The organism is Cellulophaga baltica 18 (genome assembly GCF_000468615.2).
GTDB classification, from domain to species: Bacteria; Bacteroidota; Bacteroidia; order Flavobacteriales; family Flavobacteriaceae; genus Cellulophaga; species Cellulophaga baltica.
The window spans coordinates 2,652,885-2,768,227 of the sequence record NZ_CP009976.1 but is presented as its reverse complement, the minus strand read 5'-3'; the positions used below and the strand labels follow the sequence as shown (position 1 = coordinate 2,768,227).

Sequence of the window (115,343 nt, the reverse complement as noted above, 5' to 3'; positions counted from 1 at the left end):
GCGGATTTTATGTACAGAGTACGATGCTTTTTATTTAGTAAATGTCTACGTACCCAATTCTGGACAAAAATTGGATCGTTTAGAATACCGTCAACAATGGGATAAAGACTTTCTTGCTTACCTAAAAAATTTAGAGAAGAAAAAGCCTGTGATCGCTTGCGGAGATTTCAATGTTGCCCACCGCGCCATCGATTTAAAAAATGACAAAGCTAATTACAATAAAACCGCTGGCTATACCCAAATAGAAATAGATGGGATGGATAATTTCATCGCTAATGATCTTGTAGACTCTTTTAGACTGCTGCATCCAGATGAAGTAGCTTATACCTACTGGAGTTACCGTTTTAAATCTAGGGAGCGCAATACAGGGTGGCGTATTGATTACTTTTTAGTAAGTAAGGCGATTGCTGATAAAATTGAAAGCTTTACTATTTATGCCGATATTTTGGGTTCTGACCATTGCCCCATAGGCATTACCTTATCCATCTAATAATGTACGCTGCTTAACAAAATCGAAAATTGTCATTTTTAATTCCTTAAAATCTTGAGTGAGTAAAGACATACTTTCGCTTAACTTTTTGTGCTCATCGCGATAGTCTGTATCACTAAAACCTATCGTTAACTCTTGAAGTTGGGCTAGGTTTTTTTCATGCGCGACAATATCTTTTTTCAGAAATTTAAAGAGCTGATTGTAAATGGTATCTAAGGTCTGTAACATTTGTTGATACCTTGTTTCGTTTGTTTTTACTTGTTTTAATAAGTTTTTAAAAAACTGGGCTTCATAACTCCAAAAAGAAATAGTTTCTAACCATTCTTTACTTTCTTGATGTAATACTTCTAGACTTGCGCCCAGAAGTAATACGTTTTTATGGTTTATTGGTCGCTCTTTCATCATCTTGATTTTATTAGTCTATATATCTGCTTAAAAAACTAGATTTCATTTTGCCTTTTGCCTCTTTTAGCAAATGCGCTACTTCATGCACACTTTTATTGATGATCTTCGAAATTTCATGCGTATTAAACTTATAAGTATTGAACAACTCAAAAGCACTACTCATTGTTTTCGGCAAGCCTAACAATACTAGATTTGCATGCTTTTTAACACGCTCTGCATCTAACTTTTTATCAAGCGTAGCTACTATATCTTTGTCTTTATCTTCTACAAAAACAGCATTTAATAGGTAGTCATTCTTAGGATAATCATTCGTATCAAAATCTTCTAACATAACAAAATCACCATCTCCATCGGTACTATATTTTTCTTCCATCTCATCCCATTCTGGTTTAGAAAAGTTATCTATATTTTCAAAGAAATAAGTATCAAACTCTTCATCAATAAGCAAATCTTCTACTAATTCATCTGCCTTTTTAAACAACCAAACATGAAAATCATCCGCTGCTTCTAAGGCATCTATATGATCATATACTTCAACAAATAATTGATCTATAATATCATCTCCTTTAAATCTGTTTTTATCTAGTAAACTATTTGCTGTAGCCACATTTAATTTATGTTGTACATATTGTTTTACCTGCGGCAAAACTTTTAAAAGCAACGAATTAAACGCTTGTGTATCTCCTGTTTGTTTTAAACTAACTAAGTCTACATATGTCTTAGAAACAAATACATTAAATTCAGTGGTGCTCGTTGTATTTTTCATAATAGATTCCATAATATCAGGGTGTTAAAATATGTTGATACCCAAATATGGAACTTATTCTAAAAATTTACTATGACATTTGTCAGGTATAAAAAATTAAAACTTTATTACTTTCGATTTTAAATCATCTGATAGTTAGTAGTATGAATACAGGTTTGGTTCTTTCTGGAGGTGGCGTAAGAGGCATTGCACATGTGGGCGTAATAAAGGCGCTAGAAGAACATCAAATGCAGCCCTCTTATATAGCGGGCACAAGCGCAGGTGCCATCGTTGGTGCATTATATGCAGGAGGGTGTTCATGGCAACAAATGCTAGATTTTTTTAAAACTACACAACTTTTCTCTTTCACAAACTACGCCATGGGTAAACCGGGTTTATTAGATACCGAAAAGTTCTATGAACAGTTTAGCGCTTACTTTCCGATAGATGATTTTAAGGCTCTTCAAATACCACTTATCGTTACAGCAACCAATTTATTAGACGGTACCTTAAAAACATTTGAATCTGGAAATTTAATAAAGACCATACTAGCTTCTGCTGCGGTTCCAGGGGTTTTTGCTCCGGTAGCTATAGAGAGCGGATATTATGCAGATGGCGGTATTCTTAACAATTTTCCTGTAGATGTAATAAAGCACAAATGTGATACCATTATTGGAGTCTATGTAAACCCTTTTCAAAACGTAGAAAAAGACAGCTTAAAACATGTGTACAATATCATGGAACGGTCTTATCATATTATGTTGGCACGTGAAACAAGTTTAAAATTTAAAGATTGCGACCTACTTATTAGACCCAGTAGAATGAAAGAGTTTAGTACTTTTTCTCTTAAAAATATTGATACCATTTTTAATTTAGGCTATGAATCTGCCATCGCCGCTATAGAAAAAAATAAACTTAAAAAAGACAAAGCTTTGAAGGCTATTAATTTAGAGTTAATCAATGGCTTTTCTATTCCTAAATAAAAATAACACATAAAACCACATGATAAATCCAAAGGATTTTGGCATACAAGGATTGTCTGAACAAGAAGTTTTAGCCGCTCGTGAAACGCACGGCAAAAATACTTTAGACTATAAAAAACAACATAAATTCATAGATGCCCTCAAGGATATTTTACAAGAACCAATGGTCTTGTTGTTAAGTGTGGCGTCGGGAATTTATTTTCTTACAGGCAATATAGGAGATGGTATTTTCTTAGCATCCGCTATTGTATTAGTAGCCTCTATTTCATTTTATCAAGAATCTAAAAGTAAAAATACTTTAGAAAAACTAAAAAACATTACGCAACCAAAAGCTAAAGTCATCAGGGATGGCGAAATTAAAGAAGTTCAGACGCATGACCTTGTTCTAGGAGATTGTATCATGGTAGAGGAAGGAACTATAATTCCTGCTGATGGCGTCATTATACATTCAAACGACTTTTCTGTTAATGAATCGTTGCTTACTGGAGAATCTATGGCCGTTTTTAAAGATGTACAATCTAAAAAAAATCAATGTTATACAGGAACTACAGTAGCAAGTGGTTTAGCCATTGCCACCGTTACCGCAATTGGAAATGCAACTGCCTTGGGCAAAATAGGAAAAAGCCTTGAAAATATACAGAACGAGAAAACGCCATTAGAAATACAAATAGCAAGCTTTGTAAAAAAAATGTCTATCGCAGGCGGAATAACGTTTCTGTTGGTATGGGGAATTAATTATTACAATACCCAAAATATTTTAGATAGTTTACTAAAAGCTCTCACCTTAGCAATGAGTATATTACCTGAAGAAATTCCCGTAGCATTCACAACCTTTATGGCCCTTGGATCATGGCGTTTAATGAAATTAGGAATTGTAGTAAAACAAATAAAAACAGTAGAAAGTTTAGGGAGTGCAACGGTTATTTGCGTAGATAAAACAGGTACTATCACTCAGAATAAAATGAGTTTAGTAAAATTGTATCTTTTTAAAACAGATGAAACTGTAGCGGTTCCAGATAAACCAAATGCATTAGAGCAAGAATTACTTGATGCGGCGATGTGGTCTAGTGAGCCCATCCCTTTTGACCCTATGGAAGTATCGCTTCACGAAGCATATGCCCGAACTACTAATTCCGATGAACGCAAAGGCTATAGCCTAACACATGAGTATCCTTTAGGAGGTAAACCTCCCATGATGACGCATATTTTTGAAAACCAAGAAGGAGAACGAATTATTGCTGCTAAAGGAGCTCCAGAAGCTTTTCTCCCCATAAGTAACTTAAAAGAGGTCGAGAAAGCTAAAATTCGAAAAGCGATAACGGTATTGGGAGATCAAGGCTATAGATTGTTAGGTGTGGGTATTGCTAAATTTAAAGGAACAGATTATCCCGAAACACAACAAGAATTCTTATTTGACTTTTTAGGCCTTGTAGCCTTTTATGACCCTCCTAAAAAAAATATTAGTACGGTTTTAAAAGAATTTGATCGCGCAGGAATTACGGTAAAACTTATTACGGGAGATACGGCTACTACCGCTAGTGCTATTGCCAAAGAAGTTCATTTTATTGGCTATGAAAAAGGTATGACGGGTGCAGAATTAATGCAATTAGACGATAAACAACTACAAGAGAAAGTAAAACACATACAAGTATTTTCTAGAATGTTTCCAGATGCAAAATTAAGAATTATTAATGCTCTAAAGGCAAACAACGAAGTAGTTGCAATGATTGGAGATGGTGTTAATGATGGGCCTGCCTTGAAAGCTGCACATTTTGGCATTGCAATGGGTACCAAGGGAACTGAAATAGCCAAAGAAGCAGCCTCTTTAATTCTCGTAGACGATGATTTATCTAAAATGATCGATAGCATTGCCATGGGTAGAAAAATTTATAGCAATCTAAAAAAAGCCATTCAATATATTATTTCCATACATATACCAATTATCTTGACGGTGTTTATTCCGTTGGCATTGGGTTGGGCTTTTCCTAATATATTTTCTCCAACTCACGTGATTCTTCTAGAGCTTATCATGGGCCCTACCTGTTCTATCATCTATGAAAATGAACCACTGGAAAAAAATACCATGCTTCAAAAGCCAAGATTGTTAACAGATACTTTTTTCAAATTAAAAGAACTCCTAACAAGTATCATTCAAGGTCTAGCCATTACGGTAGGTACGCTATCTATATATCAATATGGCATTCATGCGGACTATTCTGAAGACACCACTAGAACCATGGTTTTTTTGGTTTTAATCATTGCAAACATAGGCTTAACTTTAGTAAATAGATCTTTTTACTATTCTATTTTGACCACGTTAAAATATAAAAACAACCTGGTCCCTTTAATTATAGGAATTACGGTTCTCATTACAGCTGCGCTACTATTCATCCCTCCATTCACACGATTTTTTCAGTTCAGCACCTTAACAATATTACAAGTATTAGGTGCCATCCTAACAGGACTAATTTCGGTCTTATGGTATGAACTTGTCAAATGGAACCAACGCAATAAAAAGAATCCGATGCTATGAAACCTAAAATAATCACGCTCACTGTAAATCCTGCAATAGATAAAAGTACTACGGTACGAGGAATAAAACCCAATAGCAAATTACGATGCGAAACCCCCATTTTTGAAGCTGGTGGTGGCGGAATAAATGTATCTAAAGTATTACAAAAGTTAGGACAAGATTCTATCTGCATGTATCTAGAAGGAGGACACACGGGAGCCTATTTTAAAACATTACTTAACAAAAGCGGAATTTCTCAAGAACCTATTTCTATACAGGGAGTTACAAGAGAAAATTTAGCGGTAACAGACCTAAGTTGTCACCAGCAGTTTAGGTTTGGCATGCCAGGACCGGAAGTAACGACAGAAGAGTGCAATAAAACGCTACAGCATTTCGACCCATTACTCACAGAAGGTACATTTCTAGTGGCAAGCGGGAGTCTCTCACCAGGAATGCCTTTAGACTTTTATGCCCGCGTTGCTAAATTAGCTCAGGCAAAAAAAGCCAAGCTTATACTAGACACCTCAGGAGAACCTTTATTTATTGGAGCTCAAGCAGGTGCTTTTCTTTTAAAACCCAACCTAGGAGAACTAAGTAGATTGTGTGGTGTAACGGAAATTTCATTTACCGATTTAATACCCCTCGCTCAGAAATTTATGGCGAATAACCCATGTGAACTAATGGTGGTTTCTTTAGGCCCGCAAGGCGCATTCGTCATTACACAGGATTACCACGAGCATATCAATGCCCCTGTTGTGTACCAGAATAGCACCATAGGTGCCGGTGATAGTATGGTTGCGGGGATGGTTTTTGCGTTAGCCAACCATAAGTCAATAAGTGATACTGCTAAATTTGGTGTTGCTTGTGGTACAGCTGCAACCATGACACCAGGTTCACAATTATGCACCATTGAAGATGCCAACAAGCTTTATGAGTATATTCAGCAACATCCTGCAACCAAAAATTTATAAATTTTAGCGTTCTAGTATCTTTCAATGAATAAAAGTTAAAAGCATTCCCTTTTCTTTTCTATGAGCATAATCAGTTTTAAAGTTTTAACTTTGAAATTATGCAAGCTTTTGAAAAGAATAGTACCATTTTTAATCTTCTCTCTGAAGGTGTTTCTGAGGGAATCATAGTTGTCAACAAAAAACAAAATGTAGTTGCATCTAACTCTGCTGCTGAAAAAATGTTCGGCTATGATAAAGATGAACTAATTGGGCAACCTCTAGAAATTCTAATTCCTAAAAGATACCATCCAAATCACGATAAACACGTAGATAATTTTATTTCTAAGAGTGAAAAACGGCAAATGGGTCACGGTCGTGAATTGTTTGGTGTACGTAAAAACGGAGAAGAATTTCCTTTAGAAGCAGGCTTAAACCCTTTCGAGCTGTACGATACCACGTATGTTATGGCACTGGTTATAGACATTACCAATAGAAAGGCCGTAGAGAAAGATTTAAGAATGAAGAGTGAAGCACTACAATCTGCTTCCAATGGAATTGTAATCTCTGATGCTTTAAAACCAGATAATCCTATTATCTATTGCAATGCTTCTTTTCAAACGCTAACGGGGTATTCTGAAGAAGAGACAATCGGCAAAAATTGTAGATTCTTACAAGGCGATGACAAGGACCAAGACTGCATCGTTAACATGCGAAATGCCATAAAAAAAGGAGAAAGCTCACAAGCTATTTTACGAAACTATAGAAAAGATGGAAGTCTTTTTTATAACGATTTATACATTACACCAATTAAAGACAGGTTTGGAACTATTACCAATTATATTGGAATACAGAATGATGTTACAGAGCGTGTAAAAAGTCAGCAAGAAAAAGAACATTGGGCAAAAATTTTCAATGAATCTTTAAATGAAATCTTCTTATTTGACAAAGATTCATTACGGTTTATAAATGCTAATAAAGGAGCTCAAAATAATATTGGCTACACGGTTAAAGAACTCAAGAAGTTTACCCCTGTCGACATTAAACCAAATTTTACAGAAAAACAGTTTAGAAAGGTTTTGGTTCCTTTAATTACAAATGAAGAAGAAAAAATAAAATTTGAGACGGTACATCAAAGAAAAGATGGCACACAATACCCAGCAGAAGTACATCTACAATTATCAAGATTCGGGGATCAAGATGTTTTTTTAGCCATCATATTAGACATCACAGATAGAAAAAACTACACCCTAAAATTAGAGAAAACGGTTCAAGAACGTACCAAGCAATTAACTGAGGCATTAGCTAAAGAAAAAGAACTCAACGAGTTAAAAACTAGATTTTTATCACTGGTTTCTCATGAATTTAAAACACCGCTTAGTAGTATTTTAACGTCTATTACCCTACTTGCCAAATACACACAAACGGAGCAACAGGAAAAGAGAGATAAACATGTCAATACTATAAAAAGCAAAGTACGTTATCTAGATACTATTCTAACAGATTTCTTATCGGTAGAACGTTTAGATTCCGGAAAAATAAATTACAGTTTAGAAGAGTTTCCGTTGAGCAAATTATTGGATGATGTAATCTACAATGCAAACATGCTTTTAAAAACAGGACAGCGCATTAGCTATCCTAGAAATATAGATGACCTTTTCATCTATTTTGATGAAAAAACCTTGGCATTGGCCTTGTCTAATTTAGTACATAATGCTATTAAGTACTCTCCTGAAGATACTGCAATAGATATCATCGTAGCGCATAATACAGATACCATAGAAATAAAAGTGGTAGATCATGGTATAGGAATCCCTGAAGAAGAGCAGAAACACATTTTTAATCGCTATTTTAGAGCTGAAAATGCACTCTTAACACAAGGAACAGGAATAGGACTAAACATCGCTAAACAGCATTTGGAAAATTTAGGCACTAGTTTAGACTTTACAAGTTCGGAAAATGAAGGGTCTATTTTTACGATTACCATACCTAAAGATTTAAAGCAATAAGCACATGAAAACTATTTTATTAATTGAGGATGATAGAGCACTTCGTGAGAACACAGAAGAACTTTTAGATCTTGCTGGTTATGCAGTAACGACTGCTCCTAATGGAAAAATAGGAATTACAGCTGCTAAAGAATTATTGCCAGATATTATACTTTGTGATATTATGATGCCAGAGGTAGATGGATATGGTGTTTTAAAAGCACTTAATGAAGATGAAATTACAAAGCAAATTCCTTTTATTTTTCTTTCAGCAAAAACAGAGCATAAGGAAATTAGAAAAGGGATGGATTTAGGTGCCGATGATTATTTGACCAAACCTTTTGAAGAAGAAGATTTAATTAGTGCTATTGAAAGTAGACTGGCCAAACACGAAATTTTAAAACAAAATGCTGTTTCAGATCATAAACAGGAAACTACTGAAGATGCTATTCTAGACCTCAATGAATTAAAGAATTTTTTTGATGATAATGGAGATGAATTGACCTTCTCCCAAGGTGATATTATCTATAAAGAAGGCCAAGCTTCTAACACTATTTTTTTGGTTCTAAAAGGAGTTGTTAAATGCCATTCTATGGATGAAGATGGAAAACAATTAATTACGTCTTTATACCGAGGAGATGATTTCTTAGGCTTTACTTCTTTCCTAAAAAACGTACCTTATCAAGAATCTGCTACAGCCATGGAAGAAGTGGTTTTGGCGGGTATTTCTAAAGAAAACCTAAAAGAAATTTTAGAAAAAAACCATGCTATTTCTTTAGAGCTGGTTGAATTACTATCGGGAAACATAAAAGAAATTAAACAGCAATTACTGCAAATGGCCTATAGTTCTGTACGAAAAAAGACAGCTCAAACCTTATTACAGTTTGCCGATATTATGACAACACAAGCAGATGAGCCTATCAAAATTTCTAGAAGTGATTTGGCGAGTGTTGCGGGTATTGCCACAGAAAGTTTAATACGCACATTATCTGGGTTCAAAAAAGAGGGATTAATTGAAATAGAAGGCCGAAATATTAAGATTAAAGAGCTCAAAGCACTCCAATACATCACCTAAGTTCCACTACTCTTACCTTTCAGGATATGACCGTTGTCATTTTTTGAGTTCTTAAGGCTTTATACCTTCGCTGTAAAGTAGTGGATCCCAATAATGAAACAAATTTTAGTACCTACAGATTTCTCAGAAAATTCTTTTAATGCTTTAGCATACGCCGTTGCATTTTACAAAAATACAGCCTGTACATTCTATATCATGAATATTGGTGCATTGAGCGAGTCTGGGATTGCAACATATGGCTTTGCCTTAAATTATAATGCAATAGACCTGCCATCAAAAATGGCGCTACTGGAAGAAAAAATTCAGGAGATTTCTAAAAATAACACGTCTAAGCTTCATCTGTTCTATGGTTTTCAAGAATTTGGAAATTTTATTGATATTATTCGTAAGACTATCGTAGAAAAGAAAATAGATCTTATTGTTATGGGGACTAAGGGCACTTCTACATTAAAAAATACATTTATAGGCAGTAACACTGAAGATGTCATTACAAAAGTAGCCGCCAACTTATTAATTGTACCAAAAAAATGTAAATTTCAACCCCTACATAAAATTGTATTTCCTACCAATTTCAACAACTTTTATTCTTTTGACATTCTACAGTCGTTAACAGAAATTTTACGAATCTCTAATGGTGTATTAGAAGTGATGAGTGTAATGGTGACTGAAAAATTAAATAGCTCTCAAGAGAAAAATAAAAACTATCTGCACGAATATTTAGATGAAGTATTTGAAGATCGCTACCATTTTTATAGTGAAAAAAACAAAAACGTGAAAGACGCTATAGAAGATTTCACCATCACCCATGCCATTGATATGACCATCATGGCAGCAAAAAACTTAAATTACTTACAACAACTGTTATTCAATTCTACCATTAAAAGAATAAGTAAGCACACAAAAATTCCTGTTTTTGTACTTCATGAATAAGCAAACTATCTTAGGTGTATGACAATTGTCATAGGGATTTAATACGCCAAAAGATATTTTTGAAGTGACCTCAAAAATATTAGGCTATGAAAACTATCTTAATCCCTACCGATTTTTCAGAAAATGCAATGCATGCTATAGATTACGCCCTGCAGTTGTACAAATGCGAGCAAACCGTTTTTTATTTTGTGCACGCCTATGCTGATGAAGTTTATGGTTTTTTAAAAAATAGTGCAGATACGTCTATTTCTGAACGTACCACTAACATTGAAATTCGAGTAAAAGAGTTACTCAACGAATTAATTAGCATTAAAGAAGAAAAGGTACATAACCCTAAACACACTTACAAAGCAATAGCCTCTTTTGAGTCTTTGGTTGATGCTGTAAATGACACCGTTAATCTATTTAACATCGACCTCATCATTATGGGAACCAAAGGTAAAACAGCAAATAAAAGCATCACCTTTGGCAGCCATACTGTACAAGTATTTAAATATGTAAAATGCCCTGTTCTTGCTATCCCTGAAACGTATACCTACCAACACCCTAAAAAAATTCTATTCCCAACAGATTATAATTTGCCTTATAAACGCAGGGAACTAAAGCTCTTAGATACCTTATGTCAGGAATTCAAATCTGAAGTTCATTGCCTTCATATATCCGATTTTGAAGATTTAAGCATGCGCCAAATAGATAACAAAAAATTTCTTGAAGACGCTTTACCCAATGCTTATTTAAGTTTTGAACAGACTGCTGTACAAAATAGAGTTACTGCTATCATGAATACCATTGATGAAAAAGCTATAGACCTATTAGTAATGACAAATTCTCGTCATTCCTTTTTAGAAGACATGTTATATAGATCTACCATAGATGAAATAGGTCTTAAAATCCATTTACCCTTTTTAGTACTTCAAAATTTATCACGTTAATACGCTCATACGCATGAAAAATATACTTATACCAACAGATTTTTCAGAAAATTCATGGAATGCTATTGCCTACGGATTATCGTTATTTAAAAAAACAAAATGCACTTTTCACCTCACTCACGTAAGTCCGGTTCTAGCAGCTAGCGCAGGAGAAATGGCGATGGTTTTACCTCCTGAAATTATGGAAGAGAACTTGCTGAAAGAATGTTTAGAAAAATTAGATGCTCTTTTAGAACGTATAGAAAAATTGCCTTTTAACACTAAACACGAATTTCACACCTCGGCCAATTATGGTTTCTTTATTGATCATATAAAAAATGATGTAGCTACTAAGAAAATAGATCTTATTATCATGGGTACCAAAGGTGCTTCTGGTATAAAAAAAGTAGCTTTAGGTAGTAATACGGGGCACGTAATTACAAAGGTTAAATGTGCCGTATTAGCCGTGCCTGAAGAAACAAGCTATCACAAACCACAGCGCATTGGTTTTCCAACAGATTACATTATTGATTACGATTTAAATATCTTAGCGCTTTTAAAAGATGTATCGCTATTGACCAATGCGGAACTCAATTTTTTACATATTGAGAGTAAACATGAAACTATGAGCGCTCTACAATTAAAAAACAAAGAATTTCTAGCACATTATTTTAAAGAAATAACGCATAATTTTAGCAACCTAGAAAGCCACAATTTAGATACAGCTATTGATAGGTTTATCCGTACCGAAAAGGTAGATATGTTAGTAATGGTCGCTAAAAACTTAAATTTTTTAGAGCGCATCCTATTCAGACCTACCGTAGAAGAAATAAGCTACCATATTAGCATCCCTTTTTTGGTTTTACACGAATAAATTAAAAGAAATCTATTGTTAATTAGATTTGATGATATTTACGATATCATTTTTTTGGAGCACTCCAGATTGTCGCCAAAGTTGTTTTCCATTTTTAAATAACATCATAGTAGGTACCCCTCTAACTTGATATTTTGAAGCCAAGGTTTGGTTTTTATCTACATCAATCTTTACAATCTTAACGGCATCTCCCATCTCTTCTTTTACCTGCTTTAAAATGGGCGCCAAAGTTTTACAAGGTCCGCACCAATCGGCAAAAAAATCAATTAATACTGGTGTATCTGAGTCTATTATTTTATCAAAACTACTTTTCATCTTTCTATTCTTTTTTGAATTATAAATTTATAAAATACAGCAGAGTTCTGAACTGATTTATATCATAATTTTATCGGATTATGTTGGGTACTTTTAATCCACCATAAAAATACAACATCATGAAAAAAATATTGCTCCCAACTGATTTTTCTGATAACTCATTTAAAGCGATAACCTATGCTTTAAAGGTCTACAAAGACATCAAATGCACCTTTTATCTATTGCATACGTATAATCCATCTGTGTATCAAACAGAATACTTAATTGGCAGCCCTGGATTAATAGGTCTCGGAGATGTTATGAAAGAAACAGCGCTGACAAATAGTAAAGAATTAAAAGAAAAAATTGAATTAGAATACCCCAATCCTAAACACACGTTTAAAACACGTGTTATATTTAATACGCTTCTGAATGAAGTTCTTGAAATGACCACCAGTGAAGGTATAGATCTTATTGTTATGGGTACCAAAGGTGCCTCCGGCGCTGAAGAAATATTGTTTGGAAGTAATGCGGTACATATCATTAAAAAAACAAAATGTCCTCTGATTGTCGTTCCAGATTCTTTTGCCTATGAAGCACCAAAAGAAATTTTATTTCCTACAGATTTTGAAATTACCTATCCTGAAAAAGAAATTGAAAGCCTTTTACAAGTGGTTAAACACCATAAATCTCAAGTTAATATATTGTATATTAGAAAAGCCATTGCGCTTAACATGGTACAAAAAGAGCATAAGAAACAATTGGATAGACTTATGGTTAATCATGCTATTTTTCATGAAGTTCCAGACAATGAAATTATTACAGCCATAAACGATTTTCAATTAAAAAGAAAAATTAATCTCTTGGTAATGATTCAAAATAAGCATACCTTTTTTGAAAGACTATTCATAGAACCTGTCTTAAAAAAGGTCGGTTTTCATGTTACTATACCCTTTATGGTCATTCCTCAACTTTAAAAAATTAAAATGAAATCTATATTAGTAGCAACAGACTTTTCAAATGATGCCTACTGTGCATTGTTTTACGGAACAAAATTATTTAAAGAAACCTCTTGTACCTTTTATATTCTCAATGTGTATGATGAGCTTACGCCTCTAAAGAATAAAAGGGCACCTTTCTTATCCAATAAAAACCCACTAGAAGAAATAGAAGCGCAATCTAATATTGCTTTAGAAAAATTAATTCATAAAATAACCTTAGATACAGAAAATCCTAATCACAAGTTTATTCCACTTTCTAAAGAAGGCAATCTCGTTAAGAACATAAAAAACACCACTAAGGCATATGATATAGATCTTGTTTTAATAGGTAGTAAAGGAGAAACTGGCGCTAAAGAATTGTTCTTTGGCAGCAACACTATTCAAATTACAAACACCATATCCAACTGTCCCATATTAGCTATCCCTAAACAAATAGAATATACTGCACCTAAAGAAATTGCATTTGTAACAGATTATAAGCAAGGGTGTTCCTTAACTAATATTGCGCCCCTTTTATTTATTGCTAAACAAACCAATGCTGCCATACGAGTTATGCATATTATTGAAGAAGCTAGCTTAGATGCAGAGCAAGAACTCAAATATAAATTATTAAAAAATTGCCTAAAAGAGTATCAGCATTCTTTTACAACAATGAAAGAATTTAGTGATAAAGCAAAGGTTATTCACGAATTTATTGCTGCTCGCGAAATAGATTTGTTTTGTATGGTACATCAAAAAAGAAATTTTTTAGAAAAGTTACTACGAGAACCTGTGATAAAAGATGTTAGTATGTATGCCAATATTCCGTTTCTAATACTTCCGAGTATGGAGTGACAATTGTCATAGAAAAGTTCCTTGAGTACAATTAAATTTATCACACCAATCTCTAAAATGGAACATCATGAATAAACGCATCTTAATTCCTACTGATTTTTCAAAAAATGCTTTAAATGCAGCACGTTATGCCCTAGATTTATATGAAAAGCAAAATTGTGAATTTTACTTTTTAAATGTATTTCACGTAGATGGCTATACCACAGACTACCTGGCACTCCCAGAACCGGGTAGTCCCGATTATGATGCAGCCCTAGAAGTATCTGAGAAAGCCTTTGAAAAATTATTAGAGGTACTCGCATTGCATAATGACAACCCAAAGCATCAATATCATACTATTTCTAGTTTAAATTTTCTATCTGAAGCAATGAAACATATCATTGCTAAAGAAGCCATTGATTTAGTCGTTATGGGCACCCAAGGTGCCACCGGGCGCAAAGGAATTATTTTCGGAAGCAATACCGTAAAGGCTATGGAAAAAATTACAGCTTGCCCTGTTCTCGCTATTCCAGAAATGGTACGCTTTACGCCTATTAAGGAAATAGTATTCCCTACCGATTTAAAAACAAATTATAAAGCCAAAGAACTAGATTATCTAGTAGATATAGCTAGAATGCATGGATCAGCGATACGCATACTTCATATCAACAATACAGAAGAATTATCTACTACGCAACACGAAAGCAAGGAATATTTAGAATCCATTTTTAGTACTATAGAGTGTACATTTCATACGCTTACAGGATTGAGCCTAGCGAAAGGCATCACCACATTTGTAGCGAGTAGAGACAGTAGTATGATTGCATTTATAAACCGTTCTCATTTTTTCTTTGGAACCGTATTTTCAAAGCCTTTAATTAAGGAGATAGGTTACGAAGCCACTACACCTATTCTTGCGCTTCATTAATATTATGTATAACCACATTCCTACATAACTTCATGGAAACTTTAAATACCTTCTTAGAACATCCTACATTTTTAAAAATAGCCAAGTTAGTGCTATGGATCGTGGTTATTGTTGCTAGTATTAGTTTTTTAAGGAAAGTATTAAAGAAAAGAATTGCAGATTTAGCGATACGCTATAAGGCACAAAAAGGCGTAGAAATCATTGGCTATGTTCTAATTGCTTTATTAATCCTAATATCTTTCACCGTAAAAAACTTAGAAGATTACACCATTATAATAGGCTTATTCACGGCCGGTATAACGTTTACACTTCAAGAGTTAATTTTGAGTATAGCAGGATCATTTTATATTTTCTTTGTCCGTGTTTATAAGCCAGGCGATCGGATAGAAATAAACGGAATAAAGGGAGATGTTATAGATATTGATAGTATCTATACCACTTTAATGGAAATGGGAGAATGGGTAAGCAGCGATAACTATTCCGGTAGAATTGTAAAAATCAGTAATGCCTTTGTTTTTAAGGGTCCTATTAAAAACTATTCTATGGATTTCCCTTTTGTTTGGGACGAATTAAATATTCTTATCACCTACGAATCTGATTTAGAACTTGCAAAAAAAATAGTCCAAGAACAAGCTGAATTACTTTTAGCGGATTACACAGAAAAATCTACTGCAAAGTGGGAAGAAATGGTAGAACGCTACTATATTGAAGATTCTAAGCTAGCCCCTTCTATCGCCATCAATTTAACAGACAATTGGGTGGCTATAAATTTACGTTATATCACAGATTATAAAAGAAGAAGAGCTACAAAGCACGAATTACTTGAATTAATTCAGAGAGAAATTAAAGCTACCCAAGGTACAGTAAGCTTTGCCTCTACTACTCTGCAATTACTTAAAATACCCGAAGTAGACGTACAACTAAAAAAATGATATGGAACCTACTATGACCATTGAAGTAACGAAATCTTCAGGAGAAAAAGCACTTTTTTCTTTAGATAAATTACGTAATTCCCTAAAGTATAGTGGTGCCAATCATAACTTAATAGAAGCAATTGTTTCTAAAGTAAAAGAGGAGCTTTATGAAGGTATTTCTACACAAGAGATTTACAACAGAGCTTTTGCGCTTTTAAAAAGAAACAAATCGGTTTTTGCCTCTAAATACAAGCTAAAAAAAGCCATCTATGAATTAGGCCCAACAGGCTTTCCTTTTGAACGTTTTGTGGCTGCGATTTTAACTTATTCTGGATACACAACTACCGTGGGTGAAATTCTAAACGGAATTTGTGTTACCCATGAGATAGATGTGATTGCGGAAAAAAATAATAAAGCGGCTATTATTGAATGTAAATTTCATTCAGAAGAAGGCCGCAACTGTAATGTTAAGATTCCGCTATACATTCATTCTCGCTATAGAGATGTTAAAACATTTTGGGAAACAAAATCAACAGAAAAACGGATTATAGATAAAGGTTGGGTGGTAACTAATACAAGATTCACGAGCGATGCTATTGCCTATGGCCATTGTGCTGGTCTCTACTTATTAAGTTGGGATTTCCCTAAAAAGGAAGGATTAAAAGATAGAATAGATCGTTTGAGTCTATACCCCATCACCGTTTCTACGCTACTAACAAATAAAGAGAAGCATTATCTCTTAAATAGAGACGTGGTACTCTGCAGACAACTCTGGAAAGAACAATTTTTATTAGATCATTTAGGTATTTCCAAATCTAGAAAAACAAGTATTATCAATGAGCTTAAACAACTTTGTAATCCTTAATTTATGAAAAATGTAAAAATTCACTTTTTAGGCGCCTCTGGTACCGTAACAGGGTCTAAATTTTATATAGAAACTCCAGACATAAACATCATGGTAGATTGTGGCATGTTTCAAGGATTAAAAGAATTCCGTGAAATAAACTGGACTCCTTTACCTATCAATGTTTCTAAAATAGATGTTGTTCTACTTACGCACGGACATTTAGACCACACCGGTTATTTACCGCGTCTCGTAAAAGAAGGATTTAAAGGGAAAATTATAGGTACGGCTCCTACTTTGGCTATTGCAGAAATTATACTTTTAGATAGCGGTAAAATTCAAGAAGAAGAGGCACAGAGAGCTAATGAAGAAGGGTATAGCAAGCATCATCCCGCAATTCCATTTTATACCATAGATGAAGCTAAAAACACCATTTCAAAGTTTGAAGCTGTAGATAGAGGAAAGTGGCTTCAACTCTCTGACGCTGTAAAATTTAGATTCCGATACAACGGACATATTATTGGTGCTACATTTATCGAGCTTGATATGTATGGTAAAATAGTAGTTTTTTCCGGTGATATTGGAAGAGTTGAAGACGTATTACTCTCAAAACCAGAAAAACCAGAATGGGCAGATTATTTATTTTTAGAAAGTACTTACGGCAATAAACTACATCCTAAAGAGGATGTAGAGGGCATGCTTGTTGCTTTAGTACATAAGACAATTACGAATGGCGGAAACTTAATTATCCCTTCGTTTGCCGTAGAACGTTTACAATCGTTAATGTACACCCTATGGCAATTATACAAAAAAAACAAAATTCCGAACATCCCTATATTTATTGATAGTCCAATGGGTAACAATGTACTATCTGTATTTGAAGAATTTCCTGAGTGGCATAAATTATCTTCCGAGGAATATGAGTCTATGTGCAACCATTTTAATATAATAACTTCCTATGCCGATACATGGAAAACTATTGATAATCCACGACCTAAAATAATTATTGCGGGAAGCGGTATGGTTACTGGCGGTCGTGTTTTAACGTATTTAAAACAAATGATAGACAAAACCTCGACAACTGTATTGCTTGCAGGTTATCAGGCAGAAGGCACACGCGGCAGACAGTTATTAGAAGGCGCTCATGAATTGAAAATTTTCGGAAAATACTACCCTATAAAAGCTTCCATTCAGCATTTAGAAAGTTTATCTGCCCATGCAGATCAAAACGAATTACTTGATTGGTTAAGTGCGATAAAAAATATACCAGAAAACGTATTTTTAATTCACGGAGAGCCCAATGCTTTAGATATATTTAAAGTAAAAATTAGAGATGAATACCATTGGAATGTTACTATTCCAAAATTAAATGATACAGCAACATTAATAGTATAAGTACAACCACACATGAAAATATTATTTTACAGCAGTAAAGATTTTGAAATTCCGTTTTTAAAAAACGCCAATACCAAAAATCAAGAACTAGATTTTATTCCGGAAGCACTAACAAGTGAAAGTGCTTTAAAAGCAACGGGGTACAGTGCTATTTCTATATTTTCAGGAGATGATGCCTCCTCGCTAGTCTTAGAAAAACTTTGGGCACTAGGTGTGCGCTACATCACTTTGCGTTCCGCTGGTTATAACAATGTGAACCTGGGTGCTGCCAAAAATTATGGTTTCAAGGTCGCAAATGCACCAGACTATTCTCCTTACGCTATTGCAGAACATGCTACAGCCTTATTATTAGCTTTAAACCGTAAAATAGTTACGGCCAATGCGCAAGTAAAAGCCTATAATTTTATACAGGATAATTTAATGGGTTTTAATGTACGAGGTAAAACTGTAGGGTTAATTGGCACAGGTAGTATTGGTGCTGCTATGGCAAGTATCATGCATGGTTTTGGTTGTACAATTTTAGCCTATGATATTGCACCCAATTATGAATTAGAAACTGCCTATAATTTAAAGTACAAAAGTTTAGATCAGCTGTGTAGCGCATCAGATATTATAAGTTTACACATACCACTCACGGAAGATAATCACTATCTCATTAACAAAGAACGAATGGCTTTAATGAAAAAGAATGTGATTATCGTAAATACCGCTAGAGGTGCACATGTAAATACTATAGCTATTATTGAGGCCCTTGAAAATAAACAAATTGCTGGCTATTGCACCGATGTATATGAAAAAGAAGCGGGAACTTTTTTTAAAGACTTTTCAAGCGAAGAATTAAAAGATGAGGCCTTAAAAAAGCTTTTAAGTTTACCTAATGTGCTATTAACTCCACATCAGGGATACATGACCCATGAAGCCTTACAGCATATTGCCGAGTTGACATTTGAGAACTTGAATGCTTGGAAGGAACATGAAATAAGTAAAAACGAACTATAATAGTGCACTAAACAATTTACCAAAACCTTCTTTAAGCTTATCACTCCACGGCCTGTTTATAAATTCTGTGTAGGATAAGCTTTTACTTATATTAGCATCATTTAGAAAATCTGTTTTGAGCAATTTTGCAAATACTTCATCATAAATTAAAGCATTTACTTCATAATTCTGCTCAAAACTACGATCATCTAGGTTGGCTGTACCTATGGTGGTAATAGCATCATCACTTACAATAATCTTACTATGTAAGAATCCATCAGGAAATAAGTATATTTTCACTCCCGCTTTTAAGAGCGCTTCAAAATAAGAACGTACACTCCACCCTACTATTTTACTATCTGCTTGTTCTGAAATTAGCAGCCTAACATCTATGCCGCTAAGGGCTGCCGTCTGTAATGCTTGCAAAATAGCTTGTCCTGGAATAATATAAGGGTTGGTGATATAAATGTATTTTTCAGCTTTGTTAATCATGGAAAAATACGTCTGTTCAAGCGATGCAAAGTCATCATCTGGACCTCCTGCAACTATTTGTACTAAACTAGTATTAAGAACCTTTTTTTCTTTATTTGCAGATGGTATCAAATTAATTTCCTGCTCACTCACAAGGTACCAATCTAATGCAAAAACATAATCTAAATGTTCTGCGGCAGCTCCTGTAATTTGTAAATGCATATCATGCCATTTACCTAAAGTTGCATCCCCTTTTAAATATTTATCCGAGATATTTATGCCACCAGTAAAACCTATTTGCCCATCTATAACTATAATTTTGCGATGGTTTCTGTAATTCAACGATCTAAAAAATCGCCCGAATTTAAACGGCAAAAAAGGGTACACTAATACGCCCATACTTTCTAGCTTGTCAATGTATTTTTTACTTAAAGAAAAACTACCTACTCCATCATAAATCATCCGTACGGAAACTCCTTCTCTTACTTTCTTCTCAAAAAGTTTTAAAAAAGCATCCGCCAATTCGCCTTCTTCAAAAATATAATATTGAAGATGTATCGTAAATTTTGCTGCTTCTAGTGCTTTAAAAATGGTTTCAAAAGTAGTTTTACCATCTTTTAACAATACCAATTCATTACCTCCCGTTGGAGGAAAATGAGAGTTTTTGTAGACTAAAGTCATGATCTTTTTAAACTGGCCACGCATTACAGCGGTTTGTTCTATAGAAGGTTTTGGAAATTTAAAAAAACGTTCTTTTTTTAAACGTATTAGTTTATTTTTTCTTCTATTTCTCCCCAATAATAAATAGAGTAAAATGCCACCTACTGGTACTGTAAATATTGCCAGTAGCCACCCTAAAGTTTTAGACGGTTTTGCGCCATGCAATAAGATACTCACCACTAAGGTTAGCGCTACTAAAACATAAAGTATAATTAAAATTTGCAGTCCCAAGATAATCTTTTAACGGTAAGGCTAAGGTAGCCTAAGTAACTACATATTAGCTATGATATATATCAGAGTTTAAGGTATTGTTTTCTAAAGCTCAAAGGAGAGCAATTCATATACCTATCAAACTGTCTATAAAAAAAAGGGAGACTCTCATACCCACATTCATAAGCAATCTGGCTTACTTGTTTTTTAGATTCGATAAGTAATTTACAGGCTATATTGATGCGGTATTCATTTAAATAGGTAAAGAAAGATTTACTGTGTGATTTTTTAAAGAACCTGCAAAAAGCTTCGTTTCCCATAGCTAGTGTTCCTGCAATGTCTTCTAGCTTTATTTTTTTTGTATAATTATTGGCGACAAAATCTTGAATGACATCTATCCTATGATTTGTTTTACTATTTAAGATAGGTGTAAAACCAGGTGTTACCAAGAGATTATAACTGGTTATTTCACTAATTTCTTTTAATACTTTTAAAAATGAAAGAAGTTTCTCTAAGGGGTCTTTGGTAAGTACTTCTTCTAATTTTGAAGTCATTTTAGCCGCAACAATGGCATTAAAATGGATGCCTTCTGAAGCACGTTCTAATAGTTTTTTGATACTATAAAACTCTCTTTTCTCTAACCAACCAACACCTAAAAGATTAGCGTCCCATTGAATAACTATCGATTTAACGTAGGTTGCATCTTCAGAAGTATTCTTCCAACAGTGCGGCAAGTTGCTCCCTAAAAGCACAAAATCACCAGCTTCAAATTGTTGCACACTATTACCTACATAGCGCACCCCTTCTCCCTTAATAATATACGTTAGTTCAAATTCTGGATGAAAATGCCAAGGTGCATCAAACTCATCACTTTCATACACAAAGGCACTAAAGGAGCTGTTATTGGTGACTCTAATTTTTTCAAATTCTGCTTTCAATCTAAAATATATTTACTCGAAAATAATCAATTATAACATCAATCAGAAGTAAAATAACAATAAAAAGTCAATTTAAGCACTTATGAGGTCAATAAAGTGAATTTTTGGTTTCTTAAAAAAATAGATTTTTGAAGCAATCAAAACTACTATCTAAAATCATAAATATAAACCACTCATGAAGGAAAGTATTTTCACAGATCCTTTTAAAAAGGCAAGGCAGGAAACAGGCATAGGAGAAATGGATGATCAAAATGATCCTGTTGCCATGATTCTAGGGCATAAGGAAGTACGTAGGGCTGCACATAATTGGAAAAGCTATAGTTCAGGAGCTATTCCGGGACGCATCGTTATTCCTTCGGAGGTAAATATTAGAAGTATTCGGCAAATTCCGTTTGAAGTAGATCCTCCGCAACATGGTGCTTATCGGGAGGTGGTTGAAAAATGGTTTAAGCGACCATTAGAAAAAAAATACGAAGAAGAATTAACCTTACAGATTGAGGCTTTGGTTACAAAGGTATTGGAGCAAGATTCTTTTGAAGTGATTCATGATTTTGCATTGGTATTACAATCTCAAGCGCTCACCTTATTGTTTAATGTACCCTTTGAAGAAGCACAGACTTGGATATCTTGGGGTACCCATGTTTTTAGAAGTAAAGATTCTGCTTTAGATGTTGCAAAAGCAAATGTTCTTTACGATTATATAGACCAAAAATTAGCTGAAAGTAACTCAAATCCAGGTAAGGATTTTTATGCTGTTTTATTAGCAGCGGAAGTAGATGGCAAAAAGCTAACTGCAGAAGAAGCTAAGGGGGTGCTTATTTTAACCTTTGCCGGAGGCAGAGACACGGTTATTAATGCGGTGACCAATAGTATTGCTTATTTCGCAGAACATCCGAAAGCTTTAGAATGGCTCAGAAAAGAGCCGGAATTATTACCTACCGCGATAGAAGAACTTATTCGTTACTTTTCGCCCCTAACGCAAATGGGACGTGTGGCTACGCAGGATACTATGGTTTGCCAACATGCTGTAAAGGCAGATAGTAGAATTTCTCTGTGTTGGGCTTCAGCAAACCGGGATGAAACTGTATTTGAAAATGCTGATGAAGTTGTTTTAAACCGAAAAGCAAATCCGCATGTAGCCTTTGGTTTTGGTACGCATAACTGTCTTGGAGCAACTCATGCAAGGCAAGTAATGAAAGTGCTATTACGCACTTTAATAGCTAAAGTAAAAAGCATAGACATTCATGACGCTAAGGATAATATAGAAGATCTTGGTGATTTTAAACGTAAAGTAGGTTTTGATTCTTTAACCGTAAAATTCAATAAAATATAAATAATGGCTCAAATAACATTTATTTCAAGCGATAATAAAAGTACTGTGGTATCCGGTAACTCTGGTAATTTGATGGAGTTAGCGCTGCAAAACAAGATTGAAGGAATTGAAGGAAATTGCGGAGGGGTATGCTCTTGTGCTACCTGTCATATTTACGTACAACCAGAAGATTGGACAAAAATAGGTCCACCAAATGAAATGGAAAGTGATATGCTGGAGTTTGATGATAAAACCACAAATTACAGCAGATTGTCCTGCCAAATTCAAGTCACTGATGCTATTGATGGCATAGTTGTTAATGTTGCAAAATAGATTAGATGACAGGAAAAAGTTCACAAACGTGTATCATTATTGGCGCTAGTCATGCTGGCGTAAATTTTGCTTTCGCCCTTAGAAAAGAAGGTTGGCAGGGTTCTATATTACTTTTTGATAAGGAGGCCACGCTCCCCTATCACAAACCACCCCTTTCTAAGTCATACTTAAATACAGAAGACCATCAAAAAATTGATGCTTTATATCCATTAGAAAGCTATACAACAGATGATATCACTTTAAAACTTGGGATAAGTATTGCTTCTGCCAATGCAAAAGATCAAACCGTTACTTGCCAAGACGGAAGAGAATATCACTATGACTTTTTAGTCTTAGCTACAGGTGCACGACCTATAATTCCGAATATTAAAGGAATAGATACTGTCAAAAATATATTCCCCATGCGCTCTATTGTAGATGCCGTGGCCATTAGAACCGCTTTAAAAAAATCAATCTCTAAAAAAGTAGTGATCATTGGTGGTGGCTATATTGGATTAGAAACTGCCGCATCTTTAAAAAAACTAGGTGCAAATGTCACTGTTTTAGAACGAGAACCTCGAGTGTTAGCACGAGTGACAGCCCCTGAAATGTCCCACTTTTTCGAAAAATTACATCATGATAATGCTGTTGCCATACACTGCAACAAAAACGTAACCCAATTAGCACATCACAATAAAACAAACATCATTAGCTGTAATGATGGTAGTATATATGAAGCTGATATCATTGTAGTAGGCGTTGGTATTTTGGTGAATACAGAATTAGCGGAACAGTTAGGGTTAGAACTAGCGAATGGAATTAAAGTAGATAGTACCTGCAAGACCAGTAATAAGGCTATTTATGCTATTGGAGATTGCACCAATCACTACAGCCCTCATTACAACAAAAATATCCGATTAGAATCTGTACAAAATGCGGTAGATCAAGCTAAAGTAGCAGCCGCCAGTATTTGTGGCCATGAGAAACACTATAGTACAATCCCCTGGTTTTGGTCAGATCAGTATGATGTAAAGTTACAAATTGTGGGACTTACTACAGGCTATAACCAATTGGTGAAACGTGTTGAAACCGCCAAAGAAAAAAGCGTCTCTTTTTGGTATTTTAAGGATGATGAATTGCTGGCTGTAGATGCTGTAAACAATGCAAAAGCATATATTCTAGGCGGAAGATTTATCCAATCGAAGCAACAACTAAATAAAGAAAAAATTAAAGATTCAAGTATTGCTATAACCCCAACTAGCTTTTTATAACTATTATTATGTCTATACAATCAAAAAGTGCTATTGCAAAAGGTGACGGATCATTTTCTATTGACTATGTTACCGTAGAAAACCCACAAGAAGATGAAGTATTGGTGGCCATAAAAGCTGCTGGACTTTGCCATACAGATCATGATTCGCTCTCTTGGGGAAAACCTATTGTTATGGGGCATGAAGGCGCCGGAATTGTAAAGGCAATTGGTGCTAAGGTAACCACTGTTAAGGTTGGTGATGCTGTAATTTTAAACTGGGCCACCCCTTGTGGTACATGTTTTCAATGCAAAGAAAAAAACCAACATATTTGCGAAAATAATTCGCCCGTAGTTGCTGGAGGAAATGGGTACACGCCAGGACATGCGCATTTAGAAGGCACCAAATGGAATAACACCCCTATTATACGCTCCTTTAATATTGGAACATTGTCAGAATATACTTTAGTAAAAGAATCTGCCGTTGTAAAAAATTCTTACGATAAAATGCCTTTTCCAGCTGCAAGTATTATTAGTTGTGGAGTAATGACAGGATACGGATCTGCTGTAAATTCTGCTAAAGTAACCAAAAATAGCTCCGTAGTTGTTTTAGGTACAGGAGGGGTAGGATTAAATGTTATTCAAGGAGCAAAAGTTTCTAAAGCTTCTAAAATTATAGCAATTGATATAAATGAGAATCGCTTAGAAATGGCGAAACAGTTTGGAGCCACACATACTATTCTTGCTAGTAAAAATGATAAGGGACTTTTAGAAGCTGCGAAAGAAGTAAGAAAAATGACCGATGGTCGTGGTGCAGATTATGCCTTTGAATGTACAGCAATACCAGCGCTGGGTGCTGCTCCTTTAGCTATGGTTAGAAATGCAGGAACAGCAGTGCAAGTAAGCGGTATAGAAGAAGAAGTTTTAATCGACATGTCGCTCTTTGAATGGGATAAAATTTACATCAATCCGTTATATGGAAAATGCAATCCGCAAACAGATTTCCCTAAGATTATAGCACATTACAAAAATGGCGATTTATTGCTAGATGAAATGATTACCCGTACGTATGCTCTTGATAATTTACAACTTGCTTTTGATGATATGCTCTCGGGTAAAAATGCAAAGGGCGTTATTGTTTTTGATTAATTTCAACTAAAAAAATATGACCACATTTAAAACCACAGAACTATCGAACCCTGAATTTGAAAGTAACCATCTGCGATTTATGACCATTAAAACGCCAAATTTAAAAGGGCGTGGTGATATTTGTATTTTTGTACCTCCTTTTAAAGATCTAAAAGATGTGCCCATTATTACGCTCCTACATGGTGTATATGGCAGCGCTTGGATATGGGCACATAAAGCAGGCGTACATTTCACTGCATTGCAAATGATGCAAGAAAGAAAAATAAAACCTATGGTACTTGCCATGCCCTCTGATGGACTATGGGGAGACGGCTCTGCTTATTTACCACATTCTGGTAAGGACTTTGAAGCGTGGATTACCACAGATGTCAACCAAGCCGTGATAGAAAATATAGCGTGTACCAGTAAAACATCACCATTATGTATCGCAGGATTATCAATGGGTGGATATGGTGCGTTGCGCTTGGGAGCTAAATATCCTGAAATTTATAAAGGACTATCTGGCCATTCTTCTATTACGAATAAAAACCAAATGCATTTATTTGTAGAGGAGGATGAAAACAATTACAATCAGGAAAATCTGACCGATGAAGATGTATTTTTATTATTGCAAAAAAATAAATTGCGCTTACCTCCGTTCCGGTTTGATTGTGGTATGAATGATCTTTTAATAGAACAAAACAGAACACTGCATCAACGATTAAAAAAGGAGCATATACAGCATATCTACCAAGAGTTTGAAGGAAAACATGAATGGAGCTACTGGCAAGAACACATTAAAGATACCTTGCTTTTTTTCGATAGCTTACTGGATTAAGGTATGGTTCCTATCTCATTGAGTTTCCATCCATCAGCACATTTTTCAAATCTAAAATGATGTTGCCCTCCTTCATGAAAAAAGGTTGGTTCTGTGGTGGTGACTAAAATTTCCCAATAGGAGACCCCCTCCAAATCTTGTTTGTAAAAAGTAGTTTCTCTTTCTTTTAAAAGGGTTACAAACCCTGGATTGAAAAACAGATCAAAATCTTGAGAAATAAAAGTATCAACAGGCACATAAATTAAATCTTCATAAATGGTATCATACCATAATGTATCTGTTTCATGTAATTGAGCAATATACGCTTGTTCTTCTGGCGTATTCTCTAAACAAGGGTAGCATCTAATTATAGATTTAGACAGGTCTTTAAAAGACCTTCTCTCTTTTTTTTCAATAGCCTTTAAAAAAGAATTCCAAGTTTTCTTTATTTCAATATCCTGAAGAGTATAAGCGCTACGCTCATTACCCGCCGCCATACATAAAAGAACTATAAATGGCGCTATTAAAAGGTAAGCAAGCTTTTTTATTTTCATTTTCATAAAATTTATGGCTGCTGCACAGCTATTGTCTATGCGCCTTGATAAATTTAGTAGGATCTAGGTATCCTTCTGTTTCGGTAGCATAACCTGCTCCTACAGGCAATAATACATCATCTCTAATTTCGAAATGTAAATGAGCTAAATAAATACCACCTGCGTTTCCTATGGTTCCAATAGTATCGCCTTTAAACACATATTGGCCCTGTTCCACAAGTATTGTATCGCAATGTGCATACAAAGACTCTACTACTATTCCATCTACTGTGGTATGCCATATACGGATGATCTTTCCCCAGCCACTACCAATATCAGTAGCAAAATTAACAAAACCATTTGCCGTGGCATAAATAGGATCTCCTAAATCTGAATCTCCGCCGGTGACAGCATTCCAATCTTCTCCAAGATGATTGTTAGTTCCGAAAGGTTGTGCATTATAATAGCCCTTAGCATTAGGCTTTGCGATAGGAAAATCAAAACCTCTAGCCTTATAAATCGGTTTCTCCTCAAAAATTGCTAAAATAGTATCCAATCTAGTTTTCTGTGGTTCCGTTTTTATTATAGATTTCTCCTCAGTGGAAGACGGACTAGCGCTCTCCTTCTTTACCTCTTGACAAGAAACCTGAAACACTATGACTATAAAAAAAAGAATCCTTAAAAAAATCATTTATCCCAGTTATTGAATAATTCATGGTATACCTGCACTAAAATAAGGTATAAAAAACTATTAAAGATTAAAACTAAGTTTAATACCTTCTACAATCATACCTGTTCCAATAATAGCCAGAATAAGCCCCATTAATTTTCCTATAACGGAAATTAGATTCTGCCCTACCTTCTTTACAATGACATCACTTAAAACAAAAGCTACATACGTTAAGAAAATCATTAACCCAAAAATACCAATGACCACACCTATATGTATATAACTGGCATCGGTCACAAAATTCATTCCTGTAACGATAGTCCCCGGCCCTGCAAGGATGGGAATAGCTAAAGGTGATATCCCGACACTGCTATCATCTTCTTTATCTTCCGTACTATGAATCTTAGATTTTTTAGACATCAACATTTCGAACCCCACATAGAATATTAATATCCCACCGGTAATCTTAAATGCCGGAATCGTAATTCCGAAAAGTTCAAAAATATATTTCCCTGCAAGAATAAAAGACACCACAATTATAAAAGCCGTGATGGTTCCCGTTTTTGCAATCTTTTTTTTCTGTTCTTTATCTTTACCTTCTACAAGACCTAAAAAAATAGGGGTATTTGCTATAGGATTCATGATGGCAAAAAAGCCCATAAATACGGTTAAGCTAAAGGTTAGTATATTATCCATTATTGCTATTTTTCTTTGAACCTCTAAAGTAGTGGTATTTATTAGAGTCCGCTAACGGAAAGAAACTTTTAAGTAACGCGTATGTCACGCATAGATTTCTATTATGTCCCTTAAATTTTAGCTACATAAAAAACTTTTTAACTTTTCATTTCTATCCAGAATAGATTTGGCGCTTGTATAACAACTGATAGTCTTAGAGCTTGGTGGTACATTTATCATCGGTTACAAAAAGCGATTGTAGCGGCAAGTCCATTTCCTGATCTTCTCCGTGGCCTTGTGCTACACCAAATTTCCCCGTAACATTATGTGTTATTTTTGTTCCTCCTCCATGTATTAGTATACATGGTAGAGAAATAATAGTGATTATTAATCTATTGTGTTAACACCATTGGGCCTTGCATGATACCTTCTAGTGCTTCATCACAAGTATCTAACCCAATCATAAGAATGTAAAAAACTACGAGCATCCAGGTGTAGATGCTTCGTTAAATTTCGTGGAACAATCACAAAACTTGCATTTTTTGCTAAGATTACTGTTACTCCATAATTGAGCTACAACTTATAGGTTTTAAATGCTATAAAAAACAGAACTACCTCAAACAGCATATTTACTACTCTCATAACACAGATTTCGAAGTTCATTAGCTAATATTCGGTAGGTTTATAATATAGTATGCCTTATTTGTAATTATGACATTACAAAACGTACTAATTAAAAAAGACAGAACATGGAAAATACTAAAAAAATAAGACCATTAGAAAAAGAAATTAACGAAAAGAAAGCCGCTTTTAAGAGTTCGGCTTCTGAAGATAAAAAACAAAAATATGCTGAAGGTATTGCTGCCGTCGTAGAAACTAACATCGTTGGTAATGCGTTGCAAGTAGGCGAAACCGCAATAAATTTCACTTTACCGAATGCATTAGGTAAAAAAATTACACTGTATGATGAACTAGAAAACGGTCCTGTAATTTTGATGTGGTACAGAGGAGGTTGGTGCCCATATTGCAACATGCAATTGCATTACATGCAAGAGATGCTCCCTGAGTTTAAAAAATTAGGAGCTAGTCTCATAGCGATTACACCAGAAACGCCTGATAATTCAATTTCTACTAAAGAAAAAAATGATTTAGAATTTGAAGTATTAAGTGATCTTGACAATAAAGTTGGATACGAATATAAGGTTGTATTTAAACTGACCGAAGATGTAAAAGAAATCTATGAAAATGGTTTTGAATTAAGCAAATTTAATGGAAACGACAAAGGGGAATTACCCTTAGCGGCCACCTATATTATTGGACAAAACAAAGTAATTCAATACGCATTTTTAGATGCTGATTATAGAAATAGAGCAGAGCCTCAAGACTTACTAGAACATTTAAAGTAAGCCCTTATTATCTCCAATTTATTTTAATAAAGCGCTCGTTTTTCACAAATTCTTCGGGCGTTTTATTTAAAATCTCTAAACGCAAGGCATCTAACAAAACATCCTTACTAAAAGAATGATGCGTTACCAAACTCACTTCCCGTACTGGCTTAGGTTCTGTAAAATGAATAATAGTACCCTTGTCTCCAGTATCAATGGCCATTTCCGGCACTAAAGTGAATCCGCCATAATTATCTACCATCTTCTTTAAAGCTTCAATAGAACCACTTTGAAACTGAATAGTTTTAGTGCTTTCCACATTTCCACAGATATTTAAGACTTGATTTCTAAAACAATGTCCTTTTTCTAAAAGCCATATATTATCTAGCGTTTCAATTTCAGTGACAGCAATACTTTTTTTATGTGCTGGAAAATAATTTTGCTGACCATAAAAAATAAAGGGTTCATTATACAGTTTAACTTCTCTGATATAAGGCTCATTTAATGGGGTTACTAATATCCCCATATCAATTTCTTTTTTTTGAAGTGCCATGATAATCTGGTCACTTTCCATTTCTTGTATTTTGAGAATTGTATTTGGATATTTTTCCGAAAAAGCACCAGAAATTAAAGGAATTAGATACGGAGAAATTGTTGGGAGTACCGCTAAGCGATATTCCCCTTCTAGATTATCTAATTCTACACTAACCATATTTTTCAGCTCTCCCACCTCACGTAGAATTACTTTGGATTTCTGAATGAACATTTCGCCTAAATCTGTGGGTTTTAAGGGGAATTTACTTTTATCAAAAATTAAAAAACCAATTTCTTCCTCTAGTTTCTTTACCTGAATGGTAATTGTTGGTTGCGTCACAAAACACTTTTCTGCTGCCGTAACAAAGTGTCTATAAGTATCTAAGGCAATTACATACTCTAGTTGCTGTAGTGTCATGCTGTATCAATATAAATTTTAACAATACAAATATATAAAGTATTAATTTGATTAATACCTAGAAGTACATGAATTTTACCGCGTCTTAATAAATTAAATAGATATGAAAATGAAGAAAAATTTAGTACTACTTTTTATGGTATCTGTCTCCATGGTGTGCGTATCCCAATCTGGTAACACCATAACCACGAATGGCGGGGTTCCTGTTGGTGACAATCAAAACTCAAAAACTGTTGGTGAATACGGCCCTGTATTATTAGAAGATATCTTTCTAATTGAAAAATTAGCTGCTTTTGATAGAGAGCGAATTCCTGAACGGGTAGTTCACCCAAGAGGTGCTGGTGCATCTGGTTATTTTGAAGCTAGCAAAGATATGTCTGAGTATACCAAAGCAGTAATTTTTAGTACAGCTGGAAAAAGAACCGACGTAGCTGCTCGTTTTTCTACCGTAATACACGGTAAAGGCTCTCCAGAAACAGCAAGAGACCCAAGAGGTTTTGCTGTGAAATTCTATTCTACAGAAGGTAATTATGATATTGTAGGGAATAATTTACCTATTTTCTTTATCAGAGATGCGATTAAATTCCCTGATATGGTGCATTCTCTTAAGCCATCACCGGAGACCAATAAGCAAGATCCTAACCGGTTTTTTGATTTCTTTTCCCACGTACCTGAAGCTACACATATGCTAACGCGGTTATACACCGACTTAGGAATTCCTAAAGGATATCAATACATGAATGGTAGTAGTGTTCATGGTTATAAATGGATTAATAAAGAAGGTAAGGTTACCTATATAAAATATTCATGGGTTTCTAAACAAGGAGAAAAAAATCTTACCGTAGAAGAAGCTTCAAAACAACAAGGTTTAGATTGGCAACATGCCACCGTAAGTTTACGGAAAGATATCGCAGAGAAAAAATACCCACAGTGGGATTTATATGTACAAATGATTAAGCCAGAAGACTTGCATTCTTTTGATTTTTGGCCTTTAGATGCTACCAAAGATTGGCCTGCAGATACAATTGAAAAAATTAAGATTGGTACGATGACATTAAATCAAAATCCAATTAATTATTTTGAACAAGTAGAAAGTCTTGCCTTTTCTCCAGGTTCATTAATTCCCGGCATTGAGCCCTCTGAGGATAAGCTTTTACAAGGACGATTGTTTTCTTATTTTGATACGCAAAGACATAGACTTGGTCCTAATTTTCAGCAATTAAAAATAAATCAACCACTAGAAACTCCAAAAAATTATAACTCTGATAGCTGGAGTAGCTATGGTAATAAGAAATTTGAAAATCCAGACGTCAACTACCAACCGAGCAGCAAGGCACCCCTGGCAGAAGACAAACAGTACAAACAATCAGAAACAACACTTACTAATGTAACTATTGTTCAAAAGAAAATTACAAAGACGAATGATTTTGCTCAAGCAGGTGATTTCTATAGGACATTGACAACTCAAGAACAAGATAATTTGATAAAAAACTTAACGGGAGATTTAAGTCAAGTAACGGACAAGAACATTCAAAAAACAATGATTACCTACTTCTACAAAGCGGATAGCAATTTTGGAATGAGAGTAGCGCAAGCGCTTGGTTATTCACATAAAGATTTTATGAAGTAGCAGCACAATTTATACTAGAGGGAGTGTCCCTAACTCCCTCTAATTAACTTATTCCCTATGAAAAAATATACAATAGCCCTTTTAATTTTAATATACAACACAACTATGAATGCACAATCTATTTTTGAAGCCTCAAGAAATGGCGATTTAAACGAAATCACCACCCTGTTTAATGCCAATAATGAAATTATCAATGCCGTTGATGACAAAGGTTTTACACCACTTATTTTAGCGGCATATAGCAATCAATTAGAGGTTGTAAACTTTTTAATACAACATGGTTGTGCCGTAAATGCCAAAGATTTTTCTGGCAATACCGCACTAATGGGTGTTTGTTTTAAAGGCTATCTAGATATCGCTAAAACATTAATTGACAATGGTACGTCTGTGAATGAGCAGAACGCCAATGATGCTACCGCATTAATTTACGCCAGTACTTTTGGCCATATTGAAATCGTAAATTACTTACTTCAGAATAACGCCGACAAAACAATTAAAGATAATAGAGGTAATACAGCTTTGGCACATGCCGAAATGCAAGGAAATAAGGAAATTATGGAGTTGTTGGTGATTGAATAACAATGCAAATTTTCTATAAAAATTATAGCTAAAAAGTACTTTCATCTAGAATTTCATGAATTTGGAAGAAATCTATTTAATATATTCTTATAATTCCCTATATTTTCATGTTGCAACCTTAGTTTATTAAAGATATATAGTACTATTCATTTCAACGAATAGTTTTACGTTAATTGGCACCTACATAAACTTAATACAACTATGTTCTATAAATACCTTAATTTTGCATTCGTATTTTTTCATTTCCTTAGAGTTTTAAGGTGAAAAAAATAGGATCAATTATAATATAATTTCTAAAATCCATGAAAAAAATAAATATATTTTATTTAATCATATCATTTGTATTTATAGCCTGTGAAGGTGATCAAGGATCTACGGGTGCTACCGGTGCCCAAGGATCTAATGGTGCTACAAGCTTGATAAACATTTCTGATGAAGCTCCAGGGAGCAATTGTGAAAATGGCGGGCAAAAAATTGAAACAGGACTAGATGCCAATGGAAACGGTATTTTAGAAACTAATGAAATTCAGAATACTAGATATGTATGTAATGGCATAAATGGTAGTACTAGTTTAACTACAGTAATAACAGAACCTGCAGGAGCGAATTGTGCTAATGGGGGTATTAAAATAAATTCAGGTTTAGACATTGATGGAAACGGTAATTTGGAAGAAAGCGAAATAACTTCTTCTGCATTTATCTGTAATGGTGTTGATGGTGACAATAATGGATTAACTAGAATTACGAATGAAAATTCAGGGGTTAACTGTGCAAACGGAGGCCTAAAAGTTGATTATGGTATAGATATCAATAATGATGGCGTACTAAATGATACTGAAGTAGAATATACAACCTATACCTGTTTTGAAGAAAACAGTGGCCTGAGTTTAATTAATATTACCGATGAACCAAACGGAACGTTCTGTGAAAACGGAGGAATTAAAATAGATACAGGGATAGACTTAAATGGAAATCAAATCCTAGACGAAGCAGAAATTCTAATCACCAAATATGTTTGTAATGGCTTAGATGGTATTATAAATGAAGAGATTAGAATTAAAATTGTAGAAGGTATTGGTACCGCTGCAACTACAACAAGTAGCACACCAATTATTGTATCTGGTATTAGTTTCAATAAAAGTAATTTTGAAAATGTAGGTGCTATCTTTTTTGAATCAGATCCTTATGTAAATAATCCGCTTAACTTTGCATTAGTGGAGCTTTATAATGTAACGAGTAGTGTAGGGATCAACAATACACTGATTAGAACCAATGCCATCTTTGATAACAAGCAAACTGAGCGTTCTAATGATATTATTAATGAGCTTCCGGATACAGAAATAACATTAGGTATACGATTTAGTTCTGAGCTAAATGGCGAATTTTCAGCTAGTGGAATTCCTTATTTGGTAATAAAAAGAAGCAATTAATAGGAGTGCTAAATCTTTTAAAACAACACAATCTTGAAAGGTTAAATCGCTACAGTTAGCAATTAATAAAAAAGAATAAAATTATAGTACTATGAAAAAGGTAATCTTTTCAATCCTATTGGTGGGTACAAGTTTAGGAGTTAATGCACAAAACATATTTCCCGCAAACGGAAGTGTAGGTATTGGAACCTCTAGTCCCACTACCAAACTTCAAGTAAATGAAGGTGATGTCACAATTTACGGATTAAATACTTCTAGATATTTACGTTTTACACAAGATAACCTTCAAGGTGGTTTTATCAATTATGATGGCACAAACAATATTTTAAATATTGGTGTTAACAATGTAAATAGTACCGATATTACAAATGACATGAATGCTATTAGTATTGCTCGTGCAAATGGCAATATAGGTATTGGAACAACAACTCCCGATATGAAATTAACTGTTAAAGGTAATATTCATGCAGAGGAAGTTAAAATAGACCTTAGTGTTCCTGCTCCTGATTATGTATTTAAAAAAGAATATAACCTAAGAACCATAGAAGACTTAGAACAATACATAAAAGAAAATAGCCACCTACCAGAAATACCTTCGGCAAAAGAGTTTGAAGAAAACGGAGTATTGCAAGGAGAAATGGACATGAATCTACTTAAAAAAATAGAAGAGTTAACCTTGTACATTATTCAACAAGAAAAGAAGCTCCAAAAGTTAGAAGCACTAGATGCTAAATATATTGAGCTACAAAAGCGATTAGATAAATTAGAAGCTCAAAACTAGTCAAGAATACGCAAACTAATTTATCGTATTTATATAATAAACCACCTACATCAAGGTGGTTTTTTGGTTAGCAGTAGTATCGAATAAAACTCCTTTGAACTCCTAAATTTCTACCAATCGAAATAGACCTTAGTTTGATGATAGCATTGTGATAGTTTCTAAAGATTAATGTTCTATTTAAAAACCCAAATAACAATACAACACTCGCTATTAATTTCAGGATATCCGCAAGGAAAGAAGAATTTGTAATTTCAAATCCGAAATTATTCTAATAGCACATAAAGCATTCTTAATTACTTTATTTACTTAGCTGCAAACAGCAAACAGAAGATCAATTCTAAGCCCTGTTACAGCCATAGATACCTTAGAAATGTAATTGTTTCTTTCTGCTAACATATCAATGATGTAAACTAATAAATCAGACAAGTTAAAGAGGAGGAAGAAGTACTTAGCAGGAGAAATTTTTGAACATAAAAAAAGCCTTCTGATTTCTCAGAAGGCTTTGGTCGGGGTGGCAGGATTCGAACCTGCGACCTCCGCGTCCCAAACGCGGCGCGATAACCGGGCTACGCTACACCCCGAGAAGTGTTGTAACACTATCTCTATCAATAATAAAAAAAGCGGAGAGACAGGGATTCGAACCCTGGGTACACTTTTGATGTACGACGATTTAGCAAACCGTTCCTTTCGGCCACTCAGGCACCTCTCCAGTAATTTCAATTATCTTGCATTTAAAATGCGGTTGCAAATGTACTTTTTAGAATACGATATCGCAACTTTTTTTTTACTTTTTTTTCATCTATTTTCTACTACTCTGGATACTCGACTCTTAGATGATAAATATTTGTTAGTTTTTGCTTCATCACCTTCTTTATGGCTTCAATTTCCTTAAAAGTGATGTTCGCATTTAAAAACTGATTGGCGTTCATCTGACCGCTTATTATCTTATTTACAAATTCATCAATAATCAAGAACGTAGGATTTTTTAAACTTTTTGAAGCTGCCTCTATGGAGTCTGCCATCATTAAGATAGCTGTCTCCTTAGAAAAAGGAGTCGGTCCTGGATATCTAAAATCTTTTTCGTTCACCTCACCATCAATTTCTAATTGCTTTTTATAAAAATAATAGACCAAAGTAGTGCCGTGATGCACCCGAATGAAATCTATAATCCGGTCGGGAAGATTATTTTTTCTAGCCAATTCAATACCTCCGATAACATGATCTATAATTATCTTCGCACTATCTATTGGCGCTAATTCATCATGCGGATTAACATTAGTAATTTGGTTTTCCGTAAAATACGTTGGATTATTCATTTTACCAATATCATGATACAAAGCCCCTACCCTAACCAGCATAGCATTTGCTCCTATCTCATTGGCTGCCGCCTCTGCCAAATTAGCCACTTGTAAAGAATGATGAAATGTCCCTGGAGCCTTGTTGGATAATTCTTTTAAAAGTCTAGAATTTGTATCAGACAGCTCTAATAAAGAAACATCAGAGACCAAACCAAATACCTTCTCGTAAATATAAATTAATGGTTGCACAAAAAGAGTGATCATCCCATTCAATAAAAACAAGCCGAAAACTAGCCATTGAACATTATCAAGATTTCCTTCGTGAATTATATGAAACGCAAAATACGCGACAATATAAATAAGGATAATCTGCCCCACAGAGATAAAGAGATTCGCACGCTTGTACAATTCTGAAACCGTTAGAATAGTTACAATACCAGTAATAATTTGCAGAAAAACGTACTCAAAACTATTAGGCACTACAAAGCCTAAGATAAGCACTGCCAAAACATGTACAAACAGCCCTAAACGCGCATCAAAAAATGTTTTTAATATAAGCGGTAAAATACAAAGCGGAACTACAAATACATATGCTTCATTATACTTAACCACCAAGGTGGTCACAAATACCATGATCAGTATATTGAAGAAGATAAAAGTAACTTTCGTATTATTTTTATAAATGTCTTTCCTATATTTCTTTAAGAAAAGCAAAAGCATCATGAGCACTAACGCCACCAATACGGAGTAGCCAAATAAAATAAAATAGTAATTATTTGAGGTCCACAATTCTGACTCATACTCACTTTTAAGCGATGATAGAATTTTATAATTTTCAGATTCGACCACCTCTCCCTTAGCAATAATTAACTTGCCTTGATCTACAGTGCCGCGCGTATAAGACAGCTTAGAATATGCATCTTCTAATACTTTCTTAGACAATTCTCTATCCTGAAACACATTAGGTTCCACTATTTCAAAAAGCAGCCTTTGGTACTCCTTTTCTAAATTAGAAACATTGTTTCGTTTAAGAACAACATTAATAACACTATCCAAATCTTCTTTTGTAAAAAGCTGATTACTATTAATTCTTATCTCCTCATTATTCCGAATAAGATTTATACTATTGGAAGTAGATTTAATTGCGGCATCATTTGACACCCCTTTTTCATAGAGAACATTCAATATATTTTCACCAACATCATAAAGTTTATTCTTATTTGCCGGCACCTCAGATAACCCGTCTATCAATCTTTTAAACTCAGAAGAATAAGCAGCGTACACTCCATTTACAATCTCCTTATCATAAGAGTAATACGGTATTTGTCGGTTTTTAATGGCAGCTTTCTCTTTCTCTATGTCATCATCAGATTTTTTTATAGAGAAATCTACCGGAGCATAGTAATTATCATACTGCCAAGGTTTTCCTTTTTGGAATTCATACTTAAATTTCCCCCCTTTGGGAAAGAAAAAAACAATAAGCACAGTAGAAAGTATATAGATAAAATATTTATATACGGTAGATTGATTTTTATAGATATTATCTAAAAATGTACTCATTAGGATTTGTTAATGTATTTCAAAAATAGAAAATATAAGCTTAACAATTGATTTTAGGAGAATTCATAAATGCTATAGGAGCAAATAAAGTAAAAACGCTGAGGAATAAGTAAAGATTAACAATATTAGCCTCCTTTTTTTAAAATCATCCCAGTTCATTGCGCTTAAATTTATTAATTTCGCACAACTAATTATTCGACAAAATGAAAAAAGTAGTAATCGTATCTGCAGTGAGAACTCCTATAGGAAGTTTTATGGGTAGTTTATCCACTGTATCGGCACCAAAATTAGGCGCAACAGCAATTAAAGGTGCTTTAGACAAAATAAATTTAAACGCTTCTTTAGTAGAAGAAGTAATCATGGGTAATGTTGTTTCTGCAGGAACAGGTCAAGCTCCTGCAAGACAAGCAGCTATTTACGCTGGAATACCAAATACTGTTCCTTGTACTACTATTAATAAAGTATGTGCCTCTGGCATGAAAGCCGTAATGCAAGCTGCTCAAGCAATTGCATTAGGAGATGCCTCTATTGTAGTAGCTGGTGGTATGGAAAACATGAGTTTAATTCCGCATTACGTGCATATGCGTAATGGCCAAAAATTTGGACCTACTACCCTTATAGATGGGATGCAAAAAGATGGTTTAGTAGATGCTTACGATGAAAATGCTATGGGTGTTTGTGCAGATGCCTGTGCAACAAAATATGAATTCTCTAGAGAGGATCAAGACAATTATGCCATACAATCTTACAATAGATCTTCTGAGGCATGGGAAAAAGGCAAATTCAACAATGAAATTGTTCCTGTAGAAGTACCTCAACGTCGTGGTGAACCTACAATAGTAAATCAAGACGAAGAGTATAAGAACGTAAGAATGGATAAAATTCCATCACTTAGACCTGCTTTTACAAAAGACGGTACGGTAACCGCTGCAAATGCTTCTACTATCAATGATGGCGCTGCTGCTTTAATACTAATGAGTGAAGAAAAAGCAAAGGAATTAAACTTAAGACCTTTAGCGACTATCATAGGATATGCTGATGCTGCTCACGAACCAGAATGGTTCACTACAGCACCTGCCAAAGCACTTCCTAAAGCTTTAGATAAAGCCAATATTACTATTAAAGATGTTGATTACTTTGAATTTAACGAAGCATTTTCTGTTGTTGGCTTAGCTAATATGAAATTATTAGGTCTTACGGATAAAAACGTCAACGTAAATGGCGGTGCTGTCTCTTTAGGACATCCTTTAGGCTGCTCTGGCGCAAGAATCCTGGTTACCCTAATAAATGTCTTAGAACAACAAAATGGAACCACAGGAGCTGCTGCTATTTGCAACGGTGGTGGTGGTGCTTCAGCCATTGTAATCAAAAGAAATTAATTATCAGTAGACCAAACTATGCAATACGGCATATGCCCTCTTAGTGTTGTTCCTGTACGATTAAATCCTGAAGATACCAGCGAATTAATAAGTCAGTTACTTTATGGCGATTACTATAAAGTAATTGACACTCGTAAATTTTGGAGTAAGATCAGGATCGCTTATGATGGTTGTGAGGGATGGATTAGCAACTTACAATTAAGATTTATCACCGAAGAAGAATACACAGCTATTGCTGCTAAAAAAGACCATGTATACGCCAATGATTTGGTTTCTTTTGTAGCGACACCAGAAAATGCGCTGATACCTGTGCTCTTAGGAGCCACCATAAGCAATGCTGCATTATTACAACATACCTTTGAAGGAAGTGCTACGGTAAAATCTTCTAATAAAAATAATCTAATCGAAGTTGCATTGCTTTACCTAAATGCACCATATGTATGGGGAGGAACTACTCCCTTTGGCATAGACAGTTCTGGCTTTACACAAATGGTCTATAAAATTAATGGCCATAATTTACTCAGAACCGCTGGCCAGCAAGCTACGCAAGGTGAAGCATTAAGTTTTATTGAGGAAAGTGAAGCTGGCGATTTAGCTTTTTTTGACACCAATGAGGGGATTATTAACCATGTGGGTATCATCATGCAAAATAATTATATCATTCACGTAAGTGGCACGGTAAGGATTGATCGTATAGACCATACCGGTATTTTTAATACTGATACAAAAACCTACACGCACAAACTAAGAGTAATCAAAAAAATATTTTAAACATATATCTTCTGATTACTTAAGAGCAATAAAAAAGCCTTTACATAATTTGTAAAGGCTTTTTATATTATTAGTAGTACATTAAATTACTCTCCAATTAACTTCTTTAATCTCATGAAGTTTTCATTATCACCTAAAGCTCCATAAATGTTCTTTAATTGCTCTAAGATTCCTTGATTATCTGGATTTAATTTTAAAGCTTGCTCCAAAATATCAGCACCCTTTTGAAACAATCCATCTTTTTTCTTTTTAAGCTCATCGTATTTTGCGATATCGGCTCTAGAATTCCCTAATGAATTCATAGAATCTATCATTCCGTTTCCTTCGTTTACATACGTTGTAGATAAGTTTAATTGTGCATTTACATAACCAGGGTTTATTTCTAAAGCTCTATTATATGCAGCTCTTGCATCTTCAATATTACCTTGCTCCATATTAACAACACCGATATTGTAAAACAAATCTGCGTTATCTGGCTGCAATGCTGTAGCTTCTGCCATTAAAGACTTAAACTTATCTTTATCTCCTAATTTGAAATAAAGATTAGCTTCATTTAAAATTAAGTTAACATCTTCAGGGTCATTTGCACGTGCATCTTTATAAGCACCTAATGCTTTATCATCCTGACCTAATTGCGTATAAATTAACGCGATGTTTTTAATAATTTCTGAACTCTTAGAAGGACTTTTCTCTTCTTTAGGATCTTTGTAGGTCTTAGACTTTACCATAAGATCTCTTTGAGTCTTATCCATTTCTTCAGTTTCACCAGTAGCTACATTAACCGCCGTGTACTTAACTTCAGAACCATCATATCCCAAGTCTTTAAGTTCATTATAGTACGTTAAAGCCTGCTCATATTCTCCTCCATTCACAGCACTACTTGCAGCATAGTACAAGTAAACAGTATCTTTTGGACTCAATTGGTAGCCCATGTACAGTTTTTCTGCTGCTGGTTTGTATTGCTTATTGTTGTTATCTTCAACGGCAGCATTGATTAAATCTGCTGTCATTCCTGATAATTTTTGCTTTGATTCAACCGTATATTTAGCTTTTCCTGACGCTTCTTCCGTAGCAATAGCTTCTTTATAAGACTCAATGGCCGTATTAAAGGCACTTGCATCTCCTTTTTTTGCAAGCATAGCAAAAGTTTCTCCTTTTAAGAAGTGATATTGTGCTTTCATTTTATCATCTGCACCACCTATTAAAGAGGAAGCACTTTCTAAAGCAGTTTTAGCTTCAGCGGCACTACCTGACTTTAATGCCTTTTCTGCAGTTTTTAACTCGTTCTTCTGCGAGAATGCTACCATTGTGCAAGACATTGCAGCTGCTATAAATAATCTAGTTTTCATTTTTAATATAATTTTAATTTAGTGTTTATTCTTCAGTTTCAGTATCCTCAGTATCAATTGCCGTGCCATTCTCCGGATCTACATCCAAATCGTTCACATCTAGCTCATCTACAGCATCTTCGTCTTTCATGACTTTTGCCACAGCTGCGATAGAATCTTTACCTTTTATATTGATTAATCTAACTCCTTGCGTTGCTCTACCCATAACACGTAGATCTTCAACACTCATTCTAATAGCAATACCCGATTTATTGATAATCATTAAATCATCAGAATCAGATACATTTTTAATAGCTACTAAACCTCCTGTTTTTTCAGTAATAGAAATTGTTTTAACTCCCTTACCGCCTCTATTCGTCACTCTATAGTCTTCAATACTTGAACGCTTACCATACCCTTTTTCCGAAACTACAAGAATCTCTTCTTCAAAGTTATGCACAGATACCATTCCTATTACCTCATCATCATCGCTAGCTAAAGTAACCCCTCTAACCCCTGAAGCATTTCTACCCATTGGTCTTGTTTTACTTTCTTCAAAACGAATAGCTTTACCTGATTTAAGTCCTAAGAATATTTCACTAGTACCTGTAGTAAGTTTAGCTTCTAATAACTCATCATCTTCTCTAATACCAATAGCATTAATACCGTTTTGACGTGGTCTAGAATATTGCTCTAAAGAAGTTTTCTTCACAATACCTTTCTTAGTCGCCATAATCACAAAGTGACTATTTACATATTCTTCATCTTTTAAATCTTGCGTACAGATGAATGCTTTTACTTTATCATCACTTTCAATACTAATTAAGTTTTGAATAGCTCTACCTTTTGATGATTTACTTCCTTCAGGAATCTCATAAACACGCATCCAGAAACATTTTCCTTTCTGGGTAAAGAATAACATATACTGGTGGTTGGTACCCACAAATAAATGCTCTAAGAAATCTTCATTTCTAGTAGAAGATGCTTTTTGACCAACTCCTCCTCTATTTTGTGTTTTGTACTCAGAAAGCGCTGTTCTTTTAATATAACCTGCATGAGAAATAGTAATTACTACTTGCTCATCCGGAATCATATCTTCCATACTAAGATCACCACCTGCAAAGTTTATTTCAGAACGTCTCTCATCACCGTATTTAGCTTTTACTTCCGCTAATTCTTCTTTGATAATTTCCATTCTACGCTCTTTACGCGCAAGAATATCTTTTAAATCTTCTATAGTCTTTTTAATCTCATCGTATTCCGCACGTAACTTGTCTTGTTCCAGACCTGTCAATTGGCGTAAACGCATCTCAACGATTGCTTTTGCCTGAATTTCTGTCAGTTTAAAGCGTTCCATTAAGTTTGTTCTCGCTTCGTCTGCATTAGAAGAGGCTCTAATAATAGCGATAACCTCATCTATATTATCAGAAGCTATAATAAGTCCTTCTAAGATATGTGCTCTATCTTCTGCTTTTTTAAGTTCAAATTCTGTTCTACGAACAACTACTTCATGTCTATGCTCTACGAAATAATGAATCATTTCTTTCACATTCAACATCTGTGGTCTTCCATTAACTAGTGCAATGTTATTAACACTAAAAGAAGACTGAAGCGCTGTATACTTATATAAGGTATTTAAAACAATATTAGGAATAGCGTCTCTTTTTAAGATGTAAACGATACGCATACCGTTTCTATCAGACTCATCTCTAATGGTAGAAATTCCTTCTATTTTCTTATCATTAACAAGATCGGCAGTCTTTTTAATCATATCTGCCTTGTTTACCTGATAAGGAATCTCGGTAACAATGATACATTCACGTCCTTGAACCTCTTCAAAAGATGCTTTCGCACGCATTACTACACGCCCTCTACCAGTATGAAAAGCTTCTTTAACACCATCATAGCCATAAATAATTCCTCCCGTAGGAAAATCTGGCGCTTTTATATGGGTGATTAACTCATCAATGGTAATATCATTATTTTCAATATAAGCTATGGTACCATCTACAACTTCTGTTAGGTTGTGAGGAGGCATATTTGTTGCCATACCTACTGCAATACCAGAAGCACCATTTACCAATAAGTTTGGTATTCTGGTAGGTAATACTTTAGGTTCCTGTAAAGAATCATCAAAGTTTAATTGATGATCTACAGTATCTTTATCTATATCTGCCAACATGTCGTCAGCAATTTTACGCATACGCGCCTCTGTATAACGCATTGCTGCCGGGCTATCTCCATCAATAGACCCAAAGTTACCCTGACCATCTACAAGCATGTAACGCAAACTCCATTCCTGAGCCATACGTACCATAGAGTCATAAACAGAAGTATCACCATGTGGGTGGTACTTACCTAAAACCTCACCCACGATACGTGCAGATTTCTTATGAGCACTTGTTGAACGAACACCTAATTCGTACATTCCAAATAAAACTCTTCTATGTACTGGTTTTAAACCATCCCTAACATCAGGTAACGCACGTGACACAATGACCGACATTGAATAATCAATGTAAGCGGATTTCATTTCATCATCTATGTTGATAGGAATTAATTTTTCTCCTTCTGCCATTTTAAAATCTTATATTATTTACTAGGTTAAAAAACATGCCAATATACAGAAAATCGAAGCTATCAATACAATTCTTTCATAGTTTATTTAAGAATTTATCAACAGTTTACACTATAGTGTTATTAATAAAATGAATTGCCTTTAGTTGTGAATGTATGTTTTTTTCCGTCTATTAGATATAATTTATCGAATATAGGAACAGTATTTGTTATTGTTTCAGATAGATTTAGTATTTTTAATGTTGAAAGGAATATATATGGATGATAATTTTTCACCTAGAGTAAAAGATGTAATTGCTTACAGTAAAGAAGAAGCTTTACGACTTGGTCATGATTTTATAGGTACCGAGCACTTAATGCTTGGGCTATTGCGTGATGGAAGTGGAAAAGCAATTAGCATTCTTGACGCTTTAGATGTAGACTTAAATCACCTTCGTAGAAAGGTAGAGATTTTAAGTCCGGCAAATCCCAATGCTACTCCTATGCAAAAAGATAAAAAGAATTTGCATTTGACAAGGCAGGCGGAACGCGCACTAAAAACAACTTTTTTAGAAGCAAAGCTTTTTCAGAGCTCTTCTATCAATACAGCACATTTATTGTTATGCATTCTTAGAAATGAGAATGACCCAACTACAAAATTGCTACATAAATTGAAAGTAGACTATGATGGAGTTAAAGAACAATTCAAATCTATGATTACAAGTGATGATGACTATGTAGATTCACCTACATCAGAATCTTTCCCTAATGATGCCGATGATGCAGCAGAAGGTAAAGAAGGAAACTTTGGAGGAACAACGAATCAGAAAGGAAATAAAAAATCTAAAACTCCAGTTTTAGACAATTTTGGTCGCGATTTAACACAAATGGCGGAAGAAAATAAATTAGATCCTGTTGTTGGTAGAGAGAAAGAAATAGAACGTGTTTCTCAAATCCTAAGTAGAAGAAAGAAAAACAACCCCCTTCTTATAGGAGAACCTGGTGTTGGTAAAAGTGCAATCGCAGAAGGTTTAGCACTACGTATTATTGATAAAAAGGTATCACGTATACTTTATAATAAACGTGTAGTTACCTTAGATTTAGCTTCTTTAGTTGCTGGTACAAAATACCGTGGCCAGTTTGAAGAACGTATGAAAGCGGTTATGAATGAGCTTGAAAAGAATGATGATATTATTCTTTTTATTGATGAAATTCATACTATAGTTGGTGCAGGTGGTGCTACAGGAAGCTTAGATGCTTCTAACATGTTTAAACCAGCATTAGCAAGAGGAGAAATTCAATGTATTGGTGCAACTACCTTAGATGAATACAGACAGTATATAGAGAAAGATGGTGCTCTAGAGCGTCGTTTTCAAAAAGTAATTGTGGAGCCTACTACCGTAGATGAAACTATTGAAATACTTAAAAACATCAAAGGAAAATACGAAGATCACCATAATGTTATTTATACAGATGAATCTATTATTGCTTGTGTAAAGCTTACCAATAGATACATGACTGATCGTTTTCTTCCAGACAAAGCTATTGATGCCTTAGATGAAGCGGGTTCTCGTGTTCATATAGTAAATATGGATGTACCTAAGCAAATTCTAGAGCTTGAAAAGCAACTAGAAGATGTGCGTGAGCTTAAGAATACTGTTGTAAAAAAACAACGCTATGAAGAAGCTGCGAAACTTAGAGATGACGAAAAGAAAATTGAAAAAGATTTAGCGGTAGCCCAAGAAAAATGGGAAGAAGAAAGCAAATTACATAGAGAAACTGTAACTGAAGAAAATGTTGCAGACGTAGTATCTATGATGAGTGGTATTCCTGTAAATAGAATTGCTCAAACAGAGATAACTAAGTTATTTGAGTTACCAGACCTTATTAAGTCCAATGTAATTGGTCAAGATGAAGCGGTTGCTAAAGTAGCCAAAGCTATTCAAAGAAACAGAGCTGGATTAAAAGACCCTAATAAACCTATTGGATCTTTTATTTTCTTAGGTCAAACTGGTGTGGGTAAAACTCAATTGGCTAAAGTTTTAGCAAAAGAATTATTTGACTCTGAAGATGCATTGATTCGTATTGATATGAGTGAATACATGGAGAAATTTGCTATCTCTCGTTTGGTAGGAGCACCTCCAGGATATGTTGGTTACGAAGAAGGTGGCCAATTAACCGAAAAAGTTCGTCGTAAACCTTATGCTGTAGTTCTTTTAGATGAAGTAGAAAAAGCGCATCCAGATGTGTTTAACATGATGCTTCAAGTATTAGATGATGGCTTCTTAACAGATAGTTTAGGCCGTAAGATCGATTTTAGAAATACAATCATTATTATGACCTCTAATATTGGTGCGCGACAATTGAAGGACTTCGGACAAGGTGTTGGTTTTGGTACTTCAGCAATGAAATCTCAAACTGATTCTCACCAGAAAAGTGTTATAGAAAATGCATTAAAAAAGGCTTTTGCACCAGAATTCTTAAATAGAATTGATGATGTAGTGGTATTTAATCCTTTAGAGAAAGAAGATATTCATAAAATTATTGATATTGAGCTTCGTAAATTGTTATTACGAATTAAAGATATTGGCTATGAATTAACCTTATCTGATAAAGCCAAAGATTACATTGCCGAAAAAGGTTTTGATAAACAATACGGAGCGAGACCATTAAAACGTGCTATTCAAAAGTACATTGAAGATGCTTTAGCAGAAGAAATTGTTAGTTCTAAACTACAAGAAGGTGATACTATATTTATGGATCTTGATGAAGAAAAAGATGAATTAACCATAAAGATTGAAAAATCTAAAAAAGAATCTGAAGCCTAATACCTTCTAAATTCAATTAAAAAGAGAGCCAATTGGCTCTCTTTTTTTGTTTTCACTACTGCTATACACGTATGAAAGCCATATATAGCAATTAGGCTATAATCAGATACTTAAAAAGTACTACAACAATATAATTAGCAACAAAATAAATGTAATCATTTTCAATCAATCACATTTCAGTATTCGCAAACTTTAGTTACTTAAGCGATATATAAGCGCTTTATCTATTATTTTTTAACAGTTTTAAGCTTAGTAGTATTTTCGTCCGCGAGACACACTATTTAAAATACGAAGAATGAGTATTGAACAATCGAAAAAAAGAGTCATCGTTCAAGAGTATCATCTTGAAACTGGTATGGTTCAAGTATACGATGATTACATGGTTGCTATTTTTGCCGAAGGCGCGACCATCACTCTAGAAAGAGCTTATCAAATCATAGGAATTGCAGAAATACACTTTAGGGAAAAAAACTTTGGATACATCAGTTTACGAAAAAATTCGTACGCTTTAGATCCTACCGTTTACAACTACATTCGTGAAATTGAGAATTTAAAAGCATTTGCTGTTGTTTCTGTGAAAGAAATTGATATGCATAATTTCAAAATAGAAAAATTATTCTATAAAAATTCTATGAAATTCTTTATAGAATTTGATAATGCTTTAGCATGGATCAAAAGACGTGTAAAAGCTAAATAAAACAGAAAAGCCATTCATTTAACTGAATGGCTTTTTTTTATCGAATCTGTTAATATACCAGAAAGAGCTGAACTGATTAATAGTTATGTACATCAGTCTTTTTTTTCATGGCATCAATCTTTCCACTTCTGTTTGAAGTATTGCCCTAGCATACTCCCCACTACCCCTAAAAGAATAACTATTACCAGCTCTACCCAGTTAAAACCGCTATTCGGAACGTTAGTGACTCTTGAGTAGATAATATACCCAACCACAGGACCGTATGCCACTAAATTAATTACCACCGTTTCATAGTAATTCCTTATAAAAATTACTTTAATTAATCTCGAAACTGATTGCGTTTTTCTTTCTTCTCCTGAACCTTAATTACAAAACCCGCTTTTTTAATACGTACGGTATCATAAACTGGTTTGCTTAAAAGTAGGTTATTAATCTCTGGATCTTTGCTAGAGTATTGCACTTTAAAATGCTTGCCCACCCAACCTGGATAGACTATACTTCCTAATTGAATTGAGCCATTAATTCTTTTACCATCAACATAAAACTTATAAGCAGCATAAGTATTTGTATTTTGGATATCAATTTCAGTACACTCCGCTATTCCATATACAGTATAAAGATTGAAATGATAATATTCTTTGCCATTAGTATAAATAGCATAGATAATAGCAAATAACAATATATACTTTAAAGGAGTTTTAGAGTTAAGAAAACTTTCAAAGTTATTCATTCTCTATTGCTGTTCTTGTTCTTCCATTTGCGGGGGCTGTTCCGGCTGCTTAAATAAATCGACATAGGCATTACCCAAACTATCTATGAGTGCACTAGCGGTGAGTGATTGGTAGCCTGTACTCTCCACCGCAATATCTCCAGAGGTTCCATGCAGGTACACCCCGAAAATTGACGCCGTCAAGGGTTCATAGCCTTGAGCAATTAATCCTGTGATGACTCCAGTTAATACATCACCACTTCCAGCAGTAGCCATACCAGGATTTCCTGTAGTATTTATATAGCCTTGACCATCATATACCGTTATGGTATGCGCCCCTTTAATCACTACAATACAATCATACTTTTTTGAAAATGCTTTTGCTTTTTTTAATTTATCAAAATCGTCTTTCCACTTACCTAACAAACGCTCCAATTCTTTAGGATGTGGTGTTAATACCGTTTGCGCCGGCAAATTCTTTAAAAAGGCTTCATTTAAAGCCAAGATATTAATAGCATCAGCATCTAAGACCAATGGCGTTTTATTGCTTTTGAGAAAAGCACCTAATGCTTCCTGTGTCTCTTTAGCAGTACCTAAACCCACTCCTATTCCAATAACATCGGGCGTGATATCAAAATTAACAGCACTTATACATTCATCCTGATCATCTGTTAGCACCATAACTTCTGGCAAAGCAGTCTGCAAAGGCACGTAACCACATTTAGGTAGGTATGCCGTCACTAAACCAGCACCAGAGCGTAAACAAGATTTTGAGGCTAATTGCACAGCTCCTATTTTACCATAACTCCCACCAATAATTAAAGCGTGACCGTAAGTACCTTTATGTGCAAATTTCTCCCGCGGAATATAAGACGGTAATACCTCTAATTTGCTTATCAATTCATAGTCGACTTCTGTATTCGCTATAAATTCAGCATCAATCCCAATATCTATAATCTCCCATTGATTGGCATAAACACCTGTTTCCGGAAGGAAAAACACCAATTTAGGGGTTTGAAAACTCAAAATATGATTTGCTTTTACAACAGCATCTTCATTCTTTACCGGTTTATCCGTATAAAGCCCCGAAGGTAAATCTACCGCCAGAACAAAAGCATCTGATGCATTAATTTTTTGCATCAACTTAACCACCCAAGCATCTGGATTTCTATTTAATCCAATACCAAAAATAGCATCTATAACAATATCTTCTTTACTAATTTCTGGAAAATCAGAATCGCTATTAATAAAATTTGGCCAAATTTTACGATCTTTTAATCGCTTTAAATTCAATAAAAAATCATCAGAACGTTTCTCACTATAGTTTACGATATGTACTTCTATACTATAACCATGTTCTTGTAAATGTCTTGCGACAGCTACACCATCGCCACCATTATTACCAATACCACAAAATAGCTGAATTTTTACCGGAGCACCCTGAAGTCTAAGGTGTAACCAATTAAAAATTTGAATAGCGACGCGCTCCATGAGTTCATCACTTTTTATTTGCTGTTTTTCTATTGTATATTTATCAGCTTGGTAGATTTGTTTTGCGCTAAAAATCTTCATTCAATAATAATATTTAACATTAATTGCTGATTCCGTAAAAATTTCGGAAATCATTTGATAAGGAACTCAAAAATACTACATTTGACTATATCTTTAAAAGATATAAAGACCTAATAATGGATAGTCAATTTAACCTTTCTACATTTTATATTGCGTGTGATACTACTATCACTTTCAGCACCACTACCCCATTGGGGTAATCTGCTATATACTCGTCCGTTTTCGCATATTCATGCATTTTTATTTTTATTACCACAAAACTATTTCTCATAATGAAAGTTCTAAAATTTGGAGGCACTTCTGTTGCTAACGCTAAAAACATAGCCCTTGTTAAAAACATTGTGGCTAATTCTCAAGTCAATAAAAATATCGTCGTAGTTTCTGCCTTAGGCGGAGTTACAGATTTACTATTAAGTACAGCAACACTAGCTTCTGCTCAAGATAACACCTATAAAAATAGCCTTAAAGAAATTGAGGAAAGACACTTAATTACCATTAAAGAATTGATCCCTGTTTTACAACAAAGCAAGGTATTAAGTAAGGTAAAAAGTGAACTTAACACGTTAGAAACCTTATTAGAAGGTGCTTATTTAATAGGAGAAATTACACCAAAACTATCTGATAAAATTGTTAGTTATGGCGAACTATTATCGTCTTACATCATCAGTGAATATTTTATTGCAGAACAACTCAACTGTAGCTACAAAGATAGTAGAGAACTTATAAAAACAAATTCTAACTTTGGTAAAGCCATAGTAGACTTTGCCACAACAAATTCTAATTGTAAAGAGTTTTTTACGGCCGTTCCTGAACAAGTTATTGTCATGGGTGGCTTCATAGCCTCTTCTACTTCTGGAGATTCTACTACCTTAGGCAGAGGGGGATCTGATTATACAGCTGCCATTATTGCTAGTGCTATTGATGCAGAACTTTTAGAAATTTGGACGGATGTTAGTGGAATGTATACGGCTAACCCAAGAATAGTAAAGCAAGCGATGCCTATTCCGCATATTTCTTATGAGGAAGCTATGGAGCTTTCGCATTTTGGAGCTAAAGTATTATACCCTCCAACAATACAACCTGTACTTTCTAAGGGTATTTCTATTGTCATCAAAAATACTTTTGATGCGGAAAACGAAGGTACCTTAATTACAAAAAATAAAAATGAACTAGGAAAAACTGTTCGCGGCATAAGTCATGTAGAGCATATTGCATTACTCTCGTTAGAAGGGCCTGGTATGGTTGGAATTCCTGGAATCTCTAAACGCTTTTTTGAAGTATTATCACAAGCAAATATTAGCGTTGTATTGATTACACAAGCATCTTCTGAACACTCTATCTGTGTGGGTGTTTCGGATAATGACGCTATAAAAGCGGTACAAATTGTAAATGAAGCTTTTGAATATGAAATATCCTTAGGCAAAATTAAACCTGTTATTGCAGAAGAAGATTTAGCCATTATTGCCCTTGTGGGCGACAATATGAAGCGTCATCAAGGATTAAGCGGTAAAATGTTTAGTACTTTAGGAAAAAATAATGTTAACATAAGAGCAATTGCGCAAGGTGCTTCTGAACGTAATATTTCTGCGGTCATTGTAAAAGATGACGTCAAGAAAGCCTTAAATACATTACATGAGGAGTTTTTTGAAGACAATACCAAACAGTTAAACCTTTTTGTAATGGGTGTTGGTAATGTGGGTACAAAATTCTTAAATCAAATACAGCAACAACGTAAATTTTTAAAAGAGAACCTAAAATTAAATATCCGTGTTATTGGAATTTCTAATTCTAGAACAATGGTTTTTGATGAAGACGGTATCAATCTTAAAAGTTGGGATGAAAAACTAAAAGCTGGAGAAAAAACAGACAAACAAAAGTTCTTTGAAAACATTCAAAAACTAAATTACAGAAATAGCATTTTTGTAGATAATACAGCCAGTGCAGAAGTTTCTGAAACCTATGCATCTTATTTAAAGAACAGTATTTCTGTGGTGACCTGTAATAAGATTGCTTGCTCTTCGGAATACAACAATTACAAAAACCTGAAAGATTTAGCACGCAAATACAATGCGCCATTTTTATTTGAAACCAATGTAGGTGCAGGTTTACCTATTATTGATACGCTTAAAAATTTGATTGCATCAGGAGATAAAATACTAAAAATTCAAGCAGTACTTTCAGGTAGCTTAAATTTCTTGTTTAATAATTTTAATGACCAATCTACTTTCCATGATATTGTTAAACAAGCACAAGAGCAAGGTTATACAGAGCCAGATCCTAAAATAGATTTGAGTGGTATTGATGTAATGCGTAAGATTTTAATTTTAGCACGGGAGAGTGGTAACAAAATAGATATTGAAGAAATAACCAATACACCTTTCTTACCTGAAGAAAGCCTTGCTACCACAAACAATGAGGACTTTTTTGCTTCGCTAATTAAATATGAAGTTGATTTTCAAAAAATGTTTAAAGAGGCTAATGATACCGGCAGTAAATTAAAGTATGTTGCTCAATATGAAGATGGCAAAGCAAGCGTTGGCTTACAGCATATTCCTAAAGGGCACGACTTCTATAATTTAGAAGGTAGTGACAATATTGTATTATTCTATACAGAAAGATACCCTAACCAACCTATGATTATCAAAGGTGCTGGTGCTGGTGCTGAAGTAACTGCATCTGGTATTTTTGCTGATATTATAAGAATAGGTAACTTTTAATCTGTAGGCTATGAATGCAAATGAAATTAGAGTTTTCTGTCCAGCAACTATTGCTAATGTCTCTTGCGGATTTGATGTTTTAGGACTCGCTTTAGATGCTGTAGGTGATGAAATGGTGGTAAGAAAAACAACTCAAAAAGGCATCAGAATTACTAAGCTTACAGGGCAAGATTTACCTATGGAAACCCTACAAAATGTAGCGGGTGTTGCCGGTTTAGCACTGTTAGCACAAAGTGATTACGAAGGTGGTTTTGATATTGAAATTTATAAAAAAATAAAAGCAGGAAGTGGAATTGGCAGCAGTGCTGCCAGTTCTACTGGTGCTGTTTGGGCCATGAATGCCCTTTTAGGCAAACCTTTTTCTCCATTAGAATTGGTGAAATTTGCCATGGAAGGAGAACGTTTAGCAAGTGGCGTAGCCCATGCAGATAATGTTGCTCCTGCCCTCTTTGGCGGTTTTACGCTCGTACGCAGCTACCAACCATTAGATGTTATTAAAATAAATACACCGAAAGAATTATATGCTACCGTTATACACCCTCAGATTGAAGTAAAAACATCTGATTCTAGACGTATCTTAAAGACTACTATTTCTTTAGAAGACGGAATTAAACAATGGGGAAATGTGGGCGGATTAATTGCAGGCTTATTTACAGAAGATTATGAGCTAATTGGAAGATCATTAGAGGACCATATTGTAGAACCCATCCGTTCTATTCTAATACCTGGCTTTGACACGGTAAAACAAAAAGCATTAGAATCTGGCGCATTAGGTTGTGGCATATCAGGTTCTGGTCCTTCAGTGTTTGCATTAAGTAAAGGTATAGAAACTGCAAAAAAAGTAGCACAGGCCATGACTGATGTATACGATAAAATTGGGATAGATTACGACATTCATGTATCTAAAGTAAATACAGAAGGAATTAAAGTTTTATAAATAAGTTTGATGTATCGTTAAATTAAGGATTTTGAGATTAGATCAATTAACATTTTCTAGATTCATAGCTGCCATAGCAGTTGTAATATACCATTACGGCCTAGAAGTGTATCCTTTTAATTTAACACCTTTAAGAACATTATTTGAGCAAGGAAACATAGCGGTAAGTTACTTTTTTATACTCTCGGGATTCATTATGATCATTGCGTACCATCAGCATAAAAAATTAGAATTCTTAGCGTATATTAAAAAAAGATTTGCTCGGATTTATCCTGTGTACTTCTTGGCATTAGTGCTTGTTTTAGCTTTTAAATTATATTACCACAAAGACAGTGAACTCGGCAATCTACTTTTGAATTTACTAATGCTCCAAAGTTGGATTCCCGGTAAAGCCTTAACGTTTAATTACCCAGCTTGGTCATTGGCTGTAGAATTCTTTTTTTACGCGTTATTTCCATTCTTATTCAATACGTTTTATAGCAAGCTGCCCCTTAAAAAATTACTATTTCCGGTACTGACTATTTTTGCTTTAAGCCAAGTAGTGTTTCATTGGGGAATATTCTCAACATCCTACACAGGGTATCCTTCAAAATTTCATGAGTTCCTATTTTATTTTCCACCGATGCATTTAGCAGAGTTTTTAATTGGGAATTTAGCAGGCATATTTTTTGTAAAAAAACTACAGTACCATATTAAAAATTATGATTTAGGTATTTTAATACTTCTTTTCATGATACCTATTATATTATGGTACAATACGCAATTAAATTTTCACAATGGATTATTAGCCTTGCTATTCATCCCTCTCATTTTACTTATGAGTGCAAACTCAGGATATATTACTAAGATTACGAAATATGATCCCTTAATTTTCTTAGGAGAAATAAGTTACGGCATCTACATTTTACAGAGTCCTGTATTTGCTTGGACTAAAGCTATATTAAAAGATTACAGCATCACTAACGAAACCACAAAATTCTATATGGCAACCGCTATGCTAATTGCGTGTTCAGCACTTTGTTTTACCTATATTGAAACACCATTACGCAATTTTTTTAAAAAATTTTAAGCCTATGAAAAGTATCCGACTATTATTTGTCTTAATTTTATTTTCGACTGTAGCCCTTGGGCAAGAAATACGAAAGGAAAGTTTGTTTGAAGGGACTTACAACAATGAGCCCATTCAAATTTACATTCAATCTTTTATGCAGGAATGCACGGGAGATATTTATTATAAAAGTATTGTACGTTTTCTTGATGCGGATAGAAATGAGAAAACTTGGCGAAAATTTGTAGTTTATGCAAATGACAATAATGGTTTTTTATTGGTAGATGACTACTGGAATTCTGGCAGGTACACTAACTACCTTTTTATTGAACAAAATGGATCTGAATTTAAAGGATATATTAAGAATGAAAAAATACCAAAAAAAGAAGTTTCCTTATATAGAAATACAATACGATCTGATTTTTCTGAACTAAGAGAAGAAGTTCAAAGCTTTGAAGATACGGATGATTGCTAGCCAACACTACAAGACATCATAAAACAACTCAAAAACTCCAAATTAAAAGAAAATGAATTTTTACAGCCTCAACAAAAAAGCCCCAAACGTAAGTTTTAAAGAAGCAGTAATTAAAGGTATTGCTCCCGACCGCGGTTTATATTTTCCCGAGAAAATCACACCACTGACTAGTGATTTTTTTGAAAATATAGAAGATATGTCTACGATAGAAATTGCCCATAAAGCAATTAGACAATTTGTCTCTGATGACATTGATGATGATAAACTCAAAACTATATTAGAAGACGTTTTAAACTTTGACTTTCCTGTTGTGGAAATTAATAAAAATGTAGGAACCCTAGAACTGTTTCACGGACCTACACTAGCATTTAAAGATGTAGGTGCTGGTTTTATGGCTAGGTGTTTAGGCCATTTTTCTGAAGGTAGCAAAAACGAGGTGACGGTATTAGTGGCTACCTCTGGAGATACTGGAGGTGCTGTTGCTAATGGTTTTTTAGGCGTAGAAGGTGTAAAAGTTGTAATCTTATACCCTACAGGTAAAGTAAGTGATATTCAAGAAAAGCAACTTACCACACTGGGCAAAAATATTACCGCCTTAGAAGTAGATGGTACCTTTGATGATTGCCAAACCATGGTAAAAACCGCCTTTCTAGATCAAGATATTACGAGCCTAAAACAATTAACCTCTGCCAATTCTATAAATGTAGCACGCTGGTTACCTCAATTATTCTATTTCTTATTTGCTTACAAACAAGCAAAATCTCAAGGAAAAGAGATTGTGTTTTCTATTCCGAGTGGAAATTTTGGTAATATCTGCGCAGGTATTGTTGCGCAACAACTTGGGATGCCTGTAAAACACTTTATCGCTGCTACAAATGTAAATGATGTAGTCCCTAGATTTATGAATACGAAGAGTTATGATCCTAAACCTTCAATAGCGACTATATCGAATGCTATGGATGTAGGAGATCCTAGTAATTTTATAAGAATTAGACATATCTATAAAGATGACTTTAGCACCATAGAGAAAAATATATCTTCTTATGCGTTTACAGATGAGGAGACCAAAGAAGCCATGTTAGAGCTGTATAATGACTATAATTATATTGCAGATCCTCATGGAGCGGTTGGCTATTTAGGCCTTAAAAAATACCAAGAAACAAATCCTGACACTTATGGTATTTTCCTAGAAACAGCACACCCTGTTAAGTTTTTAGATATTGTAGAAGATACGATCAAAGAGAATATAGATATTCCTAAAAAGATTATCAAACAGATGAACAAAAAGAAAAAATCTATTAAAATCTCTACCTATGATGAATTAAAGGACTATTTGATAGGTTAATTTTTTTGTTTAAAAATTATTAAAAAAGGGTATTCACATTAAATGAATACCCTTTATTGCTATCAACTAAATAACAAAAAATTATCGTTTTTCTAAAAATGTTTTGCGAAGAAGTCATAAACAACAACCTCACCATAATTTAGAGGATCATCGGTATCACTACCCTCTTTTTCAGAATTACTTTGCGTATAGTTCCCTATTTTGAAATAAGACTGGTCATAATCTAAATCCATTAGCACAGCATTGCCTTCATCTAAAACAAGGTATTGTGTGGCAGTACCATTTTCATAGTTTGCCTTTAAATCACCATCTTCACTATAGTAACAGTAATGCTTACCATCTATGACCTCAAAAATTACTTCGTGGTTAGTTCCTAAATTATAATCTGTTTTTATGGTAACATCGGTTCTAAGTTTATTACCATTAAAGCTTAAAAATAGATGAGCATCTTCCAACCTTAATACCATAGCATCATCAATCCCAGCCTCTTTATCACCATGAATTTGAGTTCCTACAACATGACTTTTATTTATAGGTAGCTGCGTAAATGCTTGTTTTACGTAAACTACATGTGTACCTGCGGTTGTCCAGTAAATGTCAGCGGTACCATCTTCTGTTCTCTCTCTAAGTTCAGAGCGTATATAGGTAGAGTTTGTTGTGGTATTGTTAGTACTTCTAATTGGTGCTTTAAATACAATTCCGTTTTTAGCTTCATTCACATAGAAATATTCGTTGTTATCCTCATCACAAAGGGTCTTATCTTCTGCTCCATCAGGATACGTAATTTTCCATTGTGCACAATTAGCCATCAAATCTGCCGGAATTTTAGCGGTGCCACTCGTTTCCTCAGGAGTAGTGTCATCTTCTGGTACTGTTGGATCTTCAGGTTCCTCTACTTCTTCTACCGGGGTCTCCATTTCTTCAGCCGCACTAGTATCTTCTTCTAATGTACTTCCTTTATCTGAGCAATTCATATTTGCGCCTAAGATCGCAATAGCTATAAAAAATTTAAAAAAAGTAGTACCTAAGCTTTTCAACATAATTGGAATTTAAAAATTACTTTTTGGTAAACCAAATTGGTTCACCAATTACAAATATCGTAAATAAATAGCAGCTATAGCGCTGTACATACAATATTTCGTTGAATGGCTTCATCTTTATCAAAAAATAAGCCTAAAAAAAAGGGTATTCACATTTCTGCGAATACCCTTTACTATTGACTAACTAACTCAAAAAAATTAAAACTATTCCTTAATCATGATCTACGAAAAAATCATAAACCACTACTTCACCATAATTATTAGAGTTTCCGGTAGAACTACCTTCTTCTTCAGCATTACTTTGTGTGTAATTTCCAATCTTGAAATAGGATTGATCATAATCAATATCCATTAAAACACTATTACTACCATCCTTTACTAAATAAGAGGAAGCTGTACCATTAAGATATTTACTTCTTAGATCACCATCTTCACTATAGTAACAATAATGCTTACCATTTTTAACTTCGAAGATTACTTCATGAACAGTTCCTAAGCTATAGTTAGATTTTACCGTTACATCACTTCTAAGTTTATTACCATTAAAACTTAAAAATAAATTAGAACCTTCTAAACGTAAAACCATTGCATCATCAATACCAGCAGCTTTATCACCATGTATTTGAGTGGCTACCAAATGATTTTTTTCAATAGGTAAATGTGTAATTGCTTGTTTTACATAAACTACATGGGTACCATCTGTAGTCCAGTAAATATCAGATTTACCATCTTCCGTTCTTTCTCTAAGTTCAGATCTTACATAATCAGAATTAGGAGTAGTTCCGTTATTACTGCGAATAGGAGCTCTAAATACCATCCCATTCTTTGCACTATTTACAAAGAAATATTCATTGTTAGCCTCACCACAAAGTGTTTTATCTTCTTCTCCGTCAGGATAGGTGATTTTCCATTGGTTACAGTTACTCATTAAATCTGAAGGAATAGAAGCATTCCCTGTTGGCGGGTTGGTTGTACCTCCACCATCGCTCTCGCCACTAAATACTTGAACCTCTGCTAATGATAATGCATTTGTTCCTTTTAGTTTAATACGAACTCTTGATCCTGTTACGCCACCTGTACTAATGGTTACTGAAGGATTAGGTGTGCTTGTAATCGTTGTTTTATAAACTTGTGTCCCTGCATCATTGTATACAAAAACATCAAAATTATTTAAGCGTGAAGAACAACAGCTATCAGTTCTGTTCCATATAACAATATCTCCAATGGTATAATCATCACCCAAACGCACTTGCCACCATGGGGAAGAACTATTAGAAGTATGCGTTACACTACCTTGACTCCAAGCTCCTGAAGTATTCCCATCTACAGCAAGACCAGGAAGACCTGCACTAGAAGAATAGTTAGAAGATTGTTCTGCTGTTTTACCTAAAGCAAGATTATCACTTACCGTAGTTTGACTAACACTTACTGGAGTAATTTTAATCCAGTTAATGTTCCATCCACCACCTGTTGCAAGTAATTTTAATGTACTGGTCCCAGCAGATAAATTAACGGTTTTAGAGGTGGTTACCCAACTTTGGTATCCTCCTGTAGCCGCTTTATTTACATTTGATAATTTTGTATTCCCTTGGTAAAAATCAAACTTAGATGCGTTGGACTTAGAAGCTACTCTAAATTCAAATTTGTAGCTTCCTGAAGCTGGCACCGTCAGTGAATATTCTAGATAATCTCCTGAGTCTATCCATCCAACATTACTACCTCCTCCACTATCCGAAGTTGATTCTGTTTGGATACCCTTCATACCATCAAAGTTTTCTGCTTGAATGGTCTGCGCATTAGTCGATGAAATAGTCACATTAGGCGACACCAATAAATTTTCATCTGAAAGATCGTTTTCGGCACAATTAAAAGCTAAAGCTAAAATTGGCACTGTTAAAAGTCTTAAAACTGTTTTTGACTTCATCAATTTTTGTGTGTTTTTCATAATACTTAAGTTGAGTGTTTCAATTGGTACTCCAATTTGGATTACCAATTTGGTTGACCAATTATAGACCCGAAATATTTAAATTCCAAATTAAATGTCATTTAATCGATGAAATCCATCTTTTTGACCGATTTTTTTAAAGAATTGATAATCTTGAAGAAAATAATGTAAGACTGTTCAATGAATATTCTCTGGCATTAAAGTGACATATCTAACATATTTTCAATAATTTTGAACGACTAAATAAATTAGAAATGAAAAACACCGCATTAACAGAAATACACGAAAAATTAGGCGCCAAACTTGTTCCTTTTGCAGGATTTAATATGCCTGTATCTTATGAAGGCGTAACTATTGAACATGAAACCGTAAGGGCTGGCGTTGGTGTATTTGATGTTTCTCATATGGGAGAGTTTTTAATTAGTGGACCAAATGCTCTTTCATTAATTCAAAAAGTAAGCTCTAATGATGCCTCCAAGCTATCTATTGGTAAAGCTCAATATAGCTGTATGCCAAATGAAACCGGCGGTATTGTTGATGATTTAATTATTTATCAAATAAAAGAGGAGCAATACTTATTAGTAGTAAATGCTTCTAATATTGAAAAAGATTGGAACCATATTTCAAAATACAATACGAATATTAGTGCAGATATGCGCAACATATCTGAAGACTATTCCCTATTGGCTATTCAAGGACCGAAAGCTGTAGAAGCAATGCAGTCTCTTACCAATGTAGATTTAGCTACTATTAAATTTTACACTTTTGAGGTCGCACCGTTTGCAGGTATTGACAATGTTATAATTTCTGCCACTGGTTATACTGGTTCTGGAGGTTTTGAAATTTATTGCAAAAACACAGAAGTAGCACAAATTTGGACTAAAGTATTTGAGGCTGGAGAAGATTTTGGAATTAAACCAATTGGCTTAGCCGCTAGAGATACCTTACGTTTAGAAATGGGGTATTGTTTATATGGCAACGATATTAATGACACCACGTCTCCTATTGAAGCAGGTTTAGGATGGGTTACAAAATTTACTAAGGATTTTGTAAATAGCGAAAATTTAGCCAAAGAAAAAGCAGAAGGTTCTAGCAGAAAACTTATTGCATTTGAACTTGATGAAAGAGGTATTCCGCGTCATGATTATGAGATCGTAAATGCCGCAGGTGAAAAAATAGGTATAGTTACTTCTGGCACCATGTCTCCATCAATAGGAAAAGGAATTGGTTTAGGATATGTACCTAAAACAGCGAGCGCATTAGGCGAAAAAATTTATATTCAAATTAGAAAAAAAGCAATCCCTGCAACCATAGTGAAATTACCATTTTATAAAAATTAATGATTAAATACCCCGATATACTTCACAACATACAACTGGAAATTAATAAGGTTTCTGATCGAGGGAACGTGGCGAGTTATATTCCCGAGCTCTCAAAAATAGATCCTCATAAATTTGGTATGCATATTATTGATGCCAACCAAAATGAATTTTCCGTGGGCGATTCTGAAGAAGCTTTTTCTATTCAAAGTATCTCTAAAGTTCTCTCACTGAGTCAGGCAATTGGCCTTATCGGGGAAGAGCTTTGGAGTCGTGTTGATGTAGAACCATCGGGAGACCCTTTTAATCATTTATCGCTATTAGAACAAGAAAACGGTATTCCAAGAAACCCCTTAATAAATGCAGGGGCCATTGTTGTTGCAGATATACTCGTGTCTAAACTGAAAAATCCTAAAGAAGATTTTTTAACATATATACAAGAGATATCAGGAGATAAAAGCATTAATTTTGATGCTGATGTTGCTACCTCTGAAAAAGAAACAGGTTTCAGAAATTATGCAGCCGCCAACCTATTAAAATCATATGGGAATTTACACAATGATGTAGATACCGTTCTTGATTTTTATTTTCACCAATGTTCTTTAGCTCTAAACTGCAAGCAGCTTACCAAGCTCTTTTTCGTATTTATGAACCGCGGAAAATGTTTGCAAAACAAGACTTATTTAACCACCAGTCAAGTAAAACGAATTAATGCATTAATGCTAACATGCGGTTTTTATGATGAAGCCGGAGAATTTGCTTTTGAAGTGGGGCTGCCTGGTAAAAGTGGTGTAGGCGGAGGAATTGTGGCACTTTTACCCGACAACTACTGTGTAGCTACATGGTCTCCGGGACTTAATAAAAAAGGAAACTCTAAATTAGGCATGTTAGCGTTAGAGATGCTAACTACTGCAACAAAGCAGTCAATTTTTTAAAAGGTGGATAAAAAGAAAATTCTTATTCTTGGAGCCAGTGGCTTTATAGGCAATGCTATATATAAAGAGTTATGCAACTACTTTAATACCTATGGCACCTATTTTACTGCGCGCAAAGGTTTTGATAAAAACAAACAGTTCTACAGCTATAATTTAGAAGAAGACGATATTCACGAAATTTTAGAACTCGTACAACCAGATATTATAATATCTGCTTTGCGAGGCAGCTTTCCGGCGCAAATTATTGCACATGAACACCTGGTAGAATATGTAATGCAAAGTCATTGTAAGCTGTATTTTATATCATCTGCCAATGTATTTGATTCTTACAGCAAATACCCTTCTTATGAATATGACAAGACCTTATCGGAGAGTATCTACGGGCGCTTAAAGATAAAAATTGAAAATATGTTGCTTCGTATTCCTAAAGAAAAAATGGCCATCCTAAGAGTACCTATGGTTTTTGGAAACGGTTCACCTAGAATAAAGGAAATGAAAGCAAGTATTTTAAATAATGATCCCGTAGAAGTATTTCCTAATCTAGTTTTAAATGTGACCCATGATTTGAAACTTACACAACAAATACATTATTTAGTAAGTAAAAACAAAAGCGGTATTTATCATTTAGGAAGTAATGACTTGGTGCATCATGATGAATTTGTAAAGGAAATTTTAAAACGTGTAGGAAATTTTTCTCCGCTATTTAAAAGTGTTTACACCACCAATGAGGAGCGCTATTTGGCCGTTTTACCAAAAGATAACAAACTACCTAAAAACTATCAAACCACCTATGAAGAGATTATTAACGATCACGTTATAGGTTAACATTATATGTATTAAAAAAAGAACTATGGAAGCATTAAATTTATTAGAAATAGAACGTATTTTAGAACAATTAGACGGTTGGGAATATGTAGACGGCGCCATTGAAACTTCTTTTCAATTTGAAAATTTCAAAGAAGCTTTTACCATCATGACTCGTATTGCATTTGAATGTGAAGCACAAGGCCATCACCCAGATTGGAGCAATGTTTACAATTCTTTACATATTCGATTAAACACACATGATGTAGAAGGTGTAACCGAAAAAGACTTTAGATTAGCTAGAGCTATAGAAAGTATTGTTGATAGTGAATAACCTATCTTTGACTTTCACTTGTTAAAAATGCAAATTATATTAAATTTGTATCTACTAATATTATAATCAGATTTAGAAATGGGAAGAGCTTTTGAGTTTAGAAAGGCACGTAAAATGAAAAGATGGTCCGCAATGTCTAAGGCGTTTACGCGTATTGGAAAAGATATTGTAATGGCAGTAAAAGATGGCGGCCCAGACCCAGATACTAATTCAAGATTAAGAGCTGTTATACAGAATGCAAAGGCTATTAACATGCCCAAGGATAATGTAGAGCGCGCAATAAAAAGAGCAAGCGACAAAAGTCTTGGCGATTTTAAGGAGGTTCTTTTTGAAGGCTACGCACCACATGGTATTGCTATCTTAGTAGAAACAGCTACAGATAACAATACTAGAACCGTTGCGAATGTCCGTAGTTATTTTAATAAATGTAATGGGAACATGGGAACTTCTGGTTCCGTAGAATTTATGTTTGACCATACATGTAATTTTAGAATTCCCGCAGAAGGTATTGATCCTGAAGAACTAGAATTAGAAATGATAGATTTTGGTGCGGAAGAAGTTTTTGCAGATGAAGATGGTATTTTAATCTATGCTCCTTTTGAAAGTTTTGGTGCCATTCAAAAAGAATTAGAAACCAGAGAATTGGAAATTTTATCTTCTGGTTTTGAAAGAATTCCGCAAGTAACTAAAGAATTAAATGAAGAAGAAGCTGCTGATGTAGAAAAGCTTCTAGAAAAATTAGAAGAAGATGATGATGTACAAAACGTATATCACTCCATGCAAGAATAGCATATAGCTAATTTTAATACCCATAAAAAAAGCTTGTTGATTGTAAATCAATAAGCTTTTTTTTATTTGGAAACATCCCAAAAGCAGGCTACTATAGCGTTATTGGACTATAAAAATGCCTTTAGCATGGTACTTATTCAACGCTAAAACTCTTTTTAGGAATTCTACCTAATACGCCCCTGAAAAAGGATTTGTATAATTTAAAATCTGCCGCTTGGTCTTCTGTGGGCTTGTAAGCTCCAGAAATTCTTATTTGTTTTTTCCCATAATCAAAAGCGACCATCACCACGGGTACTTTAGCTGCTTTCGCTATAAAATAAAATCCTGTTTTCCATTCCGTAACTTTATTTCTGGTTCCTTCTGGGGATAAAGCCAATCTAAACTTTTCTTTACGGTTGAAGATATCTGCAATAGCAGAAACGGTATCACTATTTTTATTTCTAATGATGGGTGCACCGCCAACTTTCTTTAAATACCACCCAATAGGCCCTACAAAAAGGCTCTTCTTTCCTATAAAATTAATTTCTTCCTTCCATATTCTTCGCACTAAAAGGCCTAAGAAAAAATCGGAATAACTGGTATGAGAAACCACAATCATAACACACTTTTTAACATCAGGAAAATCCCCAATAAGTGTCCACCCCATTAGTTTAAAATAAATAAATTTCGCGATAGCATGCATCATAGGATGAATTTATTTTACGTTATATCTTTTTAAATAGTTGCAGTAAACGATCATAGGTCATTATTTCTTTCCAATTATCTCCTAGTGCATTTTCCCACAACGGCACTAAACCAAAAGATACTTGAATCATAATATCAAATTGTTCCTCTGATAAACCGGCACAAATACCGGTAGGCAATTTAATTTGATGTTTTTCTTGCATCTGCTTAAATACTTTCACACCTTCTGGATAAAATTCTTCTAGGTATTGAAAAACCAAACAATTACCAATACCATGTTTTACGCCCAACAAATAAGACAATCCGTAACTCATAGCATGAGCAATACCCACTTGAGAATAAGCAATACTCATACCCCCATGCCAAGAGGCCATCATTAACTTATCCCGAGATTCTTCTTTTGAAATATCACCTAGATATACCTCGTGACACAAGTCTAGCGCTTTCTCACCATAACTTTGACTAAATGCATTTAAATAAGTACCGTTCAAAGACTCTATACAATGAATATAGCAATCCATACCCGTATAAAACCATTGTTCTTTCGGAACACCATGTGTTAATTTCGGATCTAGAAGTACTTGATCAAAAGGCGTATGATCAGAATTAATACCCAGTTTTTTCTCTGGCCCCATGAGTACAGTAGTTCTTGAAACTTCTGCTCCAGTACCACTAATGGTTGGTATCCCTACATGATAAATAGCTGGTTTTTTAACAAGGTCCCAACCTTGGTATTCCGCTGCACTTCCTGGATTGGTAAGCATTATAGCTACAGCTTTAGCTACATCTAATAAGGTACCGCCACCAATACCTACGATCCCAGAAGGCATTTCTGTGAAACTCTCCTTTATTTTAGCTACGAGAACATCTACTTGCGCTGTTTTAGGCTCCTCCTCTGATGAAATAAATATAATTTGATCATTAAAAAGCAAGGGAACTTCTGTAATTAAAGGTTGCCCTTCAAACACATCGTCTATAAAAAATATAAAAGGTGCTTCTGAGCTCTTACGCTTTGGCATTAAAATTTCTCCTAATTGAAGAAAACTCCCATGACCAAAAACTACTCTGGGTACCATTGGAAAATTCCTGTATTTCATTCCCTATTATTTATATGAATTTAAAAATTCTTGAAATTTATCAAAGAAAAGACTTAAATGATATCCATCTATTAAAGCATGATTAACACTTGCGGCTATCGTCATTTCAAACTTACTATTTGATGCTTCTGCTTTTCCGAAAGCAAATTTAGGAACAGATTCCTTTACCCCTTTAAGTGGCTCCTTATGACCCTGAATAGGAATCCAAGGCATTGAAGAGCAGTAAATACAATCTAAAGTATTCACTGGCGGAAACAATGAATCACTATTAAAGATCCGTTCTTTTTCTCTGTTTAAATTATTGATAAACGTCAAGAGCTCCTCACTAAACGGAACAAAAGAAAAGCCAAATGTTTTATTAGGTCTGAGAATTGTAGCTGAAGCATGAATGGTATCATAGACAGCTACCTTATCATCTTCAATTCTATATTTAAAATTCTCCACAGAATTTATCGCACGCATGCAAGCATGTAAATACACCGCAAAAAAAGACAAACTATATTCTTTAGCGTAAGCCTTTGCTATCGTTACATCTACTTTTGTTGTTACAGAGAAATATGGGTCTAAAAAAGAATTAAAAAAATGAAAATGCTCTTTTCTATCCCAAGTATCTAAATCTAAAAACTTCATAGTTACACAAGTTTCAGTAGCTCTTTAAGTCCGCTAATTGTTTGGTATTCTTTTCCATTTGTTTCATGATCTTCTACTTGTTCATGCTGCCAAGTTGTATGAAACGGAACGTGTATTGCTTTTGCTCCAATATTAATAAGCGGTAACACATCAGACTTAAGTGAGTTTCCTATCATTAAAAACTCCTTTACATCTATTTCTAAATGATCTAAAAGATTCTGGTAGTTAGATTCTTTTTTATCACTTAAAACTTCTACATGATGAAAGTAATCAGACAAATTAGAACGTTCTAATTTACGTTCTTGATCCAACAAATCTCCTTTAGTCAAGACAATTAAACGATACTTTTTTGATAACTGTTTTAGTACTTCCTCTACATCTGGCAACAATTCTACAGGTTGAGAAATCATCTCTTTTCCTATATCTAAAATTTTATGTAGGGTTTGATGCTGCACTTTATTATTTGATAATTCTAAGGCAGATTCTATCATAGAAAGTACAAAACCTTTGATACCATACCCATACAATTCGAGGTTTTTAATCTCCATTTTAAAAAGATCCTGATCTATAGTATTCTTAGTTTCGTACCCTTCCAAAAGACTAGCAAATTTCTCTTCTGCTTCTCTAAAGTAGGTCTCATTCACCCAAAGGGTATCATCTGCATCAAAACCAATAACTTTTATTTCATCGTACTTTACTTCCATGCTTTTATTGCTCTTTCCAAATCTTCTGGAGTGTCTATTTCTATTCCTGAAACAGTAGTTTCTACCATTTTTAATTTTTTACCATACTCTAAATACCGGATAGCTTCAATTTTCTCAGTAGCTTCTAGAGCTAACATTGGCAAGCGTTGAAAATCCATTAAAGCTCTTTTTCTAAAGGCATATATTCCTTTATGCTTATAGTATACGCTCCCCACCTCTTTTGCTCTAGGATAAGGTATTGGAGAACGCGAAAAATACAAGGCAAAGTTCTTATTATCTACAATAACCTTTACCGTATTTGGATTACTAATTTCTTCCCAATCCGTAATTTTCACCATCAAGGAAGCCAAATCTATCTCTTTAGCAGGATCATTATCAAAAACGTCTAGCACACTTGCAAGACTTTCTTTTTCAGTAAAAGGCTCATCACCTTGTACATTTACAATAATATCAACATCCATAGCTTCTACAGCCTCTGCGATACGATCACTACCACATTCGTGCTCTTTGACACTCATTATAGCTTTTCCACCAGCTTCTACAATAACATTAAAAATTACGTCGCTATCCGTAACTACAAAAACATCATCAAACAAATTGGTATTAACAGCAGCTTCGTAAGTTCTTAATATTACAGGCTTACCCTGTAAATCCTGCATTAATTTAGCAGGAAAACGAGATGCCGCGTAACGCGCAGGTATCATTGCAATTCTTTTCATGTATTCAATATAAGATTTGTAATTAAGCTCTTCTAGGTCTAATTTTTCTATAAATCCAGAAAATAACAGCTAAGATAATCACAACTAATACACCTGCAATTATTGGAGCAAATATTGATGCTGTGGTGACCACCATTGCTGTACCCGTTTCTACCGTAGATACAATAGGATTGGCTAGTCCGCCTGTCGTTGAAGTAGAAGCCAGTCTTGTTGTTGCTGATGCTCCCTTTATAGCAGTTGCAGTACCTCCACCAGCTATAATAGCTAATGACCACGTAACAACAGGATCTAAATTTGCAACCGTAGATACCATTACCGCAGTACCTGCTATTGCCGCTAAAGGTACCGCTGCACTATCTAAAAGGTTATCTACCCAAGGAATGAAGTAGGCAAATATTTCTACTAATGTAGCAACACCCAGCGCCACAACCGCCGCCAAACTCCCTATCCATTGCCAACTATCATTTAGTTCCCAAAGGTTAAAATAAGAAGCTAAGCTTAGTGCAAATAAAGGTAAGAAAACTCTAAACCCTACAGAAGCTGCAAGCCCTATCCCTAAAAAAATACTCAGTATTGTTTCGGTTGTCATGATGCGAAATTAGGAATCTAAATTAATCTATTCTGAATCAAGAAAAAAATCCTTCTTAAATCCTATTAAATACAACTTGTTTTTTGCCCGTGTTACTGCGGTATACAGCCAGCGCATATTCTCCTTATCCATACCGTTTGGCATGTACGGTTGTTCTACAAATACCGTATCCCACTGCCCTCCTTGAGATTTATGACAAGTAATGGCATAAGAGAATTTTACTTGTAAGGCATTAAAAAATGGATTATTCTTTACCGCTAAAAACTTTTTATATTTTGAAGTTTCGTTTTCATAATCTAAAAGTACTTCTTGGTATAGCCTGTTCCCATCTTCATAAGGCAATGAAGGTGCTTCTGCAGTAATAGTATCTAAAAGTAGTACGGTATCAAAAGGTTTCTGATTAGGATAATCAACCATTTTTACACTCACTTCTGCAAATTTAAACGAATATAGCTCCTTAATAGAGTAAATTTCTAAAACTTCAATAATATCACCATTCGCAATAAAACCAGCCTCAGACTCTGGTTTCAACCAAAAATAATTGTTCTTGACCACCATCATATAATCACCCACTGATATTTCATTCTCTAGGTACAAAATGCGCTGCCTAATATTTTCATTATAAAGGTTGGCTCGTTTATTAGAACGAACAATAAAAGCTGTTTCCTCTTTACCATTCTGAGAGTAAGAATCTTCTATAGCCTCTAAAATTTCGTTGCCTTCAATAAGCCGAACGATATCTTTAAAAGGAGCTACATCAAATTTAAAATCATCATAGAATTCACTTTGCAATTGTTCCCGCAAATTAGTGGCATTATAGAGAATACCAGAATCTCCTGCTTGCCTTACTACTTGGTCTAATTCTAAAACAGAAACTTCCTTATTGTAATTTAAACCTAATTTTCCAGCGTCTAAAGCCGGACTAATATCTAAGCGCACCGGAGGCAACTGTGCCGTATCTCCTATTAAAATAAGTTTACAGCCATGACCAGAATACACAAATTGCATAAGATCATCTAATAAAGAACCATTCTCAAACAACTTAGAATCTGCTGGTGCATCCGGAATCATTGAAGCTTCATCTACAATAAAAATGGTATTTCTATGCTTATTTGGTGCTAAAACAAACTTGACACCTCCTCCTCGTTCTTTTTTGGGGAAATATATTTTTCGGTGAATTGTTAATGCTGATGTCTTTGAATAATTAGACATTACCTTGGCAGCCCTACCTGTTGGCGCCATCATAACCGTTTTCATATTGGTATTCCACAGGTTGGTAACTATGGTACCTATTATTGTAGTTTTACCAGTTCCCGCAAAGCCTTTTAATAAGTAAACCGTGTCTTTCTCTTTCGATAAGACAAAGTCTGCTAAATCTTTTAGAGCATGACTTTGAGCATGTGTAGGATCGTGAGGAAATTTTTCTTTTAAAATTTTATAAAAAGAAGCGGAATCTATAGCTTTCATATATGCTCAAAGATAATGATGATTTTTAAGCACAAATACTTTTGTGATTAAAAAAAAATTGTAGATTTGTCATAACCACTTAAATTAATTAACACGAAAAAAAAATGAAGATCGTTTTACAAATTATACTTTGGATTGCATGTATTGGGTTTGGGTATTTGATTTATAGTTCAGTTAATGCTCCAATTGAGTTTGCTAATGTGAAAGAAGAGCGTTTCCAAAAAGTAATTAATACTTTAAAAGATATTAGAAACTCTCAGGAAGCGTACAAAAGCTCTAAAGGGGAATACGCAAAGGATTTCAATTCATTAATTAATTTTGTTGAAAATGGAAAATATACCATTACACAACAAAGAGATACTTCATTTTTAGAATTTAATGAGCAATTTGGTATTGACATGCTTGTTGAAAAGAAAATTATTGACACTTTAGGTTTTGTATCTGTAAAAGATTCTTTATTCAAAAAAGATACTCGTTACAAAACAATGATGAATGTTCCTGAAGCTCCAAATGGTGAAAAATTTACTATGGATGCTAAGAAGATTGACAAAAGTGGATTTAGTGCGGCAGTATTTGAAGCTAAAGTTGCTAAAGAAGTTGTTCTATACGATCAGCCAAAAGATTTAGTTGCTAGAGAAAAAACATACGTGAACGTTGAAGAAGTTAACGGTCCTGATATTAGAGTAGGATCACTTGAAGAGGTAAGTACCAACGGTAACTGGCCACCGATATATGACAAAAAAGAAAGAAATTAATACTACCAACTCTGAATTGAGTTATAAAAAATTGTCCATTCAGATTAGTTTGAATGGACTTTCTTTTTGTGTCTTAGATTCAGTTGAGAATAGCATTATAAAGCAGGAACATATTTCCTTTAAAGAAGAGGTAATTCCTTTTCAACTTTTAAAGAATTTAAAAGAAACTCTTGAAAAGTTTGAAATTACTAAAATGTCTTTTTCGAACATTACGGTAATTCACAGAAACCCTCTTTTTACCTTAGTACCAAAGGCGCTTTTTGATCCAGAAGAGTTACCAAATTACCTTAAGTTTAACGCTAAAATCTTAGCGAACGACCAAATCGCTTACGATGAAATTAAGAATTATGACATTGTAAACATCTATGTACCTTTTACAAACGTCAACAATTACATCTATGAACTCTTTGGTGAGTTTGAATATAAACATAGTGGAACCATCCTAATTGAAAGTTTACTTAACAATTTCACAGCAGGGAAAGAACCAATTTGCTACGCACACATTACAGAACAACAAGTAGATATCACTGTAATTGCAAATAAAAATTTAGTATTCTATAATAGTTTTATATTTGAAACTAAAGACGATTTCATATACTATATTTTATTTACTATTGAACAACTAAAACTTGATACTGAAACCATCAAACTGAGGTTATTTGGCAGTATTGAAGAAGGAGACGAACTCTACAACCTTATCTTTACGTATGTTAGAAATGTTGATGTATTTATACCATCAAGTCTTTCGCAACACCTCAATGATAAGGATAAAAAAACAATTGATTTCACTACACTAAGCGCTTTTTAATGCGAATAATATCAGGAAAACACCGAGGAAGAAGATTAACAGCACCATCAAAACTACCCGTTAGACCAACAACGGATATGGCTAAAGAAGGTTTGTTCAATATCTTAAATAACGATTATTATTTACCAGATATTTCTGTTTTAGATTTATTTTCAGGAACAGGAAATATTGCTTTTGAGTTTGGCTCTAGAGGATGTACAACAATTACAGCCGTAGACGCTGATCAAGGTTGTGTGAAATTTATAACCGAAACTACAGAAAAGCTAGAATTACCGATTTCTACGATCAAAAGCGATGTGTTTAATTACCTAGAAAAAACAACATCGAAGCATCATATCATTTTTGCAGACCCTCCTTACGATCTAGCCATTGAAGATTTTGAAAAAATTCCTGAATTGGTATTTTCGAGAGAACTTCTTTTAGAAGACGGGTTGTTGATTGTAGAACACTCCAAACATACCGATTTATCTAAGCTAGCCCACTTTAGCAAGCAAAGAAAATATGGCGGTAGTGTATTTAGCTTTTTTGAGTAAATTTCAGCGCACGCATACCATTTATAGGATAGTGCCGTTTGCTACTCATATATAATCGACAAAAATCAACCGATGAAAAACCTAAGTTTTCCAATTAAATTCGTTTTTAATGTTTCCTCTTTTGCAAATGATTTTACTGCTACCGATGCCTCAGGACAGACCGTAGCTTATGTAAAACAAAAAATGTTTAAGCTTAAGGAAGATATTTCCATCTTTGAAAATGAAAGTAAAACCAAATTAAATTTCAAAATTAAAGCTGATAAATGGATTGATTTCTCTACAGCGTATAGCTTTACAGATGCGGAAGGTCAAGAATTAGGAAAAATCGCGAGAAAAGGTTGGGCTTCTATCTGGAAGGCTAAATATGAATTAATAGACCAAAATAAAAACTTACAATACCATATTCGTGAAGAAAATGCTTGGGTCAAAGTATTTGACAGCATGCTTGGTGAAATACCAGTTCTTGGAATGTTCACAGGCTACTTATTTAACCCTTCCTATATTGTAACAGACTTAGAAGGTAAGAACGTCGCCCGTTTAAAAAAAGAAGCCTCTTTTTTTGGTAGAAAATTTGAAGTTTCAAAATTAACGGATATTGATGTGGATGACGAACAACGTATCACATTAGGATTAATGATGATGATTCTTCTTGAAAGAAGAAGAGGATAAAAAAATAAGTTTAAATACCCAGGATAGGTAGTATTGGATTGTTAGTCTCAAAACTATAAGACCTCCAAAAACTACCTTCCTCCTTATATTTCCAAACTATTTCACCCTCTACTGTTATCTCCCAAAGACCATAATCACCCTCACAAATCAAAGTATTACCATTCAACAAACGAACGGCTCCAGAAATTCTTTCGCTGAATAAATCTGCATCCGTAAAACTCCAAACTATTTTAGGCTCATTATCAGTATTCGCCTGAAGATTAAAAACTTCCGGCATTTCCAACTCATAAACGGTAGATTGACCTGATGTTCTTCCATTATTATAAATCATTAAGTTTCCTTCTCCAGGTAAGCCTTCATCTATTATATTAGGAAAATGATTACGATCAAGAATCGTATTTCCATTTAAATTATCGTAGGCCTCTGGATTTCCAAAACGATATATTAGATCACCACCTAAACCGTAACTTCCACCCAGTGCACCAGAAGCCTCTAAAGTCGTAGTACTGTGATCTAAAACCCATACCTCATTATAATAATTAACACTTAAATAAATTATATCTCTAGATGAATCATACTCAATGGCATTCGCATGCATTATATCTCCACTAGGTTCATCATAATAGTTAATATCTATTTTATTTGGGTGTTCCGAAATAGCTGCAAATGATTCAAAACCCGTATTTACATCCTGAATCATATGATCCCAAGCACGCCATTGCCAAACAATATCTTTCGTTTCATAATCAACTTCAATTAATTTTTCAGTATATAAATCATGCTCTACAAAAACTCCGAATGAAGCTGCAGTTTCCATCGAAATTCTTTCCCATGCCAATATTAATATATTTCCATTAGGTAAAATCTCAATATCATGATGCGCTATATAATCTTCTGAAGAATAAATAAACTCCCACTCAATAGAAGAGTCTGCATTGATCATCTGAATAACCCCCCCATAACCACCAAAAGTAAATGAAGGTTCTTCAGATTTAAAGATTCCCAAAATTTGCCCTGTGGGTAAAAGTTGTAAATCGTTACCTAAATTAAGTTCAAAATCCCATGTATATAATTTAAAACCTTCTTTATTCAATAAATAAGCACTTTTACCACCATTTTCAATCACTAGTACAATATTATCAGAGACTAATTTCGCATTATAAACCTCAATATTTTCAGATAAATCTACCGAAATAATGTCCATATCTCTTATTTCCTCATCGATAACATTGGATGCTATCTCCGTATCCTTCTTACAACCAACTATCAACAAAAAAATAAGCATTGATAAAGTAAAGATATACCTCATAGTAACTAAAAATTAAAAGTGAAATTAAAAAAGCAGGCCGTAAGCCGGATTCTGTGACCCTTGATTTACATCAAGGGTTTCTTATCATTTATCTAGACCTTTAGTTACCCAAAGGCTCTAACCGCCTACCCTTCAGCACGAGCGTGCCGCCCTTAAAGCTGATATACATGACGTTTCACCGTATAGAGTTTACCTGGTTTCACTACAGCATTACCTGTACATACTTTCTGTTGCACTTGTCCTCCTCTAGTAAACTAGAGTGACGGGCATTACCCGCTATACTGCACTATGGTGTCCGGACTTTCCTCGTTTTGCACAAAGCAACCCGCGATAAGATGACCTGCTGCCGGCAAAGGTAATTTAATTGTTGATAAATTAACTGCTAATAAACTATAAATAGCACTTATTCTGCTAAGCTATTTTTATATTTGTAATTACTGTGCTAAACAGTATCATAATTTTTAAAAAGCAATACGTATTGGAACCTTTTGTAGTATCGGCACGAAAATATAGACCCCAAACATTTAAAGATGTCGTGGGGCAACAAGCGATTACCAATACGCTTTTAAATGCCATTGAAAATAATCATTTAGCGCAAGCTTTATTATTTTGCGGTCCCAGAGGAGTAGGGAAAACTACCTGCGCCCGTATTTTAGCTAAAAAAATTAACGAAGATGGTGAGCAACATCCCGATGAAGACTATGCATTCAACATTTTTGAGTTAGATGCCGCATCTAACAACTCGGTAGATGACATTCGTAGTTTAACAGATCAGGTTCGTATACCACCACAAGTAGGAAAATATAAAGTCTATATTATAGATGAGGTTCACATGCTTTCACAATCTGCATTTAATGCTTTTTTGAAAACATTAGAAGAGCCACCAAAGCACGCAATTTTCATATTAGCAACTACTGAAAAGCATAAAATAATTCCTACTATTTTATCGCGTTGTCAAATTTTTGATTTCAAAAGAATAACGGTTAAAGATGCTGCAGAATACCTAAAGTATATCGCAGAGAATCAAGGAATTGAAGCTGAAGATGATGCTTTACACATTATTGCCCAAAAAGCAGATGGCGCTATGCGAGATGCTTTATCCATTTTTGATAGAGTCGTTAGTTTTGCCGGCAAAAAATTAACCCGTAAGGCCGTTACAGAAAATTTAAATGTGCTAGATTACGATACGTATTTTGGAGCTACAGATTTAATATTAGAACACGATATACCCGGCTTATTAGTACAGTTTAATGATACCCTTGCAAAAGGATTTGATGGTCATCATTTTATCACAGGACTAGCATCACACTTTAGAGATCTTATGGTATGCCAACATCCATCTACGATAGCGTTGTTAGAAGTTGGTGACGAAGCCAAGAGATTATACCTAGAACAATCCAAAAAGACTTCTAGCAGCTTTCTAATGAAAGCCATAGATATAGCTAATGATTGTGACATTAAATATAAGTCCAGTAAAAATCAGCGGCTCCTAGTAGAACTATCCCTCATGAAATTATCCTCTATCGATTACGATGGAGAAAAAAAAAATCCTAATTCCGTAACAAGCGAAGACTATATTATTCCAGCTTCTTTTTTTAAAAGTGAACACTTTAAAAAAGGAACAACAAATTCTACTAAAGCAAATCATGACACCTTAGTCACCACCAACGAATTACCAAAAATAGTTGATGAAAAGATTGATGCTACCGCACCTATTTCAAATACCCCCGAAGGAACGACAGCAGTAGACCATGCCGAAACATATATTTCTCAAGAAAACTTATCTGAGCAAAAAGTAGAAGAAGCTACACCTGATAGTTTCGAAGAAGAAAAAAAGCCTGTAGCAAAATTATCTATCAACACGCCAAAAAACAGAGTTTCCGGACTATCCTTATCTAGCTTGCGTGTAAAGAAAGAACATCAGCTGAATCGGAAAGAAACGGTTATTGACGAAAGCAAACTCCCGAGATCTCCTTTCTCTGAGGAAGATATGCAAAAACATTGGGCAGATTTTGTTCATAAAATTGACATTGACGGCCGTAAAATATTAGCATCTAACCTTAATAGCGATACTCCCAAACTAAGAGATAATTTCACTATTTGGATTGAACTCCCAAATAGCACTATGAAAAAAGAAATTGAACGGGAGCAGTTTGATTTGATGGAATATTTACGCTTAAAACTAAACAACCACTTTGTTAAATTACAAATAACCGTAAACGAAACTACCTCTACCAAATTTGCCTTTACTCCCGAAGAGAAATATGAAAAACTGAGAGCCAAAAACCCTGCAATAGATCTATTAAGACGTGAGTTTGATTTGGATTTATAATGATTGATACCATAAAAAAGATATTTTAATTGGTAGGTCACCCTACTATTAGTGCTTAATATTAAAAAAAATGCTAGGATTAAAATTACCAACAGATCCAAGATGGGTTAATATTGTTGAAAAGAATATAGATGAGATATTAACAGATCATGCGTATTGCGAGCAGAAAGCAGCCGCTACCGCCATATCTTTAATTGTATCTTTTCCTGAATACACGGAACTTGTACAAGAAATGATAGCTTTAGTTCGTGAAGAAATGGGGCATTTTAAAATGGTTCATGATCGCATTATCGCAAGAGGTCAAATTCTTGGACGTGATCGAAAGGATGAATACGTAGTGCAATTGTTGAAATTTTTCCCAAAAGGTGGCAGTAGAACTACACAGTTAGTACATAGACTTCTCTATGCAGGACTTATTGAAGCTAGAAGCTGTGAAAGATTCCGTTTACTATCTGAAGAATTAGAAGATAAGGAGTTAGCTGATTTCTACCACAAGTTAATGATTAGCGAAGCAGGCCATTATACCATGTTTTTAAAATTCGCTAGGCAATACGGTGACCGCAATGAGGTAAGTCAAAAATGGGAAGACCTTTTAGCATACGAAGCCAACATTATGAAAGACTTAAGTAAAAGCGGCAGTATTCACGGCTAAGGTTTCTTTGCATTAGTATCGTAATAAAGCGTTTTTATAATACCGTCAGATAATCCTATTTTAGGAACATGAATTTTCTTCGCACCGCTCCACTTTGCAGCAGATAAAAAGATCTTAGTTGCCGGTATAATAACATCTGCCCTATCCGGGTTTAAACCAAGTTCAGAAATACGCTCGTCATAAGTAAGACTCTCTAAAAAGCTGTACTGCGCTTTTAACCAAATTGATGATAAAGGCTCCCCCTCTTTACGTCCAGAAATTTTATGCAATTTATTGATATTACCTCCTGAACCAATAATAGAAACATCTGGAATATTCCGAACATGTTCTTTGATCCAATCTTCTAATTTTTTCCAAGTTGCTTCGCCTACCATATTATTTAGCAAACGCACTGTTCCTAACTTAAAAGATTTAGAAACCAATATCTTTCCCTGTGTAAACACTGTAAACTCGGTACTCCCTCCTCCTACATCAATATACAAATAAGACTTATCCTTTTGCATTAGTTGCTTAAGATCTGTAGAAGCAATGATCGCAGCCTCACGTTTCCCGTCTATTAACTCAATTGTAATATCTGCTTCGTCTTTAACACGTTTAATAATCTCTAAACCGTTATTTGCTTCGCGCATCGCAGAAGTAGCACAAGCCATATATTGCTCTACCCCAGCAACATCCATTAACAACTTAAAAGCCTTCATCGTATTGACAATACGGTCTGCATTACGATCTGTAATTTCTCCTACCGTAAAAGAATCTTCTCCTAAACGCACCGGAACCCGCACTAAAGCACTCTTGCGAAAAAGAGTGGTCTTATTTTTCTCCTCTATAATGTTATGTGTCAACAATCGGATAGCGTTTGAACCAATATCTATTGCTGCAAATTTCCTTACTTTCAATATTTCTAGTATTTTAAGATTCTAATTTTGCTTTGTAATAATCATATAGCGCAAATTGAGAACGGACTTCTGGACCTTTTATTTTTTTGTATGCATTATCTTGTTTCTGAGAAAAAACACGTGCTTTTAAATTATCACTCCATGAAATCTCAAAGGTATCTATCAGCTCCTGCTTAATATCTTTATCATAAATAGGACAACCCACCTCTACTCTATAGTCTAAGTTTCTAGTCATCCAATCTGCTGAAGTAATAAATATTTTAGGATCCCCGTTATTCCCAAAAATAAACGATCTAGGGTGCTCCAAAAATTTATCTACCACACTAATGGCTTCAATATTTTCACTCATTCCTTTTACGCCAGGAATTAAGCAACAAATACCACGGACAATTAATTGAATTTTAACCCCTGCATTACTAGCTTCATATAATTTATCTACCATCTTATACGAAGTAAAGCTATTCATCTTTATTTTGATGTACGCCTCCTTTCCTGCTTTTGCATTTGCAATTTCAGTATCAATCAGTTTTTTGAAAACATTTTTCGTATAATGTGGAGAAACAATTAAATGCTTGTATTTATTAATCTTGTAGGTGGTCTCAAAGAAATCAAACACCTTATTCAGCTCTTTTAAAATATCCTCATTAGCAGTAAACAAAGTATAATCTGTATAGATACGCGCAGTAGCTTCGTTAAAATTACCAGTACTTATAAAACCATATCGTTTTATAACATCATTCTCCTCGCGCTCTATTAAACAAATTTTACTGTGCACCTTTAATCCCGGTACTCCAAATATTAATTTAACGCCTTCAGCTTGTAACTGCTCTGCATACTCAATATTGGCCTGTTCATCAAAACGTGCTTGAAGTTCTATTTGAACCGTAACTTGTTTTCCATTTTTAACTGCATTTATTAAGGATGCCGCTACCTGAGAATTATTTGCAAGGCGGTATACTGTAATCTTAATAGTTTTTACTTTCGGATCTAAAGCAGCCTCTCGCAAAAACTTAATGATATATGAGAATGTGTGATAAGGAGTGTATTGCAAAAAATCTTTCGTTGCAATAGGTTCAAACAAACTGCCTTCCATATTCAAACCCTTAACAGGCAATGGTGTAATTTTATCATACAGGAGATCTTGTCTTCCTAAACTAGGGAAACCCATATAATCTCTACGGTTGTGATACCTTCCACCAGGAATAACACTATCTGTATCCTCAATATTCATTTTCTCTTTTAGAAAATTAAGGGTGTCTTTTGCGATACTTTTATCGTACACAAAACGAACAGGGTCACTCGTTTTCCGATGCTCTACACTGCTCGATATTTTTTCGATAAAACTCTTACTCAAGTCGTTATCCATATCTAACTCTGCATCACGAGTAATTTTTATCATGTGAGCAGAAATAGACTTGTATTCAAACATGTTGAAGATACTTCCTAAGCAATAGCGAATCAGGTCATCTAAGATTATAATATAATCTTTACCATCTTCTTTTGGCAAAACAACAAAACGATCTATTCCCTTAGGAATCTCAATTAAAGCATACCTATTTTCAGAGTTTTTAAGATCTGTTTCTGGTTTTAAGACCATTTTTATGGCCAAATAGGCTGCAGTATCCTTCAATACAGGAAATTCCCTTAAATCATTTAAAATGATCGTCATCAAAACAGGACTCACCTGATTGGCAAAGTATGTTTTAATAAAAGCAGCTTGCTTTGGGTTTATTTCCTTTTCATTTATAATATAAATGTCTTCTGCTTCTAATTCTTTTTCAATTTCACCCAGAATCTTTAAACTTTCCGTTTGCTGTTTGATAACGATGTTTGTTATCTGCTCTAATAAATCTTTCGCTATCTCACCACCCAAAACACTTTTACCTGTTTTACCAGCCTCGACAATACGTTTAACAGTCGCATATCGCACCTTAAAAAATTCATCTAAGTTATTAGAAAAAATACCTAAAAAGCGTAACCTTTCAATTAAAGGCACCTTCTTATCAGCGGTTTCTTGCAATACACGTTTATTAAACTGCAACCAACTAATTTCGCGATTAATATATTGATTCTTACTCTTTATCATTTTTTAAGATATTTTGGCACTAAAGTTTTTTCCGTTTTTCCTGTTGTAATAGCTTTCCAGTGTTCTACCTCAAAACTAAGTTGAACAAAGCCAGCGGTGGGCACATTATCAATAAACTGATTTCCTAATGAATTTGCAATTTCGGTAAAGGCGTGATTATGACCAAAAATAAAAACACTATTCAGGTCATTATTTAATTCTTTTATAAATTGAAGTACAGATTCTCCTGAAAAATCATATAAATCATTCGAAATCTGAAATTTGTGCAAAGGGAAATCTAATTCTTTTAAAGCAATCATAGCCGTATGCAAAGCCCTATTCGCCGGACTAGAAAACGCAGCATCTATAGGCAACTGTAATTTACTAAGCGTTTCCCCAACAATATGGGCATCTTGGATTCCACGTTCTTTTAGAGGTCTGTCTCTATCTGAAACAGCATACTCCCAAGTAGATTTACCGTGACGCATTAAATAAATAGTCTTCAATAGTTTTATTTTAGTTGAATTAGGTGTACTAATTATGGTGCTAATCTATCTATTTTCCAATCAATATTCTCCAAAGAAAATCTGATGCGATCATGCAATCTATTAGGTCTCCCCTGCCAGAACTCCATAGAAATAGGCTTTACGATATATCCACCCCAATTCTTAGGACGCAAAATTTCTTTAGTTTCGTATTCTTTTTCTAATTCTTTAAGCTTTACTTCCAACACCTCTCTAGAAGCGATCACGGTGCTCTGTTCTGAAACTATAGCCCCAAGCTTACTACCATCTGGACGCGATTCAAAATACCCATCTGATAAATTTTCAGGAATTTTCTCTGCCACACCTTTTATAATAATTTGACGCTCCATAAAAGGCCAGAAAAAAGAAACACAAACTTTTGAATTATTTGCTATAGCTCTACCTTTTTCACTATCATAATTGGTATAAAAAATAAACCCTTCATGAGTGTATTTTTTTAGTAGTACAACCCTACTCTTAGGAAAACCATCTAAACCAATAGTAGAAACTGTCATCGCATTTGGTTCTTCTACCCCTTCTGATGCTTCTGTCTCATAGAACCATTTTTGAAAAAGTTCCATCGGGTTATCCGAAATACGTTCTTCCGTGAGTTCGCTTTTTTCGTATGTTTTTCTGTAGCCTCCTAAATCTTTTTGCATCTGATTTTCCCTAATATGTACACTTACAAAGTTCTGAAAAAGATACTAAAAGATGAAGATTACTGAGTTTAATTATTTAAAAATATTCTATGCTTTAAAAGTTAAAAACCTTGCCATCATCTGCGAGAGAAACGGCATCGAAAATTTCAGAAGCTTCTTCTTTAAATAAGTCTATTGATTTGTAGCGCGTAGAATAATGCCCTAGTATCAATTGCCCTACATTTGCTTGTTTAGCAATAGAAGCAGCCTCTTTTGCCGTTGAATGCTTTGTTTTGGGCGCAAGTTCTGCCTGTGTTTCCAAAAAAGTAGCTTCATGATACAACACATCTACGTTTTTAATCAAAGGAACAATATCTGGTTTGTAGGCCGTATCACTACAAAAAGCATAACTTTTTGGTTTTGGCGGATCAAAAGTTAACTCATCATTAGGTATCACCCTACCATCATCTAAAGTGATGTCACGGCCATTTTTAATATTTTGAAAATAACAGGTTTCAATTTGGTACCGTTGTGCTGCTTCAACATCTAAAGTTCTAGAGGCTAATTTTTCCTCAAATAAAAATCCGTTAGTATATACCCGATGACTTAGCGGAATAGTCTTAACCGTTACTTTATCATCCTCATAGATTAATTCAGATTCTTTTGAAGTTAATTCATGAAAAATAAGCTTATAATTAGTCCATGAATTTCCCAATCTCAGCAATAAATTTATAGCTTCTTCAATTCCTTTAGGTCCATAAATATGCATTTCCGAATCCCTTCCCAGTAATCTAAACGTAGAAACTAAACCCGGCAGACCAAAAAAATGATCTCCATGAAGGTGCGAGATGAAAATATGATTAATTTTTGAGAATCTAATTTTATGTTTTCTTAGCTGCACTTGCGTGCCCTCTCCACAATCTATTAGAAACATGTGGTTTTTTATTTCAAGAACCTGAGACGTAGGGTTCGTCATTGTTCTAGGAGTAGCTGCATAACAACCAAGTATTGTTAATTTCATAAAAAAATTATCTTGTTTTACGTCATAAAGTTTTCTGCGTCTTCTGCCGTAAATTTACTTTTAAATGTAAAAGCATAGGGAGTTTCTCCATGCTTTTGAAGATAAGCCAAGCGCTTCTTAGCCTCTTCTACTGTTGGTCGATGATTTTCTTGTACATACCAAAATGCCATATGCATGGCTGTCATCTTATGGAACCATTCTTTTTTCCTTTTGAATATTTCAACATGCTCTGATGCATAGGTAAATTGATAAAGGGCCTCCATATGTTTCCAAACAGACATGTTAACTAGAATAAACGTATCCTCAAAAACCTGAATAGACGTTGCATTATCTTCATTCGCTACTAAACGCCAAATAAAACCAGAACTAGCTTCTGCCAAAGTATTTATCCGATCTAAGTTGTTTGCGAAATCTTCCATAATAGGACTATAGATTTCCGCAACCATCTTAGCTATATTTACCTGAGCAAGGTAGCTCATATACCCAAATCTCTTTCTATCTCTTCCATTTCAATAATATCTTTCGCCTCTTGAATACTAGGCGCGACCGAAATATGATCAGGAACATCCTCATAAGAAACCGCATCTGTAACCAATACAAATGATTTATTTGCTTTCTTATGCGTATTAGAAATATCTAAAAATTCTAAAATATCATTCTTAGTAATTTTAGAGAACGAGAAAAGATTAATGATAATATGATCATTTTTTATATTCTCATAGCCTTTAGAAAGGTTCTCTAAAAATATGTTTAAGGTTGCATTTTCTTGATAAACAATCGTTGTATTTTCATCTTTGTCAAAAATCATAACTAACTATTTTATTTTTGAAGCTAATAAATAAATCACTGCCATGCGAATGGCCACCCCATTTTCTACTTGATTTAAAATAATAGATTGCTTAGAATCTGCCACATCACTAGTAATTTCCACTCCGCGATTTATGGGACCTGGGTGCATAATTACAATTTCCTTATCTAAACTTTGAAGTAGTTTCTTATTTACACCGTACTGTTGTGTGTATTCTCTTGTGGTAGGAAAATAGCTAATATCTAAACGCTCATTCTGTATTCGCAGCATGTTTGCAACGTCACACCATTCTAAAGCTTTCTTTAAGTTTGTTTCCACACCTACCCCTAAAGATTCTATATACTTAGGCAGCAATGTTTTAGGGCCACAGACTTTTACATTTGCACCTTGTAATTTTAAAGCAAAAATGTTAGACAATGCTACTCTTGAATGCAAAATATCTCCAACAATCACCACGTTCTTACCAGCTACATCTCCTAACTTTTCTCGGATAGAATAAGAATCTAATAATGCCTGGGTAGGATGCTCATGCGCCCCATCTCCCGCATTTACGATAGATGCTTTTACGTGCTTGGATAAGAATATACCGGCTCCAGGATTAGGGTGACGCATCACCACCATATCTACTTTCATTGCCAAAATATTGTTTACGGTATCTATTAAGGTCTCCCCTTTTTTAACAGAAGATTGCCCTGCCGAAAAATTAATCACATCTGCAGACAAACGTTTTTCTGCTAGCTCAAAAGAAAGTTTTGTTCGGGTACTATTTTCAAAAAAGACATTGGCTATGGTAATATCACGTAAAGATGGTACTTTTTTAATAGACCTATTAATTACCTCTTTAAAATGATCTGCAGTTTCAAAAATAAGCTGAATATCTTGCTCTTTAAGATATTTAATTCCTAATAAGTGATTTACACTCAACTCGCTCATATGCTTATTTTTGCTATTCTATATTAAATTTTATGCCGTAGTATTAATTAAATAGACTGCATCTTCGCCTTCATTCTCTTTCCACTTAACCTTTACTTTCTCATTATTTATAGCATCTACTTGTCTGCCTCTATAATTTGGTTGTATGGGCAAATGACGGCTAAACCTTCTATCAATTAGTGCTAATAGCTCTACATCTAAAGGTCTCCCAAAAGACTGCAAGGCTGTTAAAGCGGCATTTATACTTCTTCCTGTATATAACACATCATCAATAAGCACTACATTTTTATCTTCTATAAGAAAATTAATTTTAGTTTTATTGGCCTCTAAGGTTTTGTCTCCTCTGCGGAAATCATCCCGATAAAAAGTAATATCTAAAAATCCTAAATTTATATTTTTAACGCCGTAATCATTTTGAAGAATATCGGTAAGTCGCTGTGCTAGGAATATGCCTCGAGGTTGAATACCTATAAGTACTGTATTTTCAAAATCTAAATGATTCTCTAAAAGCTGACAAGCCAAGCGATGCAGGATAATATTTATCTCTTTTGAAGAAAGCAATACTTTTTGACTCATGCTAAAAATTCTGTGAATACAAAAGTATCAAATTATCTTTTAAAATAGGAATCAAACTAGATAATCATTTTACGCAAATTTGAGAATTCATCATAAAAAAAGCCCGAACAAATGTCCGGGCTCTTTTAAACCTACTTGAGCAGGTTAAGATTATGATAGAAAAGACTATTTAGTCTTACCTTCCATTTTATCTTTTAACGCTTGTAACGCTTCATTAGCATCTCCTAAAGTAGGTTTTGCTTCATCAGCTTGAGCAGCAGCTTTCTTAACAGCAGCTTTTACATTACGTTGTTCTTCAGCTTTGAATATAGCAGTATGACTTGCTACAACTCTCTTGAATTCTTTGTTGAACTCAATGATTTTGAATTCAGCAGTATCACCTTTACCTAATTTAGAACCATCTTCTTTTTCTAAATGACGTGTTGGTACAAATGCTTGAATATCTTCATTGAAATCAATAGTTGCTCCTTTATCAACAACCTCACCGATAGTACCGGTATGCGTTGTATCTAAAGCAAATTCAGTTTCATATTTATCCCAAGGATTCTCAGTAGTTTGTTTATGACCTAAAGATAATTTACGTCCTTCAACATCTAACTCTAATACTTCAACTTCTAATTTGTCACCTACAGTTACAAATTCTGATGGGTGCTTAATTTTCTTAGTCCAAGATAAATCAGAGATATAGATTAAACCATCAATACCTTCTTCTAGCTCTACGAATACACCAAAGTTTGTAAAGTTTCTTACAATTCCAGTATGTTTAGAAGCTACAGGATATTTAGTTGTAATATCAGTCCATGGGTCTGGCGTCATTTGCTTGATACCAAGAGACATCTTACGATCATCACGATCCATAGTTAAAACTACCGCTTCAACCTCATCACCAACTTTTACGAAATCTTGAGCAGAACGTAAGTGCGTTGACCATGACATTTCAGAAACGTGAATTAACCCTTCAACACCTTCAGCAACTTCGATAAATGCGCCGTAATCAGCAATAACGACTACTTTACCTTTAACTTTGTCACCAATCTTAATTTCATCAGATAAAGCTTCCCAAGGATGCTTCTCTAATTGCTTAAGACCTAATTGGATTCTTGATTTGTTATCATCAAAATCAAGAATTACAACATTTAATTTCTGATCTAACTCAACAACCTCATTCGGGTGGTTAATTCTAGACCAAGAAAGGTCAGTAATGTGAACTAAACCATCAACACCACCTAAATCAATAAACACACCATAAGAAGTAATGTTTTTAACAACACCTTCTAATACTTGTCCTTTTTCTAGTTGACCAATGATTTCTTTTTTCTGTTCTTCGATATCAGCTTCAATAAGTGCTTTATGAGAAACAACAACGTTTTTAAACTCGTGGTTGATTTTCACTACTTTGAATTCCATAGTTTTACCTACGTACTGATCGTAATCTCTAATTGGCTTCACATCAATTTGAGAACCTGGTAAGAATGCTTCGATTCCGAAAACATCTACAATCATACCACCTTTAGTTCTACACTTAACAAAACCATTAACGATTTCTTCTTTATCGTGAGCAGCATTAACTCTATCCCAAGCCATGATAGTTCTGGCTTTTCTATGAGATAATACTAATTGACCACTTTTGTCTTCACGAATGTCAATAAGAACCTCAACTTTATCACCAACTTTTAAATCTGGATTGTAACGAAATTCGTTCAGTGAAATAACACCTTCTGATTTTGCGTTAATGTCGATAATAGCTTCACGATCTGTAAGATAAACTACAGTACCTTGAACTACTTCTTCATCCATTGTATCTACAAAGTTTTCAGCAACTAGTTGCTCAAACTCTTGAAGTTTGGCATCATCAACTTGCTCAATACCTTGCTCGTACTTTGTCCAGTTAAAATTTTCTAAAAATTCTTGAGGGTCTTGTACAGGTGCCTGTACTTTTGCTTCAACAGCTTCTGCTGCTTCAGCTTGTTTTTTGTCTTCAGCCATTTGCTGATTAATAATTTGTATTCTGCAGTACTTAATAAGAGTTAAAACTTATACTACAAAAGTATTATACATTGTTTTGTTTAAACGTCCCTTTCTTCTCTTAATATTACTAGTTTAAAAAAGGTGTGCAAAACTAAGCATTTTTTTAAAAATACACAAGCTAATCTGCTGACATAAAATTCAATACTACAAGGCCTTATTTTTAGGACACTTTTTTTAATCGTATTTATACTATTTTTTGTATATTTAAGTTATTAAATTAACTATTAAAATAAATAAACATGAGCGTAAAAGCTAAATACCAAGGCGTTTTAAATCTTGGAGAAGAATTAGGAATTAAAAATGGTGACGTATCTGAAGAAGGTGGCGTTTTAAAAATAAAAGGTGAAGCAAACACACCTTATGAGAAAAACCTTATTTGGGATAAAATAAAGGAAGTAGGTGGCGAAAATGCTTCTGACGTAAAAGCTAACATTACTGTTGCTGACGAATCTGTATACCACAGACACACTGTAAAAGGTGGAGAATCTTTAAGCAAGATTGCGAAGCAATATTATGGTGATCCTATGAAGTACACTAAAATATTTGAAGCAAACACTGGCGTTTTAAAAAGTCCAGATGTTATTCATCCAGACCAAGTATTAGTTATTCCTAACCCATAATACAGGAACATATTTTAAATTTAAAAGGCGCTATGAGCGCCTTTTTTTGTGCCTTTAAAAATATTCAATTACCCATTATTTTTTAATGTTTCTTCATATCAAGTAATCATGATGGAACACTCACTTAACCCATTTGTTATAAAATGTAAACCATACCATTTATGGTCTTTTCTTAAAAAAGGTTTTCTTTGAGGAAAAACCACCTATGAATATTAAAAGACTACCTCTACTCTTATTCCTTTTATTCAGCCATTCATTAATTGTCGCCCAAACATTATATGTTGCTACAGATGGCAATGACACTAATGATGGATCAATAGCGAATCCGTATAAAACGTTTAGCAAAGCTATAACTGAAATGTCTGCCGGCGATGTCTGCATTATCCGAGGAGGTATTTATGAAGAAGAACTTACTATTGACAAGAGTGGTACAGCTGGCAGCTATTTAACTTTCAAGGCTGCCGAGGGCGAAAATGTACAGATAAAAGCTACCTCCTATATTAATGGATGGCAACCACATAGTGGATCTATATTTAAAACGATTGTTGACATTCCTATTGAAAGTAGATTTCGGGCAATATACCATAACGACGAATATATGGATTTAGCGCGCTGGCCGAACAATACCGATAACAATCGATGGACCATAAATAGCACCCCTGTAATAGATGGTGATGGGACGCATTTTATGGTAGACAACCTACCTAATATTGATTGGACAGGCGGCTTAGTTTACTACTTAGGAGCACACTCCGGAACTAGCTGGACAAGGTCAATTACTTCAAATACGGCAGCAAGAATAAATTATACCGGTGTAGATATCACAAAATGGCCTTTTACCCCCCATAATCCAACGGTTTGGCGCGACAACCCAGGAAACAATCGCGGTCAATTATATGTATTTAACAAGCTTGAAGCTCTAGATTATGCGCGAGAGTGGTACTATGAAGAAACAACAAAAACATTATATTTTCAAACTGCCGATGGATCTATTCCAGAAGATAACACGGTAGCGTATGCGAGAAATAAATATACCGCTCAACTCTATGGAAATTATATTAAGCTCGAAGGATTAAACTTTTTTGGAGGAAGTGTAAAAATACACAACAATGCAGACAATAACCAAGTCATCAATTGTCAAATTATTCATGGGAGTGAAGGTCATGACTCTTTAACAAATACCTCTGCACAAGCCGGTGAAGCTGCCATAGAGGTGCTTGGAGACAATACAGTTATTTCAGGCTGCATAATAGATCATAGCGCTGTAAGCGGAATACTGATAGCAGGATGGGCTGCTTCTAATGGAATTATCGAGAAAAATAAAATAAGTAATATCGATTATATAGGTATTCATGCCTCACCAATTAGAACAAGTGCATCGAATATGAAAATACTAAAAAATACTATTTTCAATACCGGAAGAGATGGCATGTACGTTAATGGTCTTAATTCTGAGGTTGCCTATAACGATGTTTCTGCTTCACAAAAAATAAATAGTGATTCTGGTATTTTTTACACCGTGGGGAATGCAGATTTAAAAAACATTGAAATTCACCATAACTGGTTTCATGATGCTACAGCACCCACCTACTCTCACGCTATAGGAAGTCCCGGTAAAGCTGCAGGTATTTATTTAGACAATAATAGTAAAGGATATACTGTTCATCATAATGTAATATGGAATATTTCATGGAGCGGTTATCAAGTTAATTGGAACAATACTAATTTAGATTTTTACCATAATACCATTTGGAACGCTGAACGCGCGATGGATTCTTGGGTTAATGGGTATACTCAAGAAAATAATAAAATTTACAATAACTATTCTAATATAGGAGATTGGTTTAGTGCAACCGCATCTGATTTTGATATTCAAGACAATCTAATAAATTCCATTTCCCCTTTTGAAGATGCTGATGCATCGAATTTTATGCCAATAACTGGAAGCCCGGTAGTAGATAAGGCTCAAATTATAGCAGAATTCCCAAAACCATATAAGGGTATAGCACCCGATATTGGCGCTTATGAGTTAGGTGGCACTCGATGGACTGCCGGAATCAATGCTGTTGAAGACACTGGAGAAGGTATTTCCTGGTCTGTTTTAAAAACACAATTCCTAATTACTACTTCATCAGAAACTTGTCCAAATCAACACAATGGGAAATTACATATAGAGGCCGATTTTCCTGAAAATTACACCCTAAATTTCAATGGAAGCGATACTACGTTCACAAAAGACACCCTTTTTGAAAATCTTGATCCCGGCACTTATGATTTTTGTATTTCTATCATCGGGAATACAGAAAGTCAATGCTTTAGTATAGAAATAAAAGAAGCTAATGAAATAACCGGAAAATCGGTAGTTTCTCTAAATAAATTATCGGTAAAAATAGAAAAAGGAACTGCTCCCTTCCATATCATAGTAAACGAGAAGTTACTTTTTCAAACCAATGAAAATTCATTTGATGTAGCGGTTAGCCATGGTGATATTGTAAAAGTAACATCAAGCGCTCAATGTGAAGGAACATTAAGCAAATCAATTGAGATACTAGAAGATATAGTTGCCTACCCGAATCCAACAAGTGGAATTTTTCAAATTTCAGTTCCGAAAAACGAACACCAGATTACTATTGATTTATACCATATAAATTCTCAGTTAGTATCCTCTAAACCATATCTAGTAACGAATGGAAAAGTAAATTTAAACTTAGTAGGTGAGCCTTCTGGAGTATACATAGTTAAAATTAATGGTAAAAACCCTAGCGCTATTCAAATACTAAAAAACTAAAATCATGAAAACTATTAAATCTATTGTAATCATAGCGCTCATTTCTGTTTCATGTTCAAAAAGTGGCAGTAGTTCTGATGAAGCGCCTGAACAAAATTTAGCCCCGACTAAAGTTAATTCTTTAATCTACCCATCAAACAATTTATTATGCATCACTAATCTTTTAGATTTTGAATGGAATAAAGCTACTGACCCAAATGGGGATACCTTATCCTACATTCTTGAAATATCTAAAACAAATAATTTCTCAAGCAACAATCAAACCTTTGAGGTTGATAACACTACAAAATCTGTAACACTGGAGGAAGGAACTGCTTATTACTGGCGTGTTAAAGCAGTTGACAGCAAAAATCTAAGCGGTGAATATTCCTCAACATTTCAATTTTATACTGAAGGTCTTGCCGAAACAAATCATATTCCTTTTTCTCCTCAATTGCTTGCTCCAGAACGTAATACTGCAATAACTAGCAATACTACAAAACTAGAATGGCTCTGTACAGATGTAGATAATGATCAACTTCTTTATGAAGTTTATTTAGACACCAATAACCCACCAATGATTAAAATTGGCGATAATATAAATGTTCAACATTTAGAAATTTCATTAAACCCGATGAACACTTATTATTGGAAGATTATTGCCAAGGACAGTAACGGAGGACAATCTATAGGTCAAGTATGGAGTTTTAGCAGTAATTAAATACTAAAATAAAAAGCGAGATTATCTTTTTATTGAGATCACCTCGCTTTTTATTAATCGACAGTTAAAGGCCAAAAACAATATCACTAATTACAGTTTATTAATCACCCTTTGAGCATAGCCTAAAATACGTTCAAATTGCTCTTCAAGCCCCATATCGCTATTATCAAACTCAATAGCATCATCTGCTAATTTTAACGGCGAAAATTCTCTATGAGAATCTATATAATCTCTTTGTTCTACATTTTTAAGTACTTCTTCAAAAGTAACATCATCTCCTTTATCTAGTAATTCTTTATACCGTCTAGTTGCTCTCTTCTCCGCAGATGCCGTCATAAACAATTTTAATTCTGCTTCAGGAAAAACCACGGTTCCTATATCACGACCATCCATGACAATACCTTTCTCCTGCCCCATTTTCTTTTGCATCTCTACTAATTTGTAGCGTACTTCTTCAATGGTAGCAATTTGACTTACATTTCTAGATACTTCTAGCGTCCTAATTTCTTTTTCTACATTTTCATTATTCAAATACATCTCTGCAAAGCCTACTGTTTCATTGTAAACAAATTTTAGATTTATTTTAGGCAACAGTTTTACCAACGCCTCAATATTACTACTCTCCGTACCAATAAACTCATTGCGCATAGCAAATAAGGTCACTGCTCTATACATAGCCCCAGTATCTACATAGATATATCCTAGAGCCTTGGCCAGTTGCTTGGCTATCGTACTTTTTCCTGTAGATGAAAATCCATCTATTGCTATCGTAATTTTTCGCATGGAATAAAATTAAAAAGAAATGTTTAGTTCTCTCTTTTAGTTAGGAAATATTTTAGAAAAAAAGGATGGTTATTAAATCAACAACCATCCTTTTAAAAAATCAGTTATAAAAAAATGCTTTTACAGCTTTTTAGCGTTTTTTACTTTTTGGTTTGTAATTGCTAATGCAACCACTTCATGCATTTCTGTTACATAATGAAATGTCAAGCCTTTTAAATATTCTTCTTTAATCTCAAGAATATCTTTTCTGTTCTCTTCACACAAAATGAGCTCTTTGATACGTGCACGTTTTGCTGCTAAGATTTTTTCTTTAATACCACCTACAGGCAACACTTTACCTCTTAATGTAATTTCACCGGTCATCGCCAAACTTTTCTTCACTTTACGTTGCGTAAACAAAGAAACTAGAGACGTTAGCATTGTAATACCCGCGCTCGGACCATCTTTAGGCGTTGCTCCTTCTGGCACGTGAATATGCACATTGTATTTTTCAAAAACATCTGCATCAATACCAAATAAATCACAATTAGATTTAATATACTCCATGGCAATAGTAGCCGATTCTTTCATCACCTTACCAAGGTTACCGGTGATGGTTAAATTACCTTTTCCTTTTGTTAAGATAGATTCTATAAATAGAATATCTCCCCCAACACTGGTCCAAGCTAATCCTGTAACTACACCCGCAACATCATTGTTTTCATACTTATCACGCTCCATACGTGCTGGACCTAGAATTGTCACTATATCGTCATTCGTAAGTTTAAGATTGTGCTCTAATTCCATCGCTATATTCTTAGCCGTATTACGTACTACCTTAGCCACTTGCTTTTCTAAACCACGCACACCAGATTCTCTCGTATAGCCTTCCACAATTTTTTCTAATTGTGGTTTCCCTACTTTAAGATTTTTATCGGAAAGACCATGTTCTTTAAGCTGCTTAGGTAATAAATGTCTTTTTGCAATCTCTACTTTTTCTTCAATAGTATAACCACTTACAGGAATCATTTCCATACGGTCACGCAATGCTGGCTGAATATTTCCAATATTATTAGCGGTAGCTACGAACATAACTTTAGAAAGGTCATAGCCCATCTCCAAGAAATTATCATGAAACTCGCTATTTTGTTCTGGATCTAAAACTTCTAACATGGCCGAAGAAGGATCTCCTTGATGGCTATTAGATAATTTATCTATTTCATCTAAAATAAAAACAGGATTAGATTTCCCTGCTTTTTTCAAGCTTTGGATTATACGACCTGGCATGGCCCCTATGTATGTTTTTCTATGTCCGCGAATTTCAGCTTCATCTCTCAAGCCTCCTAAAGATACCCGCACATACTCTCTTCCTAAAGCTTCTGCTATAGATTTTCCTAAAGAAGTTTTACCAACTCCCGGAGGCCCATAAAAACATAAAATTGGAGATTTCATATCATTACGCAGCTTAAGCACAGCCAAATATTCTATGATTCTTCTTTTTACATCTTCTAAACCGTAATGATCTCTATCTAGAATTTTCTGAGCTCTAGCTAAGTCAAACTTATCTTTAGAAAATTCATTCCAAGGTAAGTCTATAAACAGCTCTAAATAATTGCGCTGAATGCTGTATTCTGCCACTTGCGGATTCATACGTTGCATTTTAGCAAGCTCTTTCATGAAATGGTCATTAATTTTCTTGCCCCATTTCTTCTTTTTAGCTTTTTTACGCATTTCCTCAATCTCTTCTTCATAAGACCCGCCACCCAATTCTTCTTGAATGGTTTTCATCTGTTGATGTAAGAAATACTCTCGTTGTTGCTGATCTAGATCCGTACGAACTTTAGACTGAATATCATTCTTAAGCTCTAATTTCTGAAGCTCAACATTCATATACTTTAGCATTGCTAAAGCACGTTCTTGCAAACTAGGAATCTCTAAAAGTTCTTGTTTAATATCTACATCTACGCTAAGATTAGAAGATACAAAGTTGATTAGAAAAGAATTGCTTTGAATATTTTTTATCGCAAAAGAAGCATCGCTAGGAATATTAGGATTATCCTTGATGATTTTTAAAGCTAATTCTTTCACAGATTCTATAATTGCTAAGAATTCTGGATTAACAGGATCAGGACGCTCTTCTTTAGCTTCTCGAACTGTAGCCGTCATGTATGGCTTTTCAGTAAGTACTTCGGCTACTTCAAAACGTTTTTTACCCTGAATAATTACCGTAGTATTCCCATCAGGCATTTGTAAAACTCGCAAAATTCTGGCGACAGTACCTAGCGTATTAATATCTTTTACTCCTGGGTTTTCTACATTCTCATCTTTCTGAGAAACAACCCCAATGACTTTACTACCATTATTAGCATCTTTTATTAAGGCGATAGAGGAATCTCTCCCTGCCGTAATAGGGATAACTACCCCCGGAAATAAAACCGTATTACGCAAGGGTAATATTGGTAATGTTTCTGGCAGCTTTTCACTGTTCATCTCCTCTTCATCTTCTGGAGTTAGAAGAGGTATTAACTCAGAATCTTCATCGATACCTTGTAACGACATATTGTCAAAATTTGAAAATTTAGAATTTCCCATAGTTATATTTCGGTCATTCTGTCACCGTAGTGCAGAAATCTGTTTAGTATTTATTTTTTAACATAGGCTGAAAACCCTAATAACTACAGGAGTTAGTAAGGATAGCAACTTTTTTTCAATTATAAAAAGCAATTCTTATGCCAACACATAAAAAATATTTTAAAAAAAGTGTAACATTACAGAAACAGAATCATCATTACTACAAAACAACCATTTTTTGAGCCACAAAAAAGAACATATTGATACATTGTTGCAAATGTGTTTAAACGGAAAACAAAGTGCGCAACTAGAAGTTTACAATAGGTATTACAAAGCAATGTTTAACACTGCGGTAAGGATTGTAAAAGATAGTGCCATTGCAGAAGACGTCATGCAAGAGTCGTTTTTAAGCGCATTTACCAAACTAAATTCCTTTAAAGGAGAGGTAGCGTTTGGAGCCTGGTTAAAGCGCATTGTGATAAACAACAGTATCTACCAGTACAGAAAGCAACTAAAGAAAAATGAAGTTGCACTGGACGAAGTAATGTATAAGGTCGAGGATACTGACGGAATTGCCTCTGATTATGTGTTTACGGAACAAAAGGCTCAAAAAGTGATGGAAACCATGAAACAGTTAAAAGACAATTACAGAATTTCTTTGACCTTACATTTAATTGAAGGGTTTGATTATGAAGAAATAAGTGAGATTATGAATTTAAGTTATGCAAATTGTAGGACAACCATTTCTAGGGCGAAAGACAGTTTGCGAAAAAAATTAATGGCAATATAAGATGGAGAAGGATAGGATAGACGAATTATTTGACCAGCACGAAGGTCGTTGGGACACAGAAGAGCCAAGCAAAGGGCACGAGCTTCGGTTCTTAGAAAAACTGAATACGGCTAACGGCGTAAAGAGCATCCCTAAGAAAAAGAAAACACCTTATAAATTTCTTTTTATCGCAGCTAGTTTATTGCTCGTTTTTGGACTAGGCTTTTTGCTTCTGAATGATAGTAATTCTATTAATGATCAAGTGGTAGAAATATCACCAGAGATATCAAACACAGAATTTTATTTTGCGAATGTTATTGCTCAAGAAGTGAAGAAATTACAAAGTGAAAATTCTCCAGAAACAAAAAAAATAGTAGATGACACTATGATTCAACTATCTAAGTTAGAAAAGAATTACAAAGGATTAGAAACAGATTTAATCAATGGTGGTAACAGTAAATTAATACTAAGCGCTATGATTACCAATTTTCAAACAAGAATAGACTTGCTAGAAGATGTTTTACAACAAATTGAAGAAATAAAAAATATCAAAAAATCAGAACATGAGAATACAATTATATAAATACGCGTTGCTTTTAGCCGCCATTCTACCCTTAAAGTTGATGGCAACAGATGGCCTAAAAGGAAAACATACCAAAGAAAAAACAATTAAAAAAGAGTTTACTGTAAATTCTGATGCTCTTTTAAAAGTATCTAACAGTTATGGAAACCTAAACATTACGTCATGGAATGAAAACAAAGTAGTTATTGAAGTTCATATTACTGTAAATGGAAATAACGAAGAAAAAGTTTCCGATAAGCTAAATGGAATAACCATAGCTATTGATGGAACGAGTAGCATTGTTTCTGCCAAAACTTTATTTAACGAGAATAAGAGTAGTTGGAACTGGGGCTGGGGAAATAACAGCAATGTAAATATGCAAATAGATTACAACATTAAAGTCCCTGTTAAAAACAGTGTTCATTTAAACAATGACTACGGAAGTATTACCCTAGATAGAATAGATGGTCATGCAAAAATTTCTTGCGACTATGGCCGTCTAGAAATTGGTGAGCTACATGGCCGAAATAATGAATTGAATTTTGATTACACTTCAAAATCTACCATTGGTTATATTAAAAGCGGAAAAATAAAGGCAGACTATTCTGGATTTACAATTGATAAGGCCGAAGATTTAGACATCAATTCTGATTACACCAATGGTACAATTTCTAAAATGCAAAATTTAATCTACCATAATAATTATGGTAAGATTGAAGTGCAGGAGGTAAATAATGTAGATGGGAATGGTGATTATATTAATGTGAAATTAGGAACGGTACATGGTAATGTAGACATCACTTCTGATTACGGCGGTATTCAAATAGGAAATATGGCTGCAGATGCTAATAATCTAACCATTCGTTCTGATTATACCGGAGTAAAAATTGGATACCATCCTGACTACCATTTTAATTTTGAAATTAGTACAGAATATGCCGGAGTTAGTGGTAAGGACAATTTTGAAATTATTGTGAGTAAGGAAGAGTCTAGTGAGAAATTCTATCAAGGATATTATGGAAAGTCATCCAGCGCTAACAGAGTATCTATAACGAGTGATTACGGTGGAGTATCCTTCAGCAAAAACTAAAAAAACAATCAATCAAAAAAAAGAACAAAAATCATGAAAAATTTATTTATCGCAGCCTTAGTCTTAGCTACAATTACTTCCTGTTCTGCGCAATGGGGTAAAAAAATTAAAGGAAATGGCGTCATTAAAACTATAGAAAGAACCACAGGAGATTATGATGCTATTACCATTAGTGGCTTTTTTGATATTGAATTAGTAGATGGCAACGAAGGGGAAATACGTATTACTGGAGAGGAAAATCTTTTGGAATATATTATTACCGAAACTAAAGATGATCAGCTCGTTATAAAAATAGAAAATAACAAAAACATACAACCTTCTAAATGGAAGAATAGCATTAAAATAACAATCCCTGTTGAAGAAATTGAAGCACTTTCACTCTCAGGTTCTGGTGATGTTGTTAGTAAAAAAACACTTAAAACTTCTAAGTTTAAAACAAGCATGTCTGGCTCAGGAGATATTACGCTACACCTTGAAGCCAACGCTATTTCTGCAACTATGTCTGGGTCTGGAGATATGAATTTGAGTGGTAGTACTACTGAATTTAAAGCGACTATTTCTGGTTCTGGAAATATAGAAGCCTATGAACTAGCTACTGATCATGTAGAGGCAACGGTTTCTGGCTCTGCAGATATACAAGTTGTCGCAAATAAGAGCATTAAAGCTAGGGTCTCTGGTTCTGGAGATATTAGCTATCGTGGTAATCCTAGCAAAATAAACACGAAGATATCGGGGTCTGGTAGTGTTTCTAAAAAGTAAAGATCAATCAAAAATCGAAAAGTCAAAAACCTCTTTTAATTAAGGGGTTTTTTATTTGGTACCCGATTGTAAATCTGTTTTCCATTTATTCCAATCATCTAAAAAGTAATTTAGAATAATAGGACTGTCTAAAGTATTTATTTTTGTTTCTGCTATTTGAATGTCTTTAGGAAACTCAAAGGCCATCTGAAATTGGTTTTCCGTTAAAAACTTTAGATTATCTGGCAAGTCTCTTTTTACATCTTGCTCATCAATAGGAATATCACTAGCAATGATAAAACCCCAATCTCCAAATGAAGGTATGTATGTATGGTAGGGTTTTACATGCTTATAAACCTCCGTTAAAGTGTTATTAATGCAACTAAAAACAGAATTTGAAAAGTAAATTTCTCCGGACTGCGTAACAAACAACCCATTCTTATTTAGCTTTTGTTTTGCTAATAAAAAAAACTGCTTGCTATACAACCTTGCAATAGCTTCATTTGTAGGATCCGGTAAATCTGCAATGATTATATCATATTTCTTATCAATTCGATGCAAAAAAGTAAAAGCATCTTCTGCAATAAGATGCACTCGTTTATTCTTTGCCGCTCCGTCATTTACTTTTACAAAATTAGGATCGGTCTTGGCCAAATGAAACATCGTACTATCTATATCTACCACATCTATAGCCGCAACAAGTTCATGTTTTAACACTTCTCTACTTGCTAAGTTCTCTCCTCCTCCCAAAATCAAGACTGTTTTGGGTTGTGCATGCAAACTTATAGGAACATGCACCAAAGGCTCATGATATCTATATTCATCTGCCGAAGAGAACTGGATAACTCTATTTAAATACAATCGCAAGTCTTCTTGCTTTTTAGTCACCACAATTTTTTGATAGGGCGTCTGCTCATTTAAAACTATCGGGTTTTTATAGATCGCATGATCCCATGCTTTTAATAGCTGTCCGCCAAAAATAACCAAGACCAATAATACTGTAATAGAGAGTAGTCCTAAGAATAGTGTTTTTTTTGATTTTTCTAAAAAAACATGATTTAGCGCCAAGCCTAATAAAATATTGAAAATACCAAATATCAAAGAGGAGTAATACAAGCCAACGAAAGGCAACAATAAAAAGGGAAAAAGCAAGGTGGCCAACAGTCCGCCGATATAATCTAAAGACAATACGTTTGATAGGTTATTCTTAAAATCAGATTCGTCAGAAACAAAAGTAAGCAGCGGCACTTCCATCCCCGTTAAAAGACCTATTAGAAAAATTATTGCCAAGCATATAATCTGAAGCGTTAAAGCGTCTACACTTACAAAGGAGTAGAAAAGCAACGGCACTGAAATACCTCCTATTAACCCCAATAGAAATTCTATATGTACAAAAAACTTTAAAGGCATTTCTCTAAAGAATTTTGATAAAAAGGCTCCGATACCCATTGAAAACAGATAAACACCGATAATTATAGAAAATTGTCTTACGCCATCTCCCAAAAAATAAGTTGCTGTTGTACTTACTAAAAGCTCATATATAATTGAACAAAGCCCTGCTATAAAGACAGCAAACGAAATAAGTATTCTTTTTCTCATAAAAATTAGTTATGTTTGAATATCGTTACATAATAGAAAACAATTTCAAAGATGAATAAAAAAATGATGACTGGATTAGCATTTTTAAGAAAAATGATGCTAGCCGCTGTTTTAAGTAGTTCAATATTGGTAATTAGCTGCGGAGACAGCGACGGAAGTCCTAAATTAAAGGATTCTGAAGAAAAAACCATCTACGAAACTACCAAAGGCACAGTCACAGAAGTTGAAGAAATTGAACCTGGTGATGATTACAAGATTATTGACGAACGAATTATTGACAAAAAAGAAAATTCTATAGCCATTGTTCATGGATTAAACGGACAGATAGACACCTTGTCTTTGGCTAAAATAGATAATGGTTCTGAAGAAAGCGGATATCGTAATAGATCTGGTTTGCGCTCTATATTATATTATTCTTTAGCGTCTTCTTATTTCAATAGAAACTTATCTAATGTATCTCCAAATTCTGGTTACTATAAAGATGCCAGCGCCTATAATAAATCTACAGGATTAAAGAATGATTTAACCAATTCTGCAACCTCAAGAAAAGTTAGAGTACCAGGAACATCATCAAAAGGATACGGAAGTGGAAAATCGTTTAGATCGTTTGGAGGATAGTCGTTTTAAAGAAATAAAACGACTTAAAAAAAAAGATGTATCACACCATTTACTGTGGTATTTAAAACAAGATTATTTTTCTGAAGAATTATTAGGACTCCATAATTTTGAAATAGAAAATTTCAAAAAACTTAGTGCTGGTGCGTATGCTTTGTATGAAAAAGCAACGGAAAAGATCCTACGAGAGAATCAGCTGAGACTTTTAGACATTCCTGATTTTTTTCATGATTGCATAAATCACAGTTGGAAAAACAGAACAAAACATCCTTTTCTATACGGTAGATTTGATATCAATGGAGGTATCAAACAGCGAGATTCTAGTATTATAGAATTTAACGCAGATACTTGCAGCACCTTACCTGAAACTATACATTGGCAATCCTTACAAAATAAAGAATTGAAAGGCAATAACACCATGCAATTCAATAATTTAGCTACAGATATTGCGCAAACTTTAAGACATTTAAAAACTACAATAGACCATCCTAATCCTTTTATTTTAGGTTCTTCTTTTGGATACGAAGAAGATGTTCTTAATGTAAATTCTATTTTAGACATTGCACATGAAGAAGGATATAAAACATTCTACACCAATTTAGAAGAGGTAACTTTTTCTCAAGAAAATGGCATACTTTATGAAATTAATGGCGAATATCAAATTGTAGATGTTTGGTTTAAAATGATTCCTTGGGATTGGATGTTCAATGAAGAACCTCAACTAGCAAAAGATCTATCTGGTATTATCCTTAAAGATTTATGTACTGTTTTGAATCCGCCTTATACCGCCATATGGCAGAATAAGAAATTCATGGCTTATATTACCACGCATTTCCCAAATCATTACATCGCCCAGACACTTACAGAAACACCCTACTATAATGACTATGTAACAAAACCTGTTTACGGAAGGTTAGGTGAGAATATAGATATAAAAGGAACGCTAAATACGAAGTCTAAAGGCGATTATGCAAATCAGGATGTCGTATATCAAAAATATTATCCTCTAGAAAGAGATTTAGAAAACTATTATTACCAAGCAGGAATATTTTTCACAAACCAACCTTCTGCCTTGAATTTACGTTCAGAAGAAAATGCGATAATTTCTGATGATTGTGAATTTATGTCGCACTATATTATTTAGCTGGAAAATTAATCTTCTGAGCTAGTTTTAGTTCTCCCCTATTTAATTGATTTAATGTGATCTGATCTGATTCAAAAAGTTCTTTTAGCAAACTTGTGACTACAGCTGCATCAAAAGCTTTACAAGAGAAGACATCTACAGCAGCATAGTTATGTTCTGGCCACGTATGTATACTTATATGACTTTCTGCTAATAAGATGAAGCCGGTAACTCCTACAGGTTCAAATTGTTTAAAAGCCTCGTTAAGCTCTTCTAAATCTAAGGTAGCGGTTATTTTATGAAGAGATTTTTTAATATAAGGAACAAAAGAAAGTTTTTCCGTGTTACAATTATATACATCCCAAGTAGCGTGAATCCCTATGAACAAAATTTAAAGGTTTAAGATTAAATTATTCCGACTCACGTGCATTATTGATTTCTGCTATAAATTCTTGCGGCGAAAATAATTTTTGTAGTACTTCATAACTATCTCCTTCCTCCATCTGAATCATTTCCGGTAAGGCTTCTCTTGGCCCATAATCCCATGTTACAGGATTAATTAAGCCTGTAATTAAAGCATAGTTCCCTTCCAATTCAAGACCTAAAAACTCCACCGTTTTTTGCGCATTAGTTAACTCATACATGCTATAGGTGCTGTTATCTCCATAATACTCACCTGACATTAAGTACTCCGTTAATGTAGGGTTCACCATATAAACATCTGCTGTAAAATTGAAATCTACGATACTATCATTCTCTAAAGTAATCGTATGTTGGCCTTTTCCCATTTCTACCCAAACCACTTGTTCAGCAGGAATTTCTACTTCCAAAGAATCTACTTTTAATAATACTGGACTTGAAGTTGGATTGTCTATCGCTAAATCTACACTATTACTGCTACAAGAAACAAGCACTATGGCTAAACTTAGAATAGTAAAAATAATTTTCATAATTGGCGGGTATTGGTTCAAGGAAAAATTAACAAAATATACTGATATTGCTAATATACTTAATTGTATATAAAATATTCACTAAAAGACAATTTTATATCATTTTTTCTCCACTCTAAACAGTAAAACAATACCTGCTAGAAAAAATACGAACAAGAATAGTATGGCATATCGCATGCTACTCACCTGATCTACAACAGCAAAAATTATCATTCCGATAACGATACCTATTTTTTCCGCAACATCGTAAAAACTAAAATACGAGGTTGTATCCTCTGTATCTGGCAAAAACTTAGAATATGTAGAGCGGCCAAGAGACTGCACACCTCCCATAACTAGACCTACCAAACCTGCCGCAATATAAAACTGCATAGGTGTCATCATAAAAAAGGCATAAAAACACAAACACAACCATATAAAATTAACCGCAATTAAAGTGTTGATATTTCCAAATTTCGCAGATGCCTTAGACGTTACAAAAGCCCCCAGCACCGCGACTAATTGGATGACCAAAATACTTATAATAAGTCCCGTTGTTTTTTCAGAATCTGTAGCCCAACTTATTTCTTTTTCTCCAAAATAAACAGCCATTAACATAATGGTTTGCACTGCCATACTAAATACAAAAAATGCACCCAAATAGCGTTTTAACCTTCTATTTAGCTTTAAGTTCTCCCACACTAGTTTCAGTTCTCTTAGACCGTTGAAGACAACCGACTTTGTAATTTTATGTCCTGTAGACACCCCTTTAGGTAAGACGTAGAAAGTATACTGACTAAATAACGCCCACCAAATACCCACTGTAATAAAGGAGATTTTCATAGCCTCAAACTTGGCAAGGTTTAAAGATTCTTCTGTATCTCCAACCTCAAAGCCAAACAGTTCAGGCATCATGACCATGGCTAAGTTTAGAATTAGTAATAAGACACTACCAACGTATCCCAAAGAAAATCCTTTAGCACTAATACTATCTTGCTGGTGTTCAAAAGCGATGTCTGGCAGGTAGGAGTTATAAAAAACCAAACTCCCCCAATACCCAATTAGCCCCATAAAATAGAAAAACATACTTAAGTGAATATAATCCAAGCTAAACCAATACAACCCCATGCAACCAATGCTTCCTACATAGCAGAAAAACTTCATGAACATTTTCTTATTTCCTACATAATCTGCTACTCCCGATAATATTGGCGACAATATTGCTACCGTTAGAAAAGTAAAAGCCGTGACTATTGAAATTAGCACAGTCGGCTTCATTTCATATCCAAATGCGGTAACCAATTGATCTGAAGACGCAAAAAGCGCTGAATAAAAAATAGGAAAGATAGAAGAGGCAATTGTTAAGGTATAAACAGAGTTTGCCCAATCATAAAAAGCCCAGGCGTTTAATAATTTCTTACTCCCTTTTTCTGCTTGAATTTTTGCCATGTTTGTGGTTGTTGGTTGATTTTTTTAAATAAAAAAAGCTGTCCTTTTAAAAGAACAGCTTAATATATTACTTAATAATTAAATTTCACTACTATTATTTAAAACTAGTAACACCAAATTTAGCCGCTTCAGCTTTTGCTTCTGGCGCCCAAACGGTTAGATTATTAATTCGCGTGTCATTAGAAGGGTGTGTACTCATAAATTCTGGTGTAGATGATGCACCACTATTTGCTTTCATTCTTTTCCAAAGCTCCGCAGCTTCATCTGGGTTGTAGCCCGCAATTGCCATAATTTGCAAGCCTATTTTATCTGCTTCTGTTTCGTGGCTTCTGCTAAAAGGTAACATTCCTAAAACATTTGATCCTACCCCATAGTATTGATTAAACAAACCTAAAGCTTTCTCATCCTTTAGGGCCACATTACCCACTACAGCACCAATTTGCTGACCATAACTGGCGGTCATACGTTGCGCTCCATGATCTGCCAATGCGTGAGCAACTTCGTGCCCCATAACAACCGCTACTCCTGTTTCTCCTTGACAAATAGGCAATATTCCTGTATAAAATACGATTTTCCCTCCAGGCATACACCATGCATTTACGGTCTCATCTTGCACTAAGTTATACTCCCATTTATAATCATTTAAATATCCTGGATAACCGTTTGCAGTTAACCAACGTTCTGCAGCGGATGCAATTCTTTGACCTACCGTTGTAATCATTCTTGAATCTGCCGTATTCTCAACCGTTTTATTTTCGGTTAAAAATTGATCATACTGCGCAAAGGCTGTTGGAAAAATTTGACTGTTCGGAAATGCGTTAAGCATTTTCTTTCCCGTAAACGGATTTGTTTTACAAGCAGATACGCCTATAAATATGGCAAGAATTAAAATAATTTTTTTCATAATAATATTTTTAATCGCTTAAAGAATACAACCTTAATAAGTTACACATAAAGCATATTCTTTAATATAGTTAATGTTTAGTGGTTAAAATTACAAAAAATTAGCTCCCTAATAATTGTAATGTTGTAAATTCTTTATTCACTTCAATACAGTTGTTTTCTAGAAGTTTCACATCATCCAGACTTACCTTTTCACTATCAATTAAAACAGATTCTATTGTAAAGGGCAATCCATGTAATTGCATTTTTATAGTTTCATAAGATGTAGTATATGTACCATCTTTAAATTGTTGAATAATAAGTTCATTCTCTTTACCATTTAATTTAAAGTTACGGAGACTGTACCTTCCTTTTTTATAGTCAAAACCATCTTGCGCATCTTCATAAACCGTAGAGTTTTCTACCCCCAGCTTGAAGTACACGTCTATCAGTAATTCTAAAACTTTAAGTTCTCCTACATACTGCTGTACTGGGTACTTAGGAATCATAGCGCCTTCTTTTATAAACATTGGTATCTTGTCTATATCTGCTACAACCCACTTCTCCATACCACCAGCAATTACTTCTCCGGTCCAGTAATTATACCAGTTTCCTCTAGGCACATACATTCTTCTACCTTTAGAGTTAGGTTCTTGAATAGGGCACACTAAAATTTGCTGTCCGAAGATAAATTCATCGGTTCTAAAGTGCGTTTGAGGATCTTCTTGATCATATAAAACCAAGGCCCGAAGCATAGGCAATCCTTCTTTAGAATATTTATAAAACATGGTGTATAAATACGGTAATAACTGATACCTTAATTCAATGTATTTCCGAACAATATCTGTAATTTCTTCCCCGAAAGACCAAGGCTCTTGATCTCCATGGTCCCCACTAGAGTGCACTCTACAGAAAGGGTGAAAAATTCCTAACTGCACCCATCTGGCAAACAATTCACCATCTGGCTGTTCTGCAAATCCACCTATATCAGAACCTACAAAAGAATAGCCGCTAATGCACATTCGCTGCATTTGCACGTTTGCCAACCATAAATGTTCCCAGGTAGCTACATTATCTCCAGTCCAAGTACACGCATAACGTTGTGTACCGGCATAGGCCGCTCTTGTAATCACAAAAGGACGCTTTGGGTACACGTGCTTCTTGACTCCGTTATACGTAGCCCTCACCATTTGCATACCATAGATATTATGTGCTTTTCTATGCGTACTTGGGTGACCATCATAATCATGACGTGTATCTAATGGGGCTGTTTTAGAAGGTACTTCCATCACCGCAGGCTCATTCATATCATTCCAAACCGCATGCACTCCCATATCTGCCATAAACTCTTTATAGAGTTCGGCCCACCATTTTCTTACCTTAGGATTGGTGAAATCTGGAAAATTACATTCCCCTGGCCACACTTTACCATGCATATAAGGCCCATCTCCCCTTTTACAGAAGTAGTCATGCTCCATGGCTTCTTGGTAAATCCAATAATCTCTATCAATCTTAATTCCTGGATCAATCATGACTACGGTTTTAAAACCATCTTCTGCCAATTCGGCAATCATTCTTTTTGGATCAGGAAACAATTTTTTATCCCATGTAAAACATCTAAACCCATCCATGTAATCAATATCAAGGTATAGACCATCACAGGGAATTTTCAGATCTCTGAAGTTTTTTGCTATTTCTTTAACCCTACTTTCTGGGAAATAACTCCATTTAGACTGCTGAAAACCTAAAGCCCATAGGGGCGGTAATTCTGGAGTTCCTGTTAAATCTGTATACAAGCGCACTACTTTCTCCATTTCTGGCCCATAGATGAAATAATAATTCATCTCACCACCATCTGCCCAAAAGCTTGTTACATGTTTCTTCTCTTGTGCAAAATCAAAATGCGTTTTAAATGTATTATCAAAGAAAATACCGTAGGCTTTATTATCTGTTAGCCCTACATAGAAAGGAATGGCTTTATATAAAGGATCTTGATCCTTACCATACGCATATTGATCTGTGACCCAATTTTCTACACGCTTGCCTTTTAAGTTAGAATGCGTGGCTTTATCTCCCATACCATAGAAGCTTTCTCCAGTACGGGTAATTTTACTCATTTTAATAATATTGCCACCGTATTCGTAATTCTCTTCCCAATGAAACCCTAGTTCATCTTCACAAATAATGTTGCCCTCAGGATCAGAAATTTGAGTACGTAGTGTTTTTTTATCTACAAGAATTCTCATTCTTACTGTAGCAATAATATATTCTGTAGGAGTTTCATGAACATTAAGTTCATTATACCCTCTTAGTGCGTTTTTGTTTAAAGCATAAGAAAAATCTGGTTCAAAATTATGATCGGTTGCATATCTGAAACGGACCATACTATTTCTTAATACTGTAATTTGAAGTATTACTCCATTTGCCGTAGTGAAATATAGTTTATCCGTATCCTGTTTGAAATCTACAATTTCATTTGGATACAAATTACCTTTATATTCAAGCTCTGTATTCGTAATCATAGCGAATCAAATTATTTAACTAACAAAAAAAAGATATTATGCGCGAATAATAAAACTATATTTTACGCAATTATAAACTATTACGTTATAGTTACATTTTACTATTGTAAAATAACAATTCCTAGCGGTGGTAAAGTAATTTCTATGGAATTCTTATAGGCGTGCGATGGTATTTTATCTGTTTTAATTTTCGAGTTTAAAACTCCAGAGCCTCCATATTTTTTAGCATCACTATTAAATATTTCTTTCAATTTCGTTGCTTTCGGAACTCCTATTCTGTAATTTTCTCTTTGTACTGGTGTAAAATTACAGATGACAATCACATCATTTTCCGCATCATGCCCCTTACGGATATACGCAAGGACTGAATTTTCTCCATCCCCGTAATCTATCCATTCAAAACCATCTGCACTAAATTGTTTTTCATACAATGCAGGATAGTTTTTATAAAGTGTATTTAAATCTTTCACAGTAGATTGTATGCCCGAATGAAAATCATATTGTGTTAAATGCCAATCTAGACTTTTTTCAAAATTCCATTCTGATGATTGACCAAATTCTCCTCCCATAAAAATTAAATTTGCCCCTGGATGTGTAAACATGTACCCAAATAACAAACGTAAATTAGCAAAGCGCTGCCATTCATCTCCCGGCATTCTGTCTAAAAGAGATTTTTTACCATATACAACCTCATCATGTGAAAAAGGAAGCATAAAATTCTCAGAGAATGCATAGGTTAAACTAAAAGTAATATCATTCTGATGGTGTTTTCTGTAGATTGATTCCTTTTTGAAATATTCTAAAGTATCATGCATCCAACCCATCATCCACTTCATTCCAAAACCTAAGCCCCCTAAATCTACTGGTCTAGAAACGCCCGAGAAAGCGGTAGATTCTTCCGCTATGGTTTGTATACCTTCAAAACTCGCATACAATTGTTGGTTCATTTCTTTTAAGAAAGAGATGGCATCTAGGTTTTCATTATTCCCATAAATATTTGGCTCCCACTCCCCTTCTTCTCTGGAGTAATCCAGATAGATCATGGAAGCAACGGCATCTACCCGTAAGGCATCTACATGAAACTGATCCATCCAGAACATAGCATTGCTAATTAAATAGGCCCGTACCTCATTTCTGCCGTAATTAAAAATTAGACTTTTCCAATCCGGATGGTAGCCTTTGCGTCTATCCGGATGCTCATACAAATGAGAGCCATCGAAAAAACCTAGCCCATGTGCATCTTCAGGAAAATGTGAGGGCACCCAATCTAAAATTACTCCAATATCATTCTGGTGTAATTTATCTATTAAAACTTTAAATTCTTCTGGATTTCCGAATCTAGAGGTAGGTGCAAAATATCCGGTTAATTGGTATCCCCAAGAAGGGTCATACGGGTATTCCATAATCGGCATAAATTCTACATGTGTAAAATTCATTTCTTTTACATATTGCACCAATTCTTCCGCTAAATCTAAATAACTTAAAAATTGATTGTCTGCTTTACGTCTCCAAGAGCCTAAATGAACTTCATAAACAGAATAAGGTTTATCTAAACCATTTTTATCCTTACGGTAGCCCATCCATGCCTTGTCTTGCCAAGAGTAATCACCGTCCCAAACTACAGAACCTGTTTTTGGTGGCTTCTCGCAAAAACGTGCAAAAGGATCTGCCTTCTCCGTACTAATCCCGAAATTATTAGACCTAATATTATATTTATACAGTGCTCCTTTTTGAATTCCCGGAATAAAACCTTCCCAAATACCACTATCATCCCAACGCACATTAAGCTCATGACTGCCTACTTGCCAAGAATTAAAATCGCCTATAACACTCACCGAATTGGCTGTTGGTGCCCATACTGCAAAATACGTACCGTCTACACCCGCTACCGTAATAGGGTGTGATCCTAGCTTCTCGTACAATTTAAAGTGCTTACCTGCTTTAAATAGATTTATATCAAATTCTGTGAATAGACTATGTACTGCTACGTTTGGCATGAGAATATTTTATTTACTGCAATATAATCAAGTTTGAATAATAGTTCATTTAATAAAACGTTACTTTTGAAACAGTTTCCATTTAAATGCTGAGAAATTAATAATGGAATGCTTTTTGATTCTATCATTAAAAGTGAAAAACTATATATAATTTAAAATACAAAAAATGAAAAAAGCGATACAATTATTAGGAATGTTTTCAATAGTATTATTTGTTTCTTGCTCAGGGAGTGATGGAGTAAACGGAGCGAATGGTTTAGATGGTTTAGACGGTGAAGATGGTATTAATGCTCAAGTTTTTGAAGTAGATGGTGTGAATTTTGATTATGAAGCGAACAATAATTGGTTTGCTACACGATTAACATTTAATGATTTTACAAATTTTGAAATTCTTGAATCTGATGCTATTCTTGTTTATAGATTTGATGGTGAAGTAGACTTGTCTGACGGCCCCGCAAACAATTGGAGTTTAATTCCTCAAAATTTCTTCGTGAATCAAGGTACTATACAATATACTTTTGCACACAATTTTGTAGATATGGATTTATTTATTGATGGAAATTTTGATATGACTACATTAAGTGATGATTTTACACAAAATCAATTTTTTAGAATAGTTATACTACCTGGTGATTTTCTAAGTTCTAAACTAGATAAGTCCAACATGGCTGCCGTATTAAATGCAATCAATGTTGAGGAAGAAAGTATTGCGCGTATTTCTATGAAATAATTACTTCTTAAAATATTTAAAAGCTCCATTGGATAATTATCTAATGGAGCTTTTTATTTACAGCTACCTGTACATTTATCAAAATTTTAACGACCAATTGATTCTGAGCTACGTAAATTAGAGTGAAAAGAAAATTTAATTAAAAAAAAGCTATGATTAAGAATATCCTATTAGGTGTATTATTTATTGTCACTGGATGCAACGGTGTATCTCAAGAGAAGAAAGTTGCAATGGACGATAACACCCCACAAGAAGAAAATTTTGAAGTGAGTCTTTCAAACGATGAATGGCGTAAAAAACTAACGGCTACAGAATATTATATTCTCAGAGAAGAAGGTACAGAACGTGCATTTTCTAGCAATCTTTTAAAGATAAAAGAAGCAGGTGTGTACTCTTGTGCTGGTTGTGGCACCCCTGTTTTTAAAAGTGAAAACAAATTTGACTCAGGCACGGGATGGCCCAGTTTTGATCAAGAAATTAAAGGCAACGTTGCTTTTGATGTAGATTACAAGATTGGTTATGAGCGTACGGAAGAGCACTGTGCTGTTTGTGGCGGACATTTAGGACATGTCTTTAATGATGGTCCTAGAAATACTACAGGTAAAAGACATTGTATCAATGGTGCTGCACTACACTTTACTCCTGCTAAATAACCTATTTAATACCTTAGGAATAACGGCAACAAATTAGAATTTTATAAGGCTATTTAAAAAAATAAATAGCCTTTTTCTATTTGTAACAAATCTCTCTTGTAATTTTCAAAAACTAGTTACCCCTTTGCGTTCGATTTTGTAACTTTGCAACTTCAAATTAAAACATCAAAAAAAATATATACATGAGCAATTTTGATATTATTGTTTTAGGAAGTGGCCCAGGAGGCTATGTAACTGCGATTAGAGCGTCTCAATTAGGATTTAAAGTAGCTATCGTTGAGAAGGAATCTCTTGGTGGGGTTTGTTTAAATTGGGGGTGTATACCAACTAAAGCATTGATCAAGTCTGCTCAAGTTTTTAATTATTTACAACATGCGGAAGACTACGGTTTAAAAGTTAATGGCGTAGATAAAGATTTTAATGCTGTAGTAAAAAGAAGTCGTGGTGTTGCCGAAGGTATGAGCAAAGGTGTTCAATTTCTTATGAAAAAGAACAAAATTGAAGTTATCAACGGGTACGGTACACTAAAAGCTGGAAAAAAAGTTTCTGTTAAAGATGCGGAAGGGAAAGTAACAGAATACAGTGCTACCAATATTATTATCGCAACAGGTGCTCGTAGTAGAGAATTACCAAATTTACCTCAGGATGGTAAAAAAATAATTGGTTACAGACAAGCAATGACTTTAGAAAGTCAGCCTAAGAAAATGATTGTTGTAGGTAGTGGAGCTATTGGAATTGAATTTGCATATTTCTATAATGCAATGGGTACCGATGTTACCGTTGTAGAATACTTACCAAATGTAGTTCCTGTAGAAGATGAGGATATCTCTAAACAATTGGAGCGTAGCTTCAAGAAAGCAGGTGTTAAAATCATGACCTCTTCAGAAGTTACTAAAGTAGATACTTCCGGTGAAGGTGTAAAGGTTACTGTAAAAACAGCAAAAGGTGAAGAGCATTTAGAAGCAGACATTGTATTATCTGCTGTAGGTATTAAAACAAATATTGAAAACATAGGTTTAGAAGACGTTGGTATTATTACCGATCGTGATAAAATTTTAGTGAATGATTTCTACCAAACAAACATCCCTGGCTATTACGCTATTGGTGATGTTACTCCAGGACCAGCTTTGGCACACGTTGCTTCTGCTGAAGGAATTCTTTGTGTAGAAAAATTAGCGAACCTACATGTTGAACCATTAGATTATGGTAATATTCCTGGCTGTACGTACAGTACTCCAGAAATTGCATCTGTTGGTTTAACAGAAAAACAAGCAAAAGAAAAAGGATTAGATATTAAAGTTGGTAAATTTCCTTTCTCTGCTAGTGGTAAAGCTAAAGCTTCTGGAACTCCAGATGGTTTTGTAAAAGTTATTTTCGATGCTAAATATGGTGAGTGGTTAGGTTGTCATATGATTGGCGCTGGTGTTACAGATATGATTGCAGAAGCAGTTGTAGCTCGTAAATTAGAAACTACAGGTCATGAAATATTAAAAGCAATTCACCCACACCCAACAATGAGTGAGGCTGTAATGGAAGCTGTTGCTGCTGCTTACGATGAAGTAATTCACCTATAAAGGCACTAGCACATAAGATAAATAAAACAAAAAATGCTGTGCCAAAACACAGCATTTTTTATACCCTAAAACATACAATTATGCTTAAAATTTTTAGTCTTACCGCAATTTTAGAAGGAATTTCTTATTTACTTTTATTTGGCGTAGGCATGCCCTTAAAATACTTAGCAGGCATTCCGGAACCTAATATTTATATAGGTTACGCACATGGGTTTTTATTTATTGCCTACTGCGCATTAGCCGTACTATTTTCTTACGAAAGAAAATGGGGACTAAAGAGGTTATGTATTTTACTAGTTGCCGCACTACTACCATTTGCTACATTTTATATTGACAGAAAATATTTAAAGCCATTGGAAGCATAAAAAACAACTATCACCTAAAACCATATTTTAAAACCCCTGTTAACAGGGGTTTTCTCTTTTAATAAATACAACATCTTTGTTACAACCAATTAATAACGCATGTATGTATTATAATGTAACAGATTATTATGATCCGGTTGGAGCGAAACAAATACCTAGTAAATGTCCCGGTTGCGGGACTTCTAATTGCTTAGAACTTCTCTTTTATCAGAAAAGAATAGAAACCTCATTTTCAAAAAAAGTAACCACCAAAGTTAGTGGCATACTTTTCTGTGACAATACACAGTCAGAAATTGCTCCCGTACTATGGAACGATGAAATTGAACAGTATTATGTCCTCGAAAAAAGCAAATTAAATCTACAGCCTAAAAAACTGAGCTTCAATAAGTGGTTTTATTGTTTGATAATTCTACCTCTTATACTCATCGCTACTACCATAGGTTATAACATATATGAAGAAGAGAGCTATATTGACGAAACAAAAGCTATTGAACAAGTACATGTCGGAGAAAAAGTAATGGTCTTATACACCACTACAGATAGCAACAATGTGACCGATAACGGTACAACTTGGTTTTTAGTTAAGAAAATTGAAGCTGATTCAATTTGGGTACAACGTCATGAAGTATTTGATACAGAAGGCGATGTTCATTTTGATTTAGCAGCATCTAAGTTTACCCGAGAAACGTTAAAAGCATCCCTTACACAATTTAAAACAAGAGGATTATTTGGACACGATTACCCTTCACAGAAATTTTCAGGCTACATCACCACATTACAAAAATAGGTATGAAAAACATGTACCTAAACCAATCTTCTAGAAACCCTAACAAGCCGTTATTTATAGGCCTACTTTTAGGGATAGGCTGTATTGCTTTTGGCTGCTATTTATATTCAGACTTAGCCGCTTGGGAAAATTCTAATGAAGAAATGCACCTACCTGCATTCTTATGGGGCGTATATGACCATACCGGCAAAATAGGTATTACTGGATTGTTTTCTGGTATTGGCCTTATGAGTATTATTTCTGGCTATAAAAAAACTAGTGCCTACAAAAGGCTCATTAAAGCTACGAAAAAACAAAGGTGATCTATAAAAAACTCTGTATGGCTAAATCGTAACTCTGCAATCCAAAACCTAAAATAACACCTTTAGCTACCGGTGATATATAAGAAACATGTCTAAATTCCTCGCGCTTATGCGTATTAGAGATGTGTACTTCAATAACCGGTGTTGTCACCGCCTTTATGGCATCGCCAATTCCTATAGACGTATGAGTGTAAGCAGCAGCATTTAGCACAATGCCATCGTATGAAAAACCTACGTCTTGGATTTTTCCGATAAGTTCGCCCTCAATATTAGATTGAAAATATTCTAATTCAAGGTCTTTAAACTTAAACTGAAGCTTAGCAAAGTAATCTTCAAAAGTATCCGAACCATATATTTCTGGTTCACGTTTGCCTAAGAGGTTTAAATTTGGACCGTTAAGTATTAGTATTTTCATCAAGTAGTTCTTAGTTGTTTTTTTATTGGTCTGATGCAATTCGCCAATCAACAATAAAGCTGCTAGTGCTTTTTGCCTAGGTTCATTTCATTCTGCTAAATTAATAATTAAAAAGGCATAAAAAAAGCAGAAGAGTATCTTCTGCTTTATACCAAGTATTTTGAACCGTATTCTATCTAATGCACTATGAATACCGAAGTATAGTCACTTGACTAAATACACCACCTATTTTAGTCTAAAACGTATCTAAATCCTAGACCAAATCTAGCGGCTTCAAAATCACTACCATCTCCATTAAAGCCTAAAGCAGGCCTCCAATCAAACGTAAGCGCCAAAGGAACAGTGTTAAATTTAAGATCCATCCCCACCATCGGGCGTACTAAAAAATTAGAACCACCATCATATAAAGTAACCCCTGGTCCTACTCCCGCATACCATTTTAGACCATCGGTGCCTTCTATAGCTCCATGATATTCATAGAATGCCTGGATTAATGTAGAGCCACTCGCAAATAAAACATCAGCTTCAATAGCCGTATCCGGAGCTAAGAAAAATTTAGCACTTGGACCTACAAATGTTTGTCCTGAACCAAAGTCTATCCCTAAGCCTACCGCTGTTTTATAATCTGATTGTGCGTGTAGTTGCGACAAGCCTAACCCACATAAGATAAGCACAAATATTGCTATTCTTTTCATAATCTATTGTTTTACATTAAGAAATCAAAGCTATTTTTTTTAGCTAACACTGCAAAATTTATCCTTCAGTTTTATGCAAAAAAAGGATATAAACATTTAAGCTTATATCCTTTTTTATCTTATATTAAATTTAATTAAAGAGAAAAAAGTACTCCTAAATTAATTGTAGAATAAGTAAAATCGTTTACACTTATGCCTACATAAGACAAGTTTAATTGAGTACCTTCACTCAACATATAACCTACTGTTGGCTTATAATAGAAACCACCATCATTACCATCATTTATTCCAATAGCATAACCTAAATCTGCACCTACAGAAAATTCTTCTGTCGCATTGTAACGAGCGGCAGCTGCTAAAGGTATGTATTGGAAATCATCGATTTCAATTTCGAATTCACCTGCATCTATAGTCTTTCCAAAAACATTTGAAAAACCTGTAGCTACTCCTAGATCAAATTGATCAGAAACTTCAAACATATACGCCGCATCCAATCCTAAACCAAATGAAGAAACATCAGAAGCATCACCCACTGGTAATTGAACATTTAAGCCTAATTTAAAACCACTTTGATCTTGATCTTGATCTTGTGCCTGAACACCAAATCCAAATAACGCCATAGCAGCAATTAAAAACACTTTTTTCATAATTTTAAGTTTTTTGATTATGTTATACTTAGAAATGAAAACGATGACAATTTCATTTTATTTTAAAGTATTTTCTACGGAATACTCAAAATATCTAAATTATTTTATCAAAATACACAAAATCAAGTCATTAGATACTAAAAAAAAGTTTGTTTTTAATCCAATTTTTCAGGTACATTTAACCTATGAAATGGAACAATGCATTGAGAGATTATCAAAACTATTTAAAAATAGAGCGTGGTTTATCTGAAAATTCTATCAGCAGCTATTCTCTAGACCTACAAAAACTACTTTTATTTTTAGAAGCAAATAAGATAGTCACCTCTCCTATTCAAATAGATAAGCATATTGTTCAACAATTTATTTACGAAATTTCTAAAGATGTAAATCCACGTTCTCAAGCTCGCATAATTTCGGGCTTAAAAAGTTTTTTCAACTACTTAGTTTTTGAAGACTATAGAACAGACAATCCTTTAGAATTAATAGAGTCTCCTAAAACAGGTAGAAAATTACCAGACACCCTTTCTGAAGATGAAATCAATGATTTAATCGCGGCTATAAATCTGTCTACCCCTGAAGGAGAAAGAAACAGAGCTATTTTAGAAACTTTATATGGTTGTGGACTAAGAGTATCAGAACTCGTCAACCTTAAAATTTCTGATTTATTTTTTGACGAAGACTTCATTAAAGTTACGGGTAAGGGAGATAAGCAGCGCTTTGTTCCTATTAGCGAAATCAATAAAAAATACATCACTTTATATAAGAATGAAATAAGAGTACATCTAAACATTCAAAAGGGCTTTGAAGACATCCTATTTCTTAACAGAAGAGGCAAACAACTGACTAGGGCTATGATTTTCACCATTATAAAGCAATTAGCTGTAAAAATCGATTTAAAGAAAACCATTAGTCCACACACCTTTAGACATTCATTTGCTACACATTTATTAGAAAACGGAGCAGATTTGAGAGCAATTCAGCAGATGTTAGGACACGAAAGTATTACTACTACAGAAGTATACATGCATGTAGACCGGTCTCATTTAGCTCAAGTACTAAATGAGTTTCATCCAAGGAAGTAACTTTAGAATTTTAAGGTTGTTCCTAGCTTTATTAAACTGCTATTATAATTATTATTAAAATTCTGCTTTCCTATTATAGTTTCGCTCATGAGTTCTATCAATAAATTTTCCTGTACCTCATAACTTAGTCCATTCATAGCACTAAAATTCATGGTGCTGCTTGCGCCTCCCACAATATTACGTTCCATAATCATTTCCGCGCCTGTTATTATACTAAGCTTTCCTATAATAGGTTTACGAAATAGCAATTGAGGTTTAAAAACATCTCCCATCGCATTGGTATCATAATACCCTCTTAACATCAATGCATTTTTTTCATTGATCTTCCAGTCCATTATAAAACTAGAGTGCTGTTCATCATTAGCGAAATTAGCATACCCGATAGAGGAAATAGAAAAACTTCCTAAACTTTTAGGTTTCTTTTCTTCTTGGGCGTGTAGGTTTATAAGCCCCAACGCAAAAGTAAACGGCAGTAATAATTTGATCATTGTAGTAGTTTTAGGAAACATAATGCAAGAAAAATAACTAAAAACAACTACTAATCATATAGTAGCAGAGAATATTACCCTAATATTAACATACTGCATCGAAAACACCCCATCAGGATTACTCTTTAAACATGGTGTAATCTCTCTTATAAGGCCTAATAATTAAACGTGCTTCGCGATCAAAACGAACATAATTATATACCCAATTTACAAATACCACCATACGGTTTCTAAATCCTATTAAAAA

Annotated in this window: 113 protein-coding genes, 2 tRNA genes and 1 other RNA gene (2 of these 116 cut by a window edge); 62 read left to right on the top strand and 54 right to left on the bottom strand. The window is 34.4% G+C overall.

The window, feature by feature from the left end:
- Positions 1-490 carry the 3' portion of an exodeoxyribonuclease III gene (locus M666_RS11855; protein ID WP_029446013.1) on the top strand. It extends 275 nt beyond the left edge of the window, so the window shows 490 of its 765 coding nt (coding positions 276-765); its start codon lies beyond the left edge, outside the window; the stop codon is at positions 488-490.
- On the opposite strand, the gene M666_RS11850 is transcribed toward M666_RS11855, so the two are convergent.
- Positions 479-895, bottom strand: coding sequence for a hypothetical protein (locus M666_RS11850; RefSeq protein WP_226989906.1), 417 nt, complete (start codon positions 893-895; stop codon positions 479-481). The two genes, M666_RS11855 and M666_RS11850, sit on opposite strands and share 12 nt — an antisense overlap.
- A 10-nt stretch (positions 896-905) precedes the next feature.
- Positions 906-1,673 carry an RNA polymerase sigma factor gene (locus tag M666_RS11845; protein WP_029446011.1) on the bottom strand — a complete coding sequence of 256 codons (768 nt, stop codon included), beginning with the start codon at positions 1,671-1,673 and terminating at the stop codon, positions 906-908.
- A gap of 131 nt (positions 1,674-1,804) precedes the next feature.
- Between M666_RS11845 and M666_RS11840 the strand changes: the two genes are divergently transcribed.
- The 8 genes from M666_RS11840 (at position 1,805) to M666_RS11805 (ending at position 11,860) form a co-directional block, all read left to right on the top strand.
- Positions 1,805-2,623 (top strand): patatin-like phospholipase family protein, encoded by an 819-nt coding sequence (locus M666_RS11840; protein WP_029446010.1) that lies wholly within the window; start codon positions 1,805-1,807, stop codon positions 2,621-2,623.
- A gap of 19 nt (positions 2,624-2,642) precedes the next feature.
- Positions 2,643-5,156 (top strand): cation-translocating P-type ATPase, encoded by a 2,514-nt coding sequence (locus M666_RS11835; RefSeq protein WP_039325691.1) that lies wholly within the window; start codon positions 2,643-2,645, stop codon positions 5,154-5,156.
- Entirely contained in the window at positions 5,153-6,106 is a 954-nt protein-coding gene (locus M666_RS11830; protein ID WP_029446008.1) for a 1-phosphofructokinase family hexose kinase, read from the top strand. The genes M666_RS11835 and M666_RS11830 overlap by 4 nt, the downstream gene beginning before the upstream one ends.
- A gap of 98 nt (positions 6,107-6,204) precedes the next feature.
- Positions 6,205-8,091, top strand: a complete 1,887-nt coding sequence (locus tag M666_RS11825) for a sensor histidine kinase (RefSeq protein ID WP_029446007.1) — start codon at positions 6,205-6,207, stop codon at positions 8,089-8,091.
- A gap of 4 nt (positions 8,092-8,095) precedes the next feature.
- Positions 8,096-9,145: a response regulator gene (locus M666_RS11820; RefSeq protein WP_025614697.1), complete on the top strand. Its 1,050-nt coding sequence runs from the start codon at positions 8,096-8,098 to the stop codon at positions 9,143-9,145.
- Between the two features lie 93 nt (positions 9,146-9,238).
- A complete protein-coding gene (locus tag M666_RS11815) occupies positions 9,239-10,075 on the top strand; it encodes a universal stress protein (RefSeq protein WP_029446006.1) in 837 nt (278 codons plus the stop codon).
- Between the two features lie 86 nt (positions 10,076-10,161).
- Positions 10,162-11,007, top strand: coding sequence for a universal stress protein (locus M666_RS11810; protein ID WP_029446005.1), 846 nt, complete (start codon positions 10,162-10,164; stop codon positions 11,005-11,007).
- Between the two features lie 13 nt (positions 11,008-11,020).
- The gene (locus M666_RS11805; RefSeq protein ID WP_029446004.1) at positions 11,021-11,860 is read left to right on the top strand and encodes a universal stress protein; all 840 of its coding nucleotides are present in this window, start codon (positions 11,021-11,023) and stop codon (positions 11,858-11,860) included.
- An 18-nt stretch (positions 11,861-11,878) separates the two neighbouring features.
- Here the strand turns inward: M666_RS11805 and trxA are convergent, their stop codons facing one another.
- Positions 11,879-12,175, bottom strand: a complete 297-nt coding sequence (trxA, locus tag M666_RS11800; RefSeq protein ID WP_024480186.1) for a thioredoxin — start codon at positions 12,173-12,175, stop codon at positions 11,879-11,881.
- A gap of 119 nt (positions 12,176-12,294) precedes the next feature.
- Here trxA and M666_RS11795 point away from each other — a divergent pair, with 119 nt between their 5' ends.
- The 7 genes from M666_RS11795 to M666_RS11765 all read left to right on the top strand — a co-directional run bounded on the left by M666_RS11795 (position 12,295) and on the right by M666_RS11765 (position 19,048).
- Complete coding sequence (locus tag M666_RS11795; protein WP_029446003.1) at positions 12,295-13,131, top strand: universal stress protein; 837 nt, start codon at positions 12,295-12,297, stop codon at positions 13,129-13,131.
- Between the two features lie 9 nt (positions 13,132-13,140).
- Entirely contained in the window at positions 13,141-13,989 is an 849-nt protein-coding gene (locus M666_RS11790; protein WP_029446002.1) for a universal stress protein, read from the top strand.
- Between the two features lie 67 nt (positions 13,990-14,056).
- A complete protein-coding gene (locus M666_RS11785; RefSeq protein WP_024480183.1) occupies positions 14,057-14,896 on the top strand; it encodes a universal stress protein in 840 nt (279 codons plus the stop codon).
- A 32-nt stretch (positions 14,897-14,928) separates the two neighbouring features.
- The gene (locus M666_RS11780; protein WP_029446001.1) at positions 14,929-15,828 is read left to right on the top strand and encodes a mechanosensitive ion channel family protein; all 900 of its coding nucleotides are present in this window, start codon (positions 14,929-14,931) and stop codon (positions 15,826-15,828) included.
- A 1-nt stretch (position 15,829) separates the two neighbouring features.
- Positions 15,830-16,675: an ATP cone domain-containing protein gene (locus tag M666_RS11775; RefSeq protein ID WP_029446000.1), complete on the top strand. Its 846-nt coding sequence runs from the start codon at positions 15,830-15,832 to the stop codon at positions 16,673-16,675.
- A 3-nt stretch (positions 16,676-16,678) separates the two neighbouring features.
- Positions 16,679-18,049, top strand: a complete 1,371-nt coding sequence (locus M666_RS11770; protein ID WP_029445999.1) for an MBL fold metallo-hydrolase RNA specificity domain-containing protein — start codon at positions 16,679-16,681, stop codon at positions 18,047-18,049.
- A gap of 12 nt (positions 18,050-18,061) precedes the next feature.
- Positions 18,062-19,048, top strand: coding sequence for a 2-hydroxyacid dehydrogenase (locus tag M666_RS11765; RefSeq protein ID WP_029445998.1), 987 nt, complete (start codon positions 18,062-18,064; stop codon positions 19,046-19,048).
- On the opposite strand, the gene cls is transcribed toward M666_RS11765, so the two are convergent.
- Positions 19,043-20,449 (bottom strand): cardiolipin synthase, encoded by a 1,407-nt coding sequence (gene cls, locus M666_RS11760; RefSeq protein ID WP_029445997.1) that lies wholly within the window; start codon positions 20,447-20,449, stop codon positions 19,043-19,045. The two genes, M666_RS11765 and cls, sit on opposite strands and share 6 nt — an antisense overlap.
- A 62-nt stretch (positions 20,450-20,511) precedes the next feature.
- Entirely contained in the window at positions 20,512-21,366 is an 855-nt protein-coding gene (locus tag M666_RS11755) for an AraC family transcriptional regulator (RefSeq protein ID WP_029445996.1), read from the bottom strand.
- A 175-nt stretch (positions 21,367-21,541) separates the two neighbouring features.
- On the opposite strand from M666_RS11755, the gene M666_RS11750 reads away from it, so the two are divergent.
- From M666_RS11750 to M666_RS11730, 5 genes are read left to right on the top strand one after another with little or no spacing between them, the layout of a single operon-like run.
- Positions 21,542-22,699: a cytochrome P450 gene (locus M666_RS11750; protein ID WP_029445995.1), complete on the top strand. Its 1,158-nt coding sequence runs from the start codon at positions 21,542-21,544 to the stop codon at positions 22,697-22,699.
- Between the two features lie 3 nt (positions 22,700-22,702).
- Positions 22,703-23,011, top strand: coding sequence for a 2Fe-2S iron-sulfur cluster-binding protein (locus M666_RS11745; RefSeq protein ID WP_024480175.1), 309 nt, complete (start codon positions 22,703-22,705; stop codon positions 23,009-23,011).
- A 5-nt stretch (positions 23,012-23,016) separates the two neighbouring features.
- Positions 23,017-24,261: an NAD(P)/FAD-dependent oxidoreductase gene (locus M666_RS11740; RefSeq protein ID WP_029445994.1), complete on the top strand. Its 1,245-nt coding sequence runs from the start codon at positions 23,017-23,019 to the stop codon at positions 24,259-24,261.
- Between the two features lie 8 nt (positions 24,262-24,269).
- A complete protein-coding gene (locus M666_RS11735) occupies positions 24,270-25,388 on the top strand; it encodes an alcohol dehydrogenase catalytic domain-containing protein (protein WP_029445993.1) in 1,119 nt (372 codons plus the stop codon).
- A 16-nt stretch (positions 25,389-25,404) separates the two neighbouring features.
- On the top strand, positions 25,405-26,205 hold the full coding sequence (locus M666_RS11730; RefSeq protein ID WP_029445992.1) for an alpha/beta hydrolase: 801 nt from the start codon (positions 25,405-25,407) through the stop codon (positions 26,203-26,205).
- On the opposite strand, the gene M666_RS11725 is transcribed toward M666_RS11730, so the two are convergent.
- The 5 genes from M666_RS11725 to M666_RS20860 form a co-directional block, all read right to left on the bottom strand.
- A complete protein-coding gene (locus tag M666_RS11725) occupies positions 26,202-26,738 on the bottom strand; it encodes a hypothetical protein (protein ID WP_029445991.1) in 537 nt (178 codons plus the stop codon). The two genes, M666_RS11730 and M666_RS11725, sit on opposite strands and share 4 nt — an antisense overlap.
- A gap of 28 nt (positions 26,739-26,766) precedes the next feature.
- The gene (locus tag M666_RS11720; RefSeq protein ID WP_226989905.1) at positions 26,767-27,408 is read right to left on the bottom strand and encodes a M23 family metallopeptidase; all 642 of its coding nucleotides are present in this window, start codon (positions 27,406-27,408) and stop codon (positions 26,767-26,769) included.
- Between the two features lie 60 nt (positions 27,409-27,468).
- On the bottom strand, positions 27,469-28,083 hold the full coding sequence (locus tag M666_RS11715) for a MarC family protein (RefSeq protein WP_029445989.1): 615 nt from the start codon (positions 28,081-28,083) through the stop codon (positions 27,469-27,471).
- 193 nt (positions 28,084-28,276) lie between these two features.
- Positions 28,277-28,396 (bottom strand): hypothetical protein, encoded by a 120-nt coding sequence (locus M666_RS20865; protein ID WP_257289938.1) that lies wholly within the window; start codon positions 28,394-28,396, stop codon positions 28,277-28,279.
- A gap of 107 nt (positions 28,397-28,503) precedes the next feature.
- Positions 28,504-28,590, bottom strand: a complete 87-nt coding sequence (locus M666_RS20860) for a putative inorganic carbon transporter subunit DabA (protein WP_255352122.1) — start codon at positions 28,588-28,590, stop codon at positions 28,504-28,506.
- A gap of 221 nt (positions 28,591-28,811) precedes the next feature.
- On the opposite strand from M666_RS20860, the gene M666_RS11710 reads away from it, so the two are divergent.
- A complete protein-coding gene (locus M666_RS11710) occupies positions 28,812-29,468 on the top strand; it encodes a peroxiredoxin-like family protein (RefSeq protein WP_029445988.1) in 657 nt (218 codons plus the stop codon).
- Between the two features lie 7 nt (positions 29,469-29,475).
- Here M666_RS11710 and M666_RS11705 read toward each other — a convergent pair whose 3' ends face one another.
- On the bottom strand, positions 29,476-30,399 hold the full coding sequence (locus M666_RS11705) for a hydrogen peroxide-inducible genes activator (RefSeq protein ID WP_029445987.1): 924 nt from the start codon (positions 30,397-30,399) through the stop codon (positions 29,476-29,478).
- Positions 30,400-30,508: 109 nt separating this feature from the next.
- Here M666_RS11705 and M666_RS11700 point away from each other — a divergent pair, with 109 nt between their 5' ends.
- The 4 genes from M666_RS11700 (at position 30,509) to M666_RS11685 (ending at position 34,819) form a co-directional block, all read left to right on the top strand.
- Positions 30,509-32,029 (top strand): catalase, encoded by a 1,521-nt coding sequence (locus M666_RS11700; protein ID WP_029445986.1) that lies wholly within the window; start codon positions 30,509-30,511, stop codon positions 32,027-32,029.
- Between the two features lie 57 nt (positions 32,030-32,086).
- Positions 32,087-32,608 carry an ankyrin repeat domain-containing protein gene (locus tag M666_RS11695; protein ID WP_081688232.1) on the top strand — a complete coding sequence of 174 codons (522 nt, stop codon included), beginning with the start codon at positions 32,087-32,089 and terminating at the stop codon, positions 32,606-32,608.
- Between the two features lie 302 nt (positions 32,609-32,910).
- Positions 32,911-34,038: a DUF7151 family protein gene (locus M666_RS11690; protein WP_029445984.1), complete on the top strand. Its 1,128-nt coding sequence runs from the start codon at positions 32,911-32,913 to the stop codon at positions 34,036-34,038.
- Between the two features lie 91 nt (positions 34,039-34,129).
- Entirely contained in the window at positions 34,130-34,819 is a 690-nt protein-coding gene (locus tag M666_RS11685; RefSeq protein ID WP_029445983.1) for a tail fiber protein, read from the top strand.
- A 503-nt stretch (positions 34,820-35,322) separates the two neighbouring features.
- Here M666_RS11685 and M666_RS11680 read toward each other — a convergent pair.
- The 3 genes from M666_RS11680 to M666_RS11670 form a co-directional block, all read right to left on the bottom strand.
- Positions 35,323-35,400: transfer RNA gene (locus M666_RS11680), tRNA-Pro, on the bottom strand.
- A gap of 40 nt (positions 35,401-35,440) precedes the next feature.
- Positions 35,441-35,528, bottom strand: a tRNA-Ser gene (locus M666_RS11675).
- A gap of 100 nt (positions 35,529-35,628) precedes the next feature.
- Positions 35,629-37,677 (bottom strand): HD family phosphohydrolase, encoded by a 2,049-nt coding sequence (locus tag M666_RS11670; RefSeq protein WP_029445982.1) that lies wholly within the window; start codon positions 37,675-37,677, stop codon positions 35,629-35,631.
- 203 nt (positions 37,678-37,880) lie between these two features.
- Between M666_RS11670 and M666_RS11665 the strand changes: the two genes are divergently transcribed.
- Positions 37,881-39,056 (top strand): acetyl-CoA C-acyltransferase, encoded by a 1,176-nt coding sequence (locus tag M666_RS11665; RefSeq protein WP_029445981.1) that lies wholly within the window; start codon positions 37,881-37,883, stop codon positions 39,054-39,056.
- Between the two features lie 18 nt (positions 39,057-39,074).
- Positions 39,075-39,827: a C40 family peptidase gene (locus tag M666_RS11660; protein WP_025614671.1), complete on the top strand. Its 753-nt coding sequence runs from the start codon at positions 39,075-39,077 to the stop codon at positions 39,825-39,827.
- Positions 39,828-39,913: 86 nt separating this feature from the next.
- Here the strand turns inward: M666_RS11660 and M666_RS11655 are convergent, their stop codons facing one another.
- A complete protein-coding gene (locus M666_RS11655; protein ID WP_025614670.1) occupies positions 39,914-41,176 on the bottom strand; it encodes a tetratricopeptide repeat protein in 1,263 nt (420 codons plus the stop codon).
- Positions 41,177-41,201: 25 nt separating this feature from the next.
- A complete protein-coding gene (gyrA, locus tag M666_RS11650; RefSeq protein WP_029445980.1) occupies positions 41,202-43,733 on the bottom strand; it encodes a DNA gyrase subunit A in 2,532 nt (843 codons plus the stop codon).
- 256 nt (positions 43,734-43,989) lie between these two features.
- On the opposite strand from gyrA, the gene M666_RS11645 reads away from it, so the two are divergent.
- Both M666_RS11645 and M666_RS11640 read left to right on the top strand, forming a co-directional pair.
- The gene (locus M666_RS11645) at positions 43,990-46,539 is read left to right on the top strand and encodes an ATP-dependent Clp protease ATP-binding subunit (RefSeq protein WP_024480157.1); all 2,550 of its coding nucleotides are present in this window, start codon (positions 43,990-43,992) and stop codon (positions 46,537-46,539) included.
- 295 nt (positions 46,540-46,834) lie between these two features.
- On the top strand, positions 46,835-47,236 hold the full coding sequence (locus M666_RS11640; RefSeq protein ID WP_024480156.1) for a hypothetical protein: 402 nt from the start codon (positions 46,835-46,837) through the stop codon (positions 47,234-47,236).
- A 319-nt stretch (positions 47,237-47,555) separates the two neighbouring features.
- Here M666_RS11640 and M666_RS11635 read toward each other — a convergent pair whose 3' ends face one another.
- From M666_RS11635 to M666_RS20800, 3 genes are all read right to left on the bottom strand, one after another.
- On the bottom strand, positions 47,556-47,966 hold the full coding sequence (locus tag M666_RS11635; protein WP_029445979.1) for a hypothetical protein: 411 nt from the start codon (positions 47,964-47,966) through the stop codon (positions 47,556-47,558).
- Between the two features lie 3 nt (positions 47,967-47,969).
- Positions 47,970-49,517: a bifunctional ADP-dependent NAD(P)H-hydrate dehydratase/NAD(P)H-hydrate epimerase gene (locus M666_RS11630; RefSeq protein ID WP_029445978.1), complete on the bottom strand. Its 1,548-nt coding sequence runs from the start codon at positions 49,515-49,517 to the stop codon at positions 47,970-47,972.
- Positions 49,518-49,662: 145 nt separating this feature from the next.
- A complete protein-coding gene (locus M666_RS20800) occupies positions 49,663-49,788 on the bottom strand; it encodes a hypothetical protein (RefSeq protein WP_255352120.1) in 126 nt (41 codons plus the stop codon).
- Between the two features lies 1 nt (position 49,789).
- Here M666_RS20800 and thrA point away from each other — a divergent pair, with 1 nt between their 5' ends.
- Genes thrA through thrC form a run of 5 tightly spaced genes read left to right on the top strand, consistent with a single transcriptional unit; the run spans position 49,790 to position 56,039 of the window.
- Positions 49,790-52,234 carry a bifunctional aspartate kinase/homoserine dehydrogenase I gene (gene thrA / locus M666_RS11625; RefSeq protein WP_029445977.1) on the top strand — a complete coding sequence of 815 codons (2,445 nt, stop codon included), beginning with the start codon at positions 49,790-49,792 and terminating at the stop codon, positions 52,232-52,234.
- A gap of 10 nt (positions 52,235-52,244) precedes the next feature.
- Positions 52,245-53,171 carry a homoserine kinase gene (locus tag M666_RS11620; RefSeq protein ID WP_029445976.1) on the top strand — a complete coding sequence of 309 codons (927 nt, stop codon included), beginning with the start codon at positions 52,245-52,247 and terminating at the stop codon, positions 53,169-53,171.
- A 31-nt stretch (positions 53,172-53,202) separates the two neighbouring features.
- Positions 53,203-54,240: an acyltransferase family protein gene (locus M666_RS20250; protein WP_029445975.1), complete on the top strand. Its 1,038-nt coding sequence runs from the start codon at positions 53,203-53,205 to the stop codon at positions 54,238-54,240.
- Between the two features lie 4 nt (positions 54,241-54,244).
- Positions 54,245-54,694, top strand: a complete 450-nt coding sequence (locus M666_RS11610; protein ID WP_139150259.1) for a hypothetical protein — start codon at positions 54,245-54,247, stop codon at positions 54,692-54,694.
- Positions 54,695-54,746: 52 nt separating this feature from the next.
- Complete coding sequence (gene thrC, locus M666_RS11605) at positions 54,747-56,039, top strand: threonine synthase (RefSeq protein WP_029445974.1); 1,293 nt, start codon at positions 54,747-54,749, stop codon at positions 56,037-56,039.
- Positions 56,040-56,131: 92 nt separating this feature from the next.
- Here thrC and M666_RS19975 read toward each other — a convergent pair whose 3' ends face one another.
- Together M666_RS19975 and M666_RS20855 are read right to left on the bottom strand one after the other, a co-directional pair.
- Positions 56,132-57,079: a polysaccharide lyase family 7 protein gene (locus M666_RS19975; protein WP_029445973.1), complete on the bottom strand. Its 948-nt coding sequence runs from the start codon at positions 57,077-57,079 to the stop codon at positions 56,132-56,134.
- 211 nt (positions 57,080-57,290) lie between these two features.
- The gene (locus M666_RS20855; RefSeq protein WP_029448670.1) at positions 57,291-59,024 is read right to left on the bottom strand and encodes a polysaccharide lyase family 7 protein; all 1,734 of its coding nucleotides are present in this window, start codon (positions 59,022-59,024) and stop codon (positions 57,291-57,293) included.
- 254 nt (positions 59,025-59,278) lie between these two features.
- Here M666_RS20855 and gcvT point away from each other — a divergent pair, with 254 nt between their 5' ends.
- The 5 genes from gcvT (at position 59,279) to M666_RS11570 (ending at position 63,205) form a co-directional block, all read left to right on the top strand.
- Positions 59,279-60,364, top strand: a complete 1,086-nt coding sequence (gene gcvT / locus M666_RS11590) for a glycine cleavage system aminomethyltransferase GcvT (RefSeq protein ID WP_029445972.1) — start codon at positions 59,279-59,281, stop codon at positions 60,362-60,364.
- On the top strand, positions 60,364-61,278 hold the full coding sequence (locus tag M666_RS11585) for a glutaminase (protein WP_029445971.1): 915 nt from the start codon (positions 60,364-60,366) through the stop codon (positions 61,276-61,278). Before gcvT ends, M666_RS11585 begins: the two co-directional genes overlap by 1 nt.
- A 3-nt stretch (positions 61,279-61,281) precedes the next feature.
- Positions 61,282-62,103: a sugar nucleotide-binding protein gene (locus M666_RS11580; protein ID WP_024480143.1), complete on the top strand. Its 822-nt coding sequence runs from the start codon at positions 61,282-61,284 to the stop codon at positions 62,101-62,103.
- A gap of 25 nt (positions 62,104-62,128) precedes the next feature.
- Complete coding sequence (locus tag M666_RS11575) at positions 62,129-62,416, top strand: 4a-hydroxytetrahydrobiopterin dehydratase (protein WP_024480142.1); 288 nt, start codon at positions 62,129-62,131, stop codon at positions 62,414-62,416.
- A gap of 78 nt (positions 62,417-62,494) precedes the next feature.
- A complete protein-coding gene (locus M666_RS11570; protein WP_024480141.1) occupies positions 62,495-63,205 on the top strand; it encodes a YebC/PmpR family DNA-binding transcriptional regulator in 711 nt (236 codons plus the stop codon).
- Positions 63,206-63,338: 133 nt separating this feature from the next.
- On the opposite strand, the gene M666_RS11565 is transcribed toward M666_RS11570, so the two are convergent.
- The 7 genes from M666_RS11565 to M666_RS11535 are packed head-to-tail and all read right to left on the bottom strand — an operon-like array spanning position 63,339 to position 69,095.
- The gene (locus M666_RS11565) at positions 63,339-63,887 is read right to left on the bottom strand and encodes a 1-acyl-sn-glycerol-3-phosphate acyltransferase (protein ID WP_029445970.1); all 549 of its coding nucleotides are present in this window, start codon (positions 63,885-63,887) and stop codon (positions 63,339-63,341) included.
- Between the two features lie 22 nt (positions 63,888-63,909).
- Positions 63,910-64,986: an iron-containing alcohol dehydrogenase family protein gene (locus M666_RS11560; RefSeq protein ID WP_024480138.1), complete on the bottom strand. Its 1,077-nt coding sequence runs from the start codon at positions 64,984-64,986 to the stop codon at positions 63,910-63,912.
- Positions 64,987-64,992: 6 nt separating this feature from the next.
- Complete coding sequence (locus M666_RS11555; RefSeq protein ID WP_029445969.1) at positions 64,993-65,616, bottom strand: CatA-like O-acetyltransferase; 624 nt, start codon at positions 65,614-65,616, stop codon at positions 64,993-64,995.
- Between the two features lie 2 nt (positions 65,617-65,618).
- Positions 65,619-66,320, bottom strand: a complete 702-nt coding sequence (locus M666_RS11550; protein WP_029445968.1) for an HAD family hydrolase — start codon at positions 66,318-66,320, stop codon at positions 65,619-65,621.
- Positions 66,311-67,039 (bottom strand): 3-deoxy-manno-octulosonate cytidylyltransferase, encoded by a 729-nt coding sequence (kdsB, locus tag M666_RS11545; RefSeq protein ID WP_039325679.1) that lies wholly within the window; start codon positions 67,037-67,039, stop codon positions 66,311-66,313. Before kdsB ends, M666_RS11550 begins: the two co-directional genes overlap by 10 nt.
- Positions 67,040-67,061: 22 nt before the next feature.
- Positions 67,062-67,628 carry a DUF4126 domain-containing protein gene (locus M666_RS11540; protein WP_024480134.1) on the bottom strand — a complete coding sequence of 189 codons (567 nt, stop codon included), beginning with the start codon at positions 67,626-67,628 and terminating at the stop codon, positions 67,062-67,064.
- 27 nt (positions 67,629-67,655) lie between these two features.
- The gene (locus M666_RS11535) at positions 67,656-69,095 is read right to left on the bottom strand and encodes an ATP-dependent DNA helicase (protein ID WP_024480133.1); all 1,440 of its coding nucleotides are present in this window, start codon (positions 69,093-69,095) and stop codon (positions 67,656-67,658) included.
- Between the two features lie 104 nt (positions 69,096-69,199).
- On the opposite strand from M666_RS11535, the gene M666_RS11530 reads away from it, so the two are divergent.
- From M666_RS11530 to M666_RS11515, 4 genes are all read left to right on the top strand, one after another.
- The gene (locus tag M666_RS11530; protein WP_024480132.1) at positions 69,200-69,850 is read left to right on the top strand and encodes a hypothetical protein; all 651 of its coding nucleotides are present in this window, start codon (positions 69,200-69,202) and stop codon (positions 69,848-69,850) included.
- Entirely contained in the window at positions 69,828-70,658 is an 831-nt protein-coding gene (locus M666_RS11525) for a DUF3822 family protein (protein ID WP_029445966.1), read from the top strand. The genes M666_RS11530 and M666_RS11525 overlap by 23 nt, the downstream gene beginning before the upstream one ends.
- A complete protein-coding gene (locus M666_RS11520) occupies positions 70,658-71,191 on the top strand; it encodes an RsmD family RNA methyltransferase (RefSeq protein WP_024480130.1) in 534 nt (177 codons plus the stop codon). Before M666_RS11525 ends, M666_RS11520 begins: the two co-directional genes overlap by 1 nt.
- A 72-nt stretch (positions 71,192-71,263) precedes the next feature.
- A complete protein-coding gene (locus tag M666_RS11515) occupies positions 71,264-71,860 on the top strand; it encodes an LURP-one-related family protein (protein WP_029445965.1) in 597 nt (198 codons plus the stop codon).
- A 10-nt stretch (positions 71,861-71,870) separates the two neighbouring features.
- Here the strand turns inward: M666_RS11515 and M666_RS11510 are convergent, their stop codons facing one another.
- Together M666_RS11510 and rnpB are read right to left on the bottom strand one after the other, a co-directional pair.
- Positions 71,871-73,169, bottom strand: coding sequence for an aryl-sulfate sulfotransferase (locus M666_RS11510; protein ID WP_039325675.1), 1,299 nt, complete (start codon positions 73,167-73,169; stop codon positions 71,871-71,873).
- Positions 73,170-73,194: 25 nt separating this feature from the next.
- Positions 73,195-73,516: RNase P RNA component class A (gene rnpB / locus M666_RS20150), an RNA gene on the bottom strand.
- Positions 73,517-73,647: 131 nt separating this feature from the next.
- On the opposite strand from rnpB, the gene M666_RS11505 reads away from it, so the two are divergent.
- Positions 73,648-75,501 (top strand): DNA polymerase III subunit gamma/tau, encoded by a 1,854-nt coding sequence (locus M666_RS11505; RefSeq protein ID WP_029445963.1) that lies wholly within the window; start codon positions 73,648-73,650, stop codon positions 75,499-75,501.
- A 70-nt stretch (positions 75,502-75,571) separates the two neighbouring features.
- On the top strand, positions 75,572-76,153 hold the full coding sequence (gene miaE / locus M666_RS11500; RefSeq protein WP_029445962.1) for a MiaE family protein: 582 nt from the start codon (positions 75,572-75,574) through the stop codon (positions 76,151-76,153).
- Here miaE and M666_RS11495 read toward each other — a convergent pair.
- The 10 genes from M666_RS11495 to rpsA all read right to left on the bottom strand — a co-directional run bounded on the left by M666_RS11495 (position 76,150) and on the right by rpsA (position 85,600).
- Positions 76,150-77,049 carry a Ppx/GppA phosphatase family protein gene (locus tag M666_RS11495; protein WP_024480127.1) on the bottom strand — a complete coding sequence of 300 codons (900 nt, stop codon included), beginning with the start codon at positions 77,047-77,049 and terminating at the stop codon, positions 76,150-76,152. The two genes, miaE and M666_RS11495, sit on opposite strands and share 4 nt — an antisense overlap.
- Positions 77,050-77,062: 13 nt before the next feature.
- Positions 77,063-79,135: a polyphosphate kinase 1 gene (gene ppk1 / locus M666_RS11490; RefSeq protein ID WP_029445961.1), complete on the bottom strand. Its 2,073-nt coding sequence runs from the start codon at positions 79,133-79,135 to the stop codon at positions 77,063-77,065.
- Positions 79,132-79,620 carry a SixA phosphatase family protein gene (locus M666_RS11485; protein ID WP_024480125.1) on the bottom strand — a complete coding sequence of 163 codons (489 nt, stop codon included), beginning with the start codon at positions 79,618-79,620 and terminating at the stop codon, positions 79,132-79,134. Before M666_RS11485 ends, ppk1 begins: the two co-directional genes overlap by 4 nt.
- A 32-nt stretch (positions 79,621-79,652) precedes the next feature.
- Positions 79,653-80,297, bottom strand: a complete 645-nt coding sequence (pdxH, locus tag M666_RS11480; RefSeq protein WP_025614645.1) for a pyridoxamine 5'-phosphate oxidase — start codon at positions 80,295-80,297, stop codon at positions 79,653-79,655.
- Positions 80,298-80,391: 94 nt separating this feature from the next.
- Positions 80,392-81,297 (bottom strand): ribonuclease Z, encoded by a 906-nt coding sequence (locus M666_RS11475; protein WP_029445960.1) that lies wholly within the window; start codon positions 81,295-81,297, stop codon positions 80,392-80,394.
- A gap of 17 nt (positions 81,298-81,314) precedes the next feature.
- Entirely contained in the window at positions 81,315-81,776 is a 462-nt protein-coding gene (locus M666_RS11470; protein ID WP_029445959.1) for a DUF3291 domain-containing protein, read from the bottom strand.
- Positions 81,773-82,105, bottom strand: coding sequence for a hypothetical protein (locus M666_RS11465; RefSeq protein ID WP_029445958.1), 333 nt, complete (start codon positions 82,103-82,105; stop codon positions 81,773-81,775). Before M666_RS11465 ends, M666_RS11470 begins: the two co-directional genes overlap by 4 nt.
- A 6-nt stretch (positions 82,106-82,111) precedes the next feature.
- Positions 82,112-83,038, bottom strand: a complete 927-nt coding sequence (locus tag M666_RS11460; RefSeq protein WP_029445957.1) for an aspartate carbamoyltransferase catalytic subunit — start codon at positions 83,036-83,038, stop codon at positions 82,112-82,114.
- A gap of 30 nt (positions 83,039-83,068) precedes the next feature.
- Complete coding sequence (gene pyrR / locus M666_RS11455) at positions 83,069-83,614, bottom strand: bifunctional pyr operon transcriptional regulator/uracil phosphoribosyltransferase PyrR (protein WP_024480120.1); 546 nt, start codon at positions 83,612-83,614, stop codon at positions 83,069-83,071.
- 165 nt (positions 83,615-83,779) lie between these two features.
- Positions 83,780-85,600: a 30S ribosomal protein S1 gene (gene rpsA / locus M666_RS11450; RefSeq protein ID WP_024480119.1), complete on the bottom strand. Its 1,821-nt coding sequence runs from the start codon at positions 85,598-85,600 to the stop codon at positions 83,780-83,782.
- A gap of 281 nt (positions 85,601-85,881) precedes the next feature.
- On the opposite strand from rpsA, the gene M666_RS11445 reads away from it, so the two are divergent.
- The 3 genes from M666_RS11445 to M666_RS11435 all read left to right on the top strand — a co-directional run bounded on the left by M666_RS11445 (position 85,882) and on the right by M666_RS11435 (position 89,750).
- On the top strand, positions 85,882-86,262 hold the full coding sequence (locus M666_RS11445; protein ID WP_024480118.1) for a LysM peptidoglycan-binding domain-containing protein: 381 nt from the start codon (positions 85,882-85,884) through the stop codon (positions 86,260-86,262).
- 205 nt (positions 86,263-86,467) lie between these two features.
- Complete coding sequence (locus M666_RS11440) at positions 86,468-89,050, top strand: right-handed parallel beta-helix repeat-containing protein (RefSeq protein WP_029445956.1); 2,583 nt, start codon at positions 86,468-86,470, stop codon at positions 89,048-89,050.
- Between the two features lie 4 nt (positions 89,051-89,054).
- Positions 89,055-89,750 (top strand): fibronectin type III domain-containing protein, encoded by a 696-nt coding sequence (locus M666_RS11435; RefSeq protein ID WP_029445955.1) that lies wholly within the window; start codon positions 89,055-89,057, stop codon positions 89,748-89,750.
- A gap of 90 nt (positions 89,751-89,840) precedes the next feature.
- On the opposite strand, the gene cmk is transcribed toward M666_RS11435, so the two are convergent.
- Positions 89,841-90,533, bottom strand: a complete 693-nt coding sequence (cmk, locus tag M666_RS11430; protein WP_025614639.1) for a (d)CMP kinase — start codon at positions 90,531-90,533, stop codon at positions 89,841-89,843.
- Positions 90,534-90,653: 120 nt separating this feature from the next.
- Positions 90,654-93,104, bottom strand: a complete 2,451-nt coding sequence (gene lon / locus M666_RS11425; RefSeq protein WP_025614638.1) for an endopeptidase La — start codon at positions 93,102-93,104, stop codon at positions 90,654-90,656.
- 217 nt (positions 93,105-93,321) lie between these two features.
- Between lon and M666_RS11420 the strand changes: the two genes are divergently transcribed.
- Genes M666_RS11420 through M666_RS11405 form a run of 4 tightly spaced genes read left to right on the top strand, consistent with a single transcriptional unit; the run spans position 93,322 to position 96,263 of the window.
- Positions 93,322-93,873, top strand: coding sequence for an RNA polymerase sigma factor (locus M666_RS11420; RefSeq protein WP_029445954.1), 552 nt, complete (start codon positions 93,322-93,324; stop codon positions 93,871-93,873).
- A gap of 1 nt (position 93,874) precedes the next feature.
- A complete protein-coding gene (locus tag M666_RS11415) occupies positions 93,875-94,435 on the top strand; it encodes a hypothetical protein (RefSeq protein ID WP_029445953.1) in 561 nt (186 codons plus the stop codon).
- Positions 94,416-95,504 carry a DUF4097 family beta strand repeat-containing protein gene (locus M666_RS11410; protein WP_029445952.1) on the top strand — a complete coding sequence of 363 codons (1,089 nt, stop codon included), beginning with the start codon at positions 94,416-94,418 and terminating at the stop codon, positions 95,502-95,504. The genes M666_RS11415 and M666_RS11410 overlap by 20 nt, the downstream gene beginning before the upstream one ends.
- A gap of 33 nt (positions 95,505-95,537) precedes the next feature.
- Positions 95,538-96,263: a head GIN domain-containing protein gene (locus tag M666_RS11405; RefSeq protein ID WP_024480110.1), complete on the top strand. Its 726-nt coding sequence runs from the start codon at positions 95,538-95,540 to the stop codon at positions 96,261-96,263.
- Between the two features lie 51 nt (positions 96,264-96,314).
- Here M666_RS11405 and M666_RS11400 read toward each other — a convergent pair whose 3' ends face one another.
- Positions 96,315-97,841 carry a polyamine aminopropyltransferase gene (locus M666_RS11400; RefSeq protein ID WP_029445951.1) on the bottom strand — a complete coding sequence of 509 codons (1,527 nt, stop codon included), beginning with the start codon at positions 97,839-97,841 and terminating at the stop codon, positions 96,315-96,317.
- 51 nt (positions 97,842-97,892) lie between these two features.
- Here M666_RS11400 and M666_RS11395 point away from each other — a divergent pair, with 51 nt between their 5' ends.
- Together M666_RS11395 and M666_RS11390 are read left to right on the top strand one after the other, a co-directional pair.
- Positions 97,893-98,459, top strand: a complete 567-nt coding sequence (locus tag M666_RS11395) for a Cj0371 family chemotaxis-regulating polar lipoprotein (RefSeq protein WP_029445950.1) — start codon at positions 97,893-97,895, stop codon at positions 98,457-98,459.
- Positions 98,428-99,600, top strand: a complete 1,173-nt coding sequence (locus M666_RS11390) for a glutathionylspermidine synthase family protein (protein WP_158400233.1) — start codon at positions 98,428-98,430, stop codon at positions 99,598-99,600. The genes M666_RS11395 and M666_RS11390 overlap by 32 nt, the downstream gene beginning before the upstream one ends.
- Here M666_RS11390 and speD read toward each other — a convergent pair.
- The 6 genes from speD to glgB form a co-directional block, all read right to left on the bottom strand.
- A complete protein-coding gene (speD, locus tag M666_RS19970; protein WP_029445948.1) occupies positions 99,593-99,967 on the bottom strand; it encodes an adenosylmethionine decarboxylase in 375 nt (124 codons plus the stop codon). The genes M666_RS11390 and speD overlap by 8 nt on opposite strands.
- A 22-nt stretch (positions 99,968-99,989) precedes the next feature.
- On the bottom strand, positions 99,990-100,529 hold the full coding sequence (locus tag M666_RS11380) for a hypothetical protein (RefSeq protein ID WP_029445947.1): 540 nt from the start codon (positions 100,527-100,529) through the stop codon (positions 99,990-99,992).
- Between the two features lie 99 nt (positions 100,530-100,628).
- On the bottom strand, positions 100,629-101,957 hold the full coding sequence (locus tag M666_RS11375) for an MFS transporter (protein WP_029445946.1): 1,329 nt from the start codon (positions 101,955-101,957) through the stop codon (positions 100,629-100,631).
- Between the two features lie 94 nt (positions 101,958-102,051).
- A complete protein-coding gene (locus tag M666_RS11370; protein WP_024480103.1) occupies positions 102,052-102,861 on the bottom strand; it encodes a M48 family metallopeptidase in 810 nt (269 codons plus the stop codon).
- A gap of 100 nt (positions 102,862-102,961) precedes the next feature.
- On the bottom strand, positions 102,962-105,361 hold the full coding sequence (locus M666_RS11365) for a glycoside hydrolase family 31 protein (protein WP_029445945.1): 2,400 nt from the start codon (positions 105,359-105,361) through the stop codon (positions 102,962-102,964).
- A gap of 101 nt (positions 105,362-105,462) precedes the next feature.
- Positions 105,463-107,358: a 1,4-alpha-glucan branching protein GlgB gene (glgB, locus tag M666_RS11360; RefSeq protein WP_029445944.1), complete on the bottom strand. Its 1,896-nt coding sequence runs from the start codon at positions 107,356-107,358 to the stop codon at positions 105,463-105,465.
- 166 nt (positions 107,359-107,524) lie between these two features.
- Here glgB and M666_RS11355 point away from each other — a divergent pair, with 166 nt between their 5' ends.
- The 6 genes from M666_RS11355 to M666_RS11330 all read left to right on the top strand — a co-directional run bounded on the left by M666_RS11355 (position 107,525) and on the right by M666_RS11330 (position 111,769).
- Positions 107,525-108,088, top strand: coding sequence for a hypothetical protein (locus M666_RS11355; protein ID WP_029445943.1), 564 nt, complete (start codon positions 107,525-107,527; stop codon positions 108,086-108,088).
- A 152-nt stretch (positions 108,089-108,240) separates the two neighbouring features.
- Entirely contained in the window at positions 108,241-108,741 is a 501-nt protein-coding gene (gene msrB, locus M666_RS11350) for a peptide-methionine (R)-S-oxide reductase MsrB (protein WP_029445942.1), read from the top strand.
- Between the two features lie 182 nt (positions 108,742-108,923).
- Complete coding sequence (gene lpdA / locus M666_RS11345; RefSeq protein ID WP_024480098.1) at positions 108,924-110,315, top strand: dihydrolipoyl dehydrogenase; 1,392 nt, start codon at positions 108,924-108,926, stop codon at positions 110,313-110,315.
- Between the two features lie 80 nt (positions 110,316-110,395).
- The gene (locus tag M666_RS11340; protein WP_029445941.1) at positions 110,396-110,680 is read left to right on the top strand and encodes a DUF3817 domain-containing protein; all 285 of its coding nucleotides are present in this window, start codon (positions 110,396-110,398) and stop codon (positions 110,678-110,680) included.
- A gap of 103 nt (positions 110,681-110,783) precedes the next feature.
- Entirely contained in the window at positions 110,784-111,467 is a 684-nt protein-coding gene (locus M666_RS11335) for a hypothetical protein (protein ID WP_029445940.1), read from the top strand.
- A 2-nt stretch (positions 111,468-111,469) separates the two neighbouring features.
- Complete coding sequence (locus tag M666_RS11330) at positions 111,470-111,769, top strand: hypothetical protein (protein WP_024480095.1); 300 nt, start codon at positions 111,470-111,472, stop codon at positions 111,767-111,769.
- Between the two features lies 1 nt (position 111,770).
- On the opposite strand, the gene aroQ is transcribed toward M666_RS11330, so the two are convergent.
- The 3 genes from aroQ to M666_RS11315 all read right to left on the bottom strand — a co-directional run bounded on the left by aroQ (position 111,771) and on the right by M666_RS11315 (position 113,526).
- Positions 111,771-112,184, bottom strand: a complete 414-nt coding sequence (gene aroQ / locus M666_RS11325) for a type II 3-dehydroquinate dehydratase (RefSeq protein ID WP_025614625.1) — start codon at positions 112,182-112,184, stop codon at positions 111,771-111,773.
- A 230-nt stretch (positions 112,185-112,414) separates the two neighbouring features.
- On the bottom strand, positions 112,415-112,879 hold the full coding sequence (locus M666_RS11320) for a hypothetical protein (protein WP_024480093.1): 465 nt from the start codon (positions 112,877-112,879) through the stop codon (positions 112,415-112,417).
- 134 nt (positions 112,880-113,013) lie between these two features.
- Positions 113,014-113,526 (bottom strand): outer membrane beta-barrel protein, encoded by a 513-nt coding sequence (locus tag M666_RS11315; protein WP_029445939.1) that lies wholly within the window; start codon positions 113,524-113,526, stop codon positions 113,014-113,016.
- Between the two features lie 185 nt (positions 113,527-113,711).
- Between M666_RS11315 and xerD the strand changes: the two genes are divergently transcribed.
- A complete protein-coding gene (xerD, locus tag M666_RS11310) occupies positions 113,712-114,608 on the top strand; it encodes a site-specific tyrosine recombinase XerD (protein WP_024480091.1) in 897 nt (298 codons plus the stop codon).
- Between the two features lie 2 nt (positions 114,609-114,610).
- Here xerD and M666_RS11305 read toward each other — a convergent pair whose 3' ends face one another.
- Complete coding sequence (locus M666_RS11305; RefSeq protein ID WP_151198048.1) at positions 114,611-115,096, bottom strand: hypothetical protein; 486 nt, start codon at positions 115,094-115,096, stop codon at positions 114,611-114,613.
- A 118-nt stretch (positions 115,097-115,214) separates the two neighbouring features.
- On the bottom strand, positions 115,215-115,343 hold the 3' portion of the coding sequence (locus M666_RS11300) for an NAD(P)/FAD-dependent oxidoreductase (protein WP_029445937.1). It continues 1,164 nt past the right edge of the window; only the last 129 of its 1,293 coding nucleotides appear in the window; its start codon lies beyond the right edge, outside the window; it ends in the stop codon at positions 115,215-115,217.

Coding starts and splice junctions, on each gene's coding strand:
- M666_RS11415 (WP_029445953.1), top strand. CDS start 93,875: ATGGAGAAGGATAGGATAGACGAATTATTTGACCAGCACGAAGGTCGT.
- msrB (WP_029445942.1), top strand. CDS start 108,241: ATGATTAAGAATATCCTATTAGGTGTATTATTTATTGTCACTGGATGC.
- thrA (WP_029445977.1), top strand. CDS start 49,790: ATGAAAGTTCTAAAATTTGGAGGCACTTCTGTTGCTAACGCTAAAAAC.
- M666_RS11790 (WP_029446002.1), top strand. CDS start 13,141: ATGAAATCTATATTAGTAGCAACAGACTTTTCAAATGATGCCTACTGT.
- M666_RS11475 (WP_029445960.1), bottom strand. CDS start 81,297: ATGAAATTAACAATACTTGGTTGTTATGCAGCTACTCCTAGAACAATG.
- M666_RS11445 (WP_024480118.1), top strand. CDS start 85,882: ATGAGCGTAAAAGCTAAATACCAAGGCGTTTTAAATCTTGGAGAAGAA.
- M666_RS11710 (WP_029445988.1), top strand. CDS start 28,812: ATGGAAAATACTAAAAAAATAAGACCATTAGAAAAAGAAATTAACGAA.
- ppk1 (WP_029445961.1), bottom strand. CDS start 79,135: ATGATAAAGAGTAAGAATCAATATATTAATCGCGAAATTAGTTGGTTG.
- M666_RS11340 (WP_029445941.1), top strand. CDS start 110,396: ATGCTTAAAATTTTTAGTCTTACCGCAATTTTAGAAGGAATTTCTTAT.
- M666_RS11785 (WP_024480183.1), top strand. CDS start 14,057: ATGAATAAACGCATCTTAATTCCTACTGATTTTTCAAAAAATGCTTTA.
- M666_RS11775 (WP_029446000.1), top strand. CDS start 15,830: ATGGAACCTACTATGACCATTGAAGTAACGAAATCTTCAGGAGAAAAA.
- aroQ (WP_025614625.1), bottom strand. CDS start 112,184: ATGAAAATACTAATACTTAACGGTCCAAATTTAAACCTCTTAGGCAAA.
- pdxH (WP_025614645.1), bottom strand. CDS start 80,297: ATGCAAAAAGATTTAGGAGGCTACAGAAAAACATACGAAAAAAGCGAA.
- M666_RS11820 (WP_025614697.1), top strand. CDS start 8,096: ATGAAAACTATTTTATTAATTGAGGATGATAGAGCACTTCGTGAGAAC.
- M666_RS11705 (WP_029445987.1), bottom strand. CDS start 30,399: ATGACACTACAGCAACTAGAGTATGTAATTGCCTTAGATACTTATAGA.
- cmk (WP_025614639.1), bottom strand. CDS start 90,533: ATGCGAAAAATTACGATAGCAATAGATGGATTTTCATCTACAGGAAAA.
- M666_RS11645 (WP_024480157.1), top strand. CDS start 43,990: ATGGATGATAATTTTTCACCTAGAGTAAAAGATGTAATTGCTTACAGT.
- M666_RS11560 (WP_024480138.1), bottom strand. CDS start 64,986: ATGAAATACAGGAATTTTCCAATGGTACCCAGAGTAGTTTTTGGTCAT.
- M666_RS11715 (WP_029445989.1), bottom strand. CDS start 28,083: ATGGATAATATACTAACCTTTAGCTTAACCGTATTTATGGGCTTTTTT.
- M666_RS11810 (WP_029446005.1), top strand. CDS start 10,162: ATGAAAACTATCTTAATCCCTACCGATTTTTCAGAAAATGCAATGCAT.
- pyrR (WP_024480120.1), bottom strand. CDS start 83,614: ATGAGTCAAAAAGTATTGCTTTCTTCAAAAGAGATAAATATTATCCTG.
- M666_RS11435 (WP_029445955.1), top strand. CDS start 89,055: ATGAAAACTATTAAATCTATTGTAATCATAGCGCTCATTTCTGTTTCA.
- M666_RS11515 (WP_029445965.1), top strand. CDS start 71,264: ATGAAAAACCTAAGTTTTCCAATTAAATTCGTTTTTAATGTTTCCTCT.
- lon (WP_025614638.1), bottom strand. CDS start 93,104: ATGGGAAATTCTAAATTTTCAAATTTTGACAATATGTCGTTACAAGGT.
- M666_RS11380 (WP_029445947.1), bottom strand. CDS start 100,529: ATGAAAATTATTTTTACTATTCTAAGTTTAGCCATAGTGCTTGTTTCT.
- glgB (WP_029445944.1), bottom strand. CDS start 107,358: ATGCCAAACGTAGCAGTACATAGTCTATTCACAGAATTTGATATAAAT.
- M666_RS11770 (WP_029445999.1), top strand. CDS start 16,679: ATGAAAAATGTAAAAATTCACTTTTTAGGCGCCTCTGGTACCGTAACA.
- M666_RS11815 (WP_029446006.1), top strand. CDS start 9,239: ATGAAACAAATTTTAGTACCTACAGATTTCTCAGAAAATTCTTTTAAT.
- M666_RS11610 (WP_139150259.1), top strand. CDS start 54,245: ATGAAAAGTATCCGACTATTATTTGTCTTAATTTTATTTTCGACTGTA.
- M666_RS11525 (WP_029445966.1), top strand. CDS start 69,828: ATGACAAAAAAGAAAGAAATTAATACTACCAACTCTGAATTGAGTTAT.
- M666_RS11620 (WP_029445976.1), top strand. CDS start 52,245: ATGAATGCAAATGAAATTAGAGTTTTCTGTCCAGCAACTATTGCTAAT.
- M666_RS11530 (WP_024480132.1), top strand. CDS start 69,200: ATGAAGATCGTTTTACAAATTATACTTTGGATTGCATGTATTGGGTTT.
- M666_RS11320 (WP_024480093.1), bottom strand. CDS start 112,879: ATGAAAAGAATAGCAATATTTGTGCTTATCTTATGTGGGTTAGGCTTG.
- M666_RS11795 (WP_029446003.1), top strand. CDS start 12,295: ATGAAAAAAATATTGCTCCCAACTGATTTTTCTGATAACTCATTTAAA.
- M666_RS11570 (WP_024480141.1), top strand. CDS start 62,495: ATGGGAAGAGCTTTTGAGTTTAGAAAGGCACGTAAAATGAAAAGATGG.
- kdsB (WP_039325679.1), bottom strand. CDS start 67,039: ATGAAAAGAATTGCAATGATACCTGCGCGTTACGCGGCATCTCGTTTT.
- M666_RS20800 (WP_255352120.1), bottom strand. CDS start 49,788: ATGAGAAATAGTTTTGTGGTAATAAAAATAAAAATGCATGAATATGCG.
- M666_RS11375 (WP_029445946.1), bottom strand. CDS start 101,957: ATGGCAAAAATTCAAGCAGAAAAAGGGAGTAAGAAATTATTAAACGCC.
- M666_RS11400 (WP_029445951.1), bottom strand. CDS start 97,841: ATGAGAAAAAGAATACTTATTTCGTTTGCTGTCTTTATAGCAGGGCTT.
- M666_RS11305 (WP_151198048.1), bottom strand. CDS start 115,096: ATGATCAAATTATTACTGCCGTTTACTTTTGCGTTGGGGCTTATAAAC.
- M666_RS11405 (WP_024480110.1), top strand. CDS start 95,538: ATGAAAAATTTATTTATCGCAGCCTTAGTCTTAGCTACAATTACTTCC.
- M666_RS11840 (WP_029446010.1), top strand. CDS start 1,805: ATGAATACAGGTTTGGTTCTTTCTGGAGGTGGCGTAAGAGGCATTGCA.
- M666_RS11805 (WP_029446004.1), top strand. CDS start 11,021: ATGAAAAATATACTTATACCAACAGATTTTTCAGAAAATTCATGGAAT.
- M666_RS11635 (WP_029445979.1), bottom strand. CDS start 47,966: ATGAATAACTTTGAAAGTTTTCTTAACTCTAAAACTCCTTTAAAGTAT.
- M666_RS11745 (WP_024480175.1), top strand. CDS start 22,703: ATGGCTCAAATAACATTTATTTCAAGCGATAATAAAAGTACTGTGGTA.
- M666_RS11690 (WP_029445984.1), top strand. CDS start 32,911: ATGAAAAAAATAAATATATTTTATTTAATCATATCATTTGTATTTATA.
- M666_RS11700 (WP_029445986.1), top strand. CDS start 30,509: ATGAAGAAAAATTTAGTACTACTTTTTATGGTATCTGTCTCCATGGTG.
- M666_RS11725 (WP_029445991.1), bottom strand. CDS start 26,738: ATGAAAATAAAAAAGCTTGCTTACCTTTTAATAGCGCCATTTATAGTT.
- M666_RS11440 (WP_029445956.1), top strand. CDS start 86,468: ATGAATATTAAAAGACTACCTCTACTCTTATTCCTTTTATTCAGCCAT.
- M666_RS11365 (WP_029445945.1), bottom strand. CDS start 105,361: ATGATTACGAATACAGAGCTTGAATATAAAGGTAATTTGTATCCAAAT.
- M666_RS11585 (WP_029445971.1), top strand. CDS start 60,364: ATGATTAAATACCCCGATATACTTCACAACATACAACTGGAAATTAAT.
- M666_RS11520 (WP_024480130.1), top strand. CDS start 70,658: ATGCGAATAATATCAGGAAAACACCGAGGAAGAAGATTAACAGCACCA.
- M666_RS11460 (WP_029445957.1), bottom strand. CDS start 83,038: ATGAGCGAGTTGAGTGTAAATCACTTATTAGGAATTAAATATCTTAAA.
- M666_RS11720 (WP_226989905.1), bottom strand. CDS start 27,408: ATGATTTTTTTAAGGATTCTTTTTTTTATAGTCATAGTGTTTCAGGTT.
- M666_RS11550 (WP_029445968.1), bottom strand. CDS start 66,320: ATGGAAGTAAAGTACGATGAAATAAAAGTTATTGGTTTTGATGCAGAT.
- M666_RS11685 (WP_029445983.1), top strand. CDS start 34,130: ATGAAAAAGGTAATCTTTTCAATCCTATTGGTGGGTACAAGTTTAGGA.
- M666_RS11465 (WP_029445958.1), bottom strand. CDS start 82,105: ATGATTTTTGACAAAGATGAAAATACAACGATTGTTTATCAAGAAAAT.
- M666_RS11665 (WP_029445981.1), top strand. CDS start 37,881: ATGAAAAAAGTAGTAATCGTATCTGCAGTGAGAACTCCTATAGGAAGT.
- M666_RS11555 (WP_029445969.1), bottom strand. CDS start 65,616: ATGAAGTTTTTAGATTTAGATACTTGGGATAGAAAAGAGCATTTTCAT.
- M666_RS11630 (WP_029445978.1), bottom strand. CDS start 49,517: ATGAAGATTTTTAGCGCAAAACAAATCTACCAAGCTGATAAATATACA.
- M666_RS11410 (WP_029445952.1), top strand. CDS start 94,416: ATGAGAATACAATTATATAAATACGCGTTGCTTTTAGCCGCCATTCTA.
- M666_RS11825 (WP_029446007.1), top strand. CDS start 6,205: ATGCAAGCTTTTGAAAAGAATAGTACCATTTTTAATCTTCTCTCTGAA.
- M666_RS11315 (WP_029445939.1), bottom strand. CDS start 113,526: ATGAAAAAAGTGTTTTTAATTGCTGCTATGGCGTTATTTGGATTTGGT.
- M666_RS11655 (WP_025614670.1), bottom strand. CDS start 41,176: ATGAAAACTAGATTATTTATAGCAGCTGCAATGTCTTGCACAATGGTA.
- trxA (WP_024480186.1), bottom strand. CDS start 12,175: ATGAAAAGTAGTTTTGATAAAATAATAGACTCAGATACACCAGTATTA.
- M666_RS11575 (WP_024480142.1), top strand. CDS start 62,129: ATGGAAGCATTAAATTTATTAGAAATAGAACGTATTTTAGAACAATTA.
- xerD (WP_024480091.1), top strand. CDS start 113,712: ATGAAATGGAACAATGCATTGAGAGATTATCAAAACTATTTAAAAATA.
- thrC (WP_029445974.1), top strand. CDS start 54,747: ATGAATTTTTACAGCCTCAACAAAAAAGCCCCAAACGTAAGTTTTAAA.
- M666_RS11740 (WP_029445994.1), top strand. CDS start 23,017: ATGACAGGAAAAAGTTCACAAACGTGTATCATTATTGGCGCTAGTCAT.
- M666_RS11670 (WP_029445982.1), bottom strand. CDS start 37,677: ATGAGTACATTTTTAGATAATATCTATAAAAATCAATCTACCGTATAT.
- M666_RS20855 (WP_029448670.1), bottom strand. CDS start 59,024: ATGAAAAACACACAAAAATTGATGAAGTCAAAAACAGTTTTAAGACTT.
- M666_RS11730 (WP_029445992.1), top strand. CDS start 25,405: ATGACCACATTTAAAACCACAGAACTATCGAACCCTGAATTTGAAAGT.
- M666_RS11780 (WP_029446001.1), top strand. CDS start 14,929: ATGGAAACTTTAAATACCTTCTTAGAACATCCTACATTTTTAAAAATA.
- M666_RS11695 (WP_081688232.1), top strand. CDS start 32,087: ATGAAAAAATATACAATAGCCCTTTTAATTTTAATATACAACACAACT.
- M666_RS11470 (WP_029445959.1), bottom strand. CDS start 81,776: ATGAGCTACCTTGCTCAGGTAAATATAGCTAAGATGGTTGCGGAAATC.
- M666_RS11370 (WP_024480103.1), bottom strand. CDS start 102,861: ATGAAAAAAATTATTTTAATTCTTGCCATATTTATAGGCGTATCTGCT.
- rpsA (WP_024480119.1), bottom strand. CDS start 85,600: ATGGCTGAAGACAAAAAACAAGCTGAAGCAGCAGAAGCTGTTGAAGCA.
- M666_RS11830 (WP_029446008.1), top strand. CDS start 5,153: ATGAAACCTAAAATAATCACGCTCACTGTAAATCCTGCAATAGATAAA.
- M666_RS11765 (WP_029445998.1), top strand. CDS start 18,062: ATGAAAATATTATTTTACAGCAGTAAAGATTTTGAAATTCCGTTTTTA.
- M666_RS11835 (WP_039325691.1), top strand. CDS start 2,643: ATGATAAATCCAAAGGATTTTGGCATACAAGGATTGTCTGAACAAGAA.
- M666_RS11335 (WP_029445940.1), top strand. CDS start 110,784: ATGTATTATAATGTAACAGATTATTATGATCCGGTTGGAGCGAAACAA.
- M666_RS11640 (WP_024480156.1), top strand. CDS start 46,835: ATGAGTATTGAACAATCGAAAAAAAGAGTCATCGTTCAAGAGTATCAT.
- M666_RS11395 (WP_029445950.1), top strand. CDS start 97,893: ATGAATAAAAAAATGATGACTGGATTAGCATTTTTAAGAAAAATGATG.
- M666_RS11565 (WP_029445970.1), bottom strand. CDS start 63,887: ATGCATGCTATCGCGAAATTTATTTATTTTAAACTAATGGGGTGGACA.
- gyrA (WP_029445980.1), bottom strand. CDS start 43,733: ATGGCAGAAGGAGAAAAATTAATTCCTATCAACATAGATGATGAAATG.
- M666_RS11735 (WP_029445993.1), top strand. CDS start 24,270: ATGTCTATACAATCAAAAAGTGCTATTGCAAAAGGTGACGGATCATTT.
- M666_RS11535 (WP_024480133.1), bottom strand. CDS start 69,095: ATGAAAGCTATAGATTCCGCTTCTTTTTATAAAATTTTAAAAGAAAAA.
- M666_RS11330 (WP_024480095.1), top strand. CDS start 111,470: ATGAAAAACATGTACCTAAACCAATCTTCTAGAAACCCTAACAAGCCG.
- M666_RS11510 (WP_039325675.1), bottom strand. CDS start 73,169: ATGAGGTATATCTTTACTTTATCAATGCTTATTTTTTTGTTGATAGTT.
- lpdA (WP_024480098.1), top strand. CDS start 108,924: ATGAGCAATTTTGATATTATTGTTTTAGGAAGTGGCCCAGGAGGCTAT.
- M666_RS19975 (WP_029445973.1), bottom strand. CDS start 57,079: ATGTTGAAAAGCTTAGGTACTACTTTTTTTAAATTTTTTATAGCTATT.
- miaE (WP_029445962.1), top strand. CDS start 75,572: ATGCTAGGATTAAAATTACCAACAGATCCAAGATGGGTTAATATTGTT.
- gcvT (WP_029445972.1), top strand. CDS start 59,279: ATGAAAAACACCGCATTAACAGAAATACACGAAAAATTAGGCGCCAAA.
- M666_RS11750 (WP_029445995.1), top strand. CDS start 21,542: ATGAAGGAAAGTATTTTCACAGATCCTTTTAAAAAGGCAAGGCAGGAA.
- M666_RS11845 (WP_029446011.1), bottom strand. CDS start 1,673: ATGGAATCTATTATGAAAAATACAACGAGCACCACTGAATTTAATGTA.
- M666_RS11540 (WP_024480134.1), bottom strand. CDS start 67,628: ATGACAACCGAAACAATACTGAGTATTTTTTTAGGGATAGGGCTTGCA.
- M666_RS11850 (WP_226989906.1), bottom strand. CDS start 895: ATGATGAAAGAGCGACCAATAAACCATAAAAACGTATTACTTCTGGGC.
- M666_RS11660 (WP_025614671.1), top strand. CDS start 39,075: ATGCAATACGGCATATGCCCTCTTAGTGTTGTTCCTGTACGATTAAAT.
- M666_RS11355 (WP_029445943.1), top strand. CDS start 107,525: ATGAAAAAAGCGATACAATTATTAGGAATGTTTTCAATAGTATTATTT.